Raw genomic sequence first — 115343 nt, 5'->3', positions numbered from 1 at the left:
CCGGCGCGAGCGGCGAGCGCGACCTGGTGGTGCACGCCAGCGCTACCGCCGACGGGCTGCAGCGTGGCCTGGAGCTGCTGCGTCCCGAGGGCACCGTGCTGGAGCTGAGCTGGTACGGCGACCGGCCGGTCACGCTGGCGCTGGGCGGCGCGTTCCACTCCCGACGGCTGGGCATCCGCAGCAGCCAGGTCGGCACCGTGTCGCCGCGGCGGGCCGACCGCAGCTACGCCGACCGGCTCGCGCTCGCCCTGGACCTGCTGGCCGACCCGGCGTTCGACGCGCTGCTCACCGGCCGGTCGCGCTTCGAGGACCTGCCCGACGTGCTGGACCGGCTCGCCTCGGGCGAGCTGCCGGCGCTGTGTCATCTCATCACCTACGGCGAGGAGTGATCGTGTTCAGCGTGACCGTCCGGGACCACATGATGGTCGCCCACAGCTTCCGCGGCGAGGTCTTCGGCCCGGCGCAGCGGCTGCACGGGGCGACGTTCGTCGTCGACGCCACGTTCCGCCGCGCCGAGGTGGACGACGACGGGATCGTGGTCGACATCGGGCTGGCCACCGAGCAGCTCAAGGCCGTTCTCGCCGAGCTGAACTACCGCAACCTCGACGACGAGCCGGCCTTCGCCGGGGTGAACACCACCACCGAGGTGCTCGCGCGGACGATCGCCGACCGGCTCGCCGACGCGGTGCACGCCGGCCGGCTGGGGGAGGGCGCGCGGGGCCTGGCCGGGATCACCGTCACGCTGCACGAGTCGCACATCGCGTGGGCGAGCTACGAGCGGTCGCTCTGACCGGATGACAGTCGTCCACGTGGTGCTTCCGGGCGACATCGACGACCCGGCGGACCCCAGTGGCGGCAACGCCTACGACCGCCGGGTCTGCCGGGGCCTGGCCGCCCGCGGCTGGACGGTACGGGAGCACCAGGTGCCAGGCGGCTGGCCACACCCGGGGCCGGCGGAGCGCGCCGACCTGGCCGGGCTGCTCGGCGGGCTGTCCGACGGCGTGCCGGTGCTGCTCGACGGCCTGGTCGCCTCGACCGTGCCGGATGTGCTCGCCCCGCACGCCGCGCGGCTGCGCCTGGTCGTCCTGGTGCACCTGCCGATCGAGGGCGAGACGGAGGCGCGGTCGCTGGCGGCGGCCACCGCCGTGGTCGCCACCAGCGAGTGGACGCGGCGTCGCCTGCTCGACCGCTACGCGCTGCCACCGCGGATGGTGACCGTCGCGCCGCCCGGCGTCGACCCGGCGCCCGTCGCCACCGGCACACCCGGCGGGGGACGGCTGCTCTGCGTCGCCGCCGTCACCGGGGTCAAGGGGCACGACGTGCTGGCTGCCGCGCTCGCCGAGGTGTCGGACCTGGACTGGACCTGCGACTGGGTGGGCCCGCTGGACCGGGACCGCGCGTTCGCCGACGGGTTGCGCGGGCGCCTCGACGCCACAGGTCTCGGCGGCCGGGTCCGGCTGACCGGACCACGCACCGGCACGGACCTGGCCGCCACGTACGCCGCCGCGGATCTGCTGGTTGCGCCCTCCCGGCGGGAGACGTACGGGATGGTGGTCACCGAGGCGCTGGCCCGTGGCGTACCGGTGCTGGTTAGCGACACCGGCGGCCTGCCGGACACGCTCGGGCACGCCCCCGGCGGCGACCGGCCCGGCCTGCTGGTGCCGCCGGACGATCCTGGTGCGACCGCCGCGGCGCTGCGGCGCTGGCTCACCGACGCCGGCCTGCGGGACCGGCTGCGCCACGCCGCCCGGCAGCGGCGGCACACCCTCACCGGCTGGCCGGTCACCGTGGACCGGCTGGCGACGGCACTGAAGGAGGCGACCGCGGCATGACCACCTCACTCCCGCCCGGCTTCGCGGACTGGCTGCGACTGCGTGAGCCCGCCGACGCGGCGGCCCGCAGCGCCGAGCTGGCCGACGCGGTCCGCGACCGGCTGCCCGCCGGCCGCCCGCTCGTCGTGCACGACCTGGGCAGCGGCACCGGCTCGATGGCCCGCTGGCTCGCGCCCCGGCTACCCGGCCCGCAACACTGGGTACTGCACGAACGCGACGCGGACCTGCTCGCGCTGGCCCGGGCCGGACGGCTCACCGCCGCCGACGGCGCCGAGGTCACGGTGACCACGCGCGACTCCGATGTCACCCGGCTGACCGCCGCCGACCTCGCCGACGCCCATCTGGTCACCGCGTCCGCGCTGCTGGACATGCTCACCGCCGAGGAGGTCGAACGGATGGCGGCGGCCTGCGCCGGCCACCCGACGCTGTTCGCGCTCACCGTGACCGGCCGGGCCGAGTTCAGCCCGCCGGACCCGCTGGACGCCGAGCTGACCGCAGCGTTCAACGCCCACCAGCGCCGTACCGTCGACGGCCGGGTCCTGCTCGGCCCGGACGCGGTGGACGTCACGGTGGCCGCGTTCCGCCGGCACGGCGTCGACACGCTCGTGCGGCCGACCCCGTGGCGGCTCGGCCCGGAGCAGGCGGAACTGGCCGCCGAGTGGCTCACCGGCTGGGTCGAGGCGGCCGTCGAGGAACTACCGCATCTGTCCGGGCCCGCCGCGACGTATCACAGGTGGCGGCTCGCCGAGGCCGCCGCCGGACGGCTCGGAGTGGTGCTGCACCACGCCGACCTGCTCGCCGGCTGAACCGTACCGGCCGTCGGCACGTGACAACCGGTGGGAACAAGGGAGGACCGTTTGTCACACGTCGCCGTCGCCGGGCCCGTACCGGCCGTCGCATCCGTACCGGCCCGGCCGCGCCGGTCCCGGCCGAACGGAGCCTGGGTACGTCCGCTGCTCGGGCTCGCCGTGCTCGCCGTGCTCGTCGCGTCGGTGGGCACCGGCCCGTTCCTGGCCGGGCTGCGCCTGATCGACGCGCCCGCGCTGGCCGCCGCGCTCGGCATCGGCGTGATCACCACCGTCTGCTGCGCCTGGCGCTGGTCGCTGGTCGCCGGCGGGCTGGGCGTACGGCTGCCGATGCGCGCGGCGGTGGCGCACTGCTACCGGGCCGTCTTCCTGAACTCCACGCTGCCCGGTGGCGTGCTCGGCGACGTGCACCGGGCGGTACGGCACGGCCGCGACGCCGGGGACGTGGCCCGGGGCGTGCGGGCGGTGGTCTGGGAGCGCACCGCCGGGCAGGTGGTGCAGGTGGTGATCGCGGTGGCGCTGCTCGCCGCGTTCCCGTCGCCGGTACGCCGGTACCTGCCCGCGCTGGCCGCCGTGCTCGCCGTGGTCGCGCTGGCGCTGGTGCTCGCCGCCCGCGCGGTGCCCCGCTCCGGCGCGTCCCGCCTCGCCCGGGCGGCCCGGACCGCTGTCGCCGACGTCCGCTCCGGGGTGCTGGGCCGCCGGACGTGGGCCGGTGTGGTGGTCGCCTCGACAGTGGTGTTCGCCGGTCACCTGGCCACGTTCGTGGTGGCCGCCCGCACGGCCGGCGCGGACGCCCCGCTGTCGCATCTGCTGCCGCTGACGCTGCTGGCCCTGATGGCGATGGCGGTGCCGCTGAACGTGGGTGGTTTCGGGCCGCGCGAGGGCGTGGCCGCGTGGGCGTTCGCCTCGGCCGGGCTGACCGCCGCGCAGGGTGTGGCGACCGGCACTGTGTACGGCGCGCTGGTCCTGGTGGCCAGCCTGCCGGGCGCCGCGGTGCTGCTGGCACGGCGGATGCCCCGGCGCGAGCCCGGCAACTGTCGGTGATCCCGCCTACGGTGGGGGAGCGAGGTGTGCGTCGCCGGGTCCGCCCGGCGACCGGACGACAGGAGAACCATGGACGAAACGCTGCCCACCGCGACGGTCCGGACCCGCGTGACGGTTCCGCTCCGGTTCCCCGACGGCTACGTGACGACGGCCCGCGTGCACACCTTCCACGGTCTCGTCGACGGACGCGAGCACCTGGCGTTCGGGCTCGGTGAGCACACCGAGGCCGACCCGCCGCTGGTCCGCCCGCACAGCGAGTGCCTCACCGGGGACGTGTTCGGCAGTCAGCGCTGCGACTGCGGGCCGCAGTTGCGCGAGGCGGTACAGCGCATCGCCGAGGCCGGTGGCTACCTGCTCTACCTGCGGCAGGAGGGGCGCGGCATCGGCCTGTACGCCAAGCTCGACGCGTACGCCCTGCAGGACGACGGCCTCGACACGTACGAGGCGAACCTCGCGCTCGGGCGCGGCGCGGACGAGCGCGACTACACGGTGGCCGCGCAGATGCTCGCCGCGCTGGGCGTGGACCGGGTGGCCCTGCTCAGCAACAACCCGGACAAGGCGGCCCAGCTCGAACGCCTCGGCGTGACGGTGGCCGACCGGGTGTCCACCGGCGTGCACCTGTCCCCGGCCAACGCCGGCTATCTGGCGGCCAAGGTGACCCGCGCCGACCACGCCCTCGACCTGCCGTTCGTGCCGTGACCACCCGCCCGTACGTGCTGCTCAGCTGCGCGATGTCGATCGACGGCTACATCGACGACGCCAGCGCCGAGCGGCTGCTGCTGTCGAACGACGACGACCTGGACCGGGTCGACGCGACCCGGGCCGGGTGCGACGCGATCCTGGTGGGCGCGGCCACCGTGCGCCGCGACGACCCCCGCCTGCTGGTGCGCAGCGAGCAACGGCGGGCCGAGCGGGTGGCGCGCGGGTTGCCGCCGTCGCCGGTGAAGGTGACTGTCACCGGCAGCGGTGACCTCGATCCGGGTGCCCGGTTCTTCACCACCGGTGACGGGCTCAAGCTGGTCTACTGCCCGAGCGGCGTGGTGGACAAGGCCCGCGAGCAGGTGGGCGCCGTGTCGACGGTGGTCGACGCGGGGGATCCGGCCACCCCGGAGGCGGTGGTGGCCGACCTGGCCGGGCGTGGGGTGACGCGCCTGATGGTGGAGGGCGGCGGCATGGTGCACCGCCAGTTCCTGACCGCCGGCCTGGCCGACGAGTTGCACCTGGTGGTGGCGCCGTTCTTCGTGGGGGACAGGCGGGCGCCGCGCTTCGTCGGGGACGGCCGCTTCCCGTGGCACGCGGGGCGCCGGGCCCGGGTGGTCGAGGTGCGCCAGATCGGCGACGTGGTCCTCACCCGGTACGCGTTGTCCGACCGCTGCCCGGCCTGACCGCCGTGTCGATCCGGTCCGCCCTTGTGCAAGCTCACGGTCGTGATTAGTTTGTTGACCATCCATACGAACTAATCCGCTGCGCTTCCCTTCCCGAAGGGGGACCGATGACCGCGCACCACCCCGACCCGGGCTCCTCCCGCCGCCGCTTCCTCGGCCTGGTCGGCCTCGGCGTGGCCGCCACCGCCACCGGCCCGCTGCTCGCCGGCTGCTCGGAGAAGCCGGCCGGCTCCGGCGCCGCCCAGAACCTCGACGCCGTCTCCGGCCTGCTGCCCACCCGCAAGGACCTGCCCGGCGGCATCAAACCCGACATCGTCGGCACCCGCCCGGTGCCCGACGGCTACACCAGCTACCCGACGATGCTCGTCGACGCCATCACCGACAAGCCCGGCACCAGCGGCAAGCAGGTCACCGCGATGACCCCGGCCTGGGGCCCGGCACCGCCCGGGGTGGCGCAGAGCGCCTACCTCCAGGCCGTGAACGCAGAGCTGGGCACGCCCGTCAACTTCACCATCCAGGACGGCAACACGTACGCCGACAAGCTCAACGCCATGCTCGGTGCGCGGGACGTCCCGGACCTGCTGTGCGTACCGGGGTGGGAGGTGGAGAAGATCCCGCGCTTCGCCGAGGCGATCAAGGTGCTCTTCGAGGACCTGACCGACCACCTCAAGGGCGACGCCGCCGGCGCGTACCCGATGCTGGCGAGCTTCCCCACCGGGGCCTGGCGGCGTGCGGTGTGGAACGAGCGGATCATGTCCGTGCCCAACCCAACTGACGGGCCGTTCCCGTGGGCAATGTTCACCCGCAAGGACGTGCTCGACGCCCGCGGCCTGGCCGTGCCGGCGAACCTGGACGGCCTGCTCGCCGCGGCCAAGCAGGTCACCGACCCGGCGCGCAAGGTGTGGGCGTTCAACGACGTCTTCGCCATGATCCAGATGTTCCACAAGGTGCCGGGCCACAAGGGCGGGTGGCGGGTCAAGTCTGACGGCACGCCCGAGTTCAAGTACGAGACCGAGGAGTTCCGCCGCGCGCTGGAGGTCATGGCCAAGATCTACGCGGACGGCCTGGTCCACCCGGACGTCGTGGCCAGCAAGGGCGCGGACGCCAAGCAGTTGTTCGCCAAGAACGGCGCGATCGTGTTCCTCCAGGACGGCGTCGGCTTCTGGCAGGGCGCCCAGGCCGAGCACCAGAAGACCAACCCCAAGCTCAACATCCAGGCGGTGCCGATCTTCTCCGCCACCGGCGGCGACCCGTTGGTCTGGGGCGACGACGAGCCGATCTCCTACACGTTCGTCAAGAAGGGCCTCGGCAAGGACCGGGTCCAGGAGCTGCTGCGGATCATCAACTGGTGCTCCGCGCCACTGGGCAGCCAGGAGGCCCAGCTGCGGGACTTCGGGGTCGCGGGCAAGCACCACACCCCGTCGCCGAACGGCCCGGTCAAGACCGACCTGGCGTTCAAGGAGATCGCCAACCAGTACTTCTTCATCAGCGGCCGCAACCCCACCATCGGGCCGTTCCCGGACACCCCGCGCTTCGTGCCGGACGTGCTCGCGTACTCCAACGAGATGGTCAAGCACATGGAGCCCAACCCCTGGGCGGGCGTGAAGCTGGAGATGCCGGCCGCTTACAAGGCCAACCAGGTGCCCACCGAGGACAAGTTCACCGACGTGCTGCGCGGCCGCCGACCGCTCAGCGACGTGGACGCCATCGTCAAGGAGTGGAAGGCGAACGGCGGCGAGGAGGCCCGAAAGCTGCTCGCCGACTCGCTGCCGAAGGAGGGCCGGTGAACGAGCCGGCCGTCCTGGCCGGGCCCGAGCGGGCCCGGCCGGACGCGCCGGCCCCACCGGGCCGCCCGCCCCGTCGCCGCCCGTCCCGCCGCCGGGTGCCGCTGCGCACCCGGCTGCGCCGGGACTGGCAACTGCTCGCCATGGTGGCGCCCGGCTTCGGAATCCTGCTGATCTTCAGCTACCTGCCGATCGCCGGCAACGTGATCGCCTTCCAGGACTACAACCCCTACCTGGGCGACAACCCGTGGCAGGCGTTCCTGCACAGCGACTGGATCGGCTTCGGGCAGTTCCAGCTGCTCTTCGACGACCCGGCGTTCTGGGACGCGTTCCGCAACACGCTGGCGATCACCGCGTTCCAGCTGGTGTTCTTCTTCCCGCTGCCGATCCTGCTGGCGATCGCGCTGCACAACCTGCTGTCCAGCCGGCTGCGCGGACTGATCCAGACCATCGTCTACCTGCCGCACTTCTTCAGCTGGGTGCTGGTGGTGACGTTCTTCGTGGCGATGCTCGGCGGCGCCGGGCTGCTCGCGCAGACCATGCGCGAGGCCGGGACGCAGCCGTGGAACGTGATGACCAACCCGGACACGTTCATCGTCCTGGTCACCGTCGAGGCGGTGTGGAAGGACGTCGGCTGGGGCACGATCGTCTTCCTGGCCGCGCTGTCCACCATCGACCAGAACCTCTACGAGGCCGCCGCCGCGGACGGTGCCGGCCGGTGGCGGCGGCTGTGGCACATCACGCTGCCCGGCCTGCGGCCGGTGATCGTGCTGCTGCTCATCCTGCGCCTGGGTGACGCGCTCTCCGTCGGCTTCGAGCAGTTCCTCCTGCAACGCGACGCCGTCGGCCGGCAGGCTGCCGAGGTGCTCGACACCTTCGTCTACCACTTCTCCATCGCCACCGGGAACTACGGCTACGGCGCGGCGGCCGGACTGTTCAAGGCCGTCATCGGGCTGGTGCTGATCCTGGCCGCCAACCGCGTGGCGCACATGCTCGGCGAACGAGGGATCTACTCGAAGTGACCACGCTCATCCGCCGGGTCGCCGGCGACCGACAGCGCCGGCCGGTGTGGCAGGAACCGCCCACCCCCCTCGGCCAGGGGCTCAAGGCCGTCATGCTCACCCTGCTGGTGGCGGGCGTGCTGTTCCCGCTCTGGGTGATCCTGGTGACCAGCCTCTCCTCCCGGGAGACCATCGCGCGGGCCGGCGGACTGGTGGTCGTGCCCAGGGGCGTCGACACGTCCGCGTACGAGACGATCTTCGCCGGCGGCGCTGTCACCCGGGCCCTGTGGATCAGTACGCTGGTCACCGTCTTCGGCACCGCCATCGCGCTGACCGTCACAGTGCTCGCCGCGTACGGGCTGTCCCGGCCGGGCTCGCTGGGCCACCGCTGGCTGCTGGCGTACTTCCTGATCCCGTTCCTGGTCTACCCGCCGCTGGTGCCGCGCTACCTGGTGGTCACCGGGCTGGGGCTGAAGGACACCATCTGGGCGCTGGTCCTGCCGCCGGCGATCAGCGTGTTCAACCTGGTCGTGGTGCGCGGGTTCTTCCAGGGCATCCCGTCGGAGCTGCTGGACAGCGCCCGCATCGACGGCGCGAGCGACTTCCGGACGCTCGCGCGCATCGTGCTGCCGCTGTCCCGCGCGGTGATCGCCGTGGTCGGCCTGTTCTACGCGGTCAGCTACTGGAACGTCTGGTTCGACGCGCTGCTGTTCATCGACAGCAACGACATGTACCCGATCCAGCGGGTGCTGCAGAGCTACCTGCTGGCCGGGCAGGCTCCGCACACCTCCGGTGGGAGCAGCGGGGTGACCATGCCACCGACCGAGGCGGTCAAGATGGCGGTGGTGGTGCTGACCGTCGCGCCGATCGTCGCCGTCTATCCGTTCATCCAGCGGCACTTCGTCAAGGGCGTGCTGATCGGCGCGGTGAAGGGCTGAGGGCGCGTCCGGGCGCGGCGCACCGCACCGGGGATGTCAGAGCACCTGGGACAGGAAGCGCCGCAGCCGGGGATGCTCCGGCGCGTCGAACACCGCCTCCGGCGGCCCGGCCTCAAGCACCACTCCCGCGTCCATGAACGCCACAGTGTCGGCGACGCTGCGCGCGAACCCCATCTCGTGCGTCACCACGACCATGGTCATCCCGGCGGCGGCCAGGTCCGCCATCACCGCGAGCACGCCCTTCACCAGTTCCGGGTCCAGCGCGCTGGTCGCCTCGTCGAAGAGCATCACCTGCGGGCGCAGCGCCAGCGCCCGCGCGATGGCGACGCGCTGCTGCTGGCCGCCGGAGAGCTGCGCCGGCCGCGCGTCCGCCTTGCCGGCCAGGCCGACCAGGTCGAGCTGGGCGCGGGCGAGCGCCACCGCCTCGTCCTCGCTCAGCTTCTTGAGCTTGCGCAGCGCCAGCGTGATGTTGCGCAGCACGCTCAGGTGCGGGAACAGGTTGAACTGCTGGAACACCATGCCGATGCGCTGGCGCAGCGCGTCCGGGTCGTCGCGCAGCACGCTGCGCCCGTCCAGCAGCACGTCGCCCCGGTCCGGCTCGATCAGCCGGTTGATGGTGCGCAGCAGCGTCGACTTGCCGGAGCCGGACGGGCCGATCACGCAGGCCGCCCGGCCCCGGGCCACGTCCAGGTCCGCGCCGCGCAGCACCCGGTGCGCGCCGAAGGCCAGGTGCACGTCGCGGACGGCCAGGCTGACCGAGGTCGTGGTGGCGGTGGTCATCGCGGGTCCTTTCCGGACGGGGTCAGGTCGGCCGGCTCGGCGTCGGGCTCCGGCTCGGGCGGCGCGGCCGGGCGGCCCTGCCGCAGGCGCCGGTCCAGCCAGTTGACCGCGTGGGTCAGCGGCACGGTCAGCACCAGGTAGAACAGACCAGCCAGCAGCAGCGCGGACTGGTTGCCGGTGTTCGCCGCGTAGTCCTGCCCGATCCGGAACAGCTCCCGCTGGCTGGCCAGCAGGCCGAGGAAGTAGACCAGGCTGGAGTCCTTGATCAGCGCGATGAGCTGGTTGACCCAGGCGGGCAGGACCCGGCGTACGCCCTGCGGGATGATCACCAGGCGCATCGCCTCGCCCCAGGAGAAGCCGAGCGCCCGCGCGCCCTCCAACTGGGCGGCCTCCACGCTCAGGATGCCGGCCCGGAAGATCTCGCCCAGGTAGGCCGAGGCGATCAGCGACAGCGCCAGCACGCCCAGCGGATAGGGGTTCGGGCCCCACACCTGCATGCCGAGCGGCGCCAGGCCCACGCCGATGAGCAGGATGGTCGCCGCGGCCGGCAGGCCGCGGAACACGTCGGTGTAGACCCGCGCCGGCCACCGCAACCATCGGGTACGCGAGATGCCGGCGACGGCCAGCAGCATGCCCAGCACCGAGCCGAGCAGGGCGGCGGAGACCGCCAGGGTGAGCGTGTTGGGCAGCCCGACGGTGAGCATCTCGGGCAGCGCCTCGCGCATCGAGTCCCAGTCGAAGAACGTCTCCCACAGCGTGCTCAGTGGATCCATGTCCGCTCCGTCCGCCCTGCTCGTGCTCGGTTACCGGTTCAGGAGGCGGCCGTCGGCGACGGCACTGCCACCGACCCGCTGCCCGGCTTGAAGTCGGCCGGCACCGGCCGCCCCGGGTAGTACTCGGCCTGCAGGCGGCTCCACGTGCCGTCCGCGATCACCTCGTCCAGGCCCTTGTTGAGCGCCTCGCGCAGCTTGTCGTCGCCCTTCGCCACCGCGTACGCGGTCGGGGTGGGGCTGAGCTGCTTCGCCGCGACCTTGATCTTGCCGTTGGCGTCGGCGGCGGACTTGTCGCCGATCTCGGCCGGGGCGATCCAGGCGTCAGCGGTGCCGGCCTTGAGCTGGTTGATCGCGCTGTTGTAGTCGGGCACCCGCACCGGGTCGAGGTTCTGCTTGGTGGCGTAGTCGTCCTGCACGGTGCCCTGGACCACCACCACCCGCTTGCCGGCGAGCTGGTCGAAGCCGGTGATCGGGGAGCCGGCGGGCACGTCCAGGCCGAAGTAGCCGAAGTCGTAGCCGTTGCCGAAGTCGACGGTCTTCTTCCGCGCCTCGGTGATCGTGATCGAGGAGCTGCCCACGTCGAACTTGCCGCTGTTGACCTGCGCGAGCAGGCCGGAGAAGTCGGTGCCGACGAACTCCACCTTCAGGCCGATCTTGGCGGCCACGGCGCGCAGCAGCTCGTTGTCGAAGCCGGTGAACTCGCCGTCCTTCAAAAAGACGTTCGGCGGGGCGTCGGTGAGCGTGCCGGCGCGGATCACGCCGGGCTGGAGCAGGCCGTACGGGTTGTCGGCCGCGTCGGTGTCGTCGCCGCAGGCGGTGAGCGCGGTGACGGCGAGCAGGGCGGCCGCGCCGACGGCGGCGGCACGGGTCAGGACGGTACGGAAACGCACGATGTCTCTCCAGAGTGGACGGACGCGCGGGGTGCGCGTCGACGCCGGCCCGCCGGACGGACGGCCGGGCCGGAGAAGGTGGATCGGGGAAAGGAGGGGTGGCGCTCGCTCAGCGCGCGAGGCGACAGCCGTCGCTGCACACCCGCATCAGGTCGACGTGGCGGCGCTTGACCAGCGCGAAGCGGGCCGGGTACGCGGCGACGTCGCCGGATGGGGTGGAGGGTGGTGCGGACATCGGTCTCCCTGGTCTGTTGCTGACCTGGGTGCCAGGCCACGCTTGCACCGGCGGCTGCCGGTGCCTGGTCTTCACCCGGGGCACCCCACCGCGGAGGAGGGTTGCCGGCCAGCGAGCCGGGGCTTCGCGCTGGCGCTCATGACCTGCCCAGAAGGCTAGCAGCACCGCGGCGGCGCTCGTCCAGTGGTTATGACCACCCTCACGCGCCGGGCCTCACCGCCGGGCCGGGACGACCGGCGCGTCCCGGCCGGTGCCGTGCCGCGACGGGCTGCGCTGCTCGTGGTAGTCCTGCTCGACGTTGACGGTCCAGACGTCGTGGCCCGCGCCGTGCGCGATGTTCTCCGCGGTCAGCATCGCCGTCAGCATCGAGTGGTCGGCGTTGTTGTACCGGTGCATGCCGTTGCGCCCGACCGGGTGCACGTTCGGCACGTTCGCGGCCAGCCAGTCCCGGATCACGTCGACGTTGCGCTGGTACCGCTCGTCGTAGACCGGGTACGCCTTCGGCATCCGGACCACGTGGCCCGCCTCGACGCACCCGGACTTCACCAGGCCGAGGCGTTCCAGCTCGGCGGTGGCGAACGCGACGAGCTCCGCGTCCGGCGTCCGCCACATCTCGTCGCCCTCGAAGACGAAGTACTCCAGCCCCAGGCAGGTCCGCCCGTCCTTGACCAGGTACGGCGACCACGAGCCGAAGTTCTGGATCCGGCCCACCCGGGCGGCCGGGTCGTGCACGTAGATCCAGTTGTCCGGGAACGAGAACTCCTCGGGCACCACGAGCGCCACGGTCAGGAAGTCCCGGTACCGCAGGTCGTCGGCGGCGGCCCGCACCTCGGGCGGCGCCTCCGGGCGCATCGCCCGCACCAGCGCGGAGATCGGCATCGAGGAGATCACGTGGTCGGCCGGCTCGGTGCGCTCCCCGCCCGCGCCGGCCACCGTCACGGCGGTGGCCCGCCGCGCGGCCGGATCCCGGTGCACCTCGGTCACCCAGGCGCCGGTACGCACGGTGCCGCCCCGCGCGGTGACCTCCTCGGCACAGCGCTCCCACATCATCCCCGGGCCGTGCTTCGGGTACTGGAACTCCTCGATCAGGCTCGTCACGTCTGTGCGGTTGCGGCGGGGCAGCAGCGCGTTGCGCATCGCCGTGGCCAGCGACAGGTTCTTGATCCGCTGGGCGGCCCAGTCGGCCTGCAACCGGTCCGCCGGCATCCCCCAGACCTTCTCCGTGTACGTCTTGAAGAAGATCGAGTAGAGCCGCCAGCCGAACCGCGCCGACACCCACCCCTCGAAGTGCGACTGGTCCTTCGGCGGGCGCAGCCGGGCCCGGCCGTACGAGCCCAGACAGCGCACCGCCTCCAGCAGGCCGAGGTTGCGCAGCGCGTTGCCGGCGCTGAGCGGGTAGTCGAACAGCGCGCCCCGGTAGTAGATCCGGCTCATCCGCGGCCGGAGCAGGAAGTCCTCGTCGGGCAGGATCTCGTGCCAGAAGTCCTCGACCCGGGACACCTTGGTGAAGAAGCGGTGCCCGCCGATGTCGAAGCGCCAGCCGTCACGCTCCACCGTCCGGCTGATCCCGCCCACCACGTCGTCGGCCTCGTAGACCCGGACCGGCTCGCCGTGCCGCAGCAGCTCGTACGCGGCGGTCAGCCCGGCCGGCCCCGCCCCGATGATCACGGTCCCGTCGCCGTCGCCCATGCCGTACGCGCCCCCTCGCCCGCCGATGCGGCAGCGCGCTTACCCGCCCTGGCGGCGTCCTCACCTGCCGGTTCCCGCCGGTCCGGCGGGTGTGAGCCGGTCCGGACGGGGAACGCGCACCGGGTTTTGCGGCCGGGCGAGCCGGCCCGAGGGCCGGACGGCGGGAGCGCGATGGCGGACGAAGGGCGGGCCGAGCCCGGCGGCACGGCCGGACCCGATCGTGCCGCCGACCCCGGCGGCCCGGCCCGGCCCGGCGGCACAGCCCGGCCGGACCGAGCGGCCGACCCCGGCGTCTCGGCACGCGCCGACGTCGGGCCCGACCGCGCGGCCGGTGGCGGCACACGCGCGGGGCGTACCCGATGGTGGTCGCGGGCAGCGGCAGTCGCCCGCCGGCTGCCGGAGCCGTGGGGGTTCGTGCTCGCCGTCTTCGCCGGGTCGAAGCTCGTGCTCAGTCTGATCGGCGTGCTGGTGCTCGCCGCGTGGGACGGGGTGCCGGGCGCGCCACCGCCCGCCGAGACCGCGATGCGTGCCCAGCAGGACGCGATCTCGTCCCACCGCTGGTTCTCGCTCTGGTTCGCCTGGGACTCGTTCCTCTACGAGCACCTGGCCCGCCTGCCGCTGGACCGGCCGTGGCCGGACTTCGGCTTCCCGCTGCTCTACCCGTTCCTGGCCCGGCCGCTCGCGCCGCTGCTCGGCGGGCACACCGCCTGGGCGCTGCTGCTGGTGAGCAACGTGGCGCTGGTGGTCCAGCTCTACTACGCGTACCGGCTGGGGGGCCGGCTGCTCGGCGGCGCGGGACCGGCCGGCGGGCGGCGGGCGGTCCGGTACCTGCTGCTCCTGCCGACGGCGTTCCTGTTCCAGGCGGCGCTCACCGAGTCGCTGTTCGTCTGCCTGGCGCTGGCCGCCTTCTGGTACGCCGAGCGAGGCCGCTGGCTGTTCGTCGGCGTCGTCGGCTACTTCCTGGCGATGAGCCGCTCGGTCGGTTTCCTCGTGGTGGTGCCGCTGGCGCTGGTGCTGCTGCGCGAGCACGGGTGGCGGGCCGGTCCCCGGCGGTGGCCGCGCCTGGTGCGGCAGGGCTGGCCGCTGCTGCTGGTCCCGGCGGGCTGGCTGACGTTCATGGCGTTCTGCCGGTGGCAGAGCGGCGACTGGTTCGCCTACCAGCACGCCCAGGAGACCGGCTGGGGGATCCGGCTGCAGAACCCGATCACGACCGCCGCGTCCGCGCTGACCGGCGGCAACTCGGCCGACGCGCTGCGGGTCTGGATCGCCGTGGCGACGGTGGCGGTGGCGGTCGTCGGGCTGCGCCGCCGCGCCGACTGGCCGTACCTGGTCTACACGCTCGTCATGGTGCTGGTGCCGCTGTCGATGGGGCCGCCGGTGTACAAGAGCCTGCTGCGCTACCTGCTCGCCGCCTTCCCCGTGGCGTTCGTGCTGGCCCGCTGGGCGCGGCGACGCGGCCTCGACGGCTGGCTCACCGCCGTGCTGGCGCTGGTGCAGGGCGCGTTGTTCGCGGTGTGGCTCACCTACTGGACCCACCTGATCATCTGACCGCTGCCGTCGTGGCCGTGCGGGCTGTCCGGCGGGACTGCCGGGTGGGCCGCAGAATGGGCGGATGACCGACCGGCGCGTGACTCTCGACGACCTCGGCGCCTGGTTGATCAAGGGCAACGCGGACGCGGTGGACCTGGCGGCCCGCTTCGCCGCCGACCCGCGCGTGAGCGGCTGGTGCGTCCGCCCCGGCTACCGGGTACGCCTCATGCGCGCCGGCCAGCCGGTGGTGTTCTGGGCCAGCGGCAGCCGGGGCCGCGCGCCGTACGGCGTCTGGGGCGTCGGCCGGCTCGCCGCCCCTGCCGTGCCCGGGGCACCGGGCGAGACGTGGACCGCGCCGCTGGACCTGACGATCCTGGACGAGCCGCTGCGGGTACGCCGCGACCTGATGCGCGCCGACCCACGGCTGGCCGGCGCGGAGGTGCTCCGGCAGCCGCAGGCGGCGAACCCGTCCTACCTGACAGTGGCCCAGTTCGAGGCGCTGCGCGGCTACCTGCCCCGGGACGGGCACGCCTGACCGGTCCGCCCGGTGCGGTTGTGCCCCCGCTGTCGACGTGCCGGCTCAGGCGGCCAGGGCGGCGGTGAGCCGGCGGGCCTCGGCGACCAGCCGGCTGCCGCCGCCCCGGGCCACCACGTCGGCCAGCCCCGGTATCTCGATCCGCACCCCCGTCGCGGTCGCGGTCTCCGCCGCCAGCGCCAGCAGGTCGGGTGTGCCCCGGGGCGGTGCCGGCTCGGCCAGCAGCGGCGGCAACGCCGCGGCGAGCAGCAGCCACACGCTCAGCGGGGCGCCCGCCGCCACCGCGTCGCGCAGCGGCGTGACCGCCCGCGTCAGCGTCACCTGCCCGCCGGCCGCCAGCGCGCCGAGGTGCCCGCCGGTCGCCGGCGCGTCCAGGTCACCCGCGGCGGCCAGGATCAGCACCGCGTCGAGCGCGGCCACCCGGTCCGCCTCGTGGCGGGCGCACAACCCGTAGGCCAGCGCCAGATCGAGGGCCGGTCCGCCCGCGCCGGTGCACTCGGCCAGCACCGGCAGGGCCGCGGCGTGCCCGAGGCTGTCCTCCTGCGCCGCGCCGGCCACCTCGGGCAGCAGGTGGGCGGCGACCACACCCCGGTGCCCAGGCAGGACGGCCGGCCAGACGTCACCCCAGCTGTCGGTCCACCGGCCGATCGGCCTGGGCGTCAGGGTGAGCAGGCCGAGCCGGTCCTCGACGCCGTCCGGCGGGGTGAGCGCGACGAGCGTCCGGCCCTCGGGCAGCTGGTCGTAGCCCCAGTCGTACCCGGCCGACCGCGCCCGCCGGCCCACCGCCACCACCTGCTGCGCCGGGGCCGGCACGGCGTCGCCGCGCAGCCAGCGGGCCAGCTCGTCGCCGGCCGGCGTGCGCAGCGTCGCGGCACGCTCGGCCAGCGGCCCGTCGACGCCGGCCGGCAGGCGCAGCAGGGCCTGCGCGAGATCCCAGCGCCACACCGGACGGTCACCCAGCGCCGCGATCCGTTCGTAGAGCGCCACCGGCTCGATCGCCCCGGTGACCGAGGTCGGCGCGGACAGCAGGCCTGGGTCGTCGCGGCCGTCCAGCCGCTGCCCGATCTCGGCCAGGCGGGTGCAGGCGAGCTGGACGGGCGCGGGCCGGCGTGTGGCCGGAACCGGCGCACCACCGCGGAACGGGAACGGCGCGCGCGGGCGGGACTCGGCCAGCAGCGTGCTCCACTTGTCGCGGCGGATCGCCGCCTCGGCCTCGCCGCAGACGGCAAGCAGCAGCCCGTGCATCTGGGCCGAGATTTTGAACACCGACCAGGGATGGTCGTACGCGCCGACCCGCTCGCGGCGCACCACAGGCAGGAGAGCCGCCGCGAGCCGTTCGCGGTCGGCGGTGCCGAGCCGGACCAGTCCGTCCATGACGCGTTCCGTGGTCAGCGCGGGCCAGCGCCGGCCGAGCGACGCCGCGACCTCCTCCACCAGCTCGTCCACGTCGTCGATCGGCGGCGGCGCGTCCGCCGCCGGCAGCGGCGGCGGCAGGTCGTCGCGGGCCTCGGCAACCGTGGTGACGGCGACCGGCCGGTGGCCGTGCCGCTGCGCCAGCGTCAGCGCGCGCTCGCGCAGGCCGGCGTCCGGATGATCGGCCGCGACGGCGAGCACCGCGCCGATCTCCGCGGCCTGATCCGGGTGCTGCCGGGCCAGCCGGTCGAGCCAGGACACCTGCGCCCGGACCAGTGCCTTCTCCGGCCGGGCCAGCACCGTCCGCGCGGCCTCCCACAGCGCCTCCGGCTCGGCGGCGTCGCCGGCCTGCCGGAGCGTCCGCTGAGCGAGGCGGGCCACCGGTCCCGGCCCGTCGGTGAGCAGCCGCAGATAGGCGCTCGACCGCGTCGCCACCTCGTCCGGGGCCGGCGCCAGCAGGTCGTGCAGGACCAGGAACGGGCGCAGCGCGCCCGGCCGGTCGCCGCGCAGCAGCCGGCCGAGGACGCCGTTGAGCAGGACCGACCGGTCGAGCCGGCCCTCCGCGGCCAGCGCCGCCAGAGCCCGGGGCAGCGCATCCGCGTCCGTGCCCGCGCCGTCGCCGCGGGCCAGCTCGGTGCCCACACCGTCCACCTCGAACAGGCGCGGCAGCAGTGCGTCGAGGAACGGGTCCGCGCGCAGCCGGTCCACAGTCGGTGGGCGCGTCCCGCGCGGGTCCGGCGAGCCCTGCGCGGCGGCCCAGCCACGCACGAAGTCGTCCCCGGTCGGCGGCGGCGCCTTCTCCGCCAGCAGGAGACCGGCGACGAACCGCCAGCCCGCGAGCATCCGGTCCCGGGGGAGCCGGTCGGCCAGCTTGTACGCCACGTCGGCCAGCCAGGTCACCCCGCGTTCCCGGGCGGCCTCGACCACCGGCGCCGGATCGGCGTCGTCGAGCCAGACCGACCGGCGGCCCAGCAACGCGGCCACCTTTGCCGGGGTGCTGAGCGTGCCGACGGCGGCCACCGCCAGCGCGGTCGCCTCGGCATTCCACCACCAGGCATCCCGCCGCTGCCGGACGTGGGCGACCAGGGCCTCGCCGAGCGCCCGGCGGACCGGCTCGTCCAGCTCGGCCAGCGCCGACCGGACCCGCGACGGCCGTCCGCTTACCAGCGGCTTGAAGAACTCCCTCACGACAGCGCCTCCACCGGTGCCGCGACCATCGACACGGCCAGCGCGTGCCGGCACGGCCCCCGCTGCCCCCGGTGCCGCGCCCACCAGCGGCAGGAACACGAGTACGCGCCGTCCGGGTGGCGGCGTACCCGGTAGACCTCGTCGTCGGTGCGTACCGTCGCGTTCTCGCCGTCGCGCTCGACGGCGCTACGCTCGACGAGCGCCCGCGCGCCGACCAGCCGAGGGTTGTCCCGCTCCGCGCGGCCCGCGTCGTAGGGCATGACCCGGTGGAAGTACGCCCCGTCCGCCACGTCGTACCCGACCCGCCCGGCGGTGCCCAGCTGGGCGAGCGCGGCCCGCACCCGCTCGTCGGGCAGCGCGGCGGCGTCGGCCAGCGCTGCCACGTCGATCGCCGGATCCCAGTTGAGCAGCGCGCCCACCAGCTCCGCGTCGTCGACCACGTCGTCGCCGGCGAGCGCCGCCAGGGCCGCGCCCTCACCGGAGAACCCCCGGTACGGCTCGGGGGACAACGTGAGCGACACCCGCAGCGCCCCGGTGTCCAGCTCCCACGTGCTCGGCAGGGCCGGCGACCCGGCGCGCACCGCCGGGCCGTACACCCGCAGGGAGCGCGCGTGCCGCAGCACGCCGCGCAGCGCCGCGAGCCGGCCCGCGCCGGCCAGGCAGACAGCGCCCGGCACCGGGCGGGAGGTCAGCCGCAGCGTACGCCCGGCGGGCACCGCCCACAGCACGCTCCGGTCGTTCGCGGCCGGCAGCCGGCGCAGGAACGCCGCCGCCTCCGTCGCCGGGATCTCGGCGCGCGGCTCGAAGCCGGCGGTGAGCATGTGCACCTCGGCGAAGCCGCGCAGCCAGCGGCCGGGCAGCGGCACCTTCCGCTCGACCACCGCCCCATCCATCGTGGAGACGGTCAGGTCGTCCGGGCCGACCGCCACGTGCAGCGGCTCGATGCCGCCGACCCGGGCCAGCGCCTCCCGCAGCGGCGGGTTGACGTCCACGTTCGTGGTGCCGTGGCCGCTGATCTCGCCGTCCAGCCCGGCCGGCAGCACGTCCATCCGCGCGTACACCCCGCAGCAGCCGGAGAACGACTCGAACCGCAGGCGGCCCCGGCTGCCGGTGACCACCGGATCCAGGCTGGCCGGGTTGACCGGCTGGTGGTAACGGGTGCGTGCCACCTCGGCGACGGCGAGCAGCCCGGCCGCCGCCGCGGCGGGAGCGGTGAGGAACCCGGCGAAGAAGCGCGGGTTGGCCGCCGGGCCGCCGCAGGTCTGCAGATCGAGACCGGCGGCGCGCAGCGCGGACGGCTGAAGATATCGGTACGTCTGGACGGCGTTCACGGCGCAGACCGTAGAGCGACCGACCGACAAAAACGCGACGGTCCTGCTAGCTTCCTCGGATGTTCGCCCACGCGCTCACCGACGACGCCGAGTTGCGTCCACTGTCGCCCTGGCACGCCGAGGAGTTCCTGGCCAACCTCGACCGCTGCCGGGACCACATCGCGCCCTGGGTCGGCGCGTCCTTCGTCGCCACCGACGCCGAGTCGGCGGGCAAGGTCCTCCAGGCGTACGCCGACCGCTGGGCCCGTGACGACGGCGGCATCTGGGGCATCTGGCAGCGCGGCACGCTCGTCGGCGGCGTGCTGCTCGTGTCGCTGAGCACCACGCGTGGGGTGTGCGAGGCGGGCTGCTGGCTGGAGCCGGGCGCCGAGGGGCAGGGCCTGGTCACCCGCGCCGCACGCGTGATCATCGACTGGGCGGTGCGGGAGCGCGGCATCCACCGGGTCGAGTGGATCACGAAGGCCGGCAACGAGCGCAGCGTCGCCGTCGCGCGGCGGCTCGGCATGCGCCGCGACGGCGTCCTGCGCGCTGCGGCACCGACGCCCGACGGCCGCGCCGACCTGGAGGTCTGGTCGGTGCTGGCACCGGAGTGGACCGCCTGACCGCCGAAAGTGTCGTACCCGGACGTGAACATGTGTCCATGGCTGTCCCCGCACTGGCCGACCGGTCCCCCCAGCCGCGCGCCCTGCCGCTGCGCGAGGTCCGCACCCGGCTCACCCAACTCGTCTCCCTGGCCGAGCTGACCGACACCGTCACGCTCGTCACCCGCGACGGCGATCCCCGGCCGGTGGCCGCGATCGTGCCCGCGTCCGCCGCCCGCACCGGCGCCCAGGCACGCGCCGACGCCGAACGCGTCGCCGCGATCAGCGCCGGCTGGGCCCGCCGCCTGGAGGAACTGCACCGGCAGTCCGCCCGGCGGCACGCCGCCGAGCTGCGGTCTCTCGCCGACGCGCTCGCCGAGGCATGGGCCGAGCTGGACCGCCGCGCCCCGGCCGGCGACCCGGCGCTGACCCGGTTGCGCGCCGCGCACGCCGACCTGCTGCGCCGCTGACCGTGGCGTCCCGGACCGGCCTGCGCGGGACGCCACGGGCATGCGGTCAGCTCCGGCCGCGTTCGGCCCGGTAGCGGCGGATCAGCTCGGCGGTCGACGTGTCCACGTCGGCCAGGTCCGGGTCCGGCCCGGTGAGCTTCGGCGCGAGCTGGTTGGCCATCACCTTGCCCAGCTCCACGCCCCACTGGTCGAAGGCGTTGATGTCCCAGATCGCGGCCTCGGTGAACACGATGTGCTCGTAGAGCGCGACGAGCTGACCCAGCGTCGCCGGGGTGAGCTTCGGCGCGAGGATCGACGTGGTCGGGTGGTTGCCCGCCATCACCCGGTGCGCCACCACCTCGGGCGCGGCGCCCTCGGCCTCCACCTGCTCCCGGGTCCGCCCGAACGCCAGCGCGGCGGTCTGGGCGAAGAAGTTCGACATGAACAGGTCGTGCATGTCACCCAGGTCGTGGTTGGGCCGGCTGAACGCGATGAAGTCCGCCGGGATCAGCCGGGTGCCCTGGTGGATGAGCTGATAGAACGCGTGCTGGCCGTTGGTGCCCGGCTCGCCCCAGAAGATCTCCCCGGTCGGGTACGTCACCGGCGTGCCGTCGGCGCGTACCGACTTGCCGTTGCTCTCCATGGTGAGCTGCTGGAGGTAGGCGGGGAACCGGTGCAGGTACTGCGAGTAGGGCAGCACCGCGTGGGTCTCCGCGCCGAGGAAGTCGGTGTACCAGACGTTGAGCAGGCCGAGCAGCGCCGGCACGTTGCGCTCCACCGGCGCGGACCGGAAGTGCTCGTCGACAGCGTGGTAGCCGGCCAGCATCTCGCGGAACCGGTCCGGCCCGATCGCCAGCATCACCGACAGGCCGACCGCCGACGGCAGCGAGTAGCGTCCGCCCACCCAGTCCCAGAAGCCGAACATGTTCTCCGGGTCGATGCCGAAGTCCCGGACCCGCTGCTCGTTCGTGCTGACCGCGACGAAGTGCCGGGCGACCGCGTCGTCGTCCGCGTCCAGCCCGGCGAGCAGCCAGCGCCGCGCCTGGTCGGCGTTGGCGAGCGTCTCCTGGGTGGAGAACGTCTTCGAGACCACCACGAACAGCGTGCTCGCCGGGTCCAGGTCGGCGGTCTTGTCGTGGATGTCGGTCGGGTCGATGTTCGACACGAACCGGCAGCTGATGCCCGCGTCCCGGTACGCCTTGAGCGCCTCGTACGCCATCACCGGCCCGAGGTCGGAGCCGCCGATGCCGATGTTCACCACTGTGGTGATCCGCTCGCCGGTGTGGCCGCGCCACGAGCCGGAGCGCACCCGCTGCGCGAACGCCGACATGCGCTCCAGCACCGCGTGCACGTCGGCGACCACGTCCTGGCCGTCCACGGTGAGGGAGGCGTCGGCGGGCAGGCGCAGCGCGGTGTGCAACACCGCCCGGTCCTCGGTGGTGTTGACGTGCCGGCCGGCGAACATGGCCGCGATCCGGTCGGCCAGCCCGACCCGCTCGGCGAGCGCGCCGAGCAGCGCGATGGTCTCGTCGGTGACGAGGTTCTTGCTGTAGTCAACGTGCAGGTCGGCGACCTCGCCGGTGAGCCGCTCACCCCGCTGCCCGTCGGCGGCGAACAGGTCGCGCAGGTGCGTGCCGCGCATCGCCTCGGCATGCTTGCGCAGCGCCTGCCATTCGTCAGTGGTGGTGACGTCCACAGCCATCAGGTCGATCTTCTCCTTCACGACGGGCGGTCGGCCGGCCCGCGCCGGCGAACCCCACAAGCCTGCCACCCGGAGCGGTCGCGCGCGACGCGACCCGGCGGCGATCACCGTGCGGACGGTTCTTTCCGTCCGCCGGCCCCGGACACGCCAGTTGGGACGCCTGTACGACACGCCGATCACTGAGTGACAGTGGTCGATAGCAGAACGTAGTATCCAGCGTTGCTGCCCGATCGCGTCGAGGGGGTGCCATGGCCGGGGTGGTCCACCCTCGTCCACCGTCCGACCCGCGGGAGGAGCCGGCCGGGGAGACGACCCTGCCCGAGCTCGTCGATCCGCACTGGATGCACCGGGCCACCGAACTGGCCCACACCGGCTTCTGGTCGGTGGCCCGCCGGTTGCCCGCCCTGATCCGCGAGGCGATCAGCCTCGCCTGGGCGACCAGCCGCCGGGACACCGCCGCCTCGCTGGGTCTCAACGTCGCCGCCGGCGTGCTCACCACGCTGGGGCTGCTCGCCACCACCGGGGTGCTCCACCAGTTGTTCGCGGCCGGCCCGACACCGGAACGCATCCGGGCGGCACTGCCCGCCCTGGCGCTCGCGGCGGCCGCCGTCGCCGGGCGCGGCGCGCTGACCATCGCCGCCGGTTGGGCGCAGGCCCGGCTCGTGCCGCAGATCAACTTCACGGTGGAGCGGCGGCTGTTCGAGACGACGTCCGCCGTGGAGCTGGCGGCCTTCGACGACGCCGGCTTCGCCGAGGAGATGGACCGCGCCCGCGACCGCGGACTGGTCGAGGCGGGCTCCCTGGTCAACGACACGGTCAACCTGGTCACCGGCGTGGTCGGCGTGATCGCCACGGCCACCGCGGTGACGATCATCCACCCGCTGCTGCTGCCCTGCCTGGTCGTCGCCGCGGCCCCGGAGGCGGTGACGGCGGTGCGGATGGCCCGCCGCCAGCACGTCGACTGGCTCGCCCGGATCACCCGGCGGCGACGCAAGTGGATGCTGGGCGACCTGATGGCCAACCGGCACACCGCGGCCGAGATCCGCGCGTACCAGATGCGCGACTTCCTGCTCTCCGAGTACCACCTCATGACGCGGCTGGAGACCCGCGCCGAGCTGCGCCTGGCCCGCGCGCAGACGGTGACCCGGGCGATCGGCCTGTCCATCACCGGCATCGCCACGTTCGGGCTCTACGTGGTGCTGGGCGCGTTGCTCGTCGGGGGCGTGGTGGCGCTCGCGGCGGCGGCCACCGCGCTGCTCGCCCTCCAGTCCGCGCGTACGAGCCTGCGCACGGCCATCTTCGCCACCAACTCGCTCTACGAGGACGCCCTCTACTACCAGGACTACCGCGACTTCCTCGACCGGGCGACCCGGCGGATCCCGGCCGGCGGGCACCTGCCGGTCGACGGCTTCGCACGCATCGACCTCGAACGGGTCAGCCTGCGCTACCCGGACACCGATGCCGCCGCGGTCGACGAGGTCAGCCTCACGGTCCGGCGCGGCGAGGTGATCGCGCTGGTGGGGGAGAACGGCTCCGGCAAGACCACGCTCGCCAAGTTGATCGCCGGCCTCTACCGTCCGACCGGCGGCACGATCCGCTGGGACGGTGTGGACGCCGCCGAGCTGGATCCCCGGCAGACCGCCGCCCAGGTCGCGGTGATGAGCCAGGACTGGTGGAGGTTCCCGTTCACCGCCCGGCAGAACATCCGGGTCGGCCGCCACGACCGCGCCGGCGGGCCCGGCCCGAGCGTGGAGACCGCCGCCCGGGACGCCGCCGCGCACGACATGATCAGCGAGCTGCCGTTCGGGTACGACACGCTGCTGGATCGGCAGTTCAAGGACGGGCAGGACCTGTCCGGCGGGCAGTGGCAGCGGCTGGTGGCCGCGCGCGGCCTCTACCGCGACGCCCGGCTGCTGATCTGCGACGAGCCGTCCGCCGCGCTGGACGCGCGTGCCGAACACGCCCTCTTCCAGCACCTGCGGCGGCACCCGGACCGGGCCGTCGTGCTGATCACCCACCGGCTGGCGAACGTCCGGCACGCCGACCGGATCTTCGTGATGGACCACGGCCGGCTCGTGCAGTCGGGCGACCACGACACGCTGATGGCCCGGGGCGGGCTCTACCGCGAGCTGTTCGAGTTGCAGGCCGCCGGTTACCTCGCCGGCAGCGCGGAACCCGCCGACGGTTGACCTCCAGCGCACTCGAACTCCTACCGTGACCGGACCGCGCGCCACCCGGCCGGCGCGGTGCGACCCAGGGAGTCTCACATGCGCTATCGCGTCCTCGGCGGCACCGGCATCGAGGTCAGCGTCCACTGTCTCGGCACCATGATGTTCGGCGCGGTCGGCAACCCCGACCACGACGACTGTGCCCGGATCGTGCACGCGGCACTCGACCACGGGATCAACGTCGTGGACACCGCCGACATGTACTCGGCCGGCGAGTCGGAGGAGATCGTCGGCAAGGCCCTGCGCGGCCGCCGCGACGACGTGGTGCTCGCCACGAAGGTCCACTTCCCGATGGGTGAGGGGCCCAACCGGGGCGGCAACTCGCGCCGCTGGATCGTCCGGGCGGTCGAGGACAGCCTGCGCCGGCTGGGCACCGACTGGATCGACCTCTACCAGGTGCACCGTCCCGACCACAGCACCGATGTCGAGGAGACGCTCGGCGCGCTCACCGACCTGGTCCGGGCCGGGAAGATCCGCGCGTTCGGCTGCTCGACCTTCCCGGCCGAGGAGATCGTGGAGGCGCACCACGTCGCCGAACGGCGGGCGCTCGGCCGGTTCCGCACCGAGCAGCCGCCGTACTCGATCCTCGCGCGCGGCATCGAGACGTCGGTGCTGCCGGTCTGCCGCCGCTACCGGATGGGCGTGCTGGTGTGGAGCCCGCTGGCCTCCGGGTTCCTGTCCGGCCGGTACCGGCAGGGCCGGCCCGTCGACCTCGGCGCGGGCCGCCCGGCGCTCACCCCGGCCCGGTTCGACCCGGCGCTACCGGGCAACACCGCCAAGTACGCCGCCGTGGAGGAACTGGTCGCGCTCGCCGGCGAGGTGGGCTGCACGCTGCCGCAGCTCGCAGTGGCGTTCACCGCCGCGCACCCGGCGGTCACCTCGACCATCATCGGACCGCGCACGATGGACCAGTTGGACGCGCTGCTGGCCGGGGCGGAGCTGACGCTCGACGACGCGGTGCTGGACCGTATCGACGAGATCGTCCCGCCCGGCACGAACCTCTACCAGCCCGACGGCGCCTGGTCCCCGCCCGCCCTGACCGACCCGACCCGCCGCCGCCGCCCCCTCCCAGACCGAGCCGCAGCCTGACCCTCGCCCGTCCCGCCTCCGTCCCACCCTCAGTCCCGGCTCATCGATCATGGGGTTTCTGCCCCGGCAAAACGCGCGAAACGGGCACCCGAGGGGCCGAAACCGCAAGATCGACGAGGCGAGGCGAGGCGAGGCGAGGCGAGGCGAGGCGGGAACGGGAGGCGAGGGGGCGGGTGAGTGGGGAATCGCGTCGACAGGGGAGGGGGGGCGGCTCCAGACTGGGCGGGTGGAACATCGCGATCTTGTTCGGGTGAGCAAGCGGCTGTCGCTGGGGCTGCGGCACCGGCCTGAGGCGTTCGGGCTGCGGCTCGACCGGGCCGGCTGGGTGCCGGTCGCCGACGTGCTCGCCGGGCTGAAAATCAGCCGCGCCCAGCTGGACGCCGTGGTCGCGGGCAACGACAAGCAGCGCTTCGCCGTCGAGGCGGGCCCGGACGGGGCCGACCGGATCCGCGCCAACCAGGGGCACTCCGTCCCGGTCGACCTCGGCCTGACCCCGGCCGCGCCGCCGCCCCGGCTGTTCCACGGCACCGGCGAGGCCGTGCTGGACGCGATCCGGGCGCAGGGGCTGCGCCGGGGCGGGCGGCACCACGTACACCTGTCGCCTGATGTGGCGACGGCCCGGCGCGTCGGTGCGCGCCGGGGCGGCGCGGTGGTGGTGCTGACGGTGGACGCGGCGGCGATGGCCGAGGCCGGGTACCTGTTCTACCGCTCCGCGAACGGGGTGTGGCTCACCGACACCGTGCCGCCGCCCTACCTCAGCACCACCTGAAGCGGCGGTCAGCAGGCGGTCACCGGGTGGGCCACCACGGCGTCGAACAGGTACGCGAGGTCGTTCGGCGCGGCCCGGTCGGGCTGAACCGCGCCGGTGCTGTCGGTGGCGCGGGCGCGCAGGACGTGCCGGCCGGCGGCCGGCGGGCGCCAGCGGACTGTCCAGCGCTGCCAGGCGCCGCCCCGGTCGGCGGCGACCAGTTCTGCCGGGCGCCATCCGTCGCCGGTGTCCACCTCGACGTGCGCGATCGGGCCGTTGCCGGACCAGGAACGGCCGGTGAGCAGCACCTCCTCGCCGGCCGGCACCCGGGCGTCCCAGGGCAGCTCGAACGCGCTGCGTACCGGCTGGGCGGTGAGCACTGTGCCGTCGGCCGGGTGGCCGGGGCCGAACATCCGGTAGAACTGCGTGTTCCACGGCGAGAACAGGGGAGTGGTGGAGACCTCGATCGCGCCCACCCACTTGATCGAGGAGATGCCGACCCAGCCGGGCACCACGACCCGCACCGGGAAGCCGTGGTCGGCGGGCAGCGGCTCGCCGTTCATCTCGTACGCCAGCAGCACGTCGTCGAGCGCCTTGGCGACCGGCATCGGGCGGCGTACCCGGCCGAGGTTGACCCCGCCGCTGACGTAGTCCGGGTCGAGTCCTTCGGGCATCACGTCGACCGCCTCGTCGCGCAGCCCGGCCAGGCGCAGCACGGTGCCGAGCCGGACGCCCCGCCACCGGGCCACGCCGACGCTGCCGAGCCCCCACGCCACGCCCGGGGCCGGCTCGTCCTGCTGCTCGGCGAAGTAGCGCCGCCCGTTGCCGGCGCACTCCAGCAGCGCCGCGTGCTCCTCGGCGGGCAGCCGGCGCAGCTCGTCGAGGTCGAACTCGACCGCGTTGTCCCGGCTCGGCGCGCCGCGAAGGCCGTCGCCGAACAGCCGCAGCCGCCAGGTTGCCGCGTCCAGGTACGGGGTGACGGTGTGGTTGCGGACGAAGAAGCGGTCGATCGGGACCACGTACCCCTGGCCGGCCATCGCCGGCCAGCGCATCTCGGCGTTGGTGTCCAACGGGCGCAGCAGCTCCGCCGGCAGCGGCTTGACGATCGGCGCCCCGGGGTCGACGCCGACCGGCGCGGACGCCACAGCCACCGGCTCGCGCTCCGCCGCGGCGGCGGTCACCGCGGCCATCGCCGCGCCCACCTCCAGCAGCCGCTCGCGGTCGACGCCCGGCCCGTGCGCCTGCCCGGTGAGCCACTGCCGGCTCCGGTCGGCGTCGTGGACGGCTTCGGCGGGGGACGGGGACTGACTCACGACTGACCTCCGGGATAGGCGACGCTGCCTTTCCTATTCAATCAGTAGGAGTTTTCGTCGATCCATCGCAGGTGGGGCGGCGGCACACGCCGCGCCGACCAGCGTCACCACCCTGGCCGCCACCAGCACACCGGCCCGGAGCCGGTCGACGTCGAACCAGGCCCGGCGCAGCACGCCGGCGCGGGCGCGGGGAGGAGTTCCCGTGCCGCCGTCAGCAGCCGGCTTCGTCCGGGCGTCCCTCGATGAGAACGGTGACTGTGGCGGCGTGGTCAGGCGTGCCGTCAGCAGTGCTGCTGATCTCCAGCCACGCCGCCCTGCCGTTGATCATTCTGCAGTACCGCAGGAGGCCGCCGCCGGCGTCACCCTGATGGTTGACGAGACGCCACCCGGCCCCGCGGGCCTCCGGCCCGATGAGGGTGGCCAGTTCGTCGGCTGAGAGACTTCGATCCGCGGTGTACCGGCGCCAGACCGTCGCGAACTGCGGGCCCGCCGACTCCTCCCGCTCCCGCGAGGCTGGTCGGTAGTCACAGGCGCGCGTCGATGCCTGTTCGGTGAGCAGGCGCCCGTGGGGCGGGGTCACGGAGAAGGCGGGATCTCTCTGGTACGCCGCCACCGCAGCGGTCTGGTCGTCGGGGGGAAAGGCGCAGCCCCACCATCTGGTGGCCCGGACGCTCAGCGTCGCCAGCGTCAGCAGCACCGCGACCACGAGGACGCGGACAACGAGTCGGCGCCGTCGCGACGCGGAATCCGGACCACGGTCGTGGGACGGGGGGCGGGCGCCGCGCGGGGAGGCCGCGGGATCTGTCTGCTCCATGGGGACTCCGAGCGGGGAGCGTGGCACGGCGATGCGATCGTGATCGCGGGAACCCGGCGACGTCGCCTGGCGCGCGAGCGGAAGAACCTGATCACCGGCATGGTCGCATATCCGCCGCGTCGGCGGGACAGCAGGATCGGTGATCGTCGTTATACGCTGCGACGACCCGCGCAGGGCGACCGGAGTGACACACCCAGTCAACCTGCCTGAGGAAGCGTGGCCGTCCCGACGCTGCACACGTCGGGACGGCCAAATTGTCCTATTTGGATGGAGACCAAGATGAGGACGAGTACAAGACTACTCGCTGCGCTCGGCGCCATGTCGCTGAGCGCCTTGGGTGGTGTCCTGGTGATGTCGGAGCCGGCGCTCGCGGTGGACACGCCTTCACCGCTTACGGCAGCTCAGGTACGGGGTTCGATCGCCTACCTCCAGTCGGAGTACGGGGTGTCGGAGTCCGAGGCGCTGCGCCGGCTCGACCTTCAGCGGATGAACGCCGTGCTCGACGAGCAACTCGCCCTGAACTACCCGGATACCTTCGCGGGGGCGGAGATCGATCAGGCCGCTGGTGGGTTGCTGCTCATCCATGCGACGGATACCCGGGCCATCGCTCAGGCGGTTCGTGAGGTGCGCGATGTCGAGCACATCCGGGTGGTGGGTGCCAAGTACTCACTGAAGGAGTTGTACGAGGTGGCCGGGCAACTGGACGCCGAGCTCAACACCCATGGCGGAAAGCAGCGTGTGGCCGAGGCGGTGGCCGACGTCCAGCAGAACGCTGTGGTGGTCTATCAGCACGCCGGTGAGCAGCAGGCAGCGAGAGCGACCGCAGCCGAGCGCAAGCGGCTGGAGAGCGAGTCGCCGGCGTCGGTGGACACGCGGATCGCCCGGGCGGCGGTCCGGCACGGGGACCGCGTCAAGATCCGGCAGATGATCGGCGGCAAGGAGAAGATGAAGGTCTCCTCCGGCCCGGTCGTGACCGGGCTGGTCAGCACCCCGAGCTGTATCCCCGAGTATTGCGGGAAGCCGATGCGAGGTGGGCAGCGGCTCGACGTCCGGCGTAACTCGCCATCGCCCGTCTATCCGAACGGTGAGGCGTTGAACGCCACGTGGGGCCAGTGCACGAACGGCTTCAACATCAAGGACAGCCGCGGCTGGTCGTTCATCCTCACGGCCGGTCACTGCACCGTCGGCCCGAACAAGACCGGCGACACCCGCACCTTCTCGAGCTACGAGACCGGTCGTACTCCCGTCGGTTACGAACTCGGTGACTGGGAGAACGCCAACGTGGACGGCGCCTCGTCGTACCCGTGGGACTTCGCCCTGCAGCCCTACGTCACGACGAGCACGACCAACTACGCCGAGACCTGGCTCAGCGGATACTCCCGGAACCTGGTGAACTCGTACTGCTGGTCCTCCGAGGGCACCAATGCCTGCACCGAGGGCACCTTCGGCATTACCGGCTACTACGGATACGGGTCGATCGACATCGGCTGGGTGGTGTGCGGCAGCGGTAGCGCGGACGCGAGCTCGACCTCGGGCTACCACTCGAACATCGGCTACTACAACGGCACCAGGTGCGGCGGCGTCACCGCGAAGGACGGCGGTATCAGGACCAACCTCTGCATGCGGCCGGGCGACAGCGGGGGGCCGCTCTTCAGCGAGGCGGACAGCAAGGCGTACGGGATCCTCACCGACGGAACCGATGGCTCCGGAAAGTGCCCGACCAACCCCGCCGGCCGCGAATACAGCAGATACACGCCGATCAGCAACGCGTTCTCGCTCGCCAAGACCCAGAGTGGCTATACGTTCAACGTCCACACGTCATAGCCACTCCTGCCGGGCGCGCCGCATCGGGCGCGCCCGGCTCCCGACGTCGAAGGAGGATCCGATGAGATCCGCACCAGCTCTTCTGCGGCTCGGCGGGATGGCCGCCCTTATCGGCATCGCCCTCTGCACAACGGCCTGCGGATCGAAGGGCGGAGACGGCGCAGATGCCACCCCACCGTCCTCCGGGTGCCAGGTGCCGGCGGACCAGAAGACCCTCCTGGCGGACTTGCGCGGCAAAGCCCTCACCGGCTACGTGCCCGACGGCACCAGGAGCGCGGGGAGCAAGGAGTTCTCGGCTGCCTGTACCACCGACTGGCCCGAGTCGCACGGTGCGTTGCCACCGGCGAAGCGGGTGGCCGCCGTCGAGAACGACTACACCACCACGAACGCGATGACCGCAGCGCAACTGCTCACCACCTTCGGCGCACGAGCCGTCGCTGACGGCTGGCAGGCCAACGGCAGCTGGGATGACAGCCAGGGAGACGGCAGCGCCTACGCCGTCTACTGCCAAGAGATCAGTGGTCACTGGTCCAGCCTCTCGATCTACCGCGGACCGAAGGCAGGAGGCGACATGCCCCTCCACGTCTTCGTCGAGGCATACCCGGCTGCCACCTCCTGCCCAGGCCGTCCGAAGGACGGGTGACGGCGGGGCCGTCCTGCGCGCGCCCACCTCCAGCAGCCGCTCGCGGTCGACGCCGGGCCCATGCGTCTGCCCGGCGAGCCACTGCCGGCTCACGCCGCAGCGATCAGCGTCACCACCCCGGCCGCCACCAGCACACCGGCCCAGAGCCGGTCGACGTTGAACCAGGCCCGGCGCAGCACACCGACGCCGAGCACCTCGTACACCAGCACTGCCACGACCAGCGCGACGGCGAGCATGGCGACCGTGTGCACGGCGGCGGCGAGCAGGCCGGTCAGCGCGCCGGCCGGCGCGGCGGCCAGGTGCCCGGCGTGCGGGCCGGCGCTGGCCGCCGGTTCGGCGAGCAGCACCGGCAGCAGCATCAGGCCCGCGCCGTGCGCCGCCGACATCAGGAACGACCAGGCGGTCAGCTGCGCCGCCGACAGCCGCATCCCGGTCCAGCGGAAGTGCCGCTCGGACAGCAGCCGCCACAGCCCGAACCCGACCAGCAGCACCCCGCCGGCCACCGCGACCACGGTGCTCGCCGTCACCGACCGGGTGGCGCTGACCAGCGCGGCGACCACCGCCACCGACGCCAGGTGACCGGCGGCGATCGGTGGCAGGGCCGCCAGCAGCGCGGCCCGGCGGCGCTCCTGCAGGCCCCGGGCCACCGCGAACAGCCAGCCCATCGCCGGGTTCAGACCGTGGAACGCGCCGAGGCCGGCCAGCGCCGCCCAGGTCGCGCCGGTCACGGGAAGCAGTACGAGTCGGAAGAGGCGTCGCCGCCCTGCAACCGGGTCTGGTGCACGCGCAGGCCGCGGAACTCGTCGCCGCGCGGGAAGAAGCGCGGGTCCGGCACGAGGCCGCCGCTGCCCGGGTCGACGTCGAGCTTCGCCACCCAGGCGCCCACCCCGTCGGGGTAGAACTGGTCGTCCCAGGCGCCGTAGAGCGAGTTGCTGACGTAGACGCGCCGGCCGTCGCGGCTGATCTCGACCATCTGCGGCCCGCCGGCCAGCGGCTCGTCCGGGTACGCCGGGTGCGGGGTGCGGTTGACGATGCCGCCGAGGCGCACCGAGCCGACGCGTACCGGGTGGAACGGGTCGCTGACGTCGTAGCGGATCAGCTCGCCGGTGCCCCAGCAGGAGACGTGCAGGAACCTGTCGTCCACGGACAGGTCGATGTCGGTGACCAGCGGCGGCACCGCGCCGAACGGCTTGAGCAGGTCCGGCAGGTCGGCCGGGTCGGCGGGCTCGGCCGGGATGTCGATCACCTTGGTGACCGCCCAGGCGTCGCCGTCGCGGTGCCACAGCCAGATCGAGGCGGACAGGTCCTCGACGCTGATCACCACGCCCACGAAGCCGTACGACTTCGTCGGGTCGTGCGCGGGGCGCAGCTCCAGCGGCATCTGGTACTGGTCGCCGAGGTCGACGCGCTGCACGTGCCGGCGCTTCGCCAGGTCCCAGAAGTGGATCGCGTGCCCGTACCGGCGGCCCAGCAGCAGCTCGCCGACGATGCCGTCCTCGATCATCGACGGCGTGCCCCACTCGCTGGTGACCAGCACGTCCTGCGTGTAGTGCCACCAGAAGTCGTACGCCAGGAACTGCGGCCCCCGGTCGGCCTCCCACGCGCCGCGTACCTCGAACGTGGTGTGGTCGAGCACGGCGATGCCGCCGGGCCCCTCCTGCCCGTCCGCGCCGCCGAGCGCGGAGACGTAGATGCCGTCCGGCCCGCAGTGCACGGTGTGCGGGCGGGAGTACCCGGCGCGCTTGCCGAGTTCCTCCGCCTCGATCACCTTGACCAGCTCGGGGCGGCGCGGGTCGGTCTTGGTGTCCAGCACGTGGATCCGGGACGAGCGCAGGCCCGGCACGATCAGGTAGCGGCGTTCCACGTGCGGGTGCGGCGCGGCCGGGCAGAGCGCGCTGCTGCACGCGTTCCACCCGAAGTGGTGCACCTCGTCGCCGGTGTGCGGCAGCTCGGTCCAGCCGACGACCCGGCCGTACGAGTCGGAGTCCGGGTCGGTGTCGAGCACCGCGATGGCGTCGGGGCGCTGCCCGGCGCGGTCGAACGCGGCGACGTACGCGAGCTTCTCGGCCGGTGCGGTGGCGGCGAGCGAGGGGGAGGGGTAGAACGTCGGGTCCGGGGTCCAGCGGGTCATGAATCCTCCATCGCGGTCAGCCGGCGGGTACGCCGAGGCGGTCGAGCAGGTGGCGGCGCAGCGCGCCGAGGGCCGGGTCGTCGGGGCTCGGGGCCGGGCCGAGGCGTACCGGCACCTCCTCGGCGATCACGCCGTCGTCGAGCAGCAGGACGCGGTCGGCCAGCAGCAGCGCCTCCTCCACGTCGTGGGTGACGAGCAGCGCGGCGAAGCCGTGCTGGGCGCGCAGCCGCCGCAGCAGCCCCTGCATGCGCAGCCGGGTCAGCGCGTCGAGCGCGCCGAACGGTTCATCCAGCAGCAGCAGGTCCGGTTCGCGGACCAGCGCGCGGGCCACCGCGACCCGTTGCGCCTGCCCGCCGGACAGCTCGGCCGGCCAGGCCCGGCCCCTGTCGGCGAGCCCCACCTCGGCCAGCGCGCGGCCGACCCGGTCGCCCACATCCGGCCCGGTCAGGCCGAGCGCCACGTTGTCTGCCACCCGCTTCCACGGCAGCAGCCGGTGCTCCTGGAACACCACGGCTGCGGTGCCGTGCACCGCGTGCTCGCCGCCCGCGTCGCCGTCGAGCCCGGCGAGCACCCGCAGCAGCGTGCTCTTGCCGGAGCCGCTGCCGCCGAGCAGCGCCACCGTCTCTCCGGCGGCGATGCTCAGGTCGACCCCGGCCAGCACCACCGCCGGGCCGAACGCCCGGGTCACCGCGCGGGCGGTGAGCACCGGCCCGGTCAGGTCGCGCGCAGTCCGCGTCGCCACGCCAGCGTCCTCCTCTCCGCGTACCGGATGAGCAGGTCGGAGGCGAGCCCCAGCAGCGCGTAGACGAGCAGGCCGAGCACCACCACGTCGGTCTGGCTGAACTCGCGCGCCTCCATCATCAGGAACCCGACGCCGGTCTGCGCGTTCACCTGCTCACCGACGACGAGGCTGAGCCAGGCCGCGCCGATGGCCAGCCGCAGCCCGAGGAACAGCGACGGCAGCGCGCCGGGCAGCACCACGTGCCGCAGCCGGGCCGCCGCGCCGAGACCGCAGGTGCGCGCCGCCTCCACCAGGCGTTCGTCGATGTCGCGGATGCCGGCGTACGTGTTGAAGTAGATCGGGAAGAACGCGCCGAGCGCGACCAGCGTGACCTTCAGCGACTCGCCGATGCCGACCCAGATGATCAGCAGCGGGACCAGGCCCAGGTGCGGCAGCATCCGGGCCATCTGCACCGGCGGGTCGACCAGGTCGTCGCCGAGGCGCAGCAGCCCGGCCGCCGCGCCGAGCACCAGCGCCAGGCCGCCGCCGATGAGCAGCCCGAGTGCGGCACGGGTCAGCGAGTCGAGCAGGTGCACGCCGAGCGTGCCGTCCCGGGTCAGCCGCCACCCGGTGGCGAGCACCGCGCTGGGCGCGGGCAGCTTCTCCGCGGCGAGCAGCCCGGTCCGCGCGGCGGCCTCCCAGGCGAGCACCAGCACGACCGGGCTCACCGCGCGCCGCCACCGCCGCGAGGCGCGGGGCCGCGACCGCCGCGGCGCGGCCCGATCGGGTGCGACAGGCGCGGCCGCCTCGGCGAGCGCCGGACCGCTCACCGGAACGCCTCGGTGAACCGGCCGTCCACCCGCCCGGCGATGTCGACCGGGCCGGGCACCAGCTTCAGTTCGACGAAGCTGTCCGCGATGGCCTGCAACTCGGCGCCGATCTCCGGGGTGACCGGGGCGAGCGGCTTGGCGCTGCGGGCCAGCGCCCGGGTGGTCACGTCGAGTGGGATCTTCAGCTCGGGGGCGAGGACGGCGGCCCGTTCGGTCGGGTGGGCGATGCCCCAGTCGGTGGTCTGCCGGTACGTGTTCAGGAACGCCCGCACGTCGTCGGTGCGGTTCTTCACCGCGTCCGGGGCGGCCAGCACGTACTCGCGGTTGCCGGCCAGCCCGGTGGCGTCGGCGAGGACCCGTACGCCCGGTCGCTCGGCCAGCGCGAAGTAGGGATCCCAGATGATCCACGCGTCGACTTGCCCGTTGTCGAACGCGGGCCGCCCCTCGGCGGGCTTGAGGTACTTGACGTTGATGTCGGCGAGCGTCATCTTGTTGGCCTCCAGCAGCTTCACCAGCAGCCAGTGCACGTTGGAGCCCTTGTTCAGCGCGACGGTGCGCCCGCGTAGGTCGGCGAATCCACGATACGGGCTGCCCGCCTTGACCAGAACCGCCTCGCCCTGCGGGATCGGCTCGGACGTGCCGACCACGGAGAACGGGATCTTCCCGGCGGCGGCGAACACCGGCGGCGCCTCGCCGACCTGACCGATGTCGATCGAGCCGGCCTTGAGCGCCTCGGTCAGCGCCGGGCCGCTCTCGAACAGCGACCAGGTGACGTTCTTCGCGTCGCCGCGCGCCTTGACCAGGCTGAGCCCGCCGAAGCGCTGGTAGCCGATCCGCAGTGGGCGGTCGCCGCCGCCGCTGGCGTCGGCCGCCTCGCCGCCGCAGGCCGTCAGCGCCGTCGCGGCGAGCAGCGCGAGGGTGGTGAGCAGCGCGGCCACCGGGCGGCGGCGCGATCTGGGGGTACGCATGGCGACTCCTCGGGGAGGGGTGAACCCGGCCGTCGGCGGGCGACAGCAACCTACCAACCCGATAGGTTTTATGGGTAGGGTGTCGGCGTGGTCGTCCCACCACTCAGGAGGGGCCCGTCCGACCCGCGCACCGGAGGTACACCATGTCGCTCAGCTTCCACTGGTTCCTGCCGACCTACGGCGACAGCCGGGACATCGTGGGCGGCGGCCACGGCGTACCGGTCGGCACCGCCGGTGGCGCGCGACCCGCCACCGTGGCGTACCTGGGGCAGATCGCCCGCACCGCCGAGCAGCTCGGCTTCGCCGGCGCGCTCACCCCCACCGGCGCCTGGTGCGAGGACGCCTGGCTGGCCACCGCCATGCTCACCGAGGTCACCGAGCGGCTGAAGTTCCTCGTCGCGTTCCGGCCCGGCCTGCTCTCACCCACCCTGGCCGCGCAGATGGCGTCCACGTTCCAGCGCCTGTCCGGCGGGCGGCTGCTGCTCAACGTGGTCACCGGCGGCGAGTCCGCCGAGCAGCGCGGGTACGGCGACTTCCTGGACAAGGACGCCCGGTACGCGCGTACCGACGAGTTCCTGCACGTGGTGCGGGCGCTGTGGCGCGGCGAGACGGTCGACCACGACGGCGCCCACGTGCGGGTCCAGGGCGCGCGGCTCAGCCGCGTGCCCGACCCGGTGCCGCCGGTCTACTTCGGCGGGTCGTCCGGCGCCGCCGGGCCGGTGGCGGTACGCCACAGCGACGTGTACCTGACCTGGGGCGAGCCGCCCGCGCAGGTGGCCGGCAAGCTGGACTGGATCCGCGGGCTCGCCGCCGAGGCCGGTCGCGAGCTGCGGTACGGCATCCGGCTGCACGTGATCAGCCGGGACACCGCCGAGGAGGCGTGGGCGCAGGCCCGCAAGCTGCTCGACGGCATCCCCGAGGCCGACGTGCGCGCGGTGCAGGAGGGCCTGCGGCGCAGCGAGTCCGAGGGACAGCGGCGGATGCTGGACCTGCACGGCGGCTCCCGCGACGGGCTGGAGGTCTCGCCGAACCTGTGGGCCGGATTCGGGCTGGTCCGCGGCGGCGCGGGCACCGCACTTGTCGGCAGCCACACCGAGGTCGCCGACCGGATCGCCGAGTACCACGCGCTCGGCCTGGACGAGTTCATCCTCTCCGGCCACCCGCACCTGGAGGAGGCGTACTGGTTCGGCGAGGGCGTGCTGCCGATCCTGCGGCGGCGCGGGCTGTGGCGGCACCCGGCCGGCGAGCCGGAGATCGAGGTGCCCGCCGCCGTGCCGTTCTCGCCCCAGCCGGTCCCGGCCCGCGGCTGACCGCGCCAGGGTGGCCGCCGGTCCGTCCGGCGGCCCGGGTTCCGGTCAGAGCGGGCGTTGACCGGCGAGGAAGTCGGCCAGCACCCGGGTGTGCGTGGAGAAGGCCAGCTCGACCGGCTCGGTCAGCACCAGCCACTCGGTGGCCTCCTCGGTGGGCGCGGACGGCGGCAGGTCGCCGGCCGGCCGTTCGGGCAGCACGCCGAAGACCATCATGGCGCCGCCCGCCGGTGCGCCGTGCACCGCGAACAGCCGCGCCTCGCCGGCCTCGGCCAGCAGCCCGGTCTCCTCCCGCAGCTCACGCACGAGCGCCTCGGACCACTCCTCGCCGTACTCGATGAAGCCGCCCGGCAGCGCGAGCTGCCCACGCGCCGGTTCGATGTCGCGGCGTACCACCACCACGCCGAGCCCGTCCGGCGTGCGGACCGGCAGCACCGCCACCGCCACCGGCAGCGGATTGCGCCACACCGTCTCGCCGCAGGACGGACAGACGCGCGGCCACCCGGCGCCCGCCGGGTAGGCCGCGCCGCAGAACGAGCAGTGCGAGTACGCGGTCACGCCGCAGCACGTTACCCGCACCCGCCCCCGGAGGTCAGGCCTCGCCCCCTCGACCGGCGAGCTGGGCGCGTGCCTCCATCAGGGCGAACCCGAGCGGTTGCCACAAGTCCGCCACCGTGGATGTCACCGCTGGCCGACTCCACCGCAGGCACCCTCGCCGCACCGGCCGCACCGCACCGCACCGGCCTCGCTGGCTCGCTGGCTCGCCGCGCGCGTCGCCCGTCGCCACGGCTGGCCCGGAGCCCCGCTTCCTGCCCCTGTGGAGCGCGGCATTCCACATCGAGAGAAACCCGTTCCGCACCCCGGGACGCGGATAGATCTTGGTAGGAAAGGGCCCTTATGGGGGCCGTTTCCTACCAAGATCTTAAAACCCCGGCGAGGGCGACCGGTGAAGCGTGTCATGGGACGCGAATGCGGTGGGGCAGCGAGCCGAGCACGCCGGACTGGGGCGAGCGCGCTCGGTCAGCGGGACGCGACCGGTGCCACCGGAGAGGCCGCCGACCTCAGCAAGCCGGACCCGAACAGCCCGAGCCCCCGGGGCGAACGCCAACTCCCCACCACCTCCGCCGATCTTGCACTTTGGTGCCCGGCAATCCGCGCGAAGCGGACACCGAAAGGGCTCAAAGTGCAAGATCGGCGAGGAGGGGGTGACCCGGAGGGCGTCAGGGGGCGGGGGTGCCGGTGTAGAAGGCCTGGACCCGGGCGGCCGCGGCTCGGGCCTCCTCGGCCGGGGTACCTGCCTCGACGCTTGCCGCTGTCCAGCCGCTGCTGGACTCGGCGATGAAACGCAGGCCGTCGGGCGAGGCCATCCACTCGGCCGCGGCGGCCGGGTCGACGCCCGTGCCGTCGGCGGCGAAGTGGGAGGCCAGGCCGAGCAGCGCCAGGTCCCAGCCGATGCCGACCGCGCCCGGACCGTACTCGGCCCACCGATCGTCGTCGACGTGCGCGACGTGTTCCAACTCGAAGCGGGTACGCCCCGGGCCGGCTTCGCGCAGCCGTACCTCGATCCAGCTCACCTCGCCGCCGAACTCCCAGGTGGCGGCGAAGCCGTGCGGCGGGTCGCAGCGTTCGACGACGCCACCGGCGTTGCCCTCCAGCTGGTACCGGCCGCCGAGGCTCAGGTCGCCGGAGATCGGCAGGAACCAGCGGGGTATCCGTTCCGGATTGGTGCAGGCGTCGAAGACGTCGGCCACCGGCGCGTCGTACGTCTGGGCGATGGTGAGCACCCGCGCCTGCCCGGCGGGCAGCGTACGGTCGCCGATGCGGCGCTCGACGGCGCTGATCTGTCCGGTCACGTCCATCATGGGTCGGTCCTCTCGTCGGTGGTGTCCTCGCGCAGCCGTCGTTCGCGGCGGCCCCGGGCCAGTTCGGTGGCGAGCGCCGTCAGCGGCGGCGTCCAGAAGCGGCGGAACCCGTCCAGCCACGCGTCGATGTCGCGCAGCGGGGCGGGGTCCACGGCGTAGAGGCGGCGGGTGCCCTCGGCGCGCACTGTGGTGAAGCCGTGTTCGCGCAGCACCTTGAGGTGCTGGGAGACGGCGGGCTGGCTGATGCCGAACTCGCGCCGCACGGTCTCGCCGAGCGTGCCGGCGGGCTGTTCGCCGTCGGCGAGCAGCTCCAGGATCCGGCGGCGGACCGGGTCGCCGAGGACGTCGAAGGCGTGCACGACCCATGTATATCAGGAGAGGCTTATATAAGCCAGGACTAACGCAGCAGGCTGCGCGGGGCGCCCGTCGCACCCGGGCGCCCCGCGTACCCCCGTGGGTCAGCCGCCGAGACGGGCGGCGACGGTACGGCGCAGCTCGGGGAGGCGGTCGTGCAGCAGCCCCGGGCACTGCGTGTTGTTGAAGTCCTTGTGCCCGTAGATCTCGGTGGGCGCGATGCCGTACTGCTGGCAGGTGAACGCGCAGAACGTGACGAGGCTGTTCCAGAGCGCCTGCGGCGGCTGCACGTCCACGTAGATGCCGTCGTTCTCGATGCCGATGGCCTGGCTGTTCTGCCCGACGCAGTGCGCGCCCTGCACCATGGTCTGGCCGTGCAGCAGCGCGTAGAGACTGCCGTGCCGGCCCTCGGTCAGGTAGCCGCCCCGGCTGTTTGTGAAGTGCTGCCCGGAGTCGAGCCAGCCGTTGCCGTCCATGTGCAGGTCCTGGATGTCGCGGGAGTTCCGGTACGCCTGCGCCAGGCTGTAGTCGGTGGTGTTCGGGAACGCCGTGTGATGGATGATGATCTTGTTGGGTCGGCTCGACACCACGCTCACCGGCGACGAGGGCGGGCGGGCGCCCCAGGTCGCGCAGTTGGCGATGGTCGGCTGGTCGACCCGGGTGGCGGCGGCCCGAGCGCCGGGACCGGCGCCGATCTGGGTCAGCGCGCCGACGCCGGCGGCGGCGCCGAGCAGGACCGCGCCGCGCAGCACGGTCCGCCGGGGTACGGGAACGGACATCGCAACCTCCTCGCGGAAGGGGAGCGCCGGATCTTCCGGTACGCCGGACGTGGCGGGACCGGCACCGCCCGCCACGCCCGGGCCGGGCTCAGCAGGGTCCGTTGCAGGCCAGCACGCGCAGCCGGTCGAGCGAGCCGTTCCAGACGTTCTGGTCACCGGGGAAGACCCCGGAGGAGGACCACTGCCAGAACGAGTACGTGCCCCAGCCCGCCGGCAGCGTGCCGACGCTGCTCGCGTAGCGGGCGATCCACAGTGGGTTGTTGGCGGCGAACTGCGAGGTGTTGCCGGTGCAGGTGCTCCACCAGTCGGTGGTCGTGTAGATGGTGGCCCACCGGCCGGTGCGGGCGTAGTACTGGTTGACGAACGAGGCGATCCAGCTGCGCATCGACGCCTGGCTCAGGCCGTAGCAGGTCGCGCCGTAGGGGTTGTACTCGATGTCCAGCGCGCCGGGCAGCGTCCGGCCGTCCTTCGACCAGCCGCCGCCGTGGTCGACGAAGTAGTTGGCCTGGGTGGCGCCGCTGGTGGTGTCGGGGCGGGCGAAGTGGTACGAGCCGCGGATCATCCCGACGTTGTACGAGCCGTTGTACTGCTGGGCGAAGTACGGGTTGGTGTAGTAGGTGCCCTCGGTCGCCTTGACGTAGGCGAACCGGGCGCCGTTCGCCCATGCCCCGGACCAGTTCACGTTGCCCTGGTAGCTGGAGACGTCCATGCCGGGCAGTCCGGCCGGGGCGGCGGAGGCGGGAGCCGTCCCGGACAGGGTCGCCGCGGCGACGGTGACGGTGGCGAGCAGTGCGGCTCCGGCCGCGCGCAGCGCCGATCGGATCGATCTGTGCATCTGTCCTCCCTGGGGGTTGCCGCGTTCCGGCGGCGGGAGTATGACGAAAGGAACTGTCGCCATTAGGGCATAGGGCGGAGAAACTTTTCAATAGATTTCATCGAAGAATCTCGCTGAATATGGCGCTCAGCCGAGCTGGGCGAGCGCCTCGGTGGCGGCGCGCTCGCCGGCGGTCACCGCGCCCTCCAGGTAGCCGCTCCACCGGGTCGCGGTCTCGGTGCCGGCCCAGTGCACCCGGCCCATGGGCGCGCGCAGTTCCGGGCCGTACGCGCACCACGCGCCGGGTGGCAGGACGCCGCAGAAGCAGCCGCGCGTCCACTCGTCGGCCGACCAGTCGTACTCGACGAGGTCGTCGGGGCGCGCGGCGGCCGGGCCGAAGATCGCGGCGAGCGCGTCGCACAGCGCGTCCCGGCGCGCGTCATCAGGTAGCCGGCGCAGCGCCCGGGCCTGTGCGCCGTAGCTGAACGCGGTGAGCACCCCGCCCGGCGCTCCCGGCAGCGAGTTGTCCACCGTCTCGGTGAGCGGCCCGGTGTCGGTGCTGGACACGCCGGAGCGGCCGTCGGCCCGCCAGAACGGCTCCGGGTAGAGCGCGTGCACCTTGAGCGCCACGCCCATCGGCATCCGCTGGGTCAGCCCGTCGCGCAGCGGCGGCAGCGGCGGGTCGTACCGGATGCGCCCGGCCAGCGTCGGTGCCAGCGCGACCACCACCGCGTCGCCGCGGTGAGTCTCGCCGCCGGAGCGCACCCGCACGCCGTCGCCGTCCTGCGCGACGCCGTCCACCGGGGCGCGCAGGCACAGGCTCCCCGGCGGCAGCGCGGCGGCCATCCGCTCGGCCAGCGCGGCCGGACCGCCTGTCACGCGGTCCTGCTGGGCGCCACCGGCCATGCGCAACAGTGAGCGGGTGCCGCCGCCGCTGCGCAGGTAGAACAGCATGTGCAGCAGCGAGACCTCGTCCGCCGAGGCGGCCAGCAGCCCACCGGCGAGCATCCGGGCCGCGTACCCGGCGGTGGCCGGGTCGGCCGCGCTCGCGTCGAGCCAGCCGCCGAACGTGATCCGGTCCCACCGGGCCGCCTCGTCCGCCCGCCACGGCGCGGCCGGGTCGAGCACGCCCGCCATCTCGTCGAGCGTGTCAAGCAGCGCGGACAGCCCCGGTGGCTCGCCGGTGGCCGGGCGTCCGCCGAGCAGCAGCGTCGCCGTGCCCCGCGTGGGGGAGGGGAACGTGGTCAGGCCGTACGTGGCGACGAGCGCGTACATCCGCTCCTGGGTCGGGCCGATCCACTGCGCGCCGAGATCCAGCCAGCCGCCGCCGGGCAGCGGGCGGCTGAGCGTCCGGCCGCCCACCCGGTCCCGGGCCTCCAGCACCCGTACCTCGGCGCCTGCGGCGTCCAGGGCGAGCGCGCAGGCCAGGCCGGAGAACCCGGCGCCCACCACGACGACCCGGTGACGGCGCACGCGACGGCGTACCCCGCTCCCGGCCGGATTCACCCGGCCCGGCGTGTCGAAACCGGCGCCCACCGTTCGTGTGGAGGGTGAAGGGGCGGCGCGGGGCCGTCCCCGGCGGTGAGGAGACACCGATGAAGCAGTACCTGATCAGCATGTACCAGCCGGCCGGCCAGGGCCGTCCGGACCCGGAGTTCCTGGCCGGGGTGATGCGCGAGGTCGAGGCCATCGGCCGGGACCTGCGGGAGGCGGGCTGCTGGGTGTTCGGCAACGGCCTGCACGACCCGCAGACCGCCACCGTGCTGCGCCCGGCCGGTGACGAGGTGCTGGTGACCGACGGGCCGTTCGCCGAGGGCAAGGAGTACCTGGGCGGCGTCACCATCATCCGGGCGCCCGACCTGGACGCCGCGCTGGACTGGGGTCGCCGCTACGCCCTCGCCACCACGCTGCCGATCGAGGTCCGCCCGTTCCAGGGCGAGGGATGACCGCTGTCGAACGGGTCTTCCGGGCCGAGTACGGCCGCGCGGTAGCCGTCCTGGTCCGCCTCCTCGGCGACATCGACCTCGCCGAGGAGGCGGTCCAGGAGGCGTTCACCGTCGCGGTGACGCGCTGGGCCGCCGACGGCCCGCCGGCCAGCCCGGCCGGCTGGATCATCACCACCGCCCGGAACCGGGCGATCGACAGGTTGCGCCGTGAGGCGACCCGGGCCGCCCGGCACGCCGAGGCGGCCCTGTTGCACGCCGCCGACCCGCCCGCCGAGGAGGGGCCCGTGCCCGACGACCGCCTGCGCCTGATCTTCACCTGCTGTCACCCGGCGCTCGGCACCGGCGCCCGGGTGGCGTTGACGCTGCGCCTGCTCGGCGGCCTGAGCACCGCCGAGATCGCGCGGGCCTTCCTGGTGCCGGAGCCGACGATGGCCCAGCGCCTGGTCCGGGCCAAGGCGAAGATCCGCGACGCCGGCATCCCGTACCGGGTGCCGCGCGACGCGGACCTGCCCGACCGGCTGCGCGGGGTGCTCGCGGTGGTGTACCTGATCTTCAACGAGGGGCACACGGCGAGCGCGGGGGACCGTCTGGGCCGCGCCGAGCTGGGCGCCGAGGCGATCCGGCTGGGCCGGCTGCTGGTCACGCTCATGCCGGACGAGCCGGAGGCGCTCGGCCTGCTCGCGCTGATGCTGCTCACCGAGGCCCGCCGCGACGCCCGGACCGGCCCGGACGGCGTGCCGGTGTCGCTGGCCGAGCAGGAGCGCGGCCGGTGGGACCGGGAGCTGATCGCCGAGGGGCAGGAGCTGGTCCGCCGCTGCCTGCGCCGGAACCGGCCCGGCCCGTACCAGATCCAGGCCGCGATCGGCGCCGTGCACGCCGACGCGCCCGCCGCCGCCGACACCGACTGGCGGCAGATCCTCGCGCTCTACGACCAGCTGGCCGCCGTCGCGCCCGGGCCGGTGGTGGCGCTGAACCGGGCGGTCGCGCTGGCCGAGGTACGCGGGGCGGCGGCCGGACTGGCCGAAGTGGAACGCCTGGACCTGGCCGGCTACCACGTGTGGCACGCGATCCGGGCCGACCTGCTGCGCCGGCTGGACCGTCCGGCGCGGGCGCGGGCCGCGTACGACGCGGCGATCGCCGGCACCGGCAACGCGGCGGAACAGACGTTCCTGCGGCGCGCCCGCGACCGCATGCCGGGATGATCGCACCGACCGTGCACGTAGGAGGCCGATGACCCCGGGAAACGAGCGATGATCGGCGGGGCATTGACGCGGCGGCAGAGAAAAGTACACTCCCGGTGTAATTAGTTTCCGCGCTCCGTCGACCGGCACGAGGTGACGATGAGCCCACCGGCCACAGCCACCGACGATCAGGGCCTGGCGCTGCACCGCGTCGGCGTACGCTTCGGCGGCCTGACCGCCCTCGACGACGTCTCGCTGCGGGTGCCGCCCGGCCGGGTCGTCGGCGTGATCGGGCCCAACGGCGCCGGCAAGACCACGCTGTTCAACGTGGTCTGCGGGTTCGTCCGGCCGACCGGCGGATCGCTCACACTGGACGGCAGGCCGTTCCGGCCCCGCCCGCACGCCCTCACCCGCCTCGGCATCGCCCGCACCCTCCAGGGCGTCGGCCTGTTCGCCGGCCTGACCGTGCTGGAGAACGTGGTCGCCGGAGCCAGCCACACCGCCCGCGCCGGGTTCGCCGCCGCCCTGTTCGGCCTGCCCCGCAGCGACCGGGACGAGCGCCGGCTGCGCGCCCGGGCCATGGACCTGCTCGCCGAGCTGGGCATCGAGAAGTACGCCGACGCCGCCCCGGCCACCCTGCCGTACCCGGTGCGCAAGCGCGTCGCGCTGGCCCGCGCGCTGATCGCCCGGCCCCGGCTGCTGCTGCTCGACGAACCGGCCGGCGGCCTCGGCGCCGACGACGTGGCCGAACTGGCCGACCTGGTCCGCGCGCTGCCCGGACGCGACGACGGCTGTGCCGTGCTGCTCGTCGAGCACCACATGGACCTGGTCATGTCCGTCTGCCACGAGCTGGTGGTGCTCGACTTCGGCAAGGTGATCGCCGCCGGTGACCCGGAGAGCATCCGCGACGACCCGCGGGTCACCGAGGCGTACCTCGGGGCCGACGTGCCGGCCGAGGGGAGCACGACGTGACCGCCGTGCTGGAGGTGGAGGCGCTCAGCTGCGGCTACGGCCCGGTGCCGGTGCTGCGCGACGTGGCGTTCGCCGTTCCGGCCGGCACGGTCACCGCCGTGCTGGGCGCCAACGGCGCGGGCAAGACCACGTTGCTGCGTACCCTCTCGGGTCTGCTGCGGCCCACCGGCGGCCGGGTCCGGTACGCGGGGGAGGACCTGCGTGGTGTCCGGGTGGAACACCTGGTCCGGCGCGGCCTGGCGCACGTGCCGGAGGGACGCGGCGTCGTCACCGAGCTCACAGTGGCGGAGAACCTGCGCCTGGGCGGGCTGTGGCGGCGCGACCGGGCCGACGCCCGGCGCGCGCAGGACGAGGTGTACGAGCTGTTCCCCGCCCTGGCCCGCCGCCGCGACCACGCCGGGCACCAGCTCTCCGGCGGGGAACGGCAGATGCTCGCGATCGGCCGGGCGCTGATCGCGCGGCCCCGGCTGCTGCTGCTCGACGAACCGTCGCTCGGGCTGGCGCCGAAGGTCACCGCGCAGATCATGGCGCTGCTACGGCGGCTGCGCGACGAACGCGGGCTCACCGTGCTGCTCGTCGAGCAGAACGTGCGTTCCGCGCTGTCCGTCGCCGACCAGGGCATCGTGATGTCGCTCGGGCGGGTGGTGACTGCCGCGCCGGCCGCCCGGCTGCGCGACGACGACCAGCTCCGGCACGCGTACCTCGGATTCTAGGAAGGGGTGGCGGATGCAGCGGTTCTGGTTCCTCACCTTCGACGGGCTCGCCACCGGGGCGGTCTACGCGGCGTTCGCGCTCGCGCTGGTGCTCATCTGGCGGGCCGCCCGGGTGGTCAACTTCGCCCAGGGCGCGATGGCGGTGGCCACCGCCTACATCGGGTACGCGGTCGTCTCCGCCACCGGCTCGTACTGGCTGGGCCTGGCCGCGGCGATCCTGTCCGGGCTGGCCCTGGGCGCGCTGGTGGAGCGGCTGCTGATGCGGTTCGCCGGGCCGGGCGGGCCACTGAACCAGGTGATCGTCGCGCTCGGGCTGGTGCTGGTCATCCAGGCGGTGCTCGGCATGGTCTTCGGCAACGACTACCGGCCCGCCCCGGCGCCCTTCGACACCGACGCGCTCACCATCGGCGGGGTGGCCGCGCTGTCCCCGTACGACCTGTGGGTGCTCGGCGCGGCGTTGACGGTGGTGGCGTCGCTCGCGCTGCTGTTCACCCGTACCCCGGTCGGGTTGCGGATGCGGGCCGCCGCGTTCGCGCCCGAGGTGTCCCGGCTGCTCGGCGTCAGCGTCGGCCGGATGCTCACGCTCGGCTGGGCGCTCGCGGCCGGGGTGGGCGCGCTGGCCGGCATGCTCGTCGTCCCCACCGGACTCGGCCTGCACTCGCACGCCATGGACCTGGTCTTCGTGGTCGCGTTCACCGCCGCCGTGGTCGGCGGCCTGGACAGCCCGGTCGGCGCGGTGGTCGGCGGCCTGCTGGTCGGGCTGATCCTGTCCTACGTCACCGGCTACCTCGGACCGGACACCACCCCGCTGGCCGTCCTGGTGCTGCTGCTGGCAGTCCTGCTGGTCCGCCCCGGCGGGCTCTTCTCCGCGGCGAGAGCGAGGCACGTGTGACGACCACCCCCACCGAGATCGCGCCCGCGGTACCGTCCCCGCTGCGGCGGCTGCTCCCCGGCGCGCCGGCCGGACGCGAGGCGCGCGGCTCCACGCTGCTGCGTCACCTGGCGCTGGCCGTGTTCGCCGGCACGCTCGTCGTGCTGGTCACCAACCAGCTCGCGCCGTACCAGAACCTCCAGGTGGCGCGCGTCTGCGCGTTCCTCTGCGTCACCGCCGGGCACACCGTGCTGGTCGGGCTCAACGGCCAGCTCTCACTCGGGCACGGCGCGCTGATGGCCACCGGCGCCTACACGGTGGCGCTGACCCAGCGGGCCCTGGACGAGCGGGCCGTGTCCGGCTGGTGGACGCTGCCCGCGTCGCTGCTCGTGGCCGTCGCGGTGACCGCGTTCGGCGGGCTGGTGATCGGGCTGGCCGCGGCCCGGCTGCGCGGCCCCTACCTGGCCGGCGTCACGCTGGCCGTGGCGACGCTCGTCCCGGCGGTCACCACGATCTTCACCGGCGTGTTCAACGGCGAACAGGGTCTGCCGTTCCCGGCGCAGACGCCACCGGCGGCGCTCGGCGCCTACTTCCAGCCGGAACGCTGGCTGGCCTGGATCGCGCTGGCCGCCGCGCTGCTCACCATGCTGCTGCTGGCCAACCTGGTGCGCAGCCGCTTCGGCCGGTCCCTGCGGGCGGTACGCGACGACGAGGTCGCGGCCCGGCTCGCCGGCATCCCGGTGGCCCGCACGCAGGTGCTCGCGTTCGTGGTCAGCGCCGCCTGCGCTGGTCTGGGCGGCGGCGCGTACGCCATGATCACCGCCACGGTCGCGCCCGGCAAGTTCCCGCTGGACCTGTCGTTGTTCCTGCTCATGGCCATCGTCATCGGCGGGCTGGGCAGCCTGGCCGGCGCGGTCTGGGGAGCGGTGCTGCTCGTCGCGCTCCAGGATCTGCCCGGCCTGCTCACCGAACACCTCAGCCTCTCCGCCGGGCTGGCCCAGCGGCTGGAGGGCAACCTCGCGCTGGCCGTGTTCGGCCTGGTTCTCATCGTCGTCATGCTCGCCGCGCCGGGCGGCATCGCCGGTGGCGTCCGCGCCGCCCGCGCCCGGCTGCGCGCCGCGCCGCGCCGCCGCCGGGCCCCCCACCGGTCGCCGGACCGCTGACCTCACCGGTTCCACCCACCGTTCGCACCGCCGCACCGGATTGGAGAACCATGCGCCCCACCACCCGTCGCGTTCTCGCGGCCGCCACCGGCCTCGCCCTGCTGGCCGCGTTGCCCGCCTGCGCCGACGACGAGAAGCAGGCCGCCGAGAACGTCCCCGGCGTCACCGGCTCCGAGGTCGTCATCGGCACCCACCAACCGCTCACCGGACCGGCCGCGCCCGGCTACTCGAAGATCTCCGCGGCCACGAAGGCGTACTTCGAGCACGTCAACAGCAAGGGCGGGGTGCACGGCCGGAAGATCGTCTACAAGGTCATGGACGACGGCTACAACCCGGCCAGCACCGAGAACGTGGTCCGCAAGCTGGTGCTCGACGACAAGGTCTTCGCGCTGCTCGGCGGCCTGGGCACGCCGACGCACACGAACGTGCTGGAGTTCGTCAAGACGCAGAAGGTGCCGGACCTGTTCGTCGCCTCCGGCAGCCGCAACTGGAACCAGCCGGACAAGTATCCGACGACGTTCGGCTGGCAGCCCGACTACACGGTCGAGGGCAAGATCCTCGCCGCCTACGTCAAGCGCGAGTTCCCCGGCGCGAAGGTCTGCCACTTCGGGCAGAACGACGACTTCGGGCGGGACTCGCTCGCCGGGGTGGAGCAGATCCTCGGCCCGGTGGCGGCGAAGCAGACGTACACCACCACCAACCAGCAGGTCGGCCCGGCCATCGGGGCGCTGCGCGCGGCCGGCTGCCAGGTGGTGATCGCGGCGACCATCCCCGGCTTCACCGCACTCGCCATGGGCCAGGCCGCCGGGCAGGGCTTCAAGGCGCAGTGGGTGGTCTCCAACGTGGGCGCCGACTACACCACGCTGGCCGCCCAGCTCGGCGACAAGAAGGTGATCCTCGAGGGCATGGTCGCCGACAACTACCTGCCGAACGTGGCCGACACCGCCAACCCGTGGATCCAGGAGTTCACCAAGATCCACCAGAGGTACAACGCGGGTAACCCGGTCGACGGCAACGCGATCTACGGCTACTCGATGGCGTACACGTTCGTCCAGGCGATGCTGGCCGCCGGGCCCGACCCCACCCGGGAGAAGCTGGTCGAGGCCGTGCGCAAGGGCGGCTTCCGCGGCCCCGGCCTGGTCCCCTTCCGGTACGCCGACGGCGTGCACGCCGGCTACGGCGGTGTCCGGCTCACCAAGGTGAGCAACGGTGTGCAGGAGTACTTCGGTCCCGCCTACACCACGGACGACGGTGCCGGGGCGGTCACCGAGTTCACCGAGCCGCCGACCGCTCCGCCCGCCGACGCGGTGCCCACCGCGTGAGGCGTACCGCCGGGCGGCCGGGTGCCGGTCGCCCGGCGGCACGCACGTAGAGTGGCCGCCGGTACCCGAGCACAGGAGATCCGTACCCATGATCGAGGTGGAGGCCGACCCGCCGGAGCGGGTGGACGGCCGCGCGGCGCGGGCCGAGCGCACCCGGGCCGCGATCGTGGAGGCGCACCTGGCCCTGATCGACTCCGGTGACCTGCGGCCCACCGGGGAGCGGATCGCCGAGCGGGCCGGGGTGTCGCTGCGCACGCTCTGGACCAACTTCAAGGACATGGAGACGCTGTTCGCCGCGACCGGGCGGCGGGTCGGCGAGCGGCAGGCCACGCTCTGGCAGCCGGTGCCGCCGGAGCTGCCGCTGACCGCCCGGATCGCCGCGTTCTGCGACCAGCGGGCCCGGCTGCTGGAGGTGCTGGCGCCCTCGGCCCGCGCGTCGGCGCTGCGGGAGCCGTTCTCCCCGCAGCTGCGGCGCAACCGGGAGGCCGCAGTCGACCGGGTCCGCCAGGAGATCGAGACGGTGTTCGCCCCGGAGCTGGCGCAGGCCGGGCCGGGCCGCGCGCAGCTGCTGGACGCGCTGACGGTGGCCAGCACCTGGTCGGCCTGGTCGATGATGCGCGACTCGATGGGCCTCGACGTCGAGGCCGCCCGCGCCGTGATGGCCCGCACCCTGGGTGCGCTGCTGGTCGACGCGATCGCCGCCGGCCTGCGCTGAGGCTGCCGGCCTCAGTCCTCGCGCAGGTGGCGCAGGATGCGGGTCAGCTCGGCCCGGTCGTCCGGCGACAGCGCGCCGAAGAACCGTTCCGCCTCGGTGGCCCGCGCCTGCCGGATCGCCGCGCCCACCCGCTCGCCCTCGGCGGTCGGCTCGACGAGCGTGGCCCGCCTGTCACCCGGGTCGGGCCGCCGCCGCACCAGGCCACGTTCCTGCAACCCGTCGATCACCTCGGTGGCCGAACGCGGGGCGATGCGCAGGTGCTCGGCGAGCGCGCCGGGCCGCAGCGCGCCGTGGCGCATCAGCACGCCGAGTGCCCGCGCCTGCCCGGGGCTGATCTCCCACGGTTCCAGCGCGCGCTTGGTCTGGTGCCGCAGCCGGCGGGTCACCGCCCAGAACGTCTCGGCCAGGCTCTCGTCGCTGCCGCTCACGGGGAATACGGTAACAGGCTTTCGTGTTGTTCCCTCATGTTGAGGTAACCTCAGCACTGTTGGTGGCAGCATCGTCCCCCACACGAGGAGCACCCTTGGATCGCATCCCCGACGGCCGTCGCGACGGCCGAACCGTCTCCCCGGCCGAGAAGGCCCAGGCCCGCGACGTGTCCCTGCGCCGCATCGGCGGCCTGTTCACCGCCCACCGAGGCCCGCTCGCCACCGTGGTGGCGATCATCGTGGCGTCCTCGATCATCGCGATGGCGACGCCTTTCCTGCTGCGTACCGTGATCGACAGGGCCCTGCCGGAGCGTGACCTGACGCTGCTGGCCTGGCTGGTCGCGGGCATGGTCGCGGTCGCCGCCGTGACCGCCGTGCTCGGCGTCGTCCAGACCTGGATCTCCACCCGCGTCGGCCAGGAGGTCATGCACCGGCTGCGCACCGACGTCTTCGCCCACCTCCAGCGGCAGTCGATCGGCTTCTTCGTGCGCACCCGCACCGGCGAGGTCCAGTCGCGCATCACCAACGACATCGGCGGCATGCAGTCGGTGGTCACCTCCACCGCCACCTCGATCGCCGCCAACCTCACCACGGTGGTCGCCACCACCATCGCGATGCTGGCGCTGAGCTGGCGTCTCACGCTCGTCTCAGCGGTCGTGCTGCCGCCCGCGCTCTGGCTCACCCGCCGGGTCGCCCGGCTGCGCCGGGAGATCACCGCCCAGCGCCAGCGGGAACTGGCCGACCTCACGGTGACCATCGAGGAGGGGCTGTCGGTAAGCGGCGTACGGCTGGCCAAGACGCTCGGCACCGGCCCCGCCCTGGTCGACCGGTTCACCACCTCCTCGGCCCGCCTGGTCGACCTGGAACTGCGCTCGGAGCTGGCCGGACGCTGGCGGATGGCCGCCATGAGCATCGTCTTCGCCGCCATCCCGGCGGTGATCTACCTGGGCGCCGGCCTGCCCGGCACCGCCGGCACGCTCACCATCGGCACGCTCGTCGCGTTCACCGCGCTGCAGGGCAACCTGTTCCGGCCGCTGATGGGCCTGCTCAACGTCGGCGTCACGCTCACCGCGTCCCTGGCCCTGTTCGCCCGCATCTTCGAATACCTCGACCTGCCCGTCGAGGTCGCCGAGCCGGATCGCCCGGTCCCGCTGGACCCGGCCACCGCCCGCGGCCACCTGCGCGTCGAGGACGTCACCTTCAGCTACCCGGGCAGCGACACCGCCGCCCTGGCCGGCGTCAGCCTGGACGTCCCCGCCGGCACCAGCCTCGCCCTGGTGGGGGAGACCGGCTCCGGCAAGAGCACACTCGCCGCGCTGATCAGCCGGCTGCACGACCCGGACGCCGGCCGCGTCACCATCGACGGGATCGACCTGCGCGACCTGCGCCCGGCCGACCTGGCCGCCGTCGTGGGCGTGGTCAGCCAGGAGACGTACCTGCTGCACGGCACCGTGCGGCACAACCTCCGGTACGCCCGCCCCGACGCCACCGACGCCGACATCGAGGCCGCCGCCCGCGCCGCGCGCATCCACGACCTCATCAGCGCGCTGCCCGACGGGTACGACACCATGGTCGGCTCACGCGGCCACCGGTTCTCCGGCGGCGAGCAGCAGCGCCTGGCGATCGCCCGGACCCTGCTGCGCGACCCGCGGATCCTGGTGCTGGACGAGGCGACCAGCGCGCTGGACACCGAGACCGAGCGCGCGGTCCAGCGGGCGCTGGACGAGCTGGCCCGGGGCCGCACCGTGGTGACCATCGCGCACCGGCTCTCCACCGTCCGTGACGCCGACCGCATCGCCGTCCTCGACCACGGCCGGATCGTCGAATCCGGCACCCACGACGCGCTGCTGGACCGGCGCGGCCGCTACGCCGCCCTGGTCGGCTGAGCACCGGCCCGCGCGGTGCCGCCGGTGCCGGGCCCGGCGGGCTCGTCGGGGCCGCTTTCGGTGCCCGGCCCGGCGGCGCCGATGCCCGACGCCAGCTCCAGGGCGGCCCGGATCGGGTCGCCCGCCCAGCGGCTGGCGAACGCCTCGTGCAGCCGCCACCCGGCCCGGATCAGCGTGCGCTGCCGTTCCAGGTGCGCCGCCGCACCGTCCGGGTGCACCCCGCAGATCACCCCGACGGCGTCGGCGTCCCCGCCCACGCCAAGGTCGACGCGCCACCGGCCCACCGGATATCCGGGCCGCACCGGCAGCCCGAGCCGGCGCAGCTCCTCGGCCAGCTCGGCGGTCCAGCCGGTCACCGGCGCCGCCTCCGGCGCGACGGGTGGCCGGTCCGCGTAGGCCAGGAAGTCACCCACCAGGCCCTCCGGCGAACGCAGCGAGGTGACCACGGTCAGCCGCCTCCGGGCCCGGGTGACGAGCACGTTGAACAGGTTCGGCCCGGCGGCGAACCGGTGCCGTGCCGGCGGGTCGCCGTCCACCAGCCCGAGTGAGGCGATCACCACGTCCGCCTCGCTGCCCTGGAACGCGTGCACCGTGCCCGAGCGCAGGCCGAGGCGCTCGATCTCGTCGACGTCGTACGCGGCCAGCAGCGCCGCCTCCACCGCGTCCGCCTGCGCGCGGAACGGGGTGACCACCGCGATGCCGCCCGGCGGGGGATCGGCGGCGAGCCGCCGTACCAGGTCGAGGACGGCGGTGACCTCGGCCTGGTTGACGCCGTCGACAACGCTCGCACCCTCGACGGTCACCACGTCGATGACGTCGGCGCGCTCGTTGCGCGGATGCCGGGTGACCAGTTCCAGCCGGTCGCCGTAGAACCGGCGCGCGGAGAACCCGATCAGGTGCGGCACGGACCGGTGGTGCTCGCCCAGCCAGGTGACCGGGGCGGCGCCGGTGGCCACGTCGAAGGCGCTGGACCGGCGTACGTCGAGCCGGTCGCCGAAGCGTTCCAGACCGTGCCGGCGCAGGGTGGCGGCCACGTCCACGTCGGCCACGAACGACACGAACCGCAGCTGCCGGGGGTCGCCGGCCACCAGCGCCCGCCGGGCCCGGGCCAACGCCGGCGCGGCCCGCAACTGGTCGATGTGCGCGGCCTCGTCGAGCACCACCAGGTCGAACATCCCCGGCATCGGGGGCAGCAGGTCCTCGACGTCGGTGACCGTGCCGACCCACAGCGGCAGCGCCCGTACCAGCGCCCGGGCGTCCAGCCCGGCGAGCAGTTCGCGGCGGCGGTTGCGTCCGGCCCGCAGCGCGGCGGCCAGGCCACCCGTGGCACGCCGCGCCGCGTCGCTCCACCGGTGGGCGCTCGTCGCCCGGTGGCGCATCGCCGTGCCGACGGCCTCGGCGAGCGCCGCCTCGGCGGTGGCCAGGGCACGCCAGGAGCCGGCCAGGTCGGTGCCGCCGGTGGCCGCCAGCCGCGCCGCCGCCCGTACCGCGCCCGCCGCCTCCACCGCTGTTCGCAACCGTTCCGCGGGTACGTCGCCGCCGCTGAGCCGGCGCAGCCGTGTCCCGGCCCGCGACCGCCGCCAGCGCCGCCACCAGCCGTCACCGGGTGCCGTCGACGCCGCCAGCGTGGCGTGGACCGCGTCCAGGTCGGTGTCCGGGTCGAACAGGTGGGGGAGGTCCCCGCTCAGGGCGGGCAGCAGCGGCTGCCAGTCGGGCAGCGTGGCGGCCCGGCGTTCCTGGTCGAGGGCAGCGGTGATCGCGTCCGACAGGGCGCGTACCCGGTCGGCGGCGGACGCGACGGCGGCCTCGGCGGCCCGCAGTGTGGCGTCGTCGGTCCCGGCGCCCGCGCCGCCGGCCAGATCGGCGGCGATCGTCTCCCGGCGCTCGGCGTCGCCGAACAGCACCGGTGCGGGGCCGCTGTGCCGGCGCAGCAGTTCACCCAGCACGTCGGCGGCGTGCACCGACTGGGTGGCCACGAGCACCGACCCACCCCGGTCCACGGCGTCCAGCGCGGCGGCGACCAGGGCGTGGCTCTTGCCGTTGCCCGGTGCGCCCGAGACGACCACCACCGGTTCGACGCGGGTACGCCGCACCACGTCACGCTGGGCAGGACTCAACGGCAACGGCGACAGCACCTCCGCCTCGCCGGCCACGCCACCGGCGTCCGCGCGCCGTCTGCCGTCCGCGCGCCGTCCGCGGCGGCCGCCTCGGACATTGCCGCCGACTGGGACATTGCCGCCGACCGGGACGTTGCCGCCGACCGGGACGGTCTCGCCGCCCTGGTCGGTGTAGAGGCGACTCAGGGCCGTGTCCGCCAGCCCGGGCCGGACCGTCCAGGCGAGCAGCGTGTCGCGTAGCCGGCCGCCCAGCACGTCGCGGGTGGTGAAGAGCGCGGCGGCGGCGACGCCGACAAGTGTCTCGTCGTCGACGCGGCGGGGCGGTCGCGCCTGCACCGTCGCGAGCTTCAGGCCGGCGGCCTCGGCGGCGGCGGTGATCCACGCCCTGGTGCCGGGCGCACCGAGCCAGCCGGATCCGGCCAGCCCGGGGGCGGCCTCCAGCCGGCCGGCGAGGTCCCGATCCTCGATCAGCGTGGTCAGTTCCAGGTCACCGGCCGGCACGATCCGGTAGGTCCGGCTGGTGCGCTCCAGGCGTACCGGCTGGGCCAGTAACGGCACGCGGACCCGCCGGTGGCTGCCGTCGAGGTCGGCGCCGCCGACGACGAAGGCCAGACCCCGGCGCAGGATCCGCTGGTCGCGGTGCAGCGCGTCGAGGGCGGCCAGCCGGTCCAGCCGGGCGTCGCGCGGCGCGCGGTCGGGCCCGGGCAGCCAGATGAGCGGCCGGCCGGCGCCGGAGACGTCGAAGGCCCGCTCGGCGCCGGCCGGGGCCAGGTCGGCGAGCGCGGTGAGGATCTCGGCCGCCTCCATCGCCCGCGATTGTGCCGTACGTGCTCCCGGCCCGGCCACCGCCGAACGACGCCGCCGGGCGACGGAGTGTAGGAAACCTTTGCCCAGACATTCATATCTGTAGCTATTTACCCGGCGGGGCGGCGGCCCTAGCATCGATTTACATCGTTGTCGATGAAGAGGAGAGGTCGATGTCCCTGACGTTCACCGCGGCCCGGATGCGCGTGCCCGCAGTGCTCACTGTCGCCGTCGTCGCCGGTGCGATGCTCGGCGTGCAGCCCGCGCAGGCCGCCCGGCCGGGCTTCCGGATGCCGTTCCTGTGCGGCCAGACCTGGCAGGGCAACAACTGGAACGGGCACAGCCCGGCCCACGCCATCGACTGGAACCACTACGACGCCAGCGGCAGCCCCGACGACCTCAACCGCCGGACGGTCGCCAGCGCCGCCGGCACCGTGCTGGAGTCGTACTACTCCACCACCTCCGGTTACGGGAACACCATCGTCATCGGGCACGGTGACGGCTGGCGCACCCGGTACGCCCACCTCAACTCCCGGGCCGTGGAGAAGGGCGACACCGTCAAGCGCGGCGACGTCATCGGGCGGGTCGGCGCGACCTCGGCGAAGTACGACCTCAGCCCGCACCTGCACTACGAGCAGATCCACGACGGCAGCGTCGTGGTGGCCGTCGTCCAGGGCGTCACCTGGTCCGACGGGCTCAAGCGCAACCAGACCAGCACCAACGGCTGCTGACCGGCGCCGGGACCCGATCCGACGCCGCCGTCCCGGCCTGACTGGCGGGCTCAGACCGCCGGCGGCTCCGGGCCGTCCGCCCGCGACCGCTGTCCCGGGGCCGGACGCGGCGCGGGCGGGGGGAGCAGCGGCTCCAGCGGGGTGAACGACTCGACCGGACCGTCCGGCCGTGCGCCACGCCGCCCCTGCCCCGGGCCGGTGCCCGCCCCGCCGGGCGTCCCGCGCGCGTCCGCCGCCCGGTCGCGCTGGTCGCGCTGGTCGCGCCGGTCGTGCTCCTCGGCGTACCCGGCGCGACGGCGGGCCAGGTCGCGCTCGCACTCCAGCGCGATGCGCTGCTCCCAGTACGGCTGGAGCAGCCGGCGTACCCGCTCGTCCAGGTGCACTGTGACGTCCGGCTCGCAGGTGAACGTCACCTCGCCGTGCGCGTACGTCCAGGGCGGCGGGTCGTCGTCGGCGAGCGCGGCGGTCAACGCGGCGTGCAGGTCGCGCGGGCGGTGCGGCGGCACGTCCACCGCGTACCGGACCGCGAGCCGGTGCAGGCGCTGCGTGGCCTGCCGTTGGAAGTAGTCCACGTACCAGCCGAACAGTTCCGGCCGCGCCGAGTCCGACGACCAGGTGTAGGTGGCCCGGACCAGGAACACGTACACCTCGCCCTGGGCCGGCACCGCGAGCGGCTCCGGGACGCGCCGGTCGACAGTGGTCACCGGCGTCACCGGCTCCTCGGTCCACCAGAGCTGCCGCAGCGTCGGCTGGGCACCGTCCCAGAAGCGCCGGGCCCGCACGCGCGCCGCCGCGCCGAACGCCCGCGCCCGCCCGGCCCACCGCCGTCGGCCGTCCGCCGGCACGCCGGGCTCCGGCGGGCCGCCGGCCGGTTCGGGCCCCTCCGGCACCGCGGTCATCGCACCCCCTCCATGCCGGATCGCAGCACCGTGTCCCGCGGGCGTCGGGACGCGCGGGCCGTCGGGCGAGGGGTGGCCGGACCGCCGTGGCGGTCCGCGATCCACGCTAACAACCCCGACCGGTGTACGCGCGCAGCCGCGCGCACGGCGCGTTCGGCCGGTGCCGCCCGCTCCGGCGGGTGCGGGGCCGGATGCTGACCGATCGGACGAGCCGTCCCGTAGTCCTATCCGTGGGACTCGGAGCGGTTTCGGTCCCGTTCACGGGACCAACCATCCAGACTCGATGATCACGCCTTGATCGGGCTCCGTCGCGCTTCGTAGCGTGAGGCTCCGCCATCCGCCGGGGAGGACCACACCACATGGGCGTAGACGCTCGCGACGCCGCCGGCCGGACCGTGCAGTTCGTGCGGTCCCTGGCCGAGCGGCAGTACGACCGGGTCTGGACCCCGGACTTCCTGGACCTCACCCCCGACGTGCAGGGCTTCGCCGTGTTCCACCGTGGCGGCCTGGTGCTTGTCTACGGCGCGGTGTCGCCAGACGACCCGGCCCGCTGGTTCTTCCGGATGGCGTGCGCGGCCGGCGCCGACGTGCCGGACATCTCCGGGGCGATGGCCTGGGCGAACATCCGCAACCGGCTGGCCGAGGCCGGGCGCTACTACTGCGTCGTGAAGGCCGACCAGAGCGCCTGTCACGTGGTGTTCGCGCTCGACGTGCGCAGCCCGCTGCTCGACGACGTGACCGCGCCCGACGCGCACGTCGTGCGGGAACTGCTCCACTTCTCGCTGGCGGTGTGCGTACACAACGCCACCGCTGACTTCCGCGACCTGGCCTCCTATCTGCCGGCGCGACCGCTCGCGCCGACCGAGATCGACGCCTGGACCCTGTTCGCCGGCACCCAGGACTGACCGATGCCCGGGAAGCGTGCGGCGGGGCCGGGCTCGGGGTGGCCGCCCAGCGGCAGGTCGAGCCTCGCCGGCCGGGGGCCTAGGATCTCCGGCATGCAGGAAGGCCGGTGGACGACGATCACGCCGTCGCAGTTCGCGCACGAGCGGGAGGCGCTGGCGCACGTCCAGGCCTTGCTGCCGGACACCGAGCCCTACCGTGCCTGGTCGAACTTCACCTTCACCGCCCAGACCGGGCACCCCTACGAGGTGGATCTCCTGGTGGCCGGGCCCGGCGGTCTCTACCTGATCGAGATCAAGAGCCTGACTGGCCGGCTGGCCTCCAGCGGCTCGAACTGGATTCAGACCAGCCCTAGCCGCACCCGGACCTTCGACAACCCCCTGCACCTGGCCGATCAGAAGGCCAAGAAGCTCAAGAGCCTGCTCCAGGCCGCCGCCGGCCGCCGCCCGGGCGCCCCGATCCGGGTGCCGTTCGTGCAGGCGGCGGTGTTCCTGTCCAAGCCCGGCCTGCACATCGCGCTGTCCGAGCACCATCTGCACGGCGTCTACGGCCCGGAGCCGGCTCCGGGTCATCAGCCGGGCCCGCTGCCCTCCATCAGCACGCTTCTGCAACGTCCGCCGCAGGACGAGCGGCAGCGGGTCAGCAAGGAGCTCTCCGCGGCCCTGCCCGCTCTGCTCGAAGCGGTGGGCGTGGCGCGCAGCCGCAAGCACTACCAGGTCGGGGCGTGGGAGCTGGAGTCGCGGCCGTACGACCTCGGCCCGACCTGGCAGGACCACAACGCGCGGCACCGGGAGCTGGAGCGCGAGCACCGGCGCATCCGCATCTACCTGGTGGAACGCAACGCCGTGCAGGCCGACCGGGCCAGCATCGAGCGGGCGGCCCGGCGTGAGATGACGGTGCTGCACGGCATCAACCATCCGGGGATCGTGCAGGTCGACTCGCTGGAGTCGCACGAGGCGGGTCCAGCGCTGATCTTCCGGCACGATCCGCGGGCCGTCCGGCTCGACCACTACGTCGCGCAGTACGGTGACCGGCTCGACCCGCTGACCCGGGTGGCCATGGTGCGCCAGCTCGCCGACGCGATCGCGTACGCGCACCGGCGTCACCTGCATCACCGTGCGCTCTCCGCCCGCAGTGTGCTGGTCGTGCCGGGCCGGCGGCGACGCGGGGGCAGCGAGGAGGAGGCGTGGCTCACGCCTCAGCTCCAGATCAGTGACTGGCAGGCCGCGACCCGGGCGGTGGACACCAACGCGGGCAGCAGCGGCGATCCGGTGACTCTTTCCTCGCACGCGGCGGCACACATCGAGCTGTCGGCGGAGGCGTACCTCGCGCCCGAGCTGAGCGCGCCACGACCCGACCCGATCGCTATGGACGTGTTCGGGCTTGGCGCGCTCGCCTATCTGATCCTCACCGGCCGGCCGCCGGCGGCGAAGCGCCAGGAATTGCTGTCCCGCCTGGCCCGCGACAACGGCCTGCGTCCGTCGTCGGAGACCGACGCGATAAGCGAGTTCGCCGACGAGCTGGTCCAGGCGGCCACCGCCCCGGTGCCGGCGCAGCGTCTCACCACGGTCGCCGACTTCGTGGAGATGCTGGAGGAGGTCGAGAACGAGCTGACCGCCCCGCCGCCGGACGACTCGGAGACGGCGCAGATCGACCCACTGGAGGCGCGCGGCGGCGACCGGGTCGGCGAGTGGACGATCCGCAAGCAGCTCGGCACCGGCTCGACCTGCAGGGCGTTTCTGGCCCGCAACGAGCGCACCGGCCGCGACGAGGTGCTCAAGGTCGGCCTGTCCGACGAAAAGGCCGCCCGGCTCGCCCACGAGGCGAAGGTGCTCGGCCCGCTGACGGATTCCCGGGTGATCCGCCTGGCCCGGCCCGAGCCCCTGCGCATCGCCGACCGCACCGTGGTGGTGCTGGAGCACGCGGGTGAGCTGACCCTGGCCCGCAAGCTCCGCGACGAGGGCCGGCTCACCGTCGACGAGCTGGAGACCTACAGCGACTACCTGTTCGGCGCGCTCGACTACCTGGAGGGCGAGGGCGTCTACCACCGGGACATCAAGCCGGACAACATCGCGGTGCGGATCCGGCCGAACCGCACCCGCCAGCTCGTGCTCTTCGACTTCTCGCTGGCCGGGGTCTCGGTCAAGGAGCTGTCCGCCGGCACACCCCGCTATCTGGACCCGTTCCTCGGTGCGGCGAACCGGCAGGTCTACGACAAGCACGCCGAGTGGTACGCGCTCGCGGTCACCCTGCACGAAATGGCCTCCGGTGAGCTGCCGGTGTGGGGCGACGGGGGCACCGAGCCGCAGCTCACCGAGGGCCCTGCGGTGCTCGCGGTCGAGGCGTTCGACCCGGCGGTGCGCGACGGTCTGGTGGAGTTCTTCCAGCAGGCACTGCACCGCGACCACCGTCGCCGCTTCGGCTCGCTGAAGGACTTGCGCGACGCCTGGCAGCAGGTGTTCCGCCGCTCCGATGCGAGCACCCCGGTCGGCTCCGAGCATCCGGAGACGGAGACCGAGGAGCCGGACGAGCAGCTCGCCGAGCAGGTCCGTGAGGAAGCCGCGGCGAAGGCGACGCGGGCGACCGTCCTGGAGGCGGCCGGGCTCACCCCTCGGGCGGTGTCGGCCGCGCACCGGGTGGAGGCGACCACCGTCGGCGAGCTGCTCGCGGTGGGCAACAACACCTTCGCCACGCTTCCCGGCCTCGGCGCGAAGACGCGCAAGGAGCTGCAGCGGCGGGTCAAGGAGTGGCGTCACCGGCTGGGGGAGCGGGAGACCATCCCGACGTCGCCGGCCGCGCGGCGGGCCGCCGGTGCGGAGGCCGCCACCGAGACCACCGGCGGCGGCGCCGACCTGGTGCGGGTGGGGCTCGACGCGATCGCGACGCTGCTCGTGCCCGCGTCCAACGGCCGCAACACCGCCGAGATCGAGGCGACGCGGCTGCTGCTGAACCTGCCCGACGCCACCGGCACGCTGTCCGCGCTGCCGCTCTGGCCGCAGCAGCCGTTGGTGGCCACCGCCGTCGGGGTGACCCCCGGCCGCATCGCGCAGATCCTCGGCAAGCAGCGCAAGCGCTGGCACGACCTGCCGGTGGTGCGCAGCGTGCGTACCCAGGTGGTGGAGCTGCTGCGCGACGGCGGCCGGGTGATGGGCGTCGGCGAGCTGGCGGCGGCGCTGCTGACCAGCCGCGGTTCGGTCCGCACCGGCCACGCGCTGCGGCTGGCGATAGCGGTGGCCGCGGTGCGCGCCGCGGTCGAGATCGACGCCCTGGAGGAGGAGCCCCGTCTCCTGCTGCGTCGGCACGGCCGCGCCGACGTCGACGGCCGGCCGCACCCGCGCGGCGACCGTTTGCTCGTCGCGTTGGAGGCCGGTGACGACGACGCCCCGGACACTCCGGCGGCACCGGCCCTGCTGGACTACGCGGACGCGCTGGGCAAGGCCGCCGACCGGCTCGCGGCCAGCGAGGTGCTGCCCAGCGCCGCCACCGTGATGCGTACCCTCGCCACGGTGACCGCTCCCGGCGGTGCCGCCGACGTGATCGACGAGCGGCGACGGGTGCAGCTCGCCGCCGTGGCGTCGGAGCGCGCCGCCGCCACCGCGCGGCTGGAGCTGTACCCGCGCGACCTCGACCCGGTACGCGCGCTGCGGCTCGCCCAGGCCGGCGTGGTGTCCCCCGGCGCCGGCAACCAGCGGGCCCTGAGTCCCGAGCAGGTGCAGCAGCGCGTCTCGGCGCGCTTCCCGGAGCTGGACCCCCTGCCGATGGACCACAGGCTGGACAGCCTCCTCACCGAGGCGGGTTTCGACCTGCGCCGCGTCGGGGACCGGTTCGTGCCGCGACCCCGCACCGGCTCGTCGTCGATGTCGATCATTCAGCGGCACTCGTCGGCGAGCGCCCTGCCGAGCCGGTGGGCGGCCGAGTCACCGGAGCTGGCCCAGGCGATGCGCGCCGAGGAACGCCTGACCGGCGCGCGGTCCGCCGGCGGGTTCCGGGCCCTGACGGTACGCCTCAACCGCGCCGCGCCGGCCCGCAACGAGTTGGTCCGCCGCTTCGACGCCCGGCCCATCAGCGTGGCCGCCGAGTTCGTACGGGAACTGCGCGGCCTGGTCGACGCCCGGCCGAAGCCCACCTGGGAGACGGTGGTGGGCGCGGACAACGCGCCGGAGAACTCGCGGGCCGCCATCAAGCTCGGTGAGTACGTGGAGCAGGCGTGGCGGCTCGTCCTGCCGCGTCTGCGCGCGCAGTTGCGCGCCGACGCCGGGCCGGTGCTGCTGCACGACGCGGCGGTGCTGGCCCGCTACCGGGCGATGGACGGGTTGCACGAGCTGGCCGACGCGGCGCGCGGGGTGGGTGCCCTGTGGGTGCTGTGCCCGATGGACGACCCGGCGACGCTGCCGAAGCTCGACGGTGCTGTGGTGCGGGTGGGCGACAACGAGTGGATCGGACTGCCGGACGCCTGGGTCGTCAACGCCCACCGCAGCACGGCGGTGGCCTGAAGCGGGCGATTGCGGTCACCAGCCGGGGTAGCGGTCCCACCAGTCCGGGTCACTTCCGGTGGTGTACTCGGTGCCGGACGGCCTGTCAACGAACTCGGCGAGCAGGTCACGTGCCAGCACATCGGCGACCCAGGCCAGTTCCAGTCGGGACACCGGTCCGACCGGGAGCGCGTTCGCGCCGTGCCGCGCGCCGAGCAGCGCTCCTACGGTCGCTGCCGCATGGCGACCGTGCGGTGCGGAGGCGGCGAACAGCAGGGCGTCGTGCAGTTGCCCCCGGTCGGGGAACGACAGGGCGACGTAGACGGCTCCCGCGAGCGCTGACAGCGCGCGGCCGTCGGGGACGAGCCGTGTCAGTGCCTCCGGGTCACGCGGATGCTCCCGAGCTGCTTGCGCCGCCTCGGTGAGCGGCCGACCGGTCAGCACCCGGAGGAAACTCTGACACTCCTGTTGCGCCCGCTCCACCGACTCCTCGACACCGTGGCCCTTGGCCACCGCGCTGATCATCGTCGCGCCCAGTGCGGCGGCGTCCACCGCCTCGGGACCGTGCGTGGTGGCCGCCAACTCCGCAGCGAACCGGCCAGGCTCCGGATGCCACCATTCGACCAGGCCGGCGGGCAGGGTGCGGGTGAGCCCGTGTGCCCCCACGCTGGTCCAGACGCGGTCCTTGTCGGGGTCCAGTACCGGCTGGACCTGCAGAGCGGAGACGGTGGCCGGAGCGGACCCGCGGTGAACACTCAACGCCGGCACCTGCGCGAGCCAGCCGTCCGGCCAGTCTTCTTCCCGCCAGCGCTCGATCCCAGGGATGCCCTGCACCGATGCCCAGCGCGTGTAGGCGTGCCACACGACGCTGGGCGGATGGCAGATTCCCTTGTGTGTTCCCCGGACGTCGGCGCGGATGATGCCCTCGATGGTGAAGCAGGCGAGTTGGCCGGCGCTCGTCGCCCGTAACAGGCCCTCGGCCGGCAGATGGCCGCCAGTCACGCCCACCGCGTCACCGAGCATCAGCCCGAGCACGCAGCCCCTCGCCGTGGCGAGCTGCTCCGCCGTCACCCTGGTCATTCCGAGCAGCATAGGGGCGGGCGGCGCGAGCGCGGCCCGGGGTCGGGATGTCGACATGACGACGTAGGCCGGTCGCCTGGACGAAGATTTCCCGCTTGACAGTCGCGGTGCCTCGACGGTTGAGCACGTAGCCGGTCAGCCAGATCCAGTCGGTGTGCGGCACCTCCGGGCCGACCGACACGACCCGGAACGTCAGCGCGCGGCCGCCGCCGAACTGCACCGACGCGCGGCCGTCGACCCGTAGCAGGTCGCCGGGTTGCGGGCGCACCGCTACCAGAGGCCGTCGTTCGGCGGGCGGCACTCCCGGGCGTGCATGGTCTGCCAGTCCCGCAGGGCGCGCTTCAGCCTGTCGTTCTCCTGCGCGAGCAGGCGTACCTGCCGGTGCAGCTCGGTCAGCTCGTCGGCGACCTGAGTCTGGAACTCGCGTACCTGATCGGGGTCGACGCCCGGCCTGCGGGCGTCGAAGGCATGGGTGCGCACCTCGTGCGGGGTCATCCGGGCCGGTAGGCCGGTCAGGTAGACCCGGCCGGATCGATACTGCGTCACGTCGGTCCTTTCCGAGGTGGGCGGAGACGCGGCGGGTCGGTGCGGTGGGTCTGGAAGGGCGGGCCGTCCGCAGGCCGGCCGCGGGCGGCCCGCCCGCTCCGTCCCCGCAGCCCAGATCGGCGGTACGGAGGCGGAGCAGTCCGGAGGGTCGGGACGGGTACGCGCACCCGCCCCGACCGGGGGATGAGCCGAACTCGTTGCCACGCGAGGAGCGGCCCGGTAGCAACACTAACGGCTTAGCCGTTTAAGTCAACCACTGATTGTTGTCGTTCATGGGCGTTTCGTGATCGAATTGGCGTGCCACGCAAGGAGCGCCATGCCTACGACACCCGACTACATCCGCATCTCCGACGACATCATTGCTGCTGTTCGGAGCAGGCGGCTCAAGCCAGAAGACAAGCTGCCGTCGATCGCGCAGATGGCAGCGGACTACAAGGTCGGTACATCGACCATTCAGATGGTCTACGTCCGGCTGGAGGCGCTCGGCGTTATTCGGCGTCACCAGGGCAAGGGCATCTTCGTGACCGACCCGAAGACCTGGATGAGAGAGCCGTGACCGGCGTCAGTCCAGCGGAACCCACCCGGTCGGCGCGCGACTCGCCATACTGTCGGCGATGGCTGCTGAGGTGCGTACCGAAGACGGTTGTCGCCTGTGGGCGGAGCAGGCCGGCGTCGGGTCGCCGCTGGTGCTCTGTCACGGCGGTCCGGGGCTCTGGGACTACCTCGGCCCGGTCGCCCGACTGCTCGACCGGCACGTCCGTGTCATCCGGTGGGACCAGCGTGGTTGCGGACGCTCCGAGCGGCGCGGTCCGTACTCCGTCGGCCGCTTCGTCGCCGACCTTGATGCGGTACGCGAACACCTGGCCGGGCCGCGAACGGCGGTGCTGGGCCACTCGTGGGGCGCACACCTGGCGCAGCGGTACGCGATCGAGCACCCGGAACGGGTCAGTCACCTCATATACGTCTCCGGTACCGGAATCGACGCCGAACGCGGCTGGCATCCGCACTACGAACGCAATCTCCGGCGGCGGCTCGGACCCCACCTGGACCGATGGGAGGCGCTGGGCGTTCGCGCCCGCACCCCGGCGGAGGAACGCGAGCGGGCGGTCCTGCAGTGGTCGGCCGACTTCGCCGACCCCGACGTTGCCATGTCGCACGCCGAGGACATGGCCACGCCGTGGCTGGGAATCAACGGCGACTGCAACCGGGCCGTCAACGCCGAGGTCAAGCAGGAACTCCGCACATCCGGGATCGCGGCGCGGTGCCGCACGCTCGACCTGCCCGTGCTGATCATCGACGGCCCCGAGGACATCCGCCCTCGCTGGGGTGTCGATTCGCTGGGAAGGCGTTGCCGAACTGCGAGCGGGTCAGCCTCACCGGAGCCGGCCACCTGCCATGGGTCGAGAATCCATGCGACTTCCGTCGGGCCGTGGCGACCTTCCTCGACGCGACGATGTGAGCCGGCGTCCGAAACCTGAACGCGGGACCCATCGGTAGCGGCCTGTCGATGATATCGGTACTTACGGCTGCCCCCGTCCCGTCGACGGGACGGCTAGAGTCTTCGCGTGATCGACCGGAAGCTGCTCTTGTCCGACCTGCAGAAGCAGGTCAAGAACCTGGAAAAGGACCTGCGGGAGCAGGCCGAATCGGTCGAGGAGGTGCGCCTCAAGCTGCGTGGCGAGTACGACCACGCTTTCAAGGTCGGGCGCACTGCCGCCACCTGGGCGGCCTGGCGTGACGAGCGCGTCACGCAGGCTGCCGTCGCCTGGGTGCTCGGCACCGTGTTCGTACGCTTCTGCGAGGACAACGGCCTGCTGCCCGACCCCTACCTCGCCGGGCCGGGGGACCGCCTGGTCCTCGCCGAGGAGGCCGAGGCGCATTTCTTCCGCGACCAGCCGGACAAGACGCTGCGCGACTGGCTGCACCAGGGCTTCGACGCCATCGCCGATACCCAGGCCGGGAAGTCACTGTTCGACAGGCGGCACAACCCGCTCTACCAGATCCCGACGTCCCACGACGAGGCGAAGAACCTGATCGCCTTCTGGCGTCGGCGCGGCGAGACCGGCGGCCTGGTCCACGACTTTACCGACCCTGAGTGGGACACCCGCTTCCTCGGTGACCTCTACCAGGACCTGTCCGAGGCGGCCCGCAAGACGTACGCGCTGCTCCAGACCCCCGAGTTCGTCGAGGAGTTCATCCTAGACCTGACGCTCACCCCGGCGATCGACGAGTTCGGCCACGACGTGGTCAAGATGATCGACCCGACCTGCGGCTCGGGCCACTTCGTCCTGGGCGCGTTCCACCGCCTGTTGAAGGAGTGGGAGCAGCACGCTCCCAACCGTGACCCCCACGAGCGGGTACGCCTCGCGCTCGACGCCGTTCACGGCGTTGACATCAACCCGTTCGCGGTAGCCATCGCGCGCTTCCGCCTTTTGGTCGCCGCCCTGCGCGCCAGCGACGTCAAGACCCATGCCGACTCGGCTGGCTACACCTTGCCGATGCACCTGGCGGTCGGTGACGCGCTGATCAAGCACCGTGCGGGCACGCTGTTCGGCGGCGACCCGATGACCGAGTTCGCCTACGCCACCGAGGACGTGCAGGAGCACGGGGGAATTTTGAGCCCTGGCCGCTATCACGTCGTGGTCGGCAACCCGCCCTACATCACCGTGAAGGACAAGGGCCTCAACGAGGCATACCGCGAGATGTACGACGCCTGCTATCGCGAGTACGCCCTGTCGGTGCCCTTCGCGCAGCGCTTCTTTCAACTCGCCAAGCCGGGCGACGGCGACGGCAAGAGCGCCGGGCACGTTGGGCAGATCACGGCCAACTCGTTCATGAAGCGTGAGTTCGGCAAGAGGCTCATCGAGAAGACGTTTGCGGTCGAGGTTGAGTTGACCCACGTTATCGACACTTCGGGCGCCTACATACCCGGTCACGGCACGCCGACCGTCATCCTGATCGGTCGCAACACCAACCGCAGTCGGGCGGGTATCGTCCGTACGGTTATGGGCGTCCGCGGAGAGCCGGGTGCGCCCGCCAACCCGAGCGAGGGCCTTGTCTGGCGGGCGATCACCGAGCAAATTGAACGGCCCGGCTCTGAAAGTCAGTGGGTCAGCGTCGATAACGTCACTCGTCCGTTCTTCAACGCACACCCTTGGAGCTTGGCTGGCGGCGGCGCCTCCGGATTGCAGGAAGCGATTGAGGTCAACGGCCCCAAGCTTGGAGCAGATGTCGTACGCATCGGTTTCGTAGGTATGACGCACGCTGACGATGTGATGCTGATGCCGCAGCGAGCGCCGCTTCGAGTCAGGCTGGAGTCGCACTACTTCCGCGACGTTGCAGCAGGCGAGGACGTGCGCGATTGGAGGGCTGAGGACGGAGGCCTAGTTTTCTACCCATACGATGACGCTAAAGCAGTCCGTCCCTTGTCGATCGAGAGCGGGACTGGTCGGTGGATCTGGTCATGGCGCACGGTGCTCGGCAGTCGGGCAACATTTGACCGCCTCACCTATTTCCAGGCTGAGAAAGCCTGGCACTCGTGGCACCAGATTCCGAAGGATGAGGGCACGCACGAGTGGTCGATCTCCTTCGGGGAGGTAGCGACGCATAACCACTTCGTGCTGGATCGAGGTGGAAAGGTCTTCAAGCAGACCGCGCCGGTGATCAAGCTGCCGGAGAACGCATCGGGGGATGACCATCTGCGCCTGCTTGGTTTGCTCAACAGTTCTACCGCCTGCTTCTGGTTGAAACAGGTGTGCCACAATAAGGGCAGCCAAGGCGTGAACGAGGGCTTTAAGAGCCAGGAGTGGGAACGGTTCTACCAATTCAACGGCACGAACGTACAGCGGTTTCCGCTGCCGTCCGCGTACCCCCTTGATCTGAGCCGGGAGATCGACGGCCTGGCGCAGCGGCTCGCCACGGTGGCCCCGGCGGCGGTCGCCGCCGCCGGGGTGCCGACCCGCGAGCGGCTGGACGCCGCCGCCTACGAGTGGCACTACGTTCGCGGCGCGATGATCGGCTTGCAGGAGGAGTTGGACTGGCAGGTCTACTCGCTCTACGGGCTGCTGGACGACGACCTGACCGCGCCGGAGAGCGTCCGGCCGCCGATGCTGGCGCTGGGGGAGCGGGCGTTCGAGATCGTGCTCGCCCGCAAGATGCGCGACGAGGGCCTGGAGACGCAGTGGTTCGCCCGGCACGGGTCGAAGCCGATCACCGAGCTGCCGGCGCACTGGTCGGACGAGTACCGGGCAATCGTGGAGCGGCGGATCGCGGTCATCGAGGGCAACCGCAACATCGGGCTGATCGAACGGCCGGAGTGCAAGCGGCGGTGGGCCACCGACGGCTGGGAGGTGATGCAGCGCAAGGCGCTGCGCGACTGGCTGCTGGACCGGTGCGAGGCACGTGAGCTGTGGTACCACCACGTCGACGGGGTTGAGCAGCCGCGCCCGCTGACCACCGCGCAGCTCGCCGACGAGCTGCGCCGCGACGCCGACGTGCTCACCGTCGCGGGCCTCTACGCGCCCGGCCAGGATCTCGGCAAGGTGATCGCCGACCTGGTCGCCGACGAGCACGTGCCGCACCTGGCCGCGCTGCGCTACAAGGAGTCCGGGCTCGCCAAGCGGGCCGACTGGGAGCAGGTGTGGGACCTTCAGCGGGCCGAGGACGCCCTGCCCGACGAGGCCGCGAAGCGGGAGTTCCGCAAGCAGATCCCGGTGCCGCCGAAGTACACCTCGGCGGACTTCCTCAAGGGCAGCTACTGGAAGCACCGGGGCAAGCTCGACGTACCCAAGGAACGCTTCGTCTCGTACCCCGGCGCCGGCCGCGACGGTGACCCGTCGCTGCTGGTCGGCTGGGCCGGCTGGGACCACCGCGAGCAGGCCCAGGCCCTCGCCACCCTGATCGTCGCCCGCGAGCAGGAGGACGGCTGGGCCGCCGACCGGCTGTTGCCGCTGGTCGCGGGGTTGCGCGAGATCCTTCCCTGGGTACGCCAGTGGCACGGCGAGTTCGACCCGGAATGGGGGTCCTCGCCCGCCGACATCTACGCCGGGTTCCTCGCCGAGACCACCAACCGGCTGCACCTCACCGACGAGGCGCTCAGCTCGTGGCGCCCGCCCAAGGCCACCCGTGGCCGTAAGGCCAAGCAGTGAGCTCGACTGCCCAGGCGGAGACGACGTGGTGGCTCCCCGAGGACGTTGCCCACGTCGAGTGGTGGCTGACGGGCCGTATGCAGTCCAGGCTGTGGCACCTGACCGAACCGGCAACGGTCGCCGACTGGGTCTTCGCCGATCCCGTCCCGGCTCCCCGCGAACCAGCTCCGGCGGACATCGCCCCGGCCTGGCAGAAGCAGATGAACGCCACCCGGCTGATGTCCTGGGCACTGGTGGGCTTCGTGATCCGGATGGCGGTACCCGAGGCGTTGTCCACCGCGGGTCAGCACTGGCATGTGTCCAGGTTCGATCTCGGTGAAGGCCCGTTGCTGCGGCTGGTCGTCGGACCGCTGGAACTTCTCCGCCTCCCGGAGGACGGGGGAGAGGTACGGCTCCGGCTGGCCAAGCTGCCGCTCGAAATCGCAGCCGATGCCGGCATGCTGGACGTCGAGAACGACTGGCCCGAGCAGGGGATCGAACTTACCGACGACCCGACGGTGACCTTCGAGGAGGACAAGATCCTGCTCACCTGCCCGGACCTCAGCACGGCGCTCGGGCTCCTGCTGCAGCGGCCGGTCATGGCCAGTCTTCGCATGCTCGGCGCCGGCCTGTCCACAAAGCGATACCCCTTCAAGCGCAAGTACCGGCGTGACTACGCGACGAAGGCATGGCAGGCGAGCGAGATCTGGTGTGCGGTCTGGTCCGCTGTACAGGCCGGATCCCCCGCCACCCACCAGGGGTTCGACGATCCGTACACACCGGCCACGGCACCGTCACGGGTGCCGGAGCAGCGGTCGTACGACGCCGGCGCCTACCTGGCCGGTGTTCGGGAACACGACCGGCTCTGTCAGGTCCTGATCGGGCATCTGCGACTGCGAGGGCTGACAGCGGGCGCTGGCCTGCACGGCGTACCGGTGGATCTGGCCTGGCTGGATGGTCAGGATCGACAGTTCATCGCCGAGGTGAAGAGCACGACGGTCGGCAACGAAAGCGAACAGCTTCGGTTCGGCCTCGGTCAGGTTCTGGAATACCGCCATCGCTTGGCCATGCTCGACGTGCCGGTCACTGCCGTACTGCTGGTGTCGCAATACCGCGACCACGCATGGTGGGGTACCTGCGATGACAGCGATGTCGTTCTGCTCGCCGAAGATGACCTGCCGAACTGGTTGACCTGAGAATCACGCCGGAAGGGCCGACTCGTGTCACTCGCTGAGATTGGATCATGCGATCTCGACGTGTCTGATCACTCTCCCGGGGAGGAGCGATGAACGCGGCTCTGCCGTTCGGGTGGAGGGTCAGCACGGCCCTTCCGGCTCGCGGGCGGCTGCAACAGTTCCGGCTCCAGGACCGCGTCGCGTTCCGCTGTACGCGCTGCGACCGGGAGAAGACGTCCCGGCTGGTCTGCGTCGTTGCCGGGAATTGGTCGTCGCTGCTCTGCAACGGCTGCTACGGCCTTCTGTCGAAGGAGCAGGCGTCGGCTGCCCCGCTCGCGACGCATGGTCCGGCTTCCGCCGCGCCGACGCAAGTGCCCGCCTCGGTGGGTGTTGCCCGGGGAAGCCGTGCCGATCAACTGCGCAAGAACATCGTCGAGCTGGCGAAGCTGCTGCGGATCCGGGCCGAGGAGGGTGAGCGCGGGCTCACGAAGGCCGACCGCACGGCATTAACCGCGCTGGCTGACGAGAACGAGACAGCCGTCGCCCTGCGCTATGCGGAACTGCTGGCCGAGGGCGACGCCCTGGTGGCGCAGGTCGAATTCGACCACCGATCCCACCATCGGTTCGCCCGCGTCGCGGGAATTCTCGCCGCCGAGCGCGGCGTCGCGCTCCAGCGGCTGCACAAGCGGTACGAGACGCGGCTGGCTGCCGTCCGCGCGGCATCGAAGGCACCGGACCATCTTGCCGCGATGGTGATGCAGCAGGTCGGCGGCGAGGCGTTCCGGCAGGCCCTGGCCGCCGTTCTTCGACGGCGCGGATTGCAGCTCGGTGCGCTCGACGTGCCGACCAGTGGATACTGGGCCTGGCTCGCGGACAGCCGGCTCGACCCGGCGTACGCGGAAGGGGCCTTGCCGCCCCCGGTGCGGGAACTGCGGCGAATGGACGCTCACGCGTTCCTGCGGGTGTTGCACGCTGACGCCTACGGCACCCGGCCGAACGGTTTCCTCGGCCACCCCGCCGTTGTCGAACGGTGGCACACCCACTCCGGCCAGGTGTACTCCCACATCAGGGCGGCCCGCGACCAGAGCGCGGCCGAGTTCGAGACGTCCGGAGGCGTCAGGGCAGGCGTGCGACCCGACCGTCTGCGGGCAGACGTCCAGGCGGTCGCCCGGGCCGGCGCGCGTCGGGCCACGTCCGGGCTCAGGCTGAAGGAACTGCGGCTGCGCGCCGTGCGATTCCACCGGACCCTTCCCATGCAACGCCTGCGCGCCGCATGTCTCACCGAGGCCGCGGCCCGGCTCGCCCGCGCCGACCCGAAACTCGGCGCACTGGTCGCGTCGGCCTGCGCCGACCACCGTGCCCGGTGCGCGAAGGTCAACGACCCGCACCCGTGCGCCACCTGCGTGCAGGAGGTCGCCGAGCGGGTACGGCAGCATCGAACTCCGCAGCGGGCGGAGACGGTGCCCACCCCGAAAGTGACGCTCGAGGCCAAGGCCGACCAGGCCATCGCGGAGCTGAGACAGCAGGTGGCTGGCCCGGTGTCCGCTGCCGGCGACAACCCGACCGCGTTCGTCTGCTCAGCAGCACGGGAGCGGCTTGCACCGGAGACGCTGGCCGAGCTCGCGGTGGTGGAGACGCACACGGTGCCTGACACACCACGGTTCGGCTACGCCTGGGTGACGGAAGCCGGCGAGATGCACACCGGCGTCGGCGCTGCGGCGAACCCGCAGGACGCGTCGGTCCAGGCCGTCTGCCGAGCCGCTCTCGAGATCGGCGAGAACCAGCCGCGCGTACATCTGGTCTCCCGGGACCCCGAAGCGGTCGCCTACGTGCAGCTCGTCCTACGGACCGGCACCGTTCCGCCGGATCCGGGATTCTCGCTGTCGGACGACACAGTCGAACTTCTCGTCGATGTGGCGTCGTTCCGTCAGCACATCTCTGTCCACGCCGACCTGTGCCCGCGTCCACACCGTGGTGCCGAGACCGCCGGCCACCTTGCCGCGCTCGCGCTCTCCGCAGACGGGGGCCGGGGCGCAAAGGGCCGTGTGCGCGTCGACCTCGACATGATCGCTCGCAACGTCGGCAGGGGCGTCGGCTACAAGCCCACCAGCCCGGACGAGGAGAGCGACCACGCCTGGTGGCTGCCGGCGCAGGAGAACGGGCCGTCCCGTCCGCACGAGCTGGCGTGGCGTACCGCTCTGTATCGGATGCACATCGCCGGCGGATGGTGTGCGCTGCCCGAACCACGCACGGGGGAGTCATGGCAGGAGGGACAACTACGCCTGCGGATAGACCACGAGGAGACGCAGCGCCCGTCGGTCGGCCAGGTCCAGGAGGTGACCGTGCGCCGCCGTGGCGGACAGTGGGAACTCGGCGACATTCGCTGGCCCCGCGGCCTCGCACCGGGTGTCATCGTCACCTTCCGCCGGCGGCCGGGCGGTTCGATGATCAAGGCGCGCACGGCCCTGCTACCGCAGCCGGAGCAGGTTGACGGCGTCGAGTTCCTGCATCGATACGACGCCCAGGTGGTGACCCGGGAGAGTGCCCCTGGCTTCGACCAGGATCGGGAGGTTCCGGACCTGTCCGATGCGAGCTGGGTCCTCCGCACCCTGCGGAAGCTCGGCTATCTGAGCGTGGACGGCACCGCCACGCTGGTCGAGGAGGCACTCGTGCGCAACTGTCTCGCTCTCGGGCTCTCGCGCCACCGTGCGAGCCGCATCGGCAGCGCCGTCGACCAACTGCTGCGTTCCGGTCGTATTCAGCGCGTGCAGGGCAGCCTGGACGGCAGTGGGCGGCCCTGGTACCCGCCTCAGCCGGACCGACACCGCATTTCGCTGCTGCGGTACGTCCCACGAGTGGAAGCCGTGGAGACGCACCGGACCACGCCCACTGAGTGGCATCCGCACCGGAGAGGCTTCAAAGTGCCAGGTCACCTGCGACGGCTCCCGCCTGGGGCGAAGGCTTCCGAAGAGCGGATCGAGGCATTCAAGGAAGCGGCGCGCTCCTTTCAGATCGTGGAGCGCGAGCTGCCCGACACGCACACCTACGTGGGGCCTCACGAGAAGAAGCGTTGAGAAGTCTTTCTACGACGAGAACTGGAGGCCGCGCGTGGCCGACCTGACCGAGGCCGAGGCCGATGCCGGTGGGAGATGGTGGAACGCGGACGACGTGGCGGACGTGACCGAGATGCTCGCCGCGCGCCGCTCCCGCCTCTGGCAGGTCACGACTCCCGCCGACTTGGCTGTCTGGGTCTTCCGGGCGCCCGCGCCGTCGCCGCTCGACCCGGCGCCCGTCGCCCTCGATGGTGAGTGGGACACCGGCCTCGACGAGGCGGGCCGTGAGGCGTGGGCGCTCGCCGGCTGGGTGGCCCGCACTGTCGTGCCGGACGCCGCCGCCACCGCCGGCAGGTACTGGATCCTGTCCCACCTGGACGATGCCGCACCCGCCGTGTTGCGGCTGACCGTCGGGGTGCTGGAGATCCTCGGCCTGTACGAGACGGGTGAGGAGGTCTGGCTCCGGTCCCACGCCGCGCCGATCCTCTCGGCGATCGAGGCCGGTGCGGTCGATCCGCAGGAGTGGGAGCGCCGCGGCATCGACGTGGCGGACGACCGCACCAGGACCCTCGCGGAAGACAAGGTCCTCCTCACCTGCCCCGACCGCGCCACGGCGCGCTGGCTGCTGCGACAGCCGCCGGTCATCGCCGGTCTTCGGCTGCTGTCCTGCTGGGTGGCCGCCGGACCGTACTCGTTCGAGGGCCGATACCGTCCGGAGGTCGTCGCGCGAGCGTGGCAGGCGTCGCAGTTGCTGGCCGGCGACGGCCTGGATGCGCTGACCGGTGGCGGACACGGCTTCGACCGGCCGTACACCGGTGCGGCGACGACCGGCGACCAGCCGACGCAGCGGTCGTTCGACGCCAACGCGTACCGGGCCGGGGTGGGCGAGCACGACCGTCTCTGCCGGTCGCTGATCGCCCACCTGTCCCGCTCGCGCCTGGCAGCGGGATCCGGCCTGGCCGGGGTGCACGTCGACCTGGCGTGGCGCGACGTCGACGGACACCAGTTCATCGCCGAGGTGAAGAGCGTGGTCGGCGGCAACGAGGTCGAGCAGCTCCGGCTCGGTCTCGGGCAGGTGCTGGAGTACCGGCACCGGCTGGCCGCCTGGGGTGTCGCCGTCACCGCTGTCCTGCTGGTCTCGCAATGCACTGACCCGGACTGGGCGGCGATCTGCGCGAACAGCGGAGTGCTGCTACTGACCGGCGAAGACGAGGCGGCCTGGCCCGCAAAGCTCATGACGGCAGCAGTCTGACGAATTTGCCGAGACCATTGGGCGGTGCGCTCGCCGGAAAATACTTGCTAGGGTGTCGGTCGCGGAAGCAACGATGAATTTTCGAGGTGGGTCATGCCGTTCCCCATAGTCCTGGTCGCCGTCGCTGCGGGAACGACGGCGGCCAACCTTATCGGAAATAAGATCATTGGGATTCAGGCCAAGAAGAAGCTGGAAGAAATAACCAGCGAGCACGACGCGGAGTACGCGAAGCACCGGGCAGCCGCCGATTCCACCTCGGAAAAGCTCAGAGGGTTGGGCGAGTGCCAGCAGGCGGCCCTCGACTCCGTGATCCCCCGCGTGAAGGCGTTCGCCGAGCGCAACGAGCGCCAGTTGCGGATGCGCGGCCGCCAGATCGTCGAGGACGGTGAGGCGCCCGAAAATCGCGAGATCGACGCGTCCCCCGAGGTCTCGGGTCCTGGCGAGGTCGCGAGCGCGATGGCCGGCATTGTGTCCGCTGCCGCGGGCAACGGTCTCGGTGCCGCCGCCTATGCCACCGTGGCGAAGATGGCCACGGCATCTACCGGCACTGTGATCAACGCGTTGAGCGGCGCAGCGGCGAAGAACGCCACCCTCGCGGCGATCGGAGGCGGCGCCAAGGTCGCCGGAGGTGGGGGGATCGCGGCGGGTGTGTTCCGGCTCAACCTCATCACCGCGGTCCCGGCGGTCGCGCTCAGCATCGGCTTGATGATCAAGTCGAAGTCCGACGCCGATACGGTGATCGCCAAGTACGACGCGGACGTCAAGACGGCAATCGCCAAATACCACCACCAGGACGAACTCCTTCGCGGCATCGACGAGCGGGTCGACGAGATGCAGGACGTGCTGGCCGATCTCGTGCGGCGCGCAGGCGAGACGATCGACGGCCTGGAGCAGGCCGAACGCGAGCCCGGCGGCTTCGATCTCGCCCGTGACGACCACGCGCACCTTCTCCAGACGGCGCTGCTTGTCGTCAAGGGCGTCGCCGAGGTCAGCGCGGCGCCGGTCGTGAACGACGATCTGACGCTCGACCCCAGTGGTGAATTCCTCGTGATCAAATACCGCGACTACGACCCGGAGAGCGCAAGTGTCTGACACCCGTAGGAGTGCCAAAGAAAAAGTCGATTGGGTGGCCACGGCACCGGACGCCGCACAATTCCTCATGGCGATCGTCGACGTGGCGAAGCGGGTCGACGCGAATCTGACCGAACGCGTCCGTATCGTCGCGGAACGCGACAAGGAGATCGCCAGGATCAGCGCCGCGAGTCAGGGCCTGCGGGACTATCTGGATCGCGTTTTCGCCGAGCGCCGGGAACTGCATCAGGGTTTCTTCGTTCGGCTCGACAAGGCCATCGAGGACCGCGACCCGGAAACCATCCGCGCCTGTGTGACCGGAATCGTCGAGGTCGCCAAGCACTCGCCTCTCAACGACATCGTGGAACTGCGCTCCGTCTGGGCGGACCCGGATGCGGTGATCGAGATATAGCCCGCGCGCCTTGACCCGGACCGGCGCCGGGCGCGACGATTCGGTGAGCATCGATGAGTAGGCGTTTGTGCGCTGACCAGCGGTACGGGGAGGCAGGGTGGAGTCGAGTGCGCCGGACGAACGACCGCTCCTGCTCAAGGCACATCGGACCGTGAACGCCGGTGACGGCCACTACGCCTTCACCGACCTTCGCAAGACGAGCCTGGGTGATGTACGGACACGGCAGTTCCGGCTCTTCACACCGATCAGGCGGCAGCGGATGCGGCTGCCCACGTCACTGCCGGAGTTCGCCGAACTCCGGCACGTGGCGAATCTGTCCGACAGCCCCGTGACGGTCGCCGCGCAGCTCGGCGGCCACTGGACCGAGCACAACCTGGCGGCCATCACGCACGTCGCCGCCTGCAACTTCCGATGCTCCTACTGTTACGTCGACTACGCCCACCTGGCCGGAGGTGACCGGTTCACCGCGACCGCCGAGGCCGTCGTGGCGGAGTTCGTCGCGCTGAGAGCAGCAGCGCTTCGGACCGGCCAACGGCTCAGCCTGCTTCGCGTGAGCGGCGGAGAGCCACTGCTCGCACCTGGTCTCGTCATCGACATTCATCGTGTCTTGGCCGAGCGTGACCTGCTGGATGCCGTGGTCCTCAAAGTGGAGTCGAACCTGTCCGCCCTGACCTACGCGTGGCGGCAAGGCCGCGCCGATCCCGGCCCGGCCGAACGGGCATCGATGCGCAGGACCAAGCTCCACACGACGCTGCACCACCCGCCCGACAGCCGCGAGTGGCCGGCCATCCGCGACGGCCTGGCCCTGGCACTCGACATCGGCTTCGACGTGTTTCCGGCGATCGGGGCCACCGACTGGTCCGCCGCACAACTCGAATCGCTCTTCTGGGAACTCACCCGGATCAGCCCCGGGCTTCCACGGCGTCTTGCGGTCCGGCCGTTCCACCTGGACTATCCGGCGTTGGCCGACAGACGGCGGTTGCCGCAACCGGCGGTGAGTGAAGCTCCCTCCGTCACCTGGGAAGGAATCCTCCGGAGACACGTGGGTGTCGGATACCTCGCCCGACCGCGTCATCTGGTACCGCTCAGCTGAGCACGAATTCCCACCTGCCTCTGGAGGAGCGATGCAGGCCCTCAAGTCCGTCACGATATGCAGCAGCTCCAAGTTCTATGACACAGCCCGCAAGGCGGAAGCGGCCCTACGCGCCCTCGGCATGACCGTCTACACCCCCCGCTACGACTACAGCGAGCAGCTCGTGACCGTTGACGAGTCGGACAAGGCCCGGCTCACCCATGAGTTCCTGGCGAAGATCGACAGATCCGACGCCGTATTCGTGATCGCCAACGACGGCTACGCGGGAGCAAGCGTCTGCATCGAGGTCGGCTATGCCGCCGGGCAGGGAAAAACGATCCTGTTCTCCGAGAAGCCGGCCGAACTCGCGTTACGGGCGCTCGTCGACGCCGTCGTGCCGGTGGACGACATCACCGACGGCGTGCGGTCGATCGGTCATGTCGGCGGCGCGGCGCGGAGGTCGCCGTGATAATCGCCGCTCCCGGTCCGTCCAGCCGGCTGTTCGGCCCTGCCGCCGAAGTCGTCGGCCGGCTTCTCAGCGGTCTGAACGGAACGGGATCACGGTCACTGTGGCACCGAGCCGGCGCGGACGTTCTCGTCCAGTGCCGAGGCTTCGACGTGCCCGAGTTGGTGGCATCGGGAGCCGTCGACGCGGGTGTCACCGGCTACGACGTCTGCGTGGAGTGGTCACTCGCGTACGACGAGCCGCTCAACCTGTATGCCCTGCCCGCGACCCGCACTTCCTTCGTCACCTACTGCACGGTCGCGGGCAGGCAGGTCGAAACCATCTACACCGAGTACCCGGCGATCACCGCAGCATGGCTGAGGGCACACGCGCGGCAGGACTCCGTACGGATCGTACGGATGCGCGGCTCGACCGAGGGCATCATCCGCGTCGACGATCACGGCGCCGGGGTGCTGCTGGTGACCTCCGGCCAGACACTCGCCGCGAACGGGCTGGACATGGACGTGCCCCTGCTCGCCACCGACATGTGCCTTGTCACCAGAGCCTCCTCCCGCGATTGGGCCGTCACGGCCGGGAAGCAGGCGCTTCCCATGCCGAGTTTCGCCGGAGGCGGCGAACAACGAGCAGACGTCGTCGGGGGACCGGCGCATGGAAATTGAGGCGGCCACGGTCGCGTCGGGCTGGACCGACGTGTTGTCGATCTTCTCGCGCCGGGAGCCCGCACGGGTCACGACGCGCCACGGAATCTGCTTCGACATCCCCGGCCTCACCGTGTGGGTCCGTAACCCGGCGGACCTGACCCCGCCACGGGGCTACCTCTATCCCGAACTCATCAAGGACTACCGGGACCGGATCTTCGGCGACCAGCGGGAATCGTCTCTCCTCTACCAGCGGCTACGAGGATGGATCGGGCCGGACGGCTCACCGGTGGACCAGTTCGCGCAGGCGACGGCCCTCCTGCGACACGACGAACACAACAGGGCTGCCGTCTTCTCGATGTGGCGACCGGACGAGGACCTGGGAGGTCGCTTTCCTGTCTCACCCGTGGGCGGCGCCCTGCGAATCGTGGACGACCACCTGGTGCTGTTCCTGACCGCGCGCAGCGTCGACGTGTGGGTCGGCCTCGTGCCCGAACTGCTGACCTTCGCCCAACTGGCGGCGGACGCCGCACTCGCGCTCGGCATGAAGGGCAGCAGGATCTGCTACCACTCCTGGAGCGCACACATCTACGAGGTCGACTACCTCGCCTACCTGACGGATGCGCCGTGAAACGGTCGCTCACGCTGCTGGACAGTGGTCTCATCGATCCCCACACCATCGACAGGGTTCTCCAGTCGGTGGTGTTCTTCTCCGATCGCGTGGTCCTGCGGGCGTCCTTCGCGATCGCGGGTTCCTATCGTGAGCGCGCAGACGAGATCAACCGACGGATCGATGAGCTGCATGAGGCCGGGCTGCTGCGGCTGTGGGGTCACGAGTACGAGGTCGATGACAGCGGCAGACTGCGCTTCGGACCGGAATCGGGGCGACGGCGGCGCGCTGATCTGGTCATCCCGCAGGAGCAGATGCGCGAGAGCCTGATCCGCATGGACGAGGTGATGCGGGCGATCCGCGAGGAGGCCTACCGCCGCTCGGAAGGTGACGACACCGGCCGGCTTCGCCAGGGGGCGGCGGAGATCGTGAACCTGCGCAACCAGATGGCATCCCTCGTCATCTCCTCGGAACTCAAGCAGGACGGCATGCTGTCCAACCCCGCGGTGCGGGCCCAACTCACCCGACACCTCGGCCCGCCCGGGCCCGAACGCTTCGAGGCCACGGTGGTCAGGGATGTGCTGGGGCAACTGAGGATCGGGCCCTTGCACCTGCTGACCGTCGACCAGATCCTGGAGTCCCGCCGTTACAACGCCGGCTTCCGGTCGCTGCTGGATGAGTCTCTGCTGGCAGTCGCGCGGGGGCACGATCCGGTCCTGACGCCGGAGGCGACCGCCCGTGAGTTGACCCGTCGCTACCGCGAGACGATTGCCGAGTTCGCCAGGCCACGAATCGGCGGCCAGGTGGCGCAGGAGGTGGTTTGGGACGTCCTCGGTGCCACAGTGCCCCCGACCATCGTCTTCAAGTACGGGCTTCGTGCCCTCACCTGGCGGAGATCTGCGCAGCGGGCGAGGCCCTTTCTGCTGCTGATGCACCTGGAGAGGTCTCTCCGCGGGATGGGCCAAGGCCCCCAGGGGTTCACCTGAGGTAGTCCTGGCCGGCGGTTCGCAGCGCCTCTTCGACATCGGGCAGCACTCGACGTGCCGACGTGGGCAGGAGGTGGGTGACGTGCCACATCGCCACCTGCAGAGGGTCACACCTCGACGGCTCGGCCGACGCGTCAGTTGCGGCCAGCGACCACACGAGGATGAACGCCAGGGCGTAGGCGGCCTCGGGAACCTCGAACGTCAGGCCGAACCACTCGCGTGCCTCCGCAGGAAGCCTCAGGGGCGCGCCCCGTCGCCCGGCTCGGCGGAGCATGTCGACACTGGTTCCCAGGCTTCCTGCTGGCGCTCCGTCGTCGACCTCCCAGGCGACATCGAACATCGACGAGAGCGACGCGGCCGCCGAAATGATCGCCTGGCTCCCGTCGCGGTCGATGTGGCGCCACGAGCGGAACAGCGTCATACCGGCGCTGGCGGAGCGGGGATCGGCAACGGCATGGAGGGAGAGTGCCACCAAGCGAATCGTGGTTCAAGGATCGACGGTCGGGTCGTCGCTCACCTGGATGAACCGAACCCGGCGGCCGATGAGATCTGGGCGGGCGGCGAAGCCGGCGGCGTGCCACGCATCCGACTGCGGGTGCGTCCGGTCGTTGTTAGACCACCATGCCGGATGCCGGATGCCGGATGCCGGATGCCGGATGCCGGATGCCGGATGCCGGTACGCGGAGCGGGGCAGGCCGCCCGGAACGAGGTTGGCGATCTCCTCGAAGCTCATGTCGACCTCTGCCGTGCGCCGTCGAAGGTGGTCACGGAGCCCGTCGTACTTCCCCATGGGATCAGGCCGCCGCCTGCTCGGCGCTCTGCAGGACATCCAGGATCGCAGCCGCCACCTGCTCGATGTAGTCGATCGTCCGGGTGGTCTCGGCGCCGTCGATCGGCCGCTTCCCCCCGGGGGTGTCCGGGTCGTCGTCGTATTCGTGGGCGATCTTGTGCCGGCGCTGCACGATCTGCCGGAGCTGCTCCTGGACCTCCTTGCCGGTGAACGAGACACCGTCCCCACCCTGTTGCGTGAGCACCTTGGCCACGCGATCCCAGAAACCCTTCACGTCGTGCACGAGAGCGAAGCCGTCCCGGATCTTGTCCGGGTTCTGGTACACGAGGTGGCCCTGGTCGCGTAGCTGCTGATCGAGCGCCTCCACCAACGTCTTCGTGCCGAGCTGCACCTCCTCGACCAGCCCGAGCGAGATCTGGAACGCGGCGAACGCCTTCGGTTTCGGAACCGAGGGGTGGGCGACCAGCTTGAGCATCCGGGCCCGGATCTCCTGGCGTACCCAGTGGTCGAGGGCGGCCACGCTCTGCACCCAGGCGGCGCGGAAGACGTCGGAGACCTCGAAGGCGCCCACCTTGAGTTGTGCCAGATGCTGACCGGCCGTGGCCAGGCTGCGCGCGTAGTTCAGGTTGCGCTTGAGGCTCGTGAACGGCACGTCGTCGTGGTCGAGGTCTGCGGCGGAGGGCTGCTCCGGCACGGTGGGCACCGGCGCCGCTGCTCCCAGCAGCCGTTCGAGGCGGGCAATGCTCTCGGCCTGGTTGATCCGATAGACAGTGGTGAGCGACGGCAGGGCGAGCACCTCACGTTCCACCGACGTTCGTGGAATGTCAGTACGGGACCACTGCACGGCGCGCACGTGACGGATCCCGGAAGGCAGGTCCGTCCGGTACTGGTACGGCCCCACCACCCGGCCGATCGCGACGTCGGGGCTCGTTGCGCGAAGGAAGAGCACGATGTCGCCCTCGGCCATGCGCGAGCGGAACGCGATCAGCTGGATCGCGTAGTTCTCCATCGCGCGTCTCTCGACGTCGGGGTAGGCCGCCCGTACACGTGCCTTGACCTCACCGGGACTGTCCGCATCGGTCAGATCGCCCGCTGCGGCCCATCCGACCGCGATCAGGTTCTTGTCGAGGGCGAGCGCGTCGTAGTTGTCGTCCCGTCCGGCCCGCACGATCCACGCCTGTGCCATGTGGTTCCCCAGTTCTGTCCGTACGCGGTCAGTCGGTGCTGGTGATCGCGAACTTGGTCAGGTTGCCGTCCCACTGCTTCGCATCGATCGGTGGCAGGGCGGACAGCGGCTGCGACGTCTCGAGTTCCCGGTCGAACACGGCGCGCCATTCCTCCGGTGTCCCGGTGACCAGGAACGGGCCGATCGGCACCTGTAGCGAATCCTCGATCATCTCCACCGGGACGGACTCGCCGGCGATCGTCACGTCGCTGTCGATTCCGGCGACCCGGGCCGACTCGATCGCGTTGTCCAATTCAGCCATGCTCGCCGACCCGGCCCAGGCGAAGCCGTCCCCGGAGGCGGTGAACACGATCCGGCCGCCGTCGCGAATCCCGCCGTACAGCGCCAGATCGAGTGACAGGCCGGCACTCGGGTCGGCGTTCTCTGTGGCCACTTCGTTGAGGAACGGGGGACGGAACCGGTCCAGAAGCGAGTTCATGGCATCTGCGAGCAGGGCCCGACGGGCGTTGAGGAACCGTTGGTACCCGCCCGGGTTTCGCAGCGCCTCATCGAGAGGCACCAGGTGGGACCGTAGCTCCTCATCGCTCAACTCCGGGAAGTACTCGGCCGGGCTCCGCCCGTTGATTTTCTTGTTCGCCTGCCCGGAGATGAACACGAGGTTCGCCAGGTCATTGATCATGCCCTTGTCGAACCGAGGATCGTCGAGGGTCGACGGGGGATGGACATGATGATGCTCGAGCCGCGGCGCGTCGCCGACGTCCGGAAGGATCTCGGTGCCGTGCCACCAGTCCCGGGCGTTGCCGGCCAGGGCCACCAGCAGGCTCAGGAAGAAGTAGGGGCTCTCCTTGGTGCGCCCGCGCAGCGCTCGTTCGGTGACCTCGGCCCGGGAACTCTCGACATTGAGCCCTTCCAGTAGGGAGCGGACCGGATCTTCCTGTCGGGCGGCGCGGATGTCCTGGCTGAGCCGGGTATCGGTGGACCCGCTGTAACGGGTCCGGATGGTGGCGAGCAGCAGCCAGTAGATGACGCCGTTCGAGGTCTCCGGGTCGATGGTGTCGTCTCTGCGCTCCCCGAGAAGGACCACCAACGGGATCAGCACGATCATCGAGGGCAGCGGGTCGGAACGGGTCAGCTTGAGGTGGGACCGGAGCAGAGGAATCAGCCGCCGCAATCCGCGTTTGACCACCTCCCAGCCCCGTTCCAGATCAGTGTCACTGGTCTGGCGCAGCTTGCTGTGGGACCACACGGACAGGCCTCGGCCGAGGACGACCCCGGCCAGCGCGCGGGACAGGAAGTTGACGTCGATGTGCCCGTAGCCGTGGCGTAGCCAGTGCTCCGACTCGCTCTGCAGCTCGGCCAGCACTCCCTTCCACCGGGTGGACAGGGTGGCCATCGCCAGGTCGAGGGTGCCGAGGCGACGTCCACCGCTGTTGACGCGGACGAAGATCTCCGCGACCTCCTCATAAGGGAAGCCCTTGAGGACCTCCATGACGAAACGGCGGTTGCGTAGCTCCTTGATCCTGCCCAGCCGTTCCTCGATCTCGTGGTCCGGCAGTGACGAGCCTGCATCGAGCAGCCGCTGGGCCAGGCGCATTATCGACGCCTTCTGGTCGAGGACGTCCGCCACCTTCACCCATTTCGGGTCGCGTTGGGTTGCCGCGCTCTGGTTCTGGAATTTCTGGTTCTCCACGTGGAAGACGACCTGTGCCCCCGGGTGGTCGGTGAACACCCGATGCAGCGAGGTCAGGCGTTGCTGACCGTCGAGAAGGAACAACGGCGGCTTCGTCGGCGCCGCCTCGGGTCCGCTGATGAACATGTCTCGTGTCTCCGGGGCCTCGTCGGTCTCCCAGAACAGCAGCGATCCGAAGGGATAGCCGCGGTAGATGGAGTCCATCAGCTTGGCGACCTGTGTCGGCTTCCAGACATATTCACGCTGAATCTCGGGAAGCAAAATTTCACCGTTCGAGATCTCCTCGATGAGCTTCCCGATGGACCGTTCGATCCTGTCGACGTGCATCAGTCAACAACCTCTTCATGGTGAGAACGTGAAAGCCGAGCCCGAGCCCCATCTGCGGTGGGGCAGGATTCGGGCGGCGTCGATAGGCCCTGAAGATGTCCTACCCTGTCGGCTTTCGGCTGTCCACCCCATGATCAGTTGTTCCGTGCCGCGCCCATGCCGGCTGGCAGGCGTTGTCCGGTTGCGAATTGATCCGCCATCTGGGCCATCTCGTCGCCTGCATTGCGTGGCCGGCCCGGGCGTATCCGGTTCACTCGGTACGGTATGCGGCATGTCTTCGCCCACCCCTGCGCCGCTGCTCCGGGAGTTCATCGACATCCCGGAGCGCACGAGCGTGAGCGACTTCGTGCTCAGGCTCTCCGACAGTGTCGACGACGCCGACGCCACCCTCCGCGACTACGTGGTAACGGATCGGTTGCTGGCCAACTTCGACGAGGCGCTCGGGCTGATCCGTTCCGCGGTCGAGGGACACGCCTCCAAGGCGGCGTACCTGCACGGTTCATTCGGTTCCGGCAAGTCGCACTTCATGGCGGTGCTGCACGCGCTGCTGCGGGGTGAGCCGGCCGCCCGCGGCCGCGACGAGATGGCCCCGCTGGTGGCCAAGCACAGCATCTGGCTGGACGGCCGTAGGTTCCTGCTCATCCCCTACCACCTGCTCGACGCTCGGTCGCTGGAACAGCGCGTGCTCGGCGGTTACGTCGACCGGGTACGGGCGCTGCACCCGGAGGCGCCGATCCCGGCGGTCCACCGCACCGACGCGCTGCTCGAGCAGGCCGCCTCGCTGCGGGAGAAGATCGGCGACGCCCAGTTCATCGCCGGGCTTCCCGGCGACGACGCCGAGGACGAGTGGGGCGACACCGAGGCGTTCTGGACACCGGAGCGGCTGGACCAGGCGTTCGCCGGCGCGTACGGCGACGAGCTGCGCCGCAAGCTCGTCAACGACCTGCTGACCAGCTGGAACAAGGGCTTCTTCAGCAACGCCCGCGAGGACGCCGAGGCCTTCATCTCGCTCGACCGGGGCCTCACCGAGATCAGCCGGCACGCGAAGGAGCTCGGCTACCACGGCCTGATCCTCTTCCTCGACGAGCTGATCCTCTGGCTGGCCAACTCGATCGGCGACCAGCAGTTCGTCTCCCGGGAGATCCAGAAGATCACCAACTTCGTCGAGGGTGGTGACACCCGCCGTCCCATCCCCGTGATCAGCTTCATCGCCCGCCAGCGGGACCTGCGGGAGCTGGTCGGCGAAGAGGTCGTCGGCGCGAACGAGCTGAGCTACCAGGACACCCTCAACCTGGCCAGCGGCCGGTTCGACGTGATCAGGCTGGAGGACCGGAACCTCCCCGAGATCGCTCGCCGGCGCCTGCTCAAGCCCGTCACGCCCGAGGCCGGCGAGGCGATCTCGCGCGCCTTCGAGAGCACCACCAAGGTACGCCGGGAGGTCTTCGACACCCTGCTCGGCAGCGACTCCGGCAGCGGCGCCGACATCGACGCGTTCCGGTCGACGTACCCGTTCAGCCCGGCCTTCATCTCCACCCTGGTGCACGTCTCGAGCGCGCTCCAGCGGTCCCGCACCGCGCTCAAGCTCATGCGGCAGCTCCTGGTCGACCGGCGGGACACGCTCCGCCTGGGCCAGCTCGTCCCGCTCGGCGACCTCTACGACGTGATCAGCAGCGGCGGCGACCAGCCCTTCACCGAGAAGCTCAAGGCCGAGTTCGAGATGGCCCAGAAGCTGTACGACCTGAAGTTGCGTCCCCATCTGCTGAGCCAGCACGGGCTCACCGAGGAAGACCTCGACGCCGCCCGCCGAGGAGACCAGCTCAGCCCGGAGGCGACCGGTCGCGTCCGCGCCTTCACCGGTGACGACCGGCTCATCAAGACGCTGCTGCTGGCCGCCCTGGCCCCCAGCGTCCCGGCCCTGCGGAACCTCACCGGCCGGCGTCTCTCCGCGCTCAACCACGGCAGCATCACCAGCCCCATCCCGGGTGGCGAGGTTGCGCAGGTCAACCGGAAGCTCGCCGACTGGGCGGGCCAGTTCCCCGAGATCCGTATCGGGGAAGGCGACGATCCGGTGGTGTCGCTGGAGCTGGTCGGCGTCGACGTCGACAGCGTGCTCGCCACCGCGAAGCACTACGACAACGAGGGCGCGCGCAAGCACATCGTCCAGCGGCTGCTCTGGAGGCAGCTCGGCGTGCCGTGGAGCGACTCGTTCTTCGCCGAGGCCGGGCTGACCTGGCGGGGCAGCCGGCGCGTCATCGAGCTGGTCTACGGCAACGTCCGCGACCCCAACGACATCCGCGACGAGGCGTTCCAGCCGAACGACCCGTCCGGCTGGCGGATGATCGTCGACTACCCGTTCGACGACGGCAACCACGGGCCGGCCGACGACCGGCAGCGGGTGCAGGACCTGCTCAGCCGAAGCAACGCCCGCACCGTCTGCTGGATCCCGGCCGCACTGACCGTCGAGCGCCGCAACGAACTGGGCAAGCTCGTCATCATCGACAAGCTGCTCGAAGGGCAGCGCTTCGACAGCCACGCCGAACACCTCAACCCCGACGACCGGCGGCGCGCGCACGCAGCGCTCACCAACCAGCGCAGCGCGCTGCTGGTCAAGATGCAGGGCGTTCTGCGCCAGGCGTACGGACTGGCCGCCAAGCAGCCGACCGACGTGCAGTTGGGCTTCGACGACCATCTCCACTCGCTGACCAGGGCGCTGGAGCCGAAGCTGCCGATGGGCGCCACGTTCGACGACGCCCTGCGCAGCATCGGAGACCAGATGCTCACCCAGCAGTACCCCGCCCACCCGGACTTCGACCCCGACCGCAAGGGCGAGCCGGTGCGGCTCCCGGAGGCCAAGACCGTCTTCGGGTACGTCCAGCAGGCGGTCGAGTCGCCGGAGGGGCGGGTGGAGGTGGAGCGGGCGCACCGGCAGACCATGCGCCGGATCGCAAACCCGCTGAGGCTCGGCACCATGCACGAGGCGGCGTTCGTCATCGAGGGGGAGTGGGTTCAGCACTTCCAGCACAAGGCTGCCAGCGAGGGCATCACCGGCGAGCTGCGCGTGGCGGATCTGCTGCGCTGGATCGACGAGCCGAAACCGCGCGGGCTCGACCCCGTCGTCGCGCAGCTTGTGGCGGCGACCTTCGCGGAGCAGACCGACCGGGCGTTCTATCTGTACGGCAGTCCGGTGATCCCGGCGCCGGACCTGAGCAAGCTCACCGCCGATCACACCCTGCGCGAGGAGAGCCTGCCCGGAGAGGACGACTGGGACCGGGCACGCGCGCGTGCTGTCGCGATCTTCGGATTCCAGCCGCTCGCCCTGCGGCGAGGCCGGCTGGTGGCGCTCTTCGGCCGCGATCTGGCGACCGCGGCGTCCCGGCACCGGGAGGCCGCGCACACGCTGACGAGTCGGCTCGAGCAGCACGCGAACTGGCTGCGCCTCGATCGGGAGTCCGGCCGCTTCGCCACGGCTCGTGCAGCAGCGGATCTGCTCGAGGCTCTGACGACCGGGCGGTCCGCAAAGGAAACGGTCGAACGGCTCGCGCGGGGTGAGCTGGCCGGGCCGGCGGATCGGACCGGCAAGAGCATCAGCAGCGCCGCGCAGGTGGCGGCCGCGCTCGCCGCCGCCCCGTGGGACACCTTCGAGATCGTCGCCGGCCTGCCGGAACCCCACTCGGCCGAGGCCGAGGCGATTCTCGCCGAGCTTCGTCGGGTCGCTCAGGCGGACGAACTGACCGCACCACTGGCCCCGGCGCTGCGCCGCGCTCAGACAGACGCCACGGCACTGCTCAAGCGCGCCACCAGCAAACCTCAAATCACGTACCCGCCTGAGACCAAGGACGACAAGCCCGAGATCCGCCCCAGGACTGACGAGGACATCCGCGACGTGTCAAAGGGCGACAACCTGCCGAATGGCCGGATCCTGATTCCGGCCGGCGAGATGGACCGGGCTGTCGAGCAGTTGCAAGCGTTTGCCCGCGACCAGGCCGAAGCCACCATCGAGGTGACCTGGAGAATTCTGCCGTGACTCAGGCACCGGCGCTCACCCAGGCGCTGCGGATCAACCCTGCCGCGCTGGCCCACAAGGTGGCGCAGCAGCTCGACCGGCACCGCAACGGGGACCCGTACCCGGTCATGGTGGTCCGCGCGGAGCCGGCCTGGCCCCACGAACCGGTGCTGCCGCTGCCCGGCGGCCGGCAGGCCCGCGTCGTGCCGTGCGTCTCGCCGCTCGCCATCTGGGAGCGCCTCGTAGCCGAACGTGGTGACGAGGTGCTTGTGGTGCTCACCGACATCCCGGGGACCGTCCTCGGCTCCGGGGTGCGCAGCCGCATCTTCCGGCAGCAGGTGATCACCGTCGAGCCCTGGGACCTGGTTGTCGACGCCTTCGGTGCCCAGGTACCGGACACGGCGCTGGAGGCGGAGCGATGGGCCGGCCCGGCCCTGCTCGACGCGATGCCGCCGGGCGGATGGCCCAGGCTCACCACCAAGGTGCTGACCCGGGACGTCGCACTCCGGCACCTGGCCGCCGTGCGCCTCGGCCTTGAGCGGCAGGGGAACGCCTCCGACGATCTCGATGTGGCGACCCTGCTGCGGTGGAGCGTCGAGCCCGGGGCGGTCGAGGCGTTCGGTCTGATCCGGCAGGAGGAGCGCGACGGTCTGGCGCGCTGGCTGGTCGAGCAGTTCGGCAGTCCCGCCCGGGCGCTCTTCGCCCTCGTCGCTGCCGGCCGTGGCGCGGACGCGTTGCCGCTGGGCCTTGTCTGCGACGCGCTCTGGACCACCGACACGCCCGACGCCGTGCGGGCCCAGGGCCGCATCGACCAGTACGTCGGCAACCTCGACGACGACGGGGCGGTGCGCGGGCTCGCCGAGTCGGCCGTGCAGGTGGTCGGTGCCATGCTGGCCGACCGTGACGCGGACGTCCGGCGGCAGGGGCATGCCGTCCTGGACCGCGCCGAGCAGCTGCTCATCCTGTTCAACGCCACCGGCAGTGCCGCTCACAGCCCTGTCCTGCGTACGGGCTTCACCCAGCGCCTCGGCGACGCGGCGCGGGCGCTCCTCGCCGGTCTGACGGATCCGGCCGACCCGACCCTGGACATCGCCGTGGACCGCCTGGCCGGGCACCGGCTGGCGGAGGCGGAGGCGGAGCGGGTGCGGCGGGTGCGGATGGCCCAGCGGCTCGTCCGGTGGCTGGGGACCACTGTCGAGCCACCGGCCAGCGTCGCAGACGGGGTGCAGCGGCAGATCGCGGAGTGGGGCTGGGTCGACCTGGCGCTCAATCACATCTGGGCCGGTGAGGACGTGCACCCCGAGTTGCAGCGCGCTTTCCGTGCGGTCCACGAGCGGGCGCAGCAGCGACGCCGGGACCTTGACGCTGCCTTCGCCAACCGGCTCGCGGCCTGGGCCATGGCCGGCCCGGGCAACGATGGTGACCTCCTGACGGTGGAGAATCTGCTCAACCGGGTCATCGATCCGCTGGTTCGCGCGGACCGGCCGGTGTTGCTGGTCGTGCTCGACGGAATGAGTGCGGCAGTCGGCGTCGAACTTGCGGACGAACTGTCCCAGCACTGGGTCGAGTACGACCCGTCGGCTCGCGGTGGCACCGGCAGGCGCCGCGGCGTCGTGGCTGCTCTGCCGACGTTGACGGCTGTGTCGCGGACCTCGCTGTTCGCGGGTGCGCTGCGGCTCGGCACCCAGGCCACCGAGCGGCAGATCTTCGACAAGGGGCGGTGGGGCGACGACGCCCGGATCTTCCACAAGGGCCCGGCTCGGGGCGGTGCCGGCGAGGTGCTCGCCGGTGACCTCAGCGAAGCGCTGGCCGGCGCGGCGCGTCTCGTGGCCGTAGTGATCAACACGGTGGACGACGCGCTGGCCCATGGCCGGGAGGGCGACGAGGCCGGCTGGCAGCTCGGGGATCTCGGGTTCCTGCGGAGCCTGCTGGACCTCGCCCGATCCTCCGGCCGGGCGGTCGTCATCACCAGTGACCACGGCCACGTGCTCGAACGCGGCGGCGAGTACGTCAAGGCCGCCGACGCCGCCTCGGCCCGCCACCGCACCGGCCCCGGGCCCGCCGGCCCGGGCGAGGTGGAGCTGAGCGGTCCTCGGGTGCTGGCCGATGGGAACCGGATCCTCGCACTCTGGGACCCCCTCCGGCGCTACCGCCCCACCAAGGCCGGCTATCACGGAGGGGCCTCGCTGGCCGAGGTGACCATCCCACTGCTGGCCTATCTGTTGCCCAACGTCGCCGACGTTCCGCTGGGCTGGGCCCCGGTGGAGGGAAGTCGACCCGAATGGTGGCAGGCGAGCGCACCGATCGCCAAATCGGTGCCCGCCGTGGTTGCGCCCGTGAAAACCCGCCGCAAGGCGCCGGTGGTCGCGGGGGAGGCGGCCTTGTTCGACATGCCGGAAGCGGCACCGCCCTCCGCGGCTCCGACGGCTGACGGTGGTGACCTCGTGACCGCGCTGCTCGGGACCGAACTCTTCACGGCACAGCACAGCCTGACCCCGCGCAAGGTCGACCGCGCGAAGATCGCGGCAGCGATGCGGGCACTCGTCGAGGCGAAGGGCGTTCTGTCTGCCGCCGTGCTCGCTCAGCGGGCCGGGGAGTTGCCGGCCCGTGCCGGCGGCTTCGTCAACACCCTGCAGCGCATCTTCAACGTCGACAACTACCCGGTGCTGTCGGTGATCGACGACGGGCGCACCGTCCGGCTCGACGTCGCGTTGCTGCGTAGCCAGTTCGGGCTACCGAAAGGGCCGGCGTGAGCGGCGTCAGTCCGGTCCGGCGGCGCGAGGTCATCGACGCGTTGCGGCGTGGGGCGGTGCCCTCGGCCGGCCTCGACCTCTTCGCCGTCGGGCTGGACCGGTTCATCGGCGCGGTGGGTGAGGACCTGGAGACGGTCGCCGCCGGTGGCTCGGTGTTCAAGGCGATCCGCGGCGAGTACGGCTCCGGCAAGACGTTCTTCACGCGCTGGATCGCGGAGCGGGCCAAGCGGGCCAACCTCGCCACCGCCGAGGTGCAGATCTCCGAGAACGAGACACCGCTGCACAAGCTCGAAACCGTCTACCGGCGGTTGACCGAGCGCCTGACCACCGCCACGTTTCCGCCGAGCGCGCTGCGGCCCGTCATCGACGGCTGGTTCTACGCCCTCGAAGAGGACGTCCTCGCGGCCGGGGAGGTGCCGCCCGAGGACGCGGATGCGCTGGACCGGGCGGTGGGTGTGCTGCTCGACCAGCGGCTGGCCGAGGTCAGCCGCAGCGCACCCGCCTTCGCCGCCGCGTTGCGTGGCTACCGCACCGCGAATCTCGGGGGTGACCCGGCGACGGCCGACGCCGTGCTCGCCTGGCTCGGTGGCCAACCGCATGTCGCCGCGTCGGCTCGCCGGGTCGCGGGTGTACGGGGGGACCTCGACCATTTCGCGGCGCTCAGCTTCCTGCAAGGCCTTCTCGCCGTGCTGCGGGACAGTGCCCACCCCGGCCTGCTGCTCGTCCTCGACGAGGTGGAGACGCTGCAGCGCGTCCGCTCCGACGCCCGGGACAAGGCGCTGAACGCGCTGCGGCAGCTCATCGACGAGGTGCACTCGGGCCGCTTTCCCGGCCTCTACCTGTTGATCACCGGCACGCCGGCCTTCTACGAGGGACCGCAGGGCGTTCAGCGACTGGCGCCGCTCGCGCAGCGGCTCGCTGTCGACTTCACCACCGACGCGCGCTTCGACAATCCGCGCGCGGTCCAGGTGCGGCTGCCCGGCTTCACCGTCGATTCACTGGTCGAGCTGGGCTCGCGCGTGCGCGACCTGTACGCGGGCGGCTCCGCCGCACCGGAGCGGGTACTGACGATCGTCGACGACGCGTACCTCGGTGACCTTGCCCGGGCCGTCGCCGGTGGCTTGGGCGGCAGGGTCGGGGTGGCGCCGCGGCTGTTCCTCAAGAAGCTGGTGAGCGACGTGCTCGACCGAGTGGACCAGTTCGCCGAGTTCGACCCGCGTCTTCACTACGCGCCGACCCTGTCCACGGCCGAGATGACCGAGGTGGAACGGAACGCCACCAGCGCCGCCGACGTCGAGCTGGACGTGTAGGCGAGCGGCATGGCGAACGACGCCGAGCTGCTCCATCCGGTGCTCCTGCACCACATCGTGAACTCGCTGCAGTGGCCGGGCCTGCGACCGATGCAGGAGGCGGCGGTGCGGCCGCTGATCGGCGGGTCGGATGCGCTCGTCCTCGCGCCCACCGCGGGCGGAAAGACGGAGGCGGCGCTCTTCCCGCTGCTCTCGCGGATGGCGCACGAGCAGTGGTCCGGCACGTCGGTGCTCTACGTCTGCCCGCTCAAGGCGTTGTTGAACAACCTGCTGCCCAGGATCGAGGCGTACACCGGGTGGCTGGGGCGGCGGGCCGCGCTGTGGCACGGTGACGTCAGCACGGCACGGCGGCGGACGATCGTGCGGGAGCGGCCCGATGTCCTGCTGACCACACCCGAATCCCTTGAGTCGATGCTGGTTAGTGCGACGGTTGACCACGACGAGTTCTTCCGTGGCGTCCGGGCGGTCGTGGTGGACGAGGTGCACGCGTTCGCGGGGGACGATCGGGGCTGGCACCTGCTTGCCGTGCTGGAACGTCTCAGCCGGGTCGCTGGACGCCCCATCCAGCGCGTCGGCCTGTCCGCGACTGTCGGCAACCCCGACGCCCTTCTGGCCTGGTTGCAGGGTTCCGGCCGCGACCGCGCTCCCGGCCAGGTCGTCGCGCCCGCGCCGCCGCCTGCCTCCGGGGGCGGCGGGCGTCCGCCCGGCGAGGTCGAGGTCGACTACGTCGGCTCGGTGCACAACGCGGCGAAGGTGCTGGCCGCGTTGCACCGGGGGGAGAAGCGGCTGGTGTTCTGCGAGTCCCGGGCGCTCGTCGAGGAGCTAGGACAGCGGCTGCGCGGCTTCGGCGTGACCACCTTCCTGTCGCACGCCTCGCTGTCGGTGGACGAGCGGCGTCGCGCCGAGGAGGCGTTCGCGCAGGAACGCGACTGCGTCATCGTCGCCACGAGCACCCTCGAACTCGGCATCGATGTCGGTGACCTGGACCGGGTCGTGCAGATCGGCGCCCCGAGGACCGTCGCCGCCTTCCTGCAGCGAATCGGCCGGACCGGACGACGCTCCGGCACCATGAGGAACTGCCTGTTTCTGGCCCTCGACGGCGACGGGCTGCTACAGGCGACCGCGCTGCTGCACCTCTGGAGCCAGGGCTGGGTGGAGGAGGTCGTGCCGCCCCCCGAACCACGGCACATCGTGGCCCAGCAGATGCTCGCGCTGGCGTTGCAGCAGCACCGCGTCGGCGACCGGCTCTGGCGGCACGAGTGGAACGACCTGTCGCCGTTCGACAGCGGCGCCGAACCGATCGTGCGGCACCTGGTTGACAACGGATACCTCGACTCGGACTCCGGAATGCTGTTCATCGGCCCGGAGGCGGAACGGCGCTACGGCCGGCGGCACTTCATGGACATGCTGGCGGTCTTCACGGCACCGCCCCAGTTCACGGTGATCTCGGGCCGCACCGAGATCGGCCGCACGGACCCGGCTCTCCTCACGTCCCGGGTCGAGGGGCCACGTCTGCTGCTGCTCGGTGGGCGCAGTTGGCGGGTGACCCACATCGACTGGAAGCGCCACCGTTGCTTCGTCGAGCCTGCGGACAGCGGCGGAAAGGCTCTCTGGATGAGCGGCGGGACGCCGACCGGGCGCTCGTACCGGATGGTCCGGGCGATGCGGGAGGTTCTCCTCGGCGCGGATCCGCCAGTGGCGATGACCGGACGTGCCACCGACCGGCTGGCCGGTCTGCGCGAGGAACACACGGCGCTGGTCCATCCGGGCGGCACGCTTGTGGTGCGGGATCGACACGGCGAGGCACGGTGGTGGACGTGGGCGGGCTACCGGGCGAACACCACCCTCGTGTCGACGCTCAGTGAACTGGCCGACCCGACCCAGCGTCCCGACGACGCCTCGATCCGCTTGCGGGCCGGCCTGACGCGCGAAGAGTTGCGCGCCGGAATCGATACGGCAGCCAGTCGGCTGTGCCTGCCCTTCGTGGACGATCGCGCGGTGACCGGCCTGAAGTTCAGCGCCGCCCTGCCGCACCGGCTCGCCGTCGCCACCCTGGCATCGCGGCTCGCCGACCTTCCAGGAGCGGAGGCGATCCTCGCCGAGCCGGTGCGCGTGACACATCTCCTCTGATCCGCAGAGAAATCGACGCAGCAACATTTATGGATGTTCGGCTGGTGTCGGCGCGTCGATCGTCCTGGTCGGATGGCGGAACGGACATCGCCGTTCGACGATGACAGGAGGGACCGTGCGCACACCATCCCGTGCGTTGACGGGGACCACCGCGCTGCTCATGGCAGCCGGGCTGGTCCTGACCGCCGCAGGCGGCGGCCAGGCGGCACCCCGGGAACAGGCCCGTACCCAGGCGCCACCCGACCACCTGCCGGGCGACCGGCACGACACCAAGGCCACTGACAACCGCAAGGGCCGCGTGGCCGCCACCGAGCGGCAGCGGGACCGCGCCGCCGCGCTCGGCGCGCGCGTGCGCTGGACCGACTTCGGTACGCCGGCCACGCTCACCTCGACCGGCAAGCCTCTGGCCACCGGCCTGCCCGCCGACCCGGCCGCCGCAGCGCGCGCGTACGTCGCCGCGAACCGGGACGTGCTGGGGCTGACCGCCGAGGGCGCCGCCGCGCTGGAGCTGCTGACCGTGGCGCCGATGGGGCAGGGCGCGACGGTGCTGTTCCGGCAGCGCTTCGGCGACCTGCCGGCCGCCGTCGACGGCATGCTGTCGGTCGGCGTACGCGACGGAGCGGTGTGGCACGTCAGCTCCTCGCTCGCCCGCGACGCCGGTACGCCGGCCCCGGCGACGATCAGCGCCGAGCAGGCCCGCACCGCCGCTATCGCCGACGCCGGCCGTGCCGACGCGCGGGTCGTGCGTACCTCATTGGTGGCGGTGCCCACCGCGGACCGGGGGGCGCGCGCGGCGTGGGAGGTGGTCCTCGGCGCGGACACCACCGGCGCGGACCCGGCGGCCTACTCGACCTACGTGGACGCCCGCGACGGCACCGTCCTGGTCCGCGAGGACCTGATCGACCACGACGCCGACCACCCCTCGTGGGAGGTCTTCCCGAACTCGCCGCGTGTCGACAGGTCCTCGGTCGACACCCGCAAGCGGTGGTGTGCCGTGCCGGCGCGCGGCTGCGACGAGGTGGTGGGCGTGCCCGGGCACCCGGCGTGGGACGTCGACCCGGCGACCGGCCAGTCCACCACCACGACCAAGGGCAACAACGCGACAGCGGTGCGGAACTGGTACAGCAACGACCCGTTCAGCGTCGGCACCGAGCCCGCGACGCCGCGCCCGGACCGCCGGTACGACTACCCGTGGACGAACCAGTGGCAGGAGCAGCGCTGCAACCCGGCGGTGTTCACCTCGCCGCAGGCGAACGACATCGACGCGGCGCGGGCGAACCTGTTCGCCATGCACAACCGGATGCACGACTGGACCTACCACCTCGGGTTCACCGAGGAGACCTGGAACATGCAGCAGGACAACCTCGGCCGCGGCGGGCTCGGTAACGACCCCGAGCAGGGCAACGCCCAGGCCGGCGGCGTCAGCGGCGGCCCGCCCACGTTCGCGGCCCGCAACAACGCCAACCAGATCACCCCGCCGGACGGCGTCGCGCCCACCACGAACATGTACCTCTGGCAGCCGATCGCGGGCTCGTTCTACGCGCCCTGCGTCGACGGCGACTTCGACATGTCGGTGATCGCCCACGAGTACGGCCACGCGGTCTCCAACCGCATGATCGCCGGCCCGAGTGCCGGCGTCAGCTCGCCGCAGGGCATGAGCGAGAGCTGGTCCGACCAACTCGCCATGGAGTACCTGTTCGAGCACGGGTACGCCGCGCCCGGCCGGCGCGGCTTCACCATCGGCGAGTACACCACCGGAGACCCGAACGCGGGCATCCGCAACTACAACATGAGCGACAGCCCGCTCAACTACAGCTCGCTCGACTACGATCTCGCCGGCCTCCAGGTGCACGCCTCCGGCGAGGTGTGGAGCGCCACGAACACCGACATCCGCGCGGCCATGATGCGTCGCTGGGGCAGCGGCACCCCGGCCGTCCAGAAGGCGTGCGCCACCGGTGCCCGCGACGTGACCGCCTGCCCGGGCAACCGGCGCTGGATCCAGCTGGTCTTCGACTCGTTCCTGCTGATGTCGGTCAGCCAGGTCAGCATGGTCGACGCCCGGGACGCGATGCTCGCCGCCGACCGGATCCGTTTCGGCGGGGCCAACCAGGACCTGCTGTGGAACGCGTTCGCCAAGCGCGGCCTGGGGGAGGGCGCGGCCAGCGTCGGGCACACCGACGCCGACCCCACGCCGGGCTTCACCTCGCCGTACGCGCGGGAGGCCGCGCTGCGGTTCCTGCCGGTCGGCGAGCGCGGACCGGTCGCCGGGGCGCAGCTGTTCGTCGGGCGCTACCAGGCGCGGGCCGTGCCGGTGGCGGACACCGACGCGGCCACGCCGCTGACCGACCGGGTGGACCTGGTGCCCGGCACATACGAGTTCGTGGTGCGGGCACCCGGCTACGGCCACACCCGGATCGGTCCGGTGACGGTCAAGGCGGGCCAGAACCGGACGCTGCCGGTGGCGTTGCGACCCAACCTGGCCTCGGCCGCCGCGGGCGCGACTGTCACCGGTGACGGCATCAACCTGCCGCAGATCGCCGACGACGACGAGGCCACCAACTGGGCCGCGCTCGGTGCGCCGGTCGCCGGCCGGCAGGTCACCGTCGACCTGGCCGGTGGTGTCCAGCAGGTACGCCGGGTGCAGGTGAGCGCCATGTTGCGCCCGCCGGTGGCCGGTGACGCCGACGCCGGCACCCAGAGCCGGTACTCCGCGGTGCGGCAGTTCCGGGTCCTCGCGTGCACCGCGGCCGGGCCGGTGACCTGTGCCGACGCGGCGGACTTCCGCCCGGTCCACACCAGCGCGCCGGACGCCTTCCCGGCGGTCGCGCCGCGTCCCCGGGCGCCCGAGCTGATCATGCGGTCGTTCGACATCCCGCGTACCACTGCCACGCACCTGCGCGTCGAGGTGCTGACCAACCAGTGCACCGGCGCACCGGACTACGCCGGTGAGCAGGACGACGACCCGCAGGCGGCGACCGACTGCGCCACCGCAAGCCCGCAGGCGCAGAACGTGCGGATCGCCGAGTTCCAGGCGTTCCCGCACTAGCTCCACGCGGCGGGTGCGGACGGGCGGCTCGGGTCGCCCGTCCGCACCCGCCGCCGTGTGTTCACGCGCGGTTCGGGGCGTCGTCGCCCGATCGGGGCTGTACCGCGGGCAGGATCCCCGACAGACTGAGCATCGACCGGCCATCAACGTCGGTCGATGCGCTGTCGTCCCGTTCAAGGAGGATCCCTTGACCCCGTTCCGCGCCGCCGTCACCCGCGTACGCCGCGCCCTCGCCGCGTCCGCCCTGGTCACCGCCGTGGCCGCCGCCGCGCTCGTCGCACCGTCCACGGTCTCCACCCGCCTCGCCGAGCCCGCCGTGGCCGCCGTCTACGGCTCCTGCACGCAGTCCCGCTGCGCCGACGCCCGCACCGCGCGGTCCGGCTGGTCGGCCAAGAGCTTCCCGACCAGCCGCGGCTGGTACTCGTGGAGCGGCGGCCAGTGGAACTTCGCCGGTGGCCGGTTCTACAACTACGAGGGGCAGTTGCCTGCCGGCGCCACCTACTACGAGTACGACGTCTACCCGCGCGCCTGCAACGCCTCCCGGGACGCGTACCGGATCGTGGTCAACAAGAGCACCGGGGCGACCTGGTTCTCACCCGACCACTACGCCAACTTCTACCGGCTCTGAGCAGCCTCGACGCCGGCCGGGGTCACCCCGGCCGGCGCCGTCGGGAAAGGACGGAAACATGGGCGCGGCGTCCCCGCATGCACCGGCCTGGCTCGTGTACGACGGCGCGCCGCCCGCGCCGGGCGGTGGCGTGGCCGTACCCGGCTCGGGCGGTGACCCGCAGTCGGGTGGCGGGGCGCTGCCGGGCGGCGTGCTGATGTCCGGCACGCAGGCGCGCACCCGGGCCGGGCTGCACGAGGCGCTGGCCGGGGTGCTGGCACTGCCCGGCTGGTACGGCCGCAACTGGGACGCCCTCGCCGACGCGCTCGCCGACCGCCTCGACGCCGGCCCGCTGACAGTGGTCGTGTCCGACGCGGCGGACCTGCTCGCCGACGAGCCGCCCGCCCAGCTCGGCACGCTGCTCGACGTGCTCGGCGCGGTCGCCGCCGGTGGCCACGAGACGCTCCGGGTGGTGCTGCGCGACGACACGGACCGGCTGTCCGCCCTGCGCGCCCGCGTCGCCGCGGTGCTGGGCGGACGGGTAGGCGGCCCACCCGCCACCCGCTGACCCAGCGACCCCCGCGCCGACCTCGAACGTGCCGTCAGCAGGCCGCACAGGCGCCCGGAACCGGCGAGTGATCAAGGAGTTTGCGTCCGGATCCGGCTCCCACGGTGACCCAAACTCCTTGATCAACGCCCAGGAGGAGGTGGCCAGGGGTCGGGAACGGGGTGATCATGAAGTTGGCGGGGGTGGGGAGCGCTCTCCGGGCGGTCAACTTCATGATCGTCGGGGCGGGGCGGGGCGGGGCGGGGCGGGCGAGGGGAGGGGGCGGGGGCTTCAGGTGGGGTGGTCGAGGATGGCGCTGAAGCGCTCCTCGGCCAGGTCGAGCTGGGCGAGGATGTGTTGCTTGACCGGTGCCGACAACGGCGTGTCCGGCCGGGCGACCAGGTCGCGGAAGACCGGCACCAGCGGACGGTACTTCGTGGCGGCGCGGGCCACCTTCGGCCCGACCGTGTGGATCACGCCCACGCCGTTGTCGGTGAAGTCGGACACCTTGATCACCCGGGCCCAGGGCTCCCGTTCGAGACTGGCCGCCACGTGTTCCCGGTACTGCTCGTCGCGGTCGCGGTCCGGGTCGTACGCCGGGTTGGTGACCGCCGCGACCAGCCGGGCGACCCGCGCCCCGAACCGGTCGGACAGCGCGGCGAGCGCGGCCGGGGTCGCGTCCGCGCCGGCATCCGGGTCGAGCCCTGCGAGTTCGGCGGGGTGGTCCTCGACCGCGTCGTGCAGCAACCCGGCGACGATCACGTCCACGTCCCGCACCTGGTAGTGGTGCATCAGCCGGATCGACACCCGCAGCAGGTGGTTGAGGTACGGCTCGCGTACCCGCCGGTCGTCGCGGTGCAGATCGGCGGCCAGGTCGAGCGCCTCGGTCAACCGCTCGCGGTCGGCCTCGTCGAACGCCTCGATCTCCAGCCGGAACCGGGCCAGCAGGCCGGGCTCACCGTGGATCTCGGTGATCGCGTGCATCGGCATGGTGGCGAGGTACGCGGGGAACTCCATGCGTCCCTTATAGCTGATCTTCGCTAGGTTGGGGGACCGCCGGGCCGCTCACGTCGCGGGTGAGGCGCTTGACCAGGCGTACGCAGGTGCCCTCCGGCGTGCCGACGATGGTGGCCTCGTCCATCACCCGCGCCATGATCAGCCGCCCGCGGCCCCGGTCGCCGGTGTCGTCGCCGTCGGCCGGGCGCCAGCCGCCCTGGTCGCGTACCTCGACCTCCAGCCGGTCGCCGCGCAGCTCGGCCCGCAGCGTGGTGATCCCCTCGGCGGCGAAGCGGTAGCCGTGCTCGATGGCGTTGGCGCACGCCTCGCCGGTGGCGATGAGGACGGTGTCGACGTCCCAGTCGCCGACGCCCTGGGCGTGCAACCAGGCACGCAGCCGGTCCCGGGTGCCGGCGAGCCGGGCCGGGTCGGCCGGCAGATCGATGGTGAGGACCGGGCCGACGTCGCCGGATGTCTCACCCGTCACGTCCGGCCCTCCGTCCCGTGCCCGTCCCCGGGCCTGGGCGCCCACTCGCGCTGTCACCGCCTGATTCTCACCCTGTTGTCCCCGGTGGCCGCCGGTTCATTCCCCCGGCGGCGGTGTCCGTCAAGGTGATCATCGCGCATCGAGGGCGGCGTGTCAGCCGGCGGCCCGGCGAAGGCGGCGACGACAGTGGGCCGGCGACCCCCGAGGGGACGCCGGCCCACGACGATCGGTGCGCTCGGGCGCAGGTCAGAGCGGCAGTCTCCCGGCGCCCGCCCAGACGTCGACGACGTACGGGACCAGCGGGGCCGGCAGCGGGCGGGCGGCGCGCAGCGTGGGCGTCCACCCGGCGTCGCCGCCGAGGTCCGGATCGTGGGCGGCGTTGTACGCGGCGAGCAGGTCCACCGGCCGGGCCGGGCGGTCACCCTGCCGGACCCAGGTGCCCCGCTCGGTCAGCGCGGTACCGCCCCAGTCGTAGAGCAGGTCGGCCGGAGTGGTGTCGCCGGTGAGGGTGAAGAAGTTGTTCTCCGCGTACAGCGCGGACCGCACGCCGACGCCGAGGGCGTACGCGAAGCCGGGGCCGCCGAGCCGGTAGTGGTTGTTGTGCACGTCGACCTGGCCGAACCGTACCCGGGGCAGCCGTTGCAGCGTGCCGTCGAACAGGTTGTGCCGCACCGTGACGTTGAGCCGGCCCACGTCCGGGCCGACGGTGTTCGACGAGCCGATCAGCATCACCTTGTCCCGCCCGGTGAACCGGTTCCAGGACACGGTGACCAGGCTGGCCGTGTGCGTGACGTCCACCGAGCCGTCGTGCACCTGGTAGGGGCGGCCGAAGTGGACGGGCTGGGCGCTGTCCGGGTTGTCGCCGTCGGTGAAGGTGTTGTGGTCGATCCAGACGTGCTCGCTGCGCCGCACCGAGATCTGGTCGTACTGGGAGTTCCAGTTGCCGGTGTCGCCGTCGGTGGGGGACCAGGCCGGGAAGCAGTCCCGGGCGTCGGCGAACTCGATGTTGCGCACGATCACGTTGTCCGCGCGGTCGATCATCAGCGTCAGGCCGGTGAGCCGGGCGCCGCGCAGCCCGACGATAGTGGTGTTCGGCCCGACGTTGATCTGGGTCTGCCGGGTCTGCGCGGCCACCGACCGCACCCGGGCGGCCTCCAGCGGCCCGCTCGGGTTCGCCCGGCCCCACGTCGACGGGTCGTACGCGGCCAGGTAGGCGGGCAGCGAGTACTCCGGGTCGGCCAGGTCGGCGCAGTCCAGCGGCGTGCCGTCCGGTCCTTCGAAACCGTCGACGGTTCCGGCCACGTACACGATCTTTCCGGTGGCGTCGGCGGCGTTCGTGGCGTTGTCGCCGCCGAGCGCGGCGACCAGCTCGGCGCGGGTACGCACGACGCGTACCCGGTCCGGCGCGGCGGCCGACCCGCCGGTCGTGCCGGTGCCGGCGGCGGCCCAGCCGTCGTTCGCGGCGAGGGCCTGGCGGCCGATCAGCTCGGCAGCCCGGGACGGCTCACCGGGCGCGGCCGGCGCGGGGCCGGCGGTGGTGAGGACGAGCGCGGCGGTCAGCGCCGCGACGACTGCGGTTCGGGTACGCATGACTCGGTCCGATCTGTCGAGGGACATTCACTGCACCGGCAGGTCCACCACGTACGGCTTGACCGCCCACGGCACGCCCGCCTCGGACGGCAGCGCGCCGGTCTCCGCCGCCGCCCGCAGCACCGCGCCGATACCCCGCACCATCAGCACCCGCTGCGGGCCGTCGCCCGCCTCGCGCACCAGGTCCCCGCCGAGCGGCGCCGGTTGCGGCGCGTCACGCAGCGCGTCCAGCACCGCGGTGAACGGCTCGGTACGCGCCAGCGGCGCGATCAGCGGCGTGCCGTCCGCGCGGTGGTCGAGCAGGTTCGCCAGCAGCCCCCGGCGGCCGGGCACCGGGCGGAGCGTGTCGTCGCCGGGTAGCCGCAGCCGGTCGGTCGGGTACTCAAGCACCGCTTGCCCGCGCTCGCCGGTGACCAGCACCTCCCCGGCCACGTGTTCCTCGGCGGCGAGGGTGAGCGCGGCCAGCACCGGCGGCCCGGCGTGCGGGGTCAGCCGCAGCACGGTGGTGTCGTCCACCTCGATCGGGCGGACCCGGTAGCGCTCCACCTCGATCCGGGCCCTGCGGACGGGTGCGCCGGTGACCGATTCGGCGACGGCGAGGCACTGCATCAGCGCGTGGGCGAGCGGGTTGGCGAGCGCGCCGTCCAGCGCCGGGCGGCCGTCCAGCGACCGCCGTCCGGCCCAGGGGGAGCGGGCGTAGTAGGCGTCCGGGCGCTGCCAGGCGGCGAGCGTGGCGATGCCGGTGACCGGGCCGAGCCGCCCGAGCGCGCCGGTCAGTTCGGTCAGCGCGGCCGAGCCGAGCGCCTGGAAGTTGACCTGCACGGCCCGGCCGGCGGCACCCGCGGCGGCGCGGAGCGCACGGTGTCCGGCGAGGTCGAGCACCGGCGGCTTCTCCAGCAGCAGGTCCGCCCCGGCGGCGAGCACGTCGAGCGCGATCGGCAGGTGGGTGTGTGGCGGCGTGCAGACCACCACCACGTCAGGGTGGGATTCGGCGAGCATGTCCCGGTGGTCGGTGAACACGCCGGTCTCCGGCGGGACCGGCGCGTCCGGTTCGGCCTCCAGCGGGCGCACGTCGACGAGTGCGACCAGCCGCGCCCGCCCGGCGGCGTGCAGCTCCCCGATGGTCCGGCGGTGCCAGCGGCCGTGCCCGTTCGCCCCGACCAGTGCCACGCGCGGCGGCCCGCCGCCGTTCACCGGGTGCCCTCGGCGGGTCGCCGCCCACCCGGCATGCCGCCGGTCACCGGGCGTCCGCCAGGGTGGCCCGGACGCCGTGACGTTCCAGGGCGGTGAGCCAGCCGGTCACCTCGGCACGGAACTCGTCGTCGTCGGCCAGGTCGGCCGGGAACACCTCGCGCAGCGCGAAGACCGCGTCGACCACCCCGGCCGGAGTGTGCGCTCCGGCGGCCAGCGCGGCACGCAGCCGGTCGGCGAGCGGGTCGTCCAGCGGCAGCGGCCGGCCGTCGTCGGCGTACCCGAGCAGGAACCGCAGCCAGGCGGCCACCACGAGCGCGCTCCACCGCGCCGACCGGCCGGCCGCCCGCAGGTCGGCGACTGTGTGCAGCACCCGCTGCGGCAGCTTCTGCGAGCCGTCCATGGCGACCTGCGTCGTCCGGTGCCGGATCGCGGGGTTGGCGAAGCGGGCGAGCACCTGCTCGCCGTAGTCGGTCACGTCGGCGCCGGGCGGCGGGGTGAAGCTCGGCGTGATCTCCTCGGCGAGCAGCCGCCGCAGCACCGCCTCCAGGTGCGGCAGCGCCAGCGCCTCGGCCACCGTCTCCGCGCCGGCCAGCGCGCCCAGGTACGCGATGGCCGAGTGCACGCCGTTCAGCGCCCGCAGTTTCAGCCGCTCCCACGGGCCGGCGTCGTCGGTGAGGATCGCGCCGGACCGCTCCCAGGCCGGACGCCCGCCGGGGAAGTCGTCCTCGATCACCCACTGCGACCACGGTTCGGCGGCGACCGCCGCCAGGTCGGTCACGCCCAGCGCCCGCCGGGCGGTGTCCCGGGTCTCGTCGGTGCTGGCCGGCACGATCCGGTCGACCATGGTGCCGGGGCAGGTCACTGCCGCCAGGACCCGCTCGGCGCTCGCGTCCGGCACCCGGGCCAGCGCGAGGCACTGCTCCACCAGGCCGCGCAGCCGGCGCCCGTTGGCGGGCAGGTTGTCGCAGCTCACCAGCGCGATCGGCCCGGCGTCGGCGGCGGCGCGGGCGAGCAGCCCGCGCACCAGCAGACCCGGCACGGTACGCGGGGGACGGCCGGTGGTGAGGTCGGCGGTCAGGTCCGCGTCCACTGTGAGCGCGGCGGTCACCGGGTCGAGCCGGTACGCCTTCTCGGTCACCGTCAGCGTGACCACCCGGATCGCCGGGTCGGCGAGCAGGCCGGACACCGCGTCCGGGTCGCTCGCGGCGTGGCGTACCCCGGCGAGAGCGCCGACCACCCGGGTCGCCGCGGCGTCGGGGGCGAGCGTGGTGACGCTGAACAGGCAGTCCTGCGCGGCGAGGGCGTCGACCACGTCGGTGCTGCGCGGGGCGACGCCGACGATGCCCCAGTCGCCGCCGGCCGCGCCGACCGCCGCCTCGGTGTGCACGGCCTGGTGGGCGCGGTGGAAGGCGCCGACGCCGAGGTGGACGATGCCGGCGGGCACGGTGCCGGGGCGCAGCAGCGGCCGGGACTCCGGCGGCAGGTGGCGCAGCGTGGCCAGGCCGAGCCGGCCGGGGGTCAGCGCCATGCCGGGCCGTCCGGGAAGCGGAACCGCGCGATCGACTCCTGGCGCATGGTGGAGCTGTAGCCGGGCTCGGTGGGCAGCAGGTAGCGGCCGCCCCGGGTGCGGACCGGGTCGGTGAAGTGCTCGTGCAGGTGGTCGACGTACTCGACCATGCGGCCGTCCAGGCTCGTGCCGACCCGCAGGTGGTCGAAGATCGCGAGGTGCTGCACGTACTCGCACAGGCCCACACCGCCCGCGTGCGGGCAGACCGGCACGCCGAACTTCGCCGCCAGCAGCAGTTCGGCGAGCACCTCGTCCACGCCGCCGACGCGGCAGGCGTCGACCTGCATCACGCCGATCGCCTCGGCCTGGAGCAGCTGCTTGAAGATCACCTTGTTGGCGGCGACCTCGCCGGTGGCGACCCGGCAGCGTCCGCCGGTCAGCTCGGTGACCGCGCGGGCGATCCGGGCGTGCCCGAGCACGTCGTCGGCGTGCGTGGGCTCCTCGATCCAGTACGGGTCGACAGTGGCGAGCACGCCCATCGCGGCGATCGCCTCGTCCACGTCCCACACCTGGTTGGCGTCCATCATCAGCAGCGCGTCCGGGCCGATCTCGGACCGGATGATCCGGGCCCGCCGCAGGTCGTCCTCGATCCGCCCGCCGACCTTCATCTTCATCGCGCGCCACCCCGCGGCGTACGCGTCGCGGGTCAGCGCGCGCACCCGCTCGTCCGGGTAGCCGAGCCAGCCGACCGAGGTGGTGTACGAGGGGAACCCGTCGCGTTCCAGCCCGGCGAGCCGGTCGGCCAGGCCGTCGCGTCCCTTGTCGAGGATGGCCGCCGCCTCGTCGGGGGTGAGCGCGTCGGTGATGTGGTGGAAGTCGACTGTCGCCACCAGCTCGTCGGTGGGCATCTCGGCGAGGAACCGCCACATCGGCTTGCCGGCCAGCTTGGCGCGCAGGTCCCAGACCGCGTTGACGAGCGCGCCGGTGGCCATGTGGATGACGCCCTTCTCCGGGCCGAGCCAGCGCAGTTGCACGTCGGCGGCCAGGGAGCGCCAGAACGCGACCGGTTCGGCGGCGATCTCGGCGACGGTGCGTCCCCGCACGTGGTGGGCGAGCGCGCGGACCGCCGCGCAGGTGATCTCGTTGCCCCGCCCGTTGGTGAACGTGAACCCGGTGCCGGTCGGGCCGCCGTCGGTGGTCAGCTCCACGTACGTGGCCGAGTAGTCGCCCCGGTTTATCGCGTCCGAGCCGTCGCCGCTGGCGGCGGTGGGGAAGCGCACGTCGTGCACCTCGACGTCGACGATTGTGGTCATGCGGGTCCACCTCCGAACTTGAAGACCTGCTTGGGCAGCCGGTACGCCAGGTCGACGATGGTCTCGGCGGCCTCGTCCCCGGTCAGGCGGTGCTCGGCGACGAGGCGGGCCAGGAATCCGGCGTCGACCCGGCGGGCCACGTCGTGGCGTACCGGGATGGAGCAGAACGCGCGGGTGTCGTCGACGAACCCGGCGGTGTTGTAGAAGCCGGCCGTCTCGGTGACCGCCTCCCGGAACCGGCGCAGCACCTCGGGGGAGTCCAGGAACCACCAGGGCGCGCCGAGGCGCAACGCCGCGTACCCGCCCGCGAGCGGCGCGAGTTCCCTGGTGAACGTGTCCTCGTCGAGCGTGTAGAGCACCACCGTGAGCCGGCGGTCGTTGCCGTGCGCGTCCAGCAGCGGGGCGAGGGCGTGCACGTACTCGGTGGCCTGCGGCACGTCCCCGCCGACGTCGCGGCCGTGCCGGGCGTGCAGCCACCGGTTGTGGTTGCGGACCGCGCCGGGGTGCAGCTGCATGACCAGGCCGTCGTCGAGCGACATCCGGGCGAACTCCAGCAGCATGTGCGCCCGGAACGCCTCCGCGTCGCGCGTGTCGGCCAGGCCGCGCCGGCCCCTGTCGTAGAGCGCGGCGGCCTGCGCCGGACTGAGATCGAGGGTACGGGCGGTGGGGTGCCCGTGGTCGGACGAGGTGGCGCCGGCGGCGGCGAACGCCTCCCGCCGGGCCCGCAGCGCGGCCAGGTATCCGGCGTACGTGCCGGTGTCCTCGCCGGAGACCTCGGCGAGGCGGTCCACGTTCGCCGACCAGCCGCCGAACTCCATGTCCACCACGTCGTCGGGGCGGAACGTGGTGACCACCCGGCCACCCGGCCCGCCCCAGCCGTCGGCGGCGAGCTTGGCGTGCCGGCCCAGGTCGTCCAGCGGCGACTCGGTGGTGGCGAGCACCTCGATGCCGAAGCGTTCGAACAGCGCCCGGGGCCGGAACCCCGGTTCGGCCAGCCGGGCGGCGAGCGCGTCGTAGACGTCGTCGGCGGTGGCCGGGCCCAGCGGCGTGTCGACGCCGAACACGTTCCGGAACGTCTGCTCCAGCCACAGCCGTGACGGGGTGCCGCGGAACAGGTGCCAGTGCGCGGCGAAGCGCCGCCAGACGGTCCGCCCGTCGGTCTCCACCGGGCTGCCGTCGACGCTCGGCACGCCCAGGTCGGCCGGGGGTACGCCCTGGCTGAGCAGCATCCTGGTCAGGTAGTGGTCGGGCACGATCAGCAGCCGGGCCGGGTCGGGGAACGGCTGGTCCTCGGCCAGCAGCCCGGGGTCGACGTGCCCGTGCGGGGAGATGATCGGCTGCTGGGCGGCGAGCGCGTACAGCTCGCGCGCCAGGGCGCGCAGGCCGGGCTCGGCGGGCAGCAGCAGGTCGCTGGGGGAGATGATCGGCACGGGGGCGGGCTCCTCGGTCAGGGCAGGGTGAGCAGGTCGGCGACCCGGACGGGCACGCCGGTCTCCAGCGAGCGGTTGGCGGCCAGGCCGGTGAGCAGCGCCAGTGCGCCGTCGCGGGCGGTGGCGGCCCGGCCGAGCGGGTCGGGTTCGCCGCCGAGCAGCACCCGGGTCATCCGGGTGTCCGCGCCGCCGTGCCCGCGCCGGGTCCAGCCCTCGACCGGGATCTCCTGCGGCGGCGCCCAGAACGGGCGCAGCGTGAGCCGGGCCGCGCCCCGCTCCACCGCCGCCTCGTCGCCGTGCAGGGCCGCGCCCTTCAGGGCACCGGCGACGGCCGGGCTGACGTGGTCGCTCTCGGTCACCTCCAGTTCGAGGCGGCCCCGGCTGCCGTTGACCATCACCCGGTAGCCCTCCCAGGGGGCGTACGCGGTCAGGTGGTAGGTCATCGTCGCGCCGGTGTCGTAGCGGGCCAGCAGGGCGAGGTCGTCCTCGATGGTCACGCCGGGGGCGAAGACGTTGCGGTCGCGGTGGTAGCCGTCCTCGGCCTCGGCGTCGAGGTACAGCTCGCGCAGCCGCGGGTGGTCGGCGAGGCGCAGCGCGAACGGGTCGCCGTCGGCGGCGGGGGAGCCGTGTGCCCGGTCGTAGTCGCGGGCATAGCCGTGCCGGCGGCCGTGGGCGCCGTAGAAGAACAACCTGCCGTACGCGTGCACCTCGACCGGGCGGGCGTCGAGCCACCAGTTGACCAGGTCGAAGTGGTGGCCGGACTTGTGCACGAGCAGCCCGCCGGAGACGGACTTGTCGCGGTGCCAGCGGCGGAAGTAGTCGGCGCCGTGGCGCACGTCGAGCAGCCACTCGAAGTGCACCGATCCGATCTCGCCCACCGCGCCGTCGGCGAGCAGCCGCCGGACCTGCTCGTGCAGCGGGTTGTAGCGGTAGTTGAACGCGACTGTGACGCGCCGGCCGGTCTCGGCGACCGCGTCGAGGATGCGGCGGCACCGGTCCGCGTCGACGGTCATGGGCTTCTCCACGACCACGTCGCAACCGGCCCGTAGCGCCGCCGTCACGTACTCGTCGTGGGTGGCGTCCACGCTGGTCACCAGCGCCACGTCGACGCGTTCCTTCGCGAGCATGGCGGTGAAGTCGGCGGCGGCGTACGTGGGCACCGGCGGGTGGCCCAGCTCGGCCAGCCAGCGGTTGTGCGCGTCCATCCTCGTCTGGTTGACGTCGGCGAGCGCGACCAGCTCGGCGGTGTCGGCGTGGTCGAGCGCGAGGGCGCGGACGAACATCTCGGCGCGCGCTCCGGCACCCACCAGGGCGTGGCGGACCCGTTCCCGGGCCGGTGGTGACATGACGTCGGCCTCCCCGGCAGTCGGCTGCAAAGGTTTGCAGCCGAAGAAACCACGACGATGGATACGTCGTCAACGGTTGCCGGCCAAGCCGCCCTATCCATCCGCATTGATCAGCATTCATGCGTGCGATGGGAACGCCGGCGAAATCGAGCCGCAACAATGGACCGTTGACACGGGCGCAACCGTTTGCATTAATGGGCGGCACCCGTGACGCCCACCACATCGGACGAGGGAGCCCGCCGTGCCAGCCACCATCCGGGACGTCGCCCGCGCCTCCGGTGTGCACATCTCCACCGTGTCCCGGACGTTCTCGGCCCCGCACCTGGTCAACCCGGAGACCCGGGTCCGGGTGCTGGCCTGCGCGGAGGACCTCGGCTACCGGCCCAACCGGGCCGCCCGGGCCCTCATCACCGGCCGTACGCACAACATCGGCCTGATCGTGGCCGACATCGCCAACCCGTTCTTCCCGCCGCTGATCAAGGCGGCGGAGGGGCAGGCCCGGCACCGCGACTACCACGTCTTCGTGGCCGACACCAACGAGGACCCGGTCGCCGAGGAGGACCTGGTCCACGCCCTGGCCAAGCAGGTCGACGGCGTGCTGCTGTGCAGCCCCCGGATGAGCAACAGCCTGATCGAGCAGGTCAGCCGCGAGGTCCCGGTGGTGGTGATAAACCGCCAGGTCGCCGGCCTGCCCTGCGTGATGATGGACGTCGGGCAGGGCGCCCGGGCCGCGATCGAGCACCTGCTCGGGCTCGGCCACCGCCGGATCGCGCTGCTCGGCGGGCCGCGCGGCTCCTGGACCGCCCGGGAGATGCGCCGCGCCGCGACCGCCGCCGCCCGGGGCGGGGGAGCGGAGCTGACCATTCTCGGACCCAACCAGCCCACCGAGACCGGCGGCGGCGCCCTGGCCGAACAGGTACGCCGCAGCGGCGTCACCGCCGTGCTCGCCTACAACGACCTGATGGCGATCGGCCTGATCGAAGGGCTGGACGCGATCGGGGCGCGGGTGCCGCACGACGTCAGTGTCGTCGGCGTCGACGACATCGCGCTGAGCCGGCTCACCCGCCCCAAGTTGACGACGGTGGCCACGCCGACCGCGGCCGCCGGCCGGACGGCCGTCGACATGCTGCTGCAACTCGACTCCGACGCGCCACGCGGCGCCCGGGGCCGGGGCCCGGCGGCCGGCGACCGTCGCACCACCGCACAGGTAATGCTCCAGACCGAACTGGTCGTCCGCGACTCGACCGGGCCCGTCCCCGCGCCCGGCCGGGACGGCACCGGAGCCTGAGCAGGTGGCCCGGGCCCGCACAGCACTGCGGACCCGGGCGGCCCGTGGACGGCCGCCGGTGACGTCGTCGCCTCCCAAAGCCGAGGAGTGAGCGCAGATGCACCCCGCAACGTCCCCCACCGCCGGCGTACCCGCCGGGCGGGATCACCGTACCCCTCTGACCCGACGCCGACTCGTGCGCGGCCTGGCCGCCGTCGCGCTCGCCGTGCCCCTCGCCCTGGGCGCGGCCGGCTGCGGCGACGACTCCGCCGGCGGCGACGGCGGCCCGGTCAAACTCTCCGTCTTCTGGTGGGGCGGCGAGGCCCGGGCCAAGCTCACCGAGGACGCCCTGGCCCTCTACACCAAGAAGCACCCGGACGTGACGTTCGAGAAGACCTGGCAGGCCAACCAGGGCTACTTCGACAAGCTCGCCACGCTGACCGCCGGCGGCAACCCGCCCGACCTGTTCCAGATCGACGACAACTACCTGGCCGAGTACGCCGGCCGCAGCACCACGCTCGACCTGGGCAGCTACCGCGACTCCGGCAAGCTCGACGTGTCGAAGTTCCCCAAGAGCCTGCTGGAGTACGGCGTGGTCGACGGCAAGCTCGCCGGGGTGGCCGCCGGGGAGAACACCCAGGGCCTGGTCTACAACAAGACGCTGCTGACCAAGAACGGGCTGCCCGAGCCGACCACCGGGATGACCTGGGAGGAGCACATCGCCTGGGCCGAGCAGGTGGCGAAGAAGACGAAGGTGCCCGGCACCCAGGACCCGAGCGCCGACTACAAGGCGCTCTGGGTGTGGCTGCGTCAGCAGGGCAAGGACCTGTACAAGGGCAAGGAGCTCGGCTTCACCGTCGAGGACGTGACGAGGTGGTTCGAGCTGTGGAAGGGCGCGCGGGACCGGGGCGCCACCCCGACGCCGGACGTCATCCACCAGGGCAACGCCACCGACATCACCAAGCAACTAGTGGTCACCGGCAAGGCGGCCACCTCCTGGGTCTGGGCCAACCAGATGCCGGACCTGAAGAAGAACACCAAGGACGAGCTGGGCGTGATCGCGTACCCGGGTGACCCGAGCGCCCAGTGGGCGCGGGCCTCGATGTACTGGTCGGTGTTCAAGGGCAGCAAGCACAAGGACGTCGCCGTCGACGTGATCAACTTTCTGAACAACGACCCGGAGGCGGTGGCGCTGCTCGGCACCGACCGTGGCCTGCCGTCCAACATGGACCTGCGGGCCAAGGTCAGCGAGACCACCACCGACCCGGCCATGAAGCAGTCCATCCAGGTCGAGTCCGAGCTGGCGCAGAAGTTCGGCGCCTCGCCGCAGGTGCCGATCAAGGGCCACAGCAAGGTCAAGTCCGAGCTGACGAAGGCCGCCGAGAACGCCCAGTACGGCCGTGCCACCCCGGCCCAGGCGGCCGAGCAGTTCGTCACCGCCTGCAAAGCCGCGATCGCCTGACCCCACGAAAGGACCGGTCCCGTGGCTCTCACCACGGTGCCCGGCCGGACCCCGCGTACCGGACCGGCCGGCCCCCGCCCCACGCGGCGCGGGGCCGGCCGGGCCCGGCTCGGCGAGGGTCTGGCGGGGTACGTCTTCCTCTCGCCCTGGCTCATCGGACTGATGGGCGTCACGGCGATCCCCATGTTGCTCTCGCTCTGGCTGAGCTTCACCGACTACGACATCCTCACCCCGCTGTCCGAGGTGCGGTGGGTGGGGCTGGCCAACTACGAGCGGATGTTCACCGCCGACCCGTCGTACTGGCACGCGGTGCGGGTCACGCTGACGTTCGCGCTGATCGCGGTGCCGCTGAAGCTGGCCGCCGCGCTCGGTGTGGCGCTGCTGCTCAACCGCGCCTGGCGCGGCGTCGGGCTGTTCCGCAGCCTGTTCTACCTGCCGTCGCTGCTCGGCGGCAGCGTCGCGCTGGCGATCGTCTGGGTAAACATGTTCAACCGGGACGGCGCGTTCAACTCGTTCCTCGCCCTGTTCGGCGTCGAGGGGCTGCCCTGGGTCGCCGACCCGGACTGGGCGCTGGAGACGCTGATGGTGCTGGCGATCTGGCAGTTCGGCGCACCCATGGTGATCTTCCTGGCCGGGCTCAAGCAGGTGCCCACCGAGCTGTACGAGGCGGCGGCCGTCGACGGCGCCGGGGCGTGGCGGCGCTTCCGCGCGGTCACGCTGCCCATGCTCTCCCCGGTGATCTTCTTCAACCTGGTGCTGGAGACGATCAACGGCTTCCAGGGCTTCACCGCCGCGTTCGTGCTCAGCAACGGCACCGGCGGCCCTGTCGACTCCACCCTCATGTACACGCTGAAGCTCTACATCTCCGGCTTCACCGACCTGGAGATGGGCTACGCCTCGGCGATGGCGTGGGTGTTCCTGGTGGCGATCGGCCTGGTCACCGCCGTCTTCTTCAGCACCGGCCGGTTCTGGGTGCACTACTCGGACGGAGACGACTCATGACGGCCCTCGCCACGACCCGCCGCCGTCCGGGCGGCGGCCGGAGCGTGCTGCGGCTGGTCGTGCTGGTGGCGATCGTCGCGGTGGTGCTCTACCCGCTGTTCTGGATGCTCGGCACCTCGGTCAAGTCGCAGGCCGAGATCGCCAGCAACGTCGGCCTGCTGCCGGAACGGCTCACCCCCGGCAACTACCTCGACGGCTGGACCAACTTCGACATCAGCTTCGGCCGGTTCTTCCTCAACAGCGCACTGGTCAGCGGGCTCACCGTCGCCGGCAACGCGCTGTCCTGCCTGCTCGCCGCGTACGCCCTGGGCCGGCTGCGGTTCCGGCTGCGCAAGCTGTGGTTCGCCGTCATGATCGGAACGCTGCTGCTGCCCGGGCACGTGCTGATCGTGCCGCAGTACATCCTGTTCCGCAGCCTCGGCCTGGTCGGCGGCGACTGGCCGTACCTGCCGCTGCTGGTGCCGCAGTTCCTGGCCACCGAGGCGTTCTTCGTCTTCCTCATGGTGCAGTTCATGCGCGGCATCCCGCGCGAGCTGGACGAGGCGGCCACCATCGACGGCGCGTCCCCGTACGGCGTGTTCCGGCACGTCATCCTGCCGCTGAGCCGCCCGGCGCTGGTCACCACGGCGATCTTCTCGTTCATCTGGACCTGGAACGACTTCTTCCGGCAGCTGGTGTTCCTGTCCAGCCTGGAGGACTACACAGTCCCGGTGGCGCTGACCCTGTTCATCGACTCGACCAGCCAGAGCGCCGTCGGCCCCATGTTCGCCATGTCCGTGCTGTCGCTGCTGCCGGTGTTCCTGTTCTTCCTGGCCTTCCAGCGGATGCTCGTCGAGGGCATCAACACCAGCGGGCTGAAGGGATGACCGCCGTGCCCGCCGCCACCGACGCCCTGCCCGCCCATCCCGACACCGTGCCGGCCCGCGCCGACTGGCGGGACACGCTGCGCGAGGCGACCGACCTGGCGCTGCTCGGCTTCGCCGTGGCGCTCGCCGCGCTGCCGGTGCTCACGCTCGCCCCGGCGCTCGCCACCGCCAGCGCCGCGCTGCACGACAGGTCGGTCACCGGCGCCTGGCCCGACGCGCGGACCAGCCTCACCCGGTTCGGCCGCGCGCTGCCCGCCGGGCTCGCGGCCAGCGCCGTCGCGCTCGCCGCCGCCGCGCTGCTCGCCGCCGACCTGGTCGCGCTCGCCACCGGCCGGGTGCCCGGCGGCCGGCCCGCGCTCGCGCTCACCACCGTCGCGGTGGCGGTCCTGCTCGGGTACGCGGGCCTGGTCGCCGTCGCGGTCGGGCGCACCGGCGGCCGGGGCTGGCGGACCGCCGCCCGCCAGGTGGCGCGTTCCTGCCCGGAGCGCCCCGGCGTGTGGGCCGCCGCCTCCGGCGTCTGCGCCCTCGCCCTGGTGCTGGCCGTGCTGGTCACGCCGGTCGCGGTGCCGATCCTCGGCGGCTACGCCCTCGCCGCGCTGCACGCGCTGGATGCCCGCCGCCCGGTGGTGCCGTCGTGACCGCCGAACCCCGGCTGGTCGTGGGCGGTGCCGAGGTGGCCCGGTACGTGCTCCGGCCCGACCTGGACCCGCGCCACGGGCCCCGGCCCTACCTGCATCCGATACGGACCCGGGCCGGCACCCCGGTGACCGACGCGCTCCCGGCCGACCACGTCTGGCACCTCGGCGCGTCGCTGGCCGTGCAGGACGTGGACGGCGTCAACCTGTGGGGCGGCCGGACGTACGTGCGCGGCAGCGGCTACACCTGGCGCGACGACCACGGCGTCATCGCGCACACCGGCTGGCGGGAGCGCGCCGCCGACCGGCTCGACCACGACCTGGAATGGCGGGACCGGCACGGCCGGGTGCTGCTGCGCGAACACCGGCGGATCACCGCCACCCCCGCCGGGGAGGACGCCTGGTGGCTGCACCTGTCCGCCACGCTCACCGCCGCCACCGGCGCCGGCGTGCACCTGGGCAGCCCGGCCACGAACGGCCGGCCGGGCGGTGCCGGGTACGGCGGCTTCTTCTGGCGGGCGGTGGCCGACGGGGAACCGCTGGTGCGGACCGCCGACGCGGCAGGCGAGGAGGCGGTGAACGGCTCGGCCGCGCCCTGGCTGGCGCTGACCGCCACGGCACCGGGTGGCGGCGCGTACACGCTGGTGTTCACCGGTCTGGGGCCGGGCGACAGGTGGTTCGCGCGCAGCGCCATGTACCCGGGCGTCTGCGTCGCGTACGCGTTCGACACCCCGGCCGTGGTCGCCGCCGGGCAGCCCCGGCACAACCGGCACCGGGTGCTGGTCGCCGACGGCCACCTCGACCCGGCCGACGTGGCGGCCCGGCTGGACGCGACGGTCCTCCGGTGAGCGAGCCGCCTGCCCCCGGTGCCGCTGTGGCGGGCCGAGGCGCTACCGCTGCCGAGGGCCGAGGCGGCGCCGGGAGCGGGCCGGAGGTGGTCTGCGTGGGCGAGACGATGGTGGTGCTCGCCCCTGATGACGGCGGGCGGCTGGAGCACGCCGCGCGGCTGGCGGTCGGCGTGGGCGGCGCGGAGTCCAACGTGGCGGCCGGGCTGGCCCGGCTCGGGCACCGCGCGGCGTGGGTCAGCCGGGTCGGTGACGACCCGTTCGGCCGGCGGGTGGTGGCCGAGGTCGCAGCCGCGGGCGTGGACGTCTCACTGGCCACCGTCGATCCGGACGCGCCGACCGGGGTCTACCTGAAGGATCCGGGGCCGGACCGCACCCTCGTGCACTACCACCGGGCCGGGTCGGCCGCGAGCCGCCTCGGCCCGGCCGACCTGGCGCATCCCGGGCTCGCCGGGGCGCGGCTGCTGCACCTGTCCGGGATCACCGCAGCGCTCTCCGGCACCTGCCGTGACCTGCTGACATCGGCGCTGGCCGGGCGCGTGCTGCCGGGAGCCCGGGTCAGCTTTGACGTGAACCACCGGCCGGCGCTCTGGCCCGCCGACCGGGCCGGCCCGGTCCTGCGTGGCCTGGCCGACCGCGCCGACGTGGTGCTGGTCGGGCTGGACGAGGCGGCAGTGCTCTGGTCGGTGGACGATCCGGTGGCGGTCCGCGCGCTGCTGCCCGGCCCGGAGCTGGTGGTGGTCAAGGACGGGCCGGTCGGCGCGACGGCGTTGCCGCGTACCGGGCCGGCGGTGGTCGTGCCGGCGTTGCCGGTGGACGTGGTGGAGCCGGTCGGCGCCGGGGACGCGTTCGCCGCCGGGTTCCTCTCCGGGCTGCTGCGCGGTCTCGACCTGCGAGCCTGCCTGCGGCTGGGTCACCTGACCGCCGCGCCGGTGCTTGCCGTTGCGGGCGACACCGCGCCACCGCCGGACCGGGAGACGATCGCGCGGGCGCTGGCGCTGCCGGACGAGGCGTGGACCGAGCGGTGACGGAAGGGAGCGGAAGATGAGCGGGCACGCCTTCGAGGCCCTGTTCGGCGACGCGCGGGTGATGGTGATCCTGCGTGACCTGCCGCCGGAGGAGACGGTCCGGCTGGCGGAACTGGCCTGGGATCTCGGCATCGCTGTGGTGGAGGTGCCCATCCGTACCCCGGAGGCGGTGCCGGCGCTGCGCGCCGCCGTGACGGCCGGGCGGCGGCGGGACCGGATCGTCGGCGCGGGCACCGTGCGTACCCCGGCGCAGGTCCACGACGCGGTGGCCGCCGGGGCGGCGTTCACGGTGGCGCCGGGCCTGGACCTGGCGGTGGCCGACGCGGCGGCCGGTCTCGGCGTGCCGCACCTGCCCGGCGTGGCCACCCCGACCGAGGCGCAGCGGGCGCTCGACCACGGCCTGGTGTGGCTCAAGGCGTTCCCGGCGGTCAGCCTCGGCCCGGCGTGGTTCCGGGCGGTGGCCGGGCCGCTGCCGGAGGCCCGGTTCGTGGCCACCGGCGGTGTCGACGCCGGCAACGCGGGTGACTTCCTCGCCGCCGGGGCGCGCGTGGTGGCGGTCGGGTCGGCGCTCACCGATCCGGCGCAACTGCCGCGCCTGGCCACGCTCGCCGCAGGCGGGGCGGCCACCTGACCGCCGTGTGGTGGATCCGGTGGCGCGACGACCGTATCTTCGTAGCCGACACGGGGACCCGGCGGCCGAGGAGGATCTGATCCGCGCTCTTGCCAGGCACGCCGACGGCGTGTCGCTGTCCAGTCCTCTGTCCCGGCGGCTGCTGCTGCGTGGCCTGCTGGCCGGCGCGGCCGCAGCGCCGATGACGGGCGCCGCGGCCTGCGGCGACGACGAGGACGCGCCCGTCGACCCGGACGCCCCGGTCGAGCTCTCCGTCTTCTGGTCGGGCACCGAAGCGCGGGCCAGGCTGACCGAGGAGGTGCTGGCCCTCTACACCAGGAAGCACCCGAACGTGACCTTCACGAAGACCTGGCAGACCGACCAGGGCTACTTCGACAGGCTGGCCGAGCTCACCGCCGGCGACAAGGCGCCGGACATCTTCCAGATCGACGACG

Annotated in this window: 100 protein-coding genes and 1 riboswitch (2 of these 101 running past the window's edge); of the genes, 61 read left to right on the top strand and 39 right to left on the bottom strand. The window is 72.6% G+C overall.

Annotated features, from left to right (window positions below; translation table 11 throughout):
- From ACGFIA_RS05635 to ACGFIA_RS05590, 10 genes are all read left to right on the top strand, one after another.
- A protein-coding gene (locus ACGFIA_RS05635; RefSeq protein WP_393258836.1) for a zinc-binding alcohol dehydrogenase crosses the window boundary here: on the top strand, positions 1-389 show its final stretch. Its footprint begins 631 nt before the window's first position; the window shows 389 of its 1020 coding nt (coding positions 632-1020); its start codon lies beyond the left edge, outside the window; the stop codon is at positions 387-389.
- A 2-nt stretch (positions 390-391) separates the two neighbouring features.
- Positions 392-790 (top strand): 6-carboxytetrahydropterin synthase, encoded by a 399-nt coding sequence (locus ACGFIA_RS05630; RefSeq protein WP_357383073.1) that lies wholly within the window; start codon positions 392-394, stop codon positions 788-790.
- A 4-nt stretch (positions 791-794) separates the two neighbouring features.
- The gene (locus ACGFIA_RS05625) at positions 795-1832 is read left to right on the top strand and encodes a glycosyltransferase family 4 protein (RefSeq protein WP_357383075.1); all 1038 of its coding nucleotides are present in this window, start codon (positions 795-797) and stop codon (positions 1830-1832) included.
- Positions 1829-2638 (top strand): class I SAM-dependent methyltransferase, encoded by an 810-nt coding sequence (locus ACGFIA_RS05620; RefSeq protein ID WP_357383077.1) that lies wholly within the window; start codon positions 1829-1831, stop codon positions 2636-2638. The genes ACGFIA_RS05625 and ACGFIA_RS05620 overlap by 4 nt, the downstream gene beginning before the upstream one ends.
- Before the next feature lie 147 nt (positions 2639-2785).
- Positions 2786-3682, top strand: a complete 897-nt coding sequence (locus ACGFIA_RS05615; RefSeq protein ID WP_357383228.1) for a lysylphosphatidylglycerol synthase transmembrane domain-containing protein — start codon at positions 2786-2788, stop codon at positions 3680-3682.
- A 69-nt stretch (positions 3683-3751) separates the two neighbouring features.
- A complete protein-coding gene (gene ribA, locus ACGFIA_RS05610; RefSeq protein ID WP_357383079.1) occupies positions 3752-4381 on the top strand; it encodes a GTP cyclohydrolase II in 630 nt (209 codons plus the stop codon).
- The gene (locus ACGFIA_RS05605) at positions 4378-5067 is read left to right on the top strand and encodes a RibD family protein (protein ID WP_357383081.1); all 690 of its coding nucleotides are present in this window, start codon (positions 4378-4380) and stop codon (positions 5065-5067) included. Before ribA ends, ACGFIA_RS05605 begins: the two co-directional genes overlap by 4 nt.
- Before the next feature lie 107 nt (positions 5068-5174).
- Complete coding sequence (locus ACGFIA_RS05600) at positions 5175-6854, top strand: extracellular solute-binding protein (RefSeq protein ID WP_357383083.1); 1680 nt, start codon at positions 5175-5177, stop codon at positions 6852-6854.
- Positions 6851-7873 (top strand): ABC transporter permease subunit, encoded by a 1023-nt coding sequence (locus ACGFIA_RS05595; protein ID WP_357383085.1) that lies wholly within the window; start codon positions 6851-6853, stop codon positions 7871-7873. The genes ACGFIA_RS05600 and ACGFIA_RS05595 overlap by 4 nt, the downstream gene beginning before the upstream one ends.
- Entirely contained in the window at positions 7870-8790 is a 921-nt protein-coding gene (locus tag ACGFIA_RS05590; RefSeq protein ID WP_357383087.1) for a carbohydrate ABC transporter permease, read from the top strand. Before ACGFIA_RS05595 ends, ACGFIA_RS05590 begins: the two co-directional genes overlap by 4 nt.
- Before the next feature lie 36 nt (positions 8791-8826).
- On the opposite strand, the gene ACGFIA_RS05585 is transcribed toward ACGFIA_RS05590, so the two are convergent.
- The 5 genes from ACGFIA_RS05585 to ACGFIA_RS05565 all read right to left on the bottom strand — a co-directional run bounded on the left by ACGFIA_RS05585 (position 8827) and on the right by ACGFIA_RS05565 (position 13157).
- Positions 8827-9570, bottom strand: a complete 744-nt coding sequence (locus ACGFIA_RS05585) for an amino acid ABC transporter ATP-binding protein (RefSeq protein WP_357383089.1) — start codon at positions 9568-9570, stop codon at positions 8827-8829.
- On the bottom strand, positions 9567-10343 hold the full coding sequence (locus tag ACGFIA_RS05580; protein WP_357467660.1) for an amino acid ABC transporter permease: 777 nt from the start codon (positions 10341-10343) through the stop codon (positions 9567-9569). Before ACGFIA_RS05580 ends, ACGFIA_RS05585 begins: the two co-directional genes overlap by 4 nt.
- A gap of 38 nt (positions 10344-10381) precedes the next feature.
- A complete protein-coding gene (locus ACGFIA_RS05575; RefSeq protein WP_393258830.1) occupies positions 10382-11233 on the bottom strand; it encodes an ABC transporter substrate-binding protein in 852 nt (283 codons plus the stop codon).
- Positions 11234-11342: 109 nt separating this feature from the next.
- Complete coding sequence (locus ACGFIA_RS05570) at positions 11343-11468, bottom strand: hypothetical protein (protein WP_357383095.1); 126 nt, start codon at positions 11466-11468, stop codon at positions 11343-11345.
- Between the two features lie 33 nt (positions 11469-11501).
- Positions 11502-11612, bottom strand: a riboswitch (SAM riboswitch).
- Positions 11613-11681: 69 nt separating this feature from the next.
- The gene (locus ACGFIA_RS05565) at positions 11682-13157 is read right to left on the bottom strand and encodes an NAD(P)/FAD-dependent oxidoreductase (RefSeq protein ID WP_357478578.1); all 1476 of its coding nucleotides are present in this window, start codon (positions 13155-13157) and stop codon (positions 11682-11684) included.
- Positions 13158-13328: 171 nt separating this feature from the next.
- Between ACGFIA_RS05565 and ACGFIA_RS05560 the strand changes: the two genes are divergently transcribed.
- Both ACGFIA_RS05560 and ACGFIA_RS05555 read left to right on the top strand, forming a co-directional pair.
- Positions 13329-14705, top strand: coding sequence for a hypothetical protein (locus tag ACGFIA_RS05560; protein WP_393258827.1), 1377 nt, complete (start codon positions 13329-13331; stop codon positions 14703-14705).
- 64 nt (positions 14706-14769) lie between these two features.
- Entirely contained in the window at positions 14770-15222 is a 453-nt protein-coding gene (locus tag ACGFIA_RS05555; RefSeq protein WP_393258826.1) for a hypothetical protein, read from the top strand.
- Positions 15223-15267: 45 nt separating this feature from the next.
- Here ACGFIA_RS05555 and ACGFIA_RS05550 read toward each other — a convergent pair whose 3' ends face one another.
- Positions 15268-17823 (bottom strand): hypothetical protein, encoded by a 2556-nt coding sequence (locus tag ACGFIA_RS05550; protein WP_393258824.1) that lies wholly within the window; start codon positions 17821-17823, stop codon positions 15268-15270.
- The gene (locus ACGFIA_RS05545) at positions 17820-19154 is read right to left on the bottom strand and encodes an SWIM zinc finger family protein (RefSeq protein WP_393258822.1); all 1335 of its coding nucleotides are present in this window, start codon (positions 19152-19154) and stop codon (positions 17820-17822) included. The genes ACGFIA_RS05550 and ACGFIA_RS05545 overlap by 4 nt, the downstream gene beginning before the upstream one ends.
- Before the next feature lie 59 nt (positions 19155-19213).
- Here ACGFIA_RS05545 and ACGFIA_RS05540 point away from each other — a divergent pair, with 59 nt between their 5' ends.
- Positions 19214-19756 carry a GNAT family protein gene (locus ACGFIA_RS05540; protein WP_357383107.1) on the top strand — a complete coding sequence of 181 codons (543 nt, stop codon included), beginning with the start codon at positions 19214-19216 and terminating at the stop codon, positions 19754-19756.
- 38 nt (positions 19757-19794) lie between these two features.
- Positions 19795-20205 carry a type II toxin-antitoxin system Phd/YefM family antitoxin gene (locus ACGFIA_RS05535; protein ID WP_357383109.1) on the top strand — a complete coding sequence of 137 codons (411 nt, stop codon included), beginning with the start codon at positions 19795-19797 and terminating at the stop codon, positions 20203-20205.
- Between the two features lie 46 nt (positions 20206-20251).
- Here the strand turns inward: ACGFIA_RS05535 and pgi are convergent, their stop codons facing one another.
- Entirely contained in the window at positions 20252-21886 is a 1635-nt protein-coding gene (pgi, locus tag ACGFIA_RS05530) for a glucose-6-phosphate isomerase (RefSeq protein WP_357467634.1), read from the bottom strand.
- A gap of 248 nt (positions 21887-22134) precedes the next feature.
- On the opposite strand from pgi, the gene ACGFIA_RS05525 reads away from it, so the two are divergent.
- From ACGFIA_RS05525 to ACGFIA_RS05515, 3 genes are all read left to right on the top strand, one after another.
- On the top strand, positions 22135-24075 hold the full coding sequence (locus ACGFIA_RS05525) for an ABC transporter ATP-binding protein (protein WP_357383111.1): 1941 nt from the start codon (positions 22135-22137) through the stop codon (positions 24073-24075).
- Positions 24076-24153: 78 nt separating this feature from the next.
- Entirely contained in the window at positions 24154-25203 is a 1050-nt protein-coding gene (locus ACGFIA_RS05520; protein ID WP_393258818.1) for an aldo/keto reductase, read from the top strand.
- A gap of 226 nt (positions 25204-25429) precedes the next feature.
- Positions 25430-25972 (top strand): RNA 2'-phosphotransferase, encoded by a 543-nt coding sequence (locus tag ACGFIA_RS05515; protein ID WP_357478561.1) that lies wholly within the window; start codon positions 25430-25432, stop codon positions 25970-25972.
- Positions 25973-25980: 8 nt separating this feature from the next.
- Here ACGFIA_RS05515 and ACGFIA_RS05510 read toward each other — a convergent pair whose 3' ends face one another.
- Together ACGFIA_RS05510 and ACGFIA_RS05505 are read right to left on the bottom strand one after the other, a co-directional pair.
- On the bottom strand, positions 25981-27264 hold the full coding sequence (locus ACGFIA_RS05510; RefSeq protein WP_393258816.1) for a sulfite oxidase: 1284 nt from the start codon (positions 27262-27264) through the stop codon (positions 25981-25983).
- Positions 27265-27475: 211 nt separating this feature from the next.
- Positions 27476-27970, bottom strand: coding sequence for a hypothetical protein (locus tag ACGFIA_RS05505; protein ID WP_393258814.1), 495 nt, complete (start codon positions 27968-27970; stop codon positions 27476-27478).
- Positions 27971-28345: 375 nt separating this feature from the next.
- Here ACGFIA_RS05505 and ACGFIA_RS05500 point away from each other — a divergent pair, with 375 nt between their 5' ends.
- Together ACGFIA_RS05500 and ACGFIA_RS05495 are read left to right on the top strand one after the other, a co-directional pair.
- Positions 28346-29902, top strand: coding sequence for a hypothetical protein (locus ACGFIA_RS05500; RefSeq protein WP_393258812.1), 1557 nt, complete (start codon positions 28346-28348; stop codon positions 29900-29902).
- Between the two features lie 61 nt (positions 29903-29963).
- Positions 29964-30545 (top strand): hypothetical protein, encoded by a 582-nt coding sequence (locus ACGFIA_RS05495; RefSeq protein ID WP_393258810.1) that lies wholly within the window; start codon positions 29964-29966, stop codon positions 30543-30545.
- Between the two features lie 89 nt (positions 30546-30634).
- Here ACGFIA_RS05495 and ACGFIA_RS05490 read toward each other — a convergent pair whose 3' ends face one another.
- From ACGFIA_RS05490 to ACGFIA_RS05470, 5 genes are read right to left on the bottom strand one after another with little or no spacing between them, the layout of a single operon-like run.
- Positions 30635-31273 (bottom strand): hypothetical protein, encoded by a 639-nt coding sequence (locus ACGFIA_RS05490; protein WP_393258808.1) that lies wholly within the window; start codon positions 31271-31273, stop codon positions 30635-30637.
- The gene (locus ACGFIA_RS05485; protein ID WP_393258806.1) at positions 31270-32676 is read right to left on the bottom strand and encodes a selenium-binding family protein; all 1407 of its coding nucleotides are present in this window, start codon (positions 32674-32676) and stop codon (positions 31270-31272) included. The genes ACGFIA_RS05490 and ACGFIA_RS05485 overlap by 4 nt, the downstream gene beginning before the upstream one ends.
- A gap of 16 nt (positions 32677-32692) precedes the next feature.
- On the bottom strand, positions 32693-33418 hold the full coding sequence (locus tag ACGFIA_RS05480; protein ID WP_393258804.1) for an ABC transporter ATP-binding protein: 726 nt from the start codon (positions 33416-33418) through the stop codon (positions 32693-32695).
- Entirely contained in the window at positions 33391-34227 is an 837-nt protein-coding gene (locus ACGFIA_RS05475) for an ABC transporter permease (protein ID WP_393258802.1), read from the bottom strand. The genes ACGFIA_RS05480 and ACGFIA_RS05475 overlap by 28 nt, the downstream gene beginning before the upstream one ends.
- A complete protein-coding gene (locus ACGFIA_RS05470; RefSeq protein WP_393258800.1) occupies positions 34224-35195 on the bottom strand; it encodes a sulfonate ABC transporter substrate-binding protein in 972 nt (323 codons plus the stop codon). Before ACGFIA_RS05470 ends, ACGFIA_RS05475 begins: the two co-directional genes overlap by 4 nt.
- 143 nt (positions 35196-35338) lie before the next feature.
- Between ACGFIA_RS05470 and ACGFIA_RS05465 the strand changes: the two genes are divergently transcribed.
- A complete protein-coding gene (locus ACGFIA_RS05465) occupies positions 35339-36505 on the top strand; it encodes an LLM class flavin-dependent oxidoreductase (RefSeq protein ID WP_393258798.1) in 1167 nt (388 codons plus the stop codon).
- A gap of 45 nt (positions 36506-36550) precedes the next feature.
- On the opposite strand, the gene ACGFIA_RS05460 is transcribed toward ACGFIA_RS05465, so the two are convergent.
- The 6 genes from ACGFIA_RS05460 to ACGFIA_RS05435 all read right to left on the bottom strand — a co-directional run bounded on the left by ACGFIA_RS05460 (position 36551) and on the right by ACGFIA_RS05435 (position 41847).
- Positions 36551-37060, bottom strand: a complete 510-nt coding sequence (locus ACGFIA_RS05460) for an NUDIX domain-containing protein (protein WP_357383137.1) — start codon at positions 37058-37060, stop codon at positions 36551-36553.
- 662 nt (positions 37061-37722) lie between these two features.
- A complete protein-coding gene (locus tag ACGFIA_RS05455; RefSeq protein WP_393258795.1) occupies positions 37723-38364 on the bottom strand; it encodes an SRPBCC family protein in 642 nt (213 codons plus the stop codon).
- Entirely contained in the window at positions 38361-38723 is a 363-nt protein-coding gene (locus tag ACGFIA_RS05450) for a metalloregulator ArsR/SmtB family transcription factor (protein WP_357383141.1), read from the bottom strand. The genes ACGFIA_RS05455 and ACGFIA_RS05450 overlap by 4 nt, the downstream gene beginning before the upstream one ends.
- Positions 38724-38822: 99 nt before the next feature.
- Positions 38823-39497, bottom strand: coding sequence for a peptidoglycan recognition family protein (locus ACGFIA_RS05445; RefSeq protein ID WP_393258793.1), 675 nt, complete (start codon positions 39495-39497; stop codon positions 38823-38825).
- Positions 39498-39585: 88 nt separating this feature from the next.
- The gene (locus ACGFIA_RS05440) at positions 39586-40332 is read right to left on the bottom strand and encodes a lysozyme (protein ID WP_393258791.1); all 747 of its coding nucleotides are present in this window, start codon (positions 40330-40332) and stop codon (positions 39586-39588) included.
- 126 nt (positions 40333-40458) lie between these two features.
- Positions 40459-41847, bottom strand: coding sequence for a flavin monoamine oxidase family protein (locus tag ACGFIA_RS05435; protein WP_393258789.1), 1389 nt, complete (start codon positions 41845-41847; stop codon positions 40459-40461).
- Positions 41848-41906: 59 nt separating this feature from the next.
- On the opposite strand from ACGFIA_RS05435, the gene ACGFIA_RS05430 reads away from it, so the two are divergent.
- From ACGFIA_RS05430 to ACGFIA_RS05395, 8 genes are all read left to right on the top strand, one after another.
- Positions 41907-42257, top strand: a complete 351-nt coding sequence (locus ACGFIA_RS05430) for a YciI family protein (protein ID WP_064445706.1) — start codon at positions 41907-41909, stop codon at positions 42255-42257.
- Positions 42254-43459 (top strand): RNA polymerase sigma factor, encoded by a 1206-nt coding sequence (locus ACGFIA_RS05425; RefSeq protein ID WP_393258786.1) that lies wholly within the window; start codon positions 42254-42256, stop codon positions 43457-43459. The genes ACGFIA_RS05430 and ACGFIA_RS05425 overlap by 4 nt, the downstream gene beginning before the upstream one ends.
- Before the next feature lie 138 nt (positions 43460-43597).
- Complete coding sequence (locus ACGFIA_RS05420) at positions 43598-44410, top strand: ABC transporter ATP-binding protein (protein ID WP_393258784.1); 813 nt, start codon at positions 43598-43600, stop codon at positions 44408-44410.
- Positions 44407-45123, top strand: a complete 717-nt coding sequence (locus tag ACGFIA_RS05415; RefSeq protein ID WP_357383153.1) for an ABC transporter ATP-binding protein — start codon at positions 44407-44409, stop codon at positions 45121-45123. The genes ACGFIA_RS05420 and ACGFIA_RS05415 overlap by 4 nt, the downstream gene beginning before the upstream one ends.
- A 13-nt stretch (positions 45124-45136) precedes the next feature.
- Positions 45137-46015, top strand: coding sequence for a branched-chain amino acid ABC transporter permease (locus tag ACGFIA_RS05410; protein ID WP_357383155.1), 879 nt, complete (start codon positions 45137-45139; stop codon positions 46013-46015).
- Positions 46012-47157, top strand: a complete 1146-nt coding sequence (locus ACGFIA_RS05405; RefSeq protein WP_393258781.1) for a branched-chain amino acid ABC transporter permease — start codon at positions 46012-46014, stop codon at positions 47155-47157. The genes ACGFIA_RS05410 and ACGFIA_RS05405 overlap by 4 nt, the downstream gene beginning before the upstream one ends.
- 50 nt (positions 47158-47207) lie before the next feature.
- The gene (locus ACGFIA_RS05400; protein ID WP_393258779.1) at positions 47208-48479 is read left to right on the top strand and encodes an ABC transporter substrate-binding protein; all 1272 of its coding nucleotides are present in this window, start codon (positions 47208-47210) and stop codon (positions 48477-48479) included.
- A gap of 88 nt (positions 48480-48567) precedes the next feature.
- Positions 48568-49194 carry a TetR/AcrR family transcriptional regulator gene (locus ACGFIA_RS05395; RefSeq protein ID WP_393258777.1) on the top strand — a complete coding sequence of 209 codons (627 nt, stop codon included), beginning with the start codon at positions 48568-48570 and terminating at the stop codon, positions 49192-49194.
- 11 nt (positions 49195-49205) lie between these two features.
- Here ACGFIA_RS05395 and ACGFIA_RS05390 read toward each other — a convergent pair whose 3' ends face one another.
- Entirely contained in the window at positions 49206-49622 is a 417-nt protein-coding gene (locus ACGFIA_RS05390) for a MarR family winged helix-turn-helix transcriptional regulator (RefSeq protein ID WP_393258775.1), read from the bottom strand.
- 104 nt (positions 49623-49726) lie between these two features.
- Here ACGFIA_RS05390 and ACGFIA_RS05385 point away from each other — a divergent pair, with 104 nt between their 5' ends.
- Positions 49727-51508, top strand: coding sequence for an ABC transporter ATP-binding protein (locus ACGFIA_RS05385; protein ID WP_393259308.1), 1782 nt, complete (start codon positions 49727-49729; stop codon positions 51506-51508).
- Here the strand turns inward: ACGFIA_RS05385 and ACGFIA_RS05380 are convergent.
- The gene (locus ACGFIA_RS05380; RefSeq protein WP_393258773.1) at positions 51487-54432 is read right to left on the bottom strand and encodes an AAA domain-containing protein; all 2946 of its coding nucleotides are present in this window, start codon (positions 54430-54432) and stop codon (positions 51487-51489) included. The genes ACGFIA_RS05385 and ACGFIA_RS05380 overlap by 22 nt on opposite strands.
- 170 nt (positions 54433-54602) lie before the next feature.
- Between ACGFIA_RS05380 and ACGFIA_RS05375 the strand changes: the two genes are divergently transcribed.
- Positions 54603-55160: a M23 family metallopeptidase gene (locus ACGFIA_RS05375; RefSeq protein WP_393258771.1), complete on the top strand. Its 558-nt coding sequence runs from the start codon at positions 54603-54605 to the stop codon at positions 55158-55160.
- A gap of 50 nt (positions 55161-55210) precedes the next feature.
- Here the strand turns inward: ACGFIA_RS05375 and ACGFIA_RS05370 are convergent, their stop codons facing one another.
- On the bottom strand, positions 55211-56059 hold the full coding sequence (locus tag ACGFIA_RS05370) for a hypothetical protein (protein ID WP_393258769.1): 849 nt from the start codon (positions 56057-56059) through the stop codon (positions 55211-55213).
- A gap of 359 nt (positions 56060-56418) precedes the next feature.
- Between ACGFIA_RS05370 and ACGFIA_RS05365 the strand changes: the two genes are divergently transcribed.
- The gene (locus tag ACGFIA_RS05365) at positions 56419-56964 is read left to right on the top strand and encodes a hypothetical protein (protein WP_357383180.1); all 546 of its coding nucleotides are present in this window, start codon (positions 56419-56421) and stop codon (positions 56962-56964) included.
- A gap of 93 nt (positions 56965-57057) precedes the next feature.
- The gene (gene pglW / locus ACGFIA_RS05360; protein WP_393258767.1) at positions 57058-61455 is read left to right on the top strand and encodes a BREX system serine/threonine kinase PglW; all 4398 of its coding nucleotides are present in this window, start codon (positions 57058-57060) and stop codon (positions 61453-61455) included.
- Positions 61456-61470: 15 nt separating this feature from the next.
- On the opposite strand, the gene ACGFIA_RS05355 is transcribed toward pglW, so the two are convergent.
- Genes ACGFIA_RS05355 through ACGFIA_RS05345 form a run of 3 tightly spaced genes read right to left on the bottom strand, consistent with a single transcriptional unit; the run spans position 61471 to position 63060 of the window.
- Positions 61471-62469 (bottom strand): ADP-ribosylglycohydrolase family protein, encoded by a 999-nt coding sequence (locus ACGFIA_RS05355; protein WP_393258765.1) that lies wholly within the window; start codon positions 62467-62469, stop codon positions 61471-61473.
- The gene (locus ACGFIA_RS05350) at positions 62447-62782 is read right to left on the bottom strand and encodes a hypothetical protein (RefSeq protein WP_393258763.1); all 336 of its coding nucleotides are present in this window, start codon (positions 62780-62782) and stop codon (positions 62447-62449) included. The genes ACGFIA_RS05355 and ACGFIA_RS05350 overlap by 23 nt, the downstream gene beginning before the upstream one ends.
- Before the next feature lie 2 nt (positions 62783-62784).
- Positions 62785-63060: a DivIVA domain-containing protein gene (locus ACGFIA_RS05345; protein ID WP_393258761.1), complete on the bottom strand. Its 276-nt coding sequence runs from the start codon at positions 63058-63060 to the stop codon at positions 62785-62787.
- 316 nt (positions 63061-63376) lie between these two features.
- Here ACGFIA_RS05345 and ACGFIA_RS05340 point away from each other — a divergent pair, with 316 nt between their 5' ends.
- From ACGFIA_RS05340 to ACGFIA_RS05280, 13 genes are all read left to right on the top strand, one after another.
- Positions 63377-63616: a winged helix-turn-helix domain-containing protein gene (locus tag ACGFIA_RS05340; protein WP_209962198.1), complete on the top strand. Its 240-nt coding sequence runs from the start codon at positions 63377-63379 to the stop codon at positions 63614-63616.
- A 58-nt stretch (positions 63617-63674) separates the two neighbouring features.
- Positions 63675-64538, top strand: a complete 864-nt coding sequence (locus ACGFIA_RS05335; RefSeq protein WP_393258759.1) for an alpha/beta fold hydrolase — start codon at positions 63675-63677, stop codon at positions 64536-64538.
- Positions 64539-64625: 87 nt separating this feature from the next.
- Positions 64626-68207, top strand: a complete 3582-nt coding sequence (pglX, locus tag ACGFIA_RS05330) for a BREX-2 system adenine-specific DNA-methyltransferase PglX (RefSeq protein ID WP_393258757.1) — start codon at positions 64626-64628, stop codon at positions 68205-68207.
- Positions 68204-69382: a hypothetical protein gene (locus ACGFIA_RS05325; protein WP_393258755.1), complete on the top strand. Its 1179-nt coding sequence runs from the start codon at positions 68204-68206 to the stop codon at positions 69380-69382. The genes pglX and ACGFIA_RS05325 overlap by 4 nt, the downstream gene beginning before the upstream one ends.
- An 89-nt stretch (positions 69383-69471) precedes the next feature.
- Positions 69472-72435: a hypothetical protein gene (locus tag ACGFIA_RS05320; RefSeq protein ID WP_393258753.1), complete on the top strand. Its 2964-nt coding sequence runs from the start codon at positions 69472-69474 to the stop codon at positions 72433-72435.
- 34 nt (positions 72436-72469) lie between these two features.
- Positions 72470-73666 carry a hypothetical protein gene (locus ACGFIA_RS05315; protein WP_393258751.1) on the top strand — a complete coding sequence of 399 codons (1197 nt, stop codon included), beginning with the start codon at positions 72470-72472 and terminating at the stop codon, positions 73664-73666.
- Between the two features lie 93 nt (positions 73667-73759).
- The gene (locus tag ACGFIA_RS05310; protein ID WP_393258749.1) at positions 73760-74758 is read left to right on the top strand and encodes a hypothetical protein; all 999 of its coding nucleotides are present in this window, start codon (positions 73760-73762) and stop codon (positions 74756-74758) included.
- A complete protein-coding gene (locus tag ACGFIA_RS05305) occupies positions 74751-75149 on the top strand; it encodes a hypothetical protein (protein WP_393258747.1) in 399 nt (132 codons plus the stop codon). Before ACGFIA_RS05310 ends, ACGFIA_RS05305 begins: the two co-directional genes overlap by 8 nt.
- Positions 75150-75246: 97 nt before the next feature.
- On the top strand, positions 75247-76242 hold the full coding sequence (locus ACGFIA_RS05300; protein WP_393258745.1) for a radical SAM protein: 996 nt from the start codon (positions 75247-75249) through the stop codon (positions 76240-76242).
- A 31-nt stretch (positions 76243-76273) separates the two neighbouring features.
- Entirely contained in the window at positions 76274-76690 is a 417-nt protein-coding gene (locus ACGFIA_RS05295) for a nucleoside 2-deoxyribosyltransferase (RefSeq protein ID WP_357208942.1), read from the top strand.
- Between the two features lie 149 nt (positions 76691-76839).
- Positions 76840-77346, top strand: coding sequence for a hypothetical protein (locus ACGFIA_RS05290; RefSeq protein WP_393258742.1), 507 nt, complete (start codon positions 76840-76842; stop codon positions 77344-77346).
- A complete protein-coding gene (locus ACGFIA_RS05285; protein ID WP_393258740.1) occupies positions 77336-77956 on the top strand; it encodes a thymidylate synthase in 621 nt (206 codons plus the stop codon). Before ACGFIA_RS05290 ends, ACGFIA_RS05285 begins: the two co-directional genes overlap by 11 nt.
- A complete protein-coding gene (locus tag ACGFIA_RS05280; RefSeq protein ID WP_393258738.1) occupies positions 77953-78921 on the top strand; it encodes a hypothetical protein in 969 nt (322 codons plus the stop codon). The genes ACGFIA_RS05285 and ACGFIA_RS05280 overlap by 4 nt, the downstream gene beginning before the upstream one ends.
- Here ACGFIA_RS05280 and ACGFIA_RS05275 read toward each other — a convergent pair.
- The 4 genes from ACGFIA_RS05275 to ACGFIA_RS05260 all read right to left on the bottom strand — a co-directional run bounded on the left by ACGFIA_RS05275 (position 78914) and on the right by ACGFIA_RS05260 (position 82914).
- Positions 78914-79393 carry a hypothetical protein gene (locus ACGFIA_RS05275; RefSeq protein ID WP_393258736.1) on the bottom strand — a complete coding sequence of 160 codons (480 nt, stop codon included), beginning with the start codon at positions 79391-79393 and terminating at the stop codon, positions 78914-78916. The two genes, ACGFIA_RS05280 and ACGFIA_RS05275, sit on opposite strands and share 8 nt — an antisense overlap.
- 15 nt (positions 79394-79408) lie before the next feature.
- The gene (locus tag ACGFIA_RS05270) at positions 79409-79654 is read right to left on the bottom strand and encodes a hypothetical protein (protein ID WP_393258734.1); all 246 of its coding nucleotides are present in this window, start codon (positions 79652-79654) and stop codon (positions 79409-79411) included.
- A 61-nt stretch (positions 79655-79715) separates the two neighbouring features.
- A complete protein-coding gene (locus ACGFIA_RS05265) occupies positions 79716-80897 on the bottom strand; it encodes a restriction endonuclease (RefSeq protein WP_393258732.1) in 1182 nt (393 codons plus the stop codon).
- Between the two features lie 28 nt (positions 80898-80925).
- A complete protein-coding gene (locus tag ACGFIA_RS05260; RefSeq protein WP_393258730.1) occupies positions 80926-82914 on the bottom strand; it encodes a DUF262 domain-containing protein in 1989 nt (662 codons plus the stop codon).
- A 271-nt stretch (positions 82915-83185) separates the two neighbouring features.
- On the opposite strand from ACGFIA_RS05260, the gene ACGFIA_RS05255 reads away from it, so the two are divergent.
- From ACGFIA_RS05255 to ACGFIA_RS05225, 7 genes are all read left to right on the top strand, one after another.
- The gene (locus tag ACGFIA_RS05255; RefSeq protein ID WP_393258728.1) at positions 83186-86938 is read left to right on the top strand and encodes a DUF499 domain-containing protein; all 3753 of its coding nucleotides are present in this window, start codon (positions 83186-83188) and stop codon (positions 86936-86938) included.
- Positions 86935-89670, top strand: a complete 2736-nt coding sequence (pglZ, locus tag ACGFIA_RS05250; protein ID WP_393258726.1) for a BREX-2 system phosphatase PglZ — start codon at positions 86935-86937, stop codon at positions 89668-89670. The genes ACGFIA_RS05255 and pglZ overlap by 4 nt, the downstream gene beginning before the upstream one ends.
- The gene (brxD, locus tag ACGFIA_RS05245; RefSeq protein WP_393258724.1) at positions 89667-90980 is read left to right on the top strand and encodes a BREX system ATP-binding protein BrxD; all 1314 of its coding nucleotides are present in this window, start codon (positions 89667-89669) and stop codon (positions 90978-90980) included. The genes pglZ and brxD overlap by 4 nt, the downstream gene beginning before the upstream one ends.
- A gap of 9 nt (positions 90981-90989) precedes the next feature.
- Positions 90990-93110, top strand: coding sequence for a DEAD/DEAH box helicase (locus tag ACGFIA_RS05240; protein ID WP_393258722.1), 2121 nt, complete (start codon positions 90990-90992; stop codon positions 93108-93110).
- A 136-nt stretch (positions 93111-93246) separates the two neighbouring features.
- Positions 93247-96156 carry a M36 family metallopeptidase gene (locus tag ACGFIA_RS05235; RefSeq protein ID WP_393258720.1) on the top strand — a complete coding sequence of 970 codons (2910 nt, stop codon included), beginning with the start codon at positions 93247-93249 and terminating at the stop codon, positions 96154-96156.
- Between the two features lie 187 nt (positions 96157-96343).
- Positions 96344-96784, top strand: coding sequence for a ribonuclease domain-containing protein (locus ACGFIA_RS05230; RefSeq protein ID WP_393258718.1), 441 nt, complete (start codon positions 96344-96346; stop codon positions 96782-96784).
- Positions 96785-96842: 58 nt separating this feature from the next.
- Entirely contained in the window at positions 96843-97331 is a 489-nt protein-coding gene (locus tag ACGFIA_RS05225; RefSeq protein ID WP_393258716.1) for a barstar family protein, read from the top strand.
- A gap of 270 nt (positions 97332-97601) precedes the next feature.
- Here ACGFIA_RS05225 and ACGFIA_RS05220 read toward each other — a convergent pair whose 3' ends face one another.
- From ACGFIA_RS05220 to ACGFIA_RS05185, 8 genes are all read right to left on the bottom strand, one after another.
- The gene (locus ACGFIA_RS05220) at positions 97602-98327 is read right to left on the bottom strand and encodes an HD domain-containing protein (RefSeq protein ID WP_393258714.1); all 726 of its coding nucleotides are present in this window, start codon (positions 98325-98327) and stop codon (positions 97602-97604) included.
- Positions 98328-98334: 7 nt separating this feature from the next.
- Positions 98335-98793, bottom strand: coding sequence for an ATP-binding protein (locus tag ACGFIA_RS05215; RefSeq protein WP_393258712.1), 459 nt, complete (start codon positions 98791-98793; stop codon positions 98335-98337).
- 246 nt (positions 98794-99039) lie between these two features.
- On the bottom strand, positions 99040-100383 hold the full coding sequence (locus ACGFIA_RS05210) for a polysaccharide lyase family 1 protein (protein WP_393258710.1): 1344 nt from the start codon (positions 100381-100383) through the stop codon (positions 99040-99042).
- A 27-nt stretch (positions 100384-100410) separates the two neighbouring features.
- On the bottom strand, positions 100411-101553 hold the full coding sequence (locus ACGFIA_RS05205) for a Gfo/Idh/MocA family oxidoreductase (RefSeq protein ID WP_357383205.1): 1143 nt from the start codon (positions 101551-101553) through the stop codon (positions 100411-100413).
- A 67-nt stretch (positions 101554-101620) separates the two neighbouring features.
- Positions 101621-103105, bottom strand: a complete 1485-nt coding sequence (locus ACGFIA_RS05200; RefSeq protein WP_357383207.1) for a mannitol dehydrogenase family protein — start codon at positions 103103-103105, stop codon at positions 101621-101623.
- A complete protein-coding gene (locus ACGFIA_RS05195) occupies positions 103096-104397 on the bottom strand; it encodes an enolase C-terminal domain-like protein (RefSeq protein ID WP_357383209.1) in 1302 nt (433 codons plus the stop codon). The genes ACGFIA_RS05200 and ACGFIA_RS05195 overlap by 10 nt, the downstream gene beginning before the upstream one ends.
- Positions 104394-105827 carry a glucuronate isomerase gene (gene uxaC, locus ACGFIA_RS05190; RefSeq protein ID WP_393258707.1) on the bottom strand — a complete coding sequence of 478 codons (1434 nt, stop codon included), beginning with the start codon at positions 105825-105827 and terminating at the stop codon, positions 104394-104396. The genes ACGFIA_RS05195 and uxaC overlap by 4 nt, the downstream gene beginning before the upstream one ends.
- 17 nt (positions 105828-105844) lie before the next feature.
- Positions 105845-107173 carry a Gfo/Idh/MocA family oxidoreductase gene (locus ACGFIA_RS05185; protein ID WP_357480882.1) on the bottom strand — a complete coding sequence of 443 codons (1329 nt, stop codon included), beginning with the start codon at positions 107171-107173 and terminating at the stop codon, positions 105845-105847.
- A 241-nt stretch (positions 107174-107414) separates the two neighbouring features.
- Between ACGFIA_RS05185 and ACGFIA_RS05180 the strand changes: the two genes are divergently transcribed.
- From ACGFIA_RS05180 to ACGFIA_RS05140, 9 genes are all read left to right on the top strand, one after another.
- Positions 107415-108461, top strand: a complete 1047-nt coding sequence (locus tag ACGFIA_RS05180; RefSeq protein ID WP_357383215.1) for a LacI family DNA-binding transcriptional regulator — start codon at positions 107415-107417, stop codon at positions 108459-108461.
- Between the two features lie 97 nt (positions 108462-108558).
- Positions 108559-109902 carry an ABC transporter substrate-binding protein gene (locus ACGFIA_RS05175; protein ID WP_393258704.1) on the top strand — a complete coding sequence of 448 codons (1344 nt, stop codon included), beginning with the start codon at positions 108559-108561 and terminating at the stop codon, positions 109900-109902.
- A gap of 21 nt (positions 109903-109923) precedes the next feature.
- Entirely contained in the window at positions 109924-110904 is a 981-nt protein-coding gene (locus ACGFIA_RS05170; protein ID WP_357383219.1) for a sugar ABC transporter permease, read from the top strand.
- The gene (locus ACGFIA_RS05165; protein ID WP_357473819.1) at positions 110901-111770 is read left to right on the top strand and encodes a carbohydrate ABC transporter permease; all 870 of its coding nucleotides are present in this window, start codon (positions 110901-110903) and stop codon (positions 111768-111770) included. Before ACGFIA_RS05170 ends, ACGFIA_RS05165 begins: the two co-directional genes overlap by 4 nt.
- Positions 111767-112408, top strand: coding sequence for a hypothetical protein (locus ACGFIA_RS05160; protein WP_357473816.1), 642 nt, complete (start codon positions 111767-111769; stop codon positions 112406-112408). Before ACGFIA_RS05165 ends, ACGFIA_RS05160 begins: the two co-directional genes overlap by 4 nt.
- Positions 112405-113253 (top strand): PmoA family protein, encoded by an 849-nt coding sequence (locus ACGFIA_RS05155; RefSeq protein WP_357473813.1) that lies wholly within the window; start codon positions 112405-112407, stop codon positions 113251-113253. The genes ACGFIA_RS05160 and ACGFIA_RS05155 overlap by 4 nt, the downstream gene beginning before the upstream one ends.
- Positions 113254-113348: 95 nt before the next feature.
- Entirely contained in the window at positions 113349-114278 is a 930-nt protein-coding gene (locus tag ACGFIA_RS05150) for a sugar kinase (RefSeq protein ID WP_357473810.1), read from the top strand.
- A gap of 16 nt (positions 114279-114294) precedes the next feature.
- Positions 114295-114909: a bifunctional 4-hydroxy-2-oxoglutarate aldolase/2-dehydro-3-deoxy-phosphogluconate aldolase gene (locus tag ACGFIA_RS05145; protein WP_357387830.1), complete on the top strand. Its 615-nt coding sequence runs from the start codon at positions 114295-114297 to the stop codon at positions 114907-114909.
- A 19-nt stretch (positions 114910-114928) separates the two neighbouring features.
- Positions 114929-115343: the 5' portion of an ABC transporter substrate-binding protein gene (locus ACGFIA_RS05140; RefSeq protein ID WP_393258701.1), read on the top strand. The gene runs 980 nt beyond the window's last position; the window shows 415 of its 1395 coding nt (coding positions 1-415); the start codon lies at positions 114929-114931; its stop codon lies beyond the right edge, outside the window.

Origin of the sequence: Micromonospora sp. NPDC049203 (assembly GCF_043197215.1) — a bacterium.
Taxonomy (GTDB): domain Bacteria; phylum Actinomycetota; class Actinomycetes; order Mycobacteriales; family Micromonosporaceae; genus Micromonospora.
Note: the sequence above shows the minus strand (reverse complement) of the source record. Positions and strands in the feature narration are given on the sequence as shown.

Excerpts from the sequence above, each read along its gene's own strand:
- ACGFIA_RS05625 (WP_357383075.1), top strand. The coding sequence starts at position 795 with ATGACAGTCGTCCACGTGGTGCTTCCGGGCGACATCGACGACCCGGCG.
- ACGFIA_RS05620 (WP_357383077.1), top strand. The coding sequence starts at position 1,829 with ATGACCACCTCACTCCCGCCCGGCTTCGCGGACTGGCTGCGACTGCGT.
- ribA (WP_357383079.1), top strand. The coding sequence starts at position 3,752 with ATGGACGAAACGCTGCCCACCGCGACGGTCCGGACCCGCGTGACGGTT.
- ACGFIA_RS05600 (WP_357383083.1), top strand. The coding sequence starts at position 5,175 with ATGACCGCGCACCACCCCGACCCGGGCTCCTCCCGCCGCCGCTTCCTC.
- ACGFIA_RS05585 (WP_357383089.1), bottom strand. The coding sequence starts at position 9,570 with ATGACCACCGCCACCACGACCTCGGTCAGCCTGGCCGTCCGCGACGTG.
- ACGFIA_RS05580 (WP_357467660.1), bottom strand. The coding sequence starts at position 10,343 with ATGGATCCACTGAGCACGCTGTGGGAGACGTTCTTCGACTGGGACTCG.
- ACGFIA_RS05570 (WP_357383095.1), bottom strand. The coding sequence starts at position 11,468 with ATGTCCGCACCACCCTCCACCCCATCCGGCGACGTCGCCGCGTACCCG.
- ACGFIA_RS05565 (WP_357478578.1), bottom strand. The coding sequence starts at position 13,157 with ATGGGCGACGGCGACGGGACCGTGATCATCGGGGCGGGGCCGGCCGGG.
- ACGFIA_RS05560 (WP_393258827.1), top strand. The coding sequence starts at position 13,329 with ATGGCGGACGAAGGGCGGGCCGAGCCCGGCGGCACGGCCGGACCCGAT.
- ACGFIA_RS05555 (WP_393258826.1), top strand. The coding sequence starts at position 14,770 with ATGACCGACCGGCGCGTGACTCTCGACGACCTCGGCGCCTGGTTGATC.
- ACGFIA_RS05540 (WP_357383107.1), top strand. The coding sequence starts at position 19,214 with ATGTTCGCCCACGCGCTCACCGACGACGCCGAGTTGCGTCCACTGTCG.
- ACGFIA_RS05535 (WP_357383109.1), top strand. The coding sequence starts at position 19,795 with ATGGCTGTCCCCGCACTGGCCGACCGGTCCCCCCAGCCGCGCGCCCTG.
- pgi (WP_357467634.1), bottom strand. The coding sequence starts at position 21,886 with ATGGCTGTGGACGTCACCACCACTGACGAATGGCAGGCGCTGCGCAAG.
- ACGFIA_RS05525 (WP_357383111.1), top strand. The coding sequence starts at position 22,135 with ATGGCCGGGGTGGTCCACCCTCGTCCACCGTCCGACCCGCGGGAGGAG.
- ACGFIA_RS05520 (WP_393258818.1), top strand. The coding sequence starts at position 24,154 with ATGCGCTATCGCGTCCTCGGCGGCACCGGCATCGAGGTCAGCGTCCAC.
- ACGFIA_RS05500 (WP_393258812.1), top strand. The coding sequence starts at position 28,346 with ATGGAGACCAAGATGAGGACGAGTACAAGACTACTCGCTGCGCTCGGC.
- ACGFIA_RS05495 (WP_393258810.1), top strand. The coding sequence starts at position 29,964 with ATGAGATCCGCACCAGCTCTTCTGCGGCTCGGCGGGATGGCCGCCCTT.
- ACGFIA_RS05485 (WP_393258806.1), bottom strand. The coding sequence starts at position 32,676 with ATGACCCGCTGGACCCCGGACCCGACGTTCTACCCCTCCCCCTCGCTC.
- ACGFIA_RS05470 (WP_393258800.1), bottom strand. The coding sequence starts at position 35,195 with ATGCGTACCCCCAGATCGCGCCGCCGCCCGGTGGCCGCGCTGCTCACC.
- ACGFIA_RS05465 (WP_393258798.1), top strand. The coding sequence starts at position 35,339 with ATGTCGCTCAGCTTCCACTGGTTCCTGCCGACCTACGGCGACAGCCGG.
- ACGFIA_RS05455 (WP_393258795.1), bottom strand. The coding sequence starts at position 38,364 with ATGATGGACGTGACCGGACAGATCAGCGCCGTCGAGCGCCGCATCGGC.
- ACGFIA_RS05445 (WP_393258793.1), bottom strand. The coding sequence starts at position 39,497 with ATGTCCGTTCCCGTACCCCGGCGGACCGTGCTGCGCGGCGCGGTCCTG.
- ACGFIA_RS05440 (WP_393258791.1), bottom strand. The coding sequence starts at position 40,332 with ATGCACAGATCGATCCGATCGGCGCTGCGCGCGGCCGGAGCCGCACTG.
- ACGFIA_RS05430 (WP_064445706.1), top strand. The coding sequence starts at position 41,907 with ATGAAGCAGTACCTGATCAGCATGTACCAGCCGGCCGGCCAGGGCCGT.
- ACGFIA_RS05425 (WP_393258786.1), top strand. The coding sequence starts at position 42,254 with ATGACCGCTGTCGAACGGGTCTTCCGGGCCGAGTACGGCCGCGCGGTA.
- ACGFIA_RS05420 (WP_393258784.1), top strand. The coding sequence starts at position 43,598 with ATGAGCCCACCGGCCACAGCCACCGACGATCAGGGCCTGGCGCTGCAC.
- ACGFIA_RS05410 (WP_357383155.1), top strand. The coding sequence starts at position 45,137 with ATGCAGCGGTTCTGGTTCCTCACCTTCGACGGGCTCGCCACCGGGGCG.
- ACGFIA_RS05400 (WP_393258779.1), top strand. The coding sequence starts at position 47,208 with ATGCGCCCCACCACCCGTCGCGTTCTCGCGGCCGCCACCGGCCTCGCC.
- ACGFIA_RS05395 (WP_393258777.1), top strand. The coding sequence starts at position 48,568 with ATGATCGAGGTGGAGGCCGACCCGCCGGAGCGGGTGGACGGCCGCGCG.
- ACGFIA_RS05380 (WP_393258773.1), bottom strand. The coding sequence starts at position 54,432 with ATGGAGGCGGCCGAGATCCTCACCGCGCTCGCCGACCTGGCCCCGGCC.
- ACGFIA_RS05375 (WP_393258771.1), top strand. The coding sequence starts at position 54,603 with ATGTCCCTGACGTTCACCGCGGCCCGGATGCGCGTGCCCGCAGTGCTC.
- ACGFIA_RS05370 (WP_393258769.1), bottom strand. The coding sequence starts at position 56,059 with ATGACCGCGGTGCCGGAGGGGCCCGAACCGGCCGGCGGCCCGCCGGAG.
- ACGFIA_RS05365 (WP_357383180.1), top strand. The coding sequence starts at position 56,419 with ATGGGCGTAGACGCTCGCGACGCCGCCGGCCGGACCGTGCAGTTCGTG.
- pglW (WP_393258767.1), top strand. The coding sequence starts at position 57,058 with ATGCAGGAAGGCCGGTGGACGACGATCACGCCGTCGCAGTTCGCGCAC.
- ACGFIA_RS05340 (WP_209962198.1), top strand. The coding sequence starts at position 63,377 with ATGCCTACGACACCCGACTACATCCGCATCTCCGACGACATCATTGCT.
- ACGFIA_RS05335 (WP_393258759.1), top strand. The coding sequence starts at position 63,675 with ATGGCTGCTGAGGTGCGTACCGAAGACGGTTGTCGCCTGTGGGCGGAG.
- ACGFIA_RS05320 (WP_393258753.1), top strand. The coding sequence starts at position 69,472 with ATGAACGCGGCTCTGCCGTTCGGGTGGAGGGTCAGCACGGCCCTTCCG.
- ACGFIA_RS05310 (WP_393258749.1), top strand. The coding sequence starts at position 73,760 with ATGCCGTTCCCCATAGTCCTGGTCGCCGTCGCTGCGGGAACGACGGCG.
- ACGFIA_RS05295 (WP_357208942.1), top strand. The coding sequence starts at position 76,274 with ATGCAGGCCCTCAAGTCCGTCACGATATGCAGCAGCTCCAAGTTCTAT.
- ACGFIA_RS05285 (WP_393258740.1), top strand. The coding sequence starts at position 77,336 with ATGGAAATTGAGGCGGCCACGGTCGCGTCGGGCTGGACCGACGTGTTG.
- ACGFIA_RS05270 (WP_393258734.1), bottom strand. The coding sequence starts at position 79,654 with ATGAGCTTCGAGGAGATCGCCAACCTCGTTCCGGGCGGCCTGCCCCGC.
- ACGFIA_RS05265 (WP_393258732.1), bottom strand. The coding sequence starts at position 80,897 with ATGGCACAGGCGTGGATCGTGCGGGCCGGACGGGACGACAACTACGAC.
- ACGFIA_RS05260 (WP_393258730.1), bottom strand. The coding sequence starts at position 82,914 with ATGCACGTCGACAGGATCGAACGGTCCATCGGGAAGCTCATCGAGGAG.
- ACGFIA_RS05255 (WP_393258728.1), top strand. The coding sequence starts at position 83,186 with ATGTCTTCGCCCACCCCTGCGCCGCTGCTCCGGGAGTTCATCGACATC.
- ACGFIA_RS05240 (WP_393258722.1), top strand. The coding sequence starts at position 90,990 with ATGGCGAACGACGCCGAGCTGCTCCATCCGGTGCTCCTGCACCACATC.
- ACGFIA_RS05225 (WP_393258716.1), top strand. The coding sequence starts at position 96,843 with ATGGGCGCGGCGTCCCCGCATGCACCGGCCTGGCTCGTGTACGACGGC.
- ACGFIA_RS05220 (WP_393258714.1), bottom strand. The coding sequence starts at position 98,327 with ATGGAGTTCCCCGCGTACCTCGCCACCATGCCGATGCACGCGATCACC.
- ACGFIA_RS05210 (WP_393258710.1), bottom strand. The coding sequence starts at position 100,383 with ATGCGTACCCGAACCGCAGTCGTCGCGGCGCTGACCGCCGCGCTCGTC.
- ACGFIA_RS05200 (WP_357383207.1), bottom strand. The coding sequence starts at position 103,105 with ATGGCGCTGACCCCCGGCCGGCTCGGCCTGGCCACGCTGCGCCACCTG.
- ACGFIA_RS05195 (WP_357383209.1), bottom strand. The coding sequence starts at position 104,397 with ATGACCACAATCGTCGACGTCGAGGTGCACGACGTGCGCTTCCCCACC.
- ACGFIA_RS05185 (WP_357480882.1), bottom strand. The coding sequence starts at position 107,173 with ATGTCACCACCGGCCCGGGAACGGGTCCGCCACGCCCTGGTGGGTGCC.
- ACGFIA_RS05175 (WP_393258704.1), top strand. The coding sequence starts at position 108,559 with ATGCACCCCGCAACGTCCCCCACCGCCGGCGTACCCGCCGGGCGGGAT.
- ACGFIA_RS05165 (WP_357473819.1), top strand. The coding sequence starts at position 110,901 with ATGACGGCCCTCGCCACGACCCGCCGCCGTCCGGGCGGCGGCCGGAGC.
- ACGFIA_RS05160 (WP_357473816.1), top strand. The coding sequence starts at position 111,767 with ATGACCGCCGTGCCCGCCGCCACCGACGCCCTGCCCGCCCATCCCGAC.
- ACGFIA_RS05145 (WP_357387830.1), top strand. The coding sequence starts at position 114,295 with ATGAGCGGGCACGCCTTCGAGGCCCTGTTCGGCGACGCGCGGGTGATG.